General features: G+C 38.1%; 103 protein-coding genes and 4 tRNA genes (2 of these 107 only partly in view). 75 read left to right on the forward strand and 32 right to left on the reverse strand.

The genetic code is table 11. The features are described from left to right. On the reverse strand, nucleotides 1–462 hold the 5' portion of the coding sequence (sppA, locus tag ABDV71_RS08080; protein WP_343531942.1) for a signal peptide peptidase SppA. The gene continues 1302 nt to the left of window position 1, outside the view; only the first 462 of its 1764 coding nucleotides appear in the window; its start codon is at nucleotides 460–462; its stop codon lies off the left edge, out of view. 164 nt (nucleotides 463–626) lie between these two features. Between sppA and folK the strand changes: the two genes are divergently transcribed. Both folK and ABDV71_RS08090 read left to right on the forward strand, forming a co-directional pair. Beyond that, nucleotides 627–1121 (forward strand): 2-amino-4-hydroxy-6-hydroxymethyldihydropteridine diphosphokinase, encoded by a 495-nt coding sequence (gene folK, locus ABDV71_RS08085; protein WP_343531943.1) that lies wholly within the window; start codon nucleotides 627–629, stop codon nucleotides 1119–1121. Between the two features lie 11 nt (nucleotides 1122–1132). Next, nucleotides 1133–1510, forward strand: coding sequence for an Hpt domain-containing protein (locus ABDV71_RS08090; protein WP_343531944.1), 378 nt, complete (start codon nucleotides 1133–1135; stop codon nucleotides 1508–1510). 25 nt (nucleotides 1511–1535) lie between these two features. Here the strand turns inward: ABDV71_RS08090 and pssA are convergent, their stop codons facing one another. After that, nucleotides 1536–2207: a CDP-diacylglycerol--serine O-phosphatidyltransferase gene (pssA, locus tag ABDV71_RS08095; RefSeq protein WP_343531945.1), complete on the reverse strand. Its 672-nt coding sequence runs from the start codon at nucleotides 2205–2207 to the stop codon at nucleotides 1536–1538. Between the two features lie 83 nt (nucleotides 2208–2290). Next, nucleotides 2291–4015 (reverse strand): transcription termination factor Rho, encoded by a 1725-nt coding sequence (rho, locus tag ABDV71_RS08100; protein ID WP_343531946.1) that lies wholly within the window; start codon nucleotides 4013–4015, stop codon nucleotides 2291–2293. A 629-nt stretch (nucleotides 4016–4644) separates the two neighbouring features. Here rho and pyrF point away from each other — a divergent pair. The 5 genes from pyrF to ABDV71_RS08125 all read left to right on the forward strand — a co-directional run bounded on the left by pyrF (nucleotide 4645) and on the right by ABDV71_RS08125 (nucleotide 9025). Beyond that, nucleotides 4645–5475 carry an orotidine-5'-phosphate decarboxylase gene (pyrF, locus tag ABDV71_RS08105; protein WP_343531947.1) on the forward strand — a complete coding sequence of 277 codons (831 nt, stop codon included), beginning with the start codon at nucleotides 4645–4647 and terminating at the stop codon, nucleotides 5473–5475. Continuing rightward, nucleotides 5472–6371, forward strand: a complete 900-nt coding sequence (locus tag ABDV71_RS08110; protein ID WP_343531948.1) for an EamA family transporter — start codon at nucleotides 5472–5474, stop codon at nucleotides 6369–6371. Before pyrF ends, ABDV71_RS08110 begins: the two co-directional genes overlap by 4 nt. Before the next feature lie 56 nt (nucleotides 6372–6427). Continuing rightward, on the forward strand, nucleotides 6428–7708 hold the full coding sequence (locus ABDV71_RS08115; RefSeq protein WP_343531949.1) for a DUF2851 family protein: 1281 nt from the start codon (nucleotides 6428–6430) through the stop codon (nucleotides 7706–7708). A gap of 113 nt (nucleotides 7709–7821) precedes the next feature. Beyond that, on the forward strand, nucleotides 7822–8487 hold the full coding sequence (locus ABDV71_RS08120; RefSeq protein ID WP_343531950.1) for a YceI family protein: 666 nt from the start codon (nucleotides 7822–7824) through the stop codon (nucleotides 8485–8487). 319 nt (nucleotides 8488–8806) lie between these two features. After that, nucleotides 8807–9025: a PspC family transcriptional regulator gene (locus tag ABDV71_RS08125; RefSeq protein ID WP_343531951.1), complete on the forward strand. Its 219-nt coding sequence runs from the start codon at nucleotides 8807–8809 to the stop codon at nucleotides 9023–9025. 108 nt (nucleotides 9026–9133) lie between these two features. Here ABDV71_RS08125 and ABDV71_RS08130 read toward each other — a convergent pair whose 3' ends face one another. Beyond that, nucleotides 9134–9790, reverse strand: a complete 657-nt coding sequence (locus ABDV71_RS08130; RefSeq protein WP_343531952.1) for an ankyrin repeat domain-containing protein — start codon at nucleotides 9788–9790, stop codon at nucleotides 9134–9136. A gap of 271 nt (nucleotides 9791–10061) precedes the next feature. On the opposite strand from ABDV71_RS08130, the gene ABDV71_RS08135 reads away from it, so the two are divergent. The 4 genes from ABDV71_RS08135 (at nucleotide 10062) to ABDV71_RS08150 (ending at nucleotide 14391) form a co-directional block, all read left to right on the forward strand. Beyond that, nucleotides 10062–12668 (forward strand): DNA translocase FtsK 4TM domain-containing protein, encoded by a 2607-nt coding sequence (locus ABDV71_RS08135; protein WP_343531953.1) that lies wholly within the window; start codon nucleotides 10062–10064, stop codon nucleotides 12666–12668. A 25-nt stretch (nucleotides 12669–12693) separates the two neighbouring features. Beyond that, nucleotides 12694–13344, forward strand: coding sequence for an outer membrane lipoprotein carrier protein LolA (locus ABDV71_RS08140; RefSeq protein WP_343531954.1), 651 nt, complete (start codon nucleotides 12694–12696; stop codon nucleotides 13342–13344). 87 nt (nucleotides 13345–13431) lie between these two features. After that, nucleotides 13432–14193: an MBL fold metallo-hydrolase gene (locus ABDV71_RS08145; RefSeq protein WP_343531955.1), complete on the forward strand. Its 762-nt coding sequence runs from the start codon at nucleotides 13432–13434 to the stop codon at nucleotides 14191–14193. 114 nt (nucleotides 14194–14307) lie between these two features. Next, nucleotides 14308–14391, forward strand: a tRNA-Leu gene (locus tag ABDV71_RS08150). An 810-nt stretch (nucleotides 14392–15201) separates the two neighbouring features. Here the strand turns inward: ABDV71_RS08150 and ABDV71_RS08155 are convergent. Next, nucleotides 15202–16866, reverse strand: a complete 1665-nt coding sequence (locus ABDV71_RS08155; RefSeq protein ID WP_343531956.1) for a recombinase family protein — start codon at nucleotides 16864–16866, stop codon at nucleotides 15202–15204. A 374-nt stretch (nucleotides 16867–17240) separates the two neighbouring features. On the opposite strand from ABDV71_RS08155, the gene ABDV71_RS08160 reads away from it, so the two are divergent. From ABDV71_RS08160 to ABDV71_RS08205, 10 genes are all read left to right on the forward strand, one after another. After that, the gene (locus tag ABDV71_RS08160) at nucleotides 17241–17528 is read left to right on the forward strand and encodes a hypothetical protein (RefSeq protein WP_343531957.1); all 288 of its coding nucleotides are present in this window, start codon (nucleotides 17241–17243) and stop codon (nucleotides 17526–17528) included. A gap of 223 nt (nucleotides 17529–17751) precedes the next feature. Then, on the forward strand, nucleotides 17752–19692 hold the full coding sequence (locus tag ABDV71_RS08165) for an AAA family ATPase (protein ID WP_343531958.1): 1941 nt from the start codon (nucleotides 17752–17754) through the stop codon (nucleotides 19690–19692). 19 nt (nucleotides 19693–19711) lie between these two features. Further along, the gene (locus tag ABDV71_RS08170; protein ID WP_343531959.1) at nucleotides 19712–20746 is read left to right on the forward strand and encodes a hypothetical protein; all 1035 of its coding nucleotides are present in this window, start codon (nucleotides 19712–19714) and stop codon (nucleotides 20744–20746) included. Nucleotides 20747–20757: 11 nt separating this feature from the next. Beyond that, on the forward strand, nucleotides 20758–22242 hold the full coding sequence (locus tag ABDV71_RS08175) for a DUF3375 family protein (protein WP_343531960.1): 1485 nt from the start codon (nucleotides 20758–20760) through the stop codon (nucleotides 22240–22242). A gap of 4 nt (nucleotides 22243–22246) precedes the next feature. Further along, complete coding sequence (locus ABDV71_RS08180; protein ID WP_343531961.1) at nucleotides 22247–22837, forward strand: DUF4194 domain-containing protein; 591 nt, start codon at nucleotides 22247–22249, stop codon at nucleotides 22835–22837. After that, entirely contained in the window at nucleotides 22818–26228 is a 3411-nt protein-coding gene (locus tag ABDV71_RS08185) for an SbcC/MukB-like Walker B domain-containing protein (protein WP_343531962.1), read from the forward strand. The genes ABDV71_RS08180 and ABDV71_RS08185 overlap by 20 nt, the downstream gene beginning before the upstream one ends. 2 nt (nucleotides 26229–26230) lie before the next feature. After that, complete coding sequence (locus ABDV71_RS08190; RefSeq protein WP_343531963.1) at nucleotides 26231–27379, forward strand: Wadjet anti-phage system protein JetD domain-containing protein; 1149 nt, start codon at nucleotides 26231–26233, stop codon at nucleotides 27377–27379. 105 nt (nucleotides 27380–27484) lie between these two features. Next, nucleotides 27485–29599, forward strand: a complete 2115-nt coding sequence (locus ABDV71_RS08195; RefSeq protein WP_343531964.1) for an AAA family ATPase — start codon at nucleotides 27485–27487, stop codon at nucleotides 29597–29599. A gap of 115 nt (nucleotides 29600–29714) precedes the next feature. Continuing rightward, entirely contained in the window at nucleotides 29715–31991 is a 2277-nt protein-coding gene (locus ABDV71_RS08200) for an AAA family ATPase (protein ID WP_343531965.1), read from the forward strand. A gap of 3 nt (nucleotides 31992–31994) precedes the next feature. After that, the gene (locus ABDV71_RS08205; RefSeq protein ID WP_343531966.1) at nucleotides 31995–33059 is read left to right on the forward strand and encodes a hypothetical protein; all 1065 of its coding nucleotides are present in this window, start codon (nucleotides 31995–31997) and stop codon (nucleotides 33057–33059) included. 307 nt (nucleotides 33060–33366) lie between these two features. Here ABDV71_RS08205 and ABDV71_RS08210 read toward each other — a convergent pair whose 3' ends face one another. The 8 genes from ABDV71_RS08210 to ABDV71_RS08245 all read right to left on the reverse strand — a co-directional run bounded on the left by ABDV71_RS08210 (nucleotide 33367) and on the right by ABDV71_RS08245 (nucleotide 44292). Next, nucleotides 33367–35094 carry an ATP-binding protein gene (locus tag ABDV71_RS08210; protein WP_343531967.1) on the reverse strand — a complete coding sequence of 576 codons (1728 nt, stop codon included), beginning with the start codon at nucleotides 35092–35094 and terminating at the stop codon, nucleotides 33367–33369. Nucleotides 35095–35104: 10 nt separating this feature from the next. Continuing rightward, a complete protein-coding gene (locus ABDV71_RS08215; protein WP_343531968.1) occupies nucleotides 35105–36223 on the reverse strand; it encodes a sensor protein KdpD in 1119 nt (372 codons plus the stop codon). 4 nt (nucleotides 36224–36227) lie between these two features. Continuing rightward, on the reverse strand, nucleotides 36228–37292 hold the full coding sequence (locus tag ABDV71_RS08220; RefSeq protein WP_343531969.1) for a porin: 1065 nt from the start codon (nucleotides 37290–37292) through the stop codon (nucleotides 36228–36230). A 475-nt stretch (nucleotides 37293–37767) separates the two neighbouring features. Next, on the reverse strand, nucleotides 37768–38334 hold the full coding sequence (locus ABDV71_RS08225) for a K(+)-transporting ATPase subunit C (protein ID WP_343531970.1): 567 nt from the start codon (nucleotides 38332–38334) through the stop codon (nucleotides 37768–37770). 18 nt (nucleotides 38335–38352) lie between these two features. After that, complete coding sequence (gene kdpB / locus ABDV71_RS08230) at nucleotides 38353–40386, reverse strand: potassium-transporting ATPase subunit KdpB (RefSeq protein ID WP_343531971.1); 2034 nt, start codon at nucleotides 40384–40386, stop codon at nucleotides 38353–38355. 4 nt (nucleotides 40387–40390) lie between these two features. After that, nucleotides 40391–42109 (reverse strand): potassium-transporting ATPase subunit KdpA, encoded by a 1719-nt coding sequence (gene kdpA / locus ABDV71_RS08235; RefSeq protein WP_343531972.1) that lies wholly within the window; start codon nucleotides 42107–42109, stop codon nucleotides 40391–40393. Nucleotides 42110–42221: 112 nt separating this feature from the next. Next, nucleotides 42222–42401 (reverse strand): hypothetical protein, encoded by a 180-nt coding sequence (locus ABDV71_RS08240; RefSeq protein WP_343531973.1) that lies wholly within the window; start codon nucleotides 42399–42401, stop codon nucleotides 42222–42224. Between the two features lie 559 nt (nucleotides 42402–42960). Next, complete coding sequence (locus ABDV71_RS08245; protein WP_343531974.1) at nucleotides 42961–44292, reverse strand: sigma-54 dependent transcriptional regulator; 1332 nt, start codon at nucleotides 44290–44292, stop codon at nucleotides 42961–42963. 482 nt (nucleotides 44293–44774) lie between these two features. Here ABDV71_RS08245 and ABDV71_RS08250 point away from each other — a divergent pair, with 482 nt between their 5' ends. From ABDV71_RS08250 to ABDV71_RS08295, 10 genes are all read left to right on the forward strand, one after another. Further along, nucleotides 44775–45533, forward strand: a complete 759-nt coding sequence (locus tag ABDV71_RS08250) for a hypothetical protein (protein ID WP_343531975.1) — start codon at nucleotides 44775–44777, stop codon at nucleotides 45531–45533. Nucleotides 45534–45627: 94 nt separating this feature from the next. After that, nucleotides 45628–46059 carry a hypothetical protein gene (locus ABDV71_RS08255; RefSeq protein ID WP_343531976.1) on the forward strand — a complete coding sequence of 144 codons (432 nt, stop codon included), beginning with the start codon at nucleotides 45628–45630 and terminating at the stop codon, nucleotides 46057–46059. A gap of 119 nt (nucleotides 46060–46178) precedes the next feature. Then, nucleotides 46179–46628 carry a DUF4279 domain-containing protein gene (locus ABDV71_RS08260; RefSeq protein WP_343531977.1) on the forward strand — a complete coding sequence of 150 codons (450 nt, stop codon included), beginning with the start codon at nucleotides 46179–46181 and terminating at the stop codon, nucleotides 46626–46628. An 89-nt stretch (nucleotides 46629–46717) separates the two neighbouring features. Then, nucleotides 46718–47230 (forward strand): hypothetical protein, encoded by a 513-nt coding sequence (locus ABDV71_RS08265; RefSeq protein ID WP_343531978.1) that lies wholly within the window; start codon nucleotides 46718–46720, stop codon nucleotides 47228–47230. Between the two features lie 649 nt (nucleotides 47231–47879). Continuing rightward, nucleotides 47880–48074: a hypothetical protein gene (locus ABDV71_RS08270; protein ID WP_343531979.1), complete on the forward strand. Its 195-nt coding sequence runs from the start codon at nucleotides 47880–47882 to the stop codon at nucleotides 48072–48074. Nucleotides 48075–48431: 357 nt separating this feature from the next. Then, nucleotides 48432–48662, forward strand: coding sequence for a hypothetical protein (locus tag ABDV71_RS08275; RefSeq protein ID WP_343531980.1), 231 nt, complete (start codon nucleotides 48432–48434; stop codon nucleotides 48660–48662). Nucleotides 48663–49044: 382 nt separating this feature from the next. Then, nucleotides 49045–49632, forward strand: coding sequence for a hypothetical protein (locus tag ABDV71_RS08280; protein ID WP_343531981.1), 588 nt, complete (start codon nucleotides 49045–49047; stop codon nucleotides 49630–49632). Nucleotides 49633–49926: 294 nt separating this feature from the next. After that, nucleotides 49927–50397, forward strand: a complete 471-nt coding sequence (locus ABDV71_RS08285; RefSeq protein ID WP_343531982.1) for a hypothetical protein — start codon at nucleotides 49927–49929, stop codon at nucleotides 50395–50397. A gap of 325 nt (nucleotides 50398–50722) precedes the next feature. Then, entirely contained in the window at nucleotides 50723–51406 is a 684-nt protein-coding gene (locus tag ABDV71_RS08290) for a hypothetical protein (protein ID WP_343531983.1), read from the forward strand. A gap of 242 nt (nucleotides 51407–51648) precedes the next feature. After that, complete coding sequence (locus tag ABDV71_RS08295) at nucleotides 51649–51945, forward strand: hypothetical protein (protein WP_343531984.1); 297 nt, start codon at nucleotides 51649–51651, stop codon at nucleotides 51943–51945. A 232-nt stretch (nucleotides 51946–52177) separates the two neighbouring features. Here ABDV71_RS08295 and ABDV71_RS08300 read toward each other — a convergent pair whose 3' ends face one another. Then, nucleotides 52178–52474: a Dabb family protein gene (locus tag ABDV71_RS08300; protein WP_343531985.1), complete on the reverse strand. Its 297-nt coding sequence runs from the start codon at nucleotides 52472–52474 to the stop codon at nucleotides 52178–52180. 366 nt (nucleotides 52475–52840) lie between these two features. On the opposite strand from ABDV71_RS08300, the gene ABDV71_RS08305 reads away from it, so the two are divergent. From ABDV71_RS08305 to ABDV71_RS08340, 8 genes are all read left to right on the forward strand, one after another. Beyond that, nucleotides 52841–53239: a hypothetical protein gene (locus ABDV71_RS08305; RefSeq protein ID WP_343531986.1), complete on the forward strand. Its 399-nt coding sequence runs from the start codon at nucleotides 52841–52843 to the stop codon at nucleotides 53237–53239. A 243-nt stretch (nucleotides 53240–53482) separates the two neighbouring features. After that, on the forward strand, nucleotides 53483–53836 hold the full coding sequence (locus ABDV71_RS08310; RefSeq protein WP_343531987.1) for a cation transporter: 354 nt from the start codon (nucleotides 53483–53485) through the stop codon (nucleotides 53834–53836). 91 nt (nucleotides 53837–53927) lie between these two features. Further along, nucleotides 53928–55223: an efflux RND transporter permease subunit gene (locus tag ABDV71_RS08315; protein ID WP_343531988.1), complete on the forward strand. Its 1296-nt coding sequence runs from the start codon at nucleotides 53928–53930 to the stop codon at nucleotides 55221–55223. Beyond that, entirely contained in the window at nucleotides 55220–57157 is a 1938-nt protein-coding gene (locus tag ABDV71_RS08320) for an efflux RND transporter permease subunit (RefSeq protein WP_343531989.1), read from the forward strand. The genes ABDV71_RS08315 and ABDV71_RS08320 overlap by 4 nt, the downstream gene beginning before the upstream one ends. Continuing rightward, nucleotides 57144–58664 (forward strand): TolC family protein, encoded by a 1521-nt coding sequence (locus ABDV71_RS08325; protein ID WP_343531990.1) that lies wholly within the window; start codon nucleotides 57144–57146, stop codon nucleotides 58662–58664. The genes ABDV71_RS08320 and ABDV71_RS08325 overlap by 14 nt, the downstream gene beginning before the upstream one ends. After that, entirely contained in the window at nucleotides 58642–60114 is a 1473-nt protein-coding gene (locus ABDV71_RS08330; protein WP_343531991.1) for an efflux RND transporter periplasmic adaptor subunit, read from the forward strand. The genes ABDV71_RS08325 and ABDV71_RS08330 overlap by 23 nt, the downstream gene beginning before the upstream one ends. A gap of 5 nt (nucleotides 60115–60119) precedes the next feature. Next, nucleotides 60120–61352 (forward strand): efflux RND transporter periplasmic adaptor subunit, encoded by a 1233-nt coding sequence (locus tag ABDV71_RS08335; RefSeq protein ID WP_343531992.1) that lies wholly within the window; start codon nucleotides 60120–60122, stop codon nucleotides 61350–61352. A 494-nt stretch (nucleotides 61353–61846) separates the two neighbouring features. After that, nucleotides 61847–62398 carry a DUF3347 domain-containing protein gene (locus tag ABDV71_RS08340; protein WP_343531993.1) on the forward strand — a complete coding sequence of 184 codons (552 nt, stop codon included), beginning with the start codon at nucleotides 61847–61849 and terminating at the stop codon, nucleotides 62396–62398. A gap of 10 nt (nucleotides 62399–62408) precedes the next feature. Here the strand turns inward: ABDV71_RS08340 and ABDV71_RS08345 are convergent, their stop codons facing one another. Continuing rightward, on the reverse strand, nucleotides 62409–63242 hold the full coding sequence (locus ABDV71_RS08345; RefSeq protein ID WP_343531994.1) for a prolyl oligopeptidase family serine peptidase: 834 nt from the start codon (nucleotides 63240–63242) through the stop codon (nucleotides 62409–62411). 106 nt (nucleotides 63243–63348) lie between these two features. Here ABDV71_RS08345 and ABDV71_RS08350 point away from each other — a divergent pair, with 106 nt between their 5' ends. Both ABDV71_RS08350 and ABDV71_RS08355 read left to right on the forward strand, forming a co-directional pair. Beyond that, nucleotides 63349–63648 carry a hypothetical protein gene (locus ABDV71_RS08350; RefSeq protein WP_343531995.1) on the forward strand — a complete coding sequence of 100 codons (300 nt, stop codon included), beginning with the start codon at nucleotides 63349–63351 and terminating at the stop codon, nucleotides 63646–63648. A gap of 9 nt (nucleotides 63649–63657) precedes the next feature. Then, a complete protein-coding gene (locus ABDV71_RS08355) occupies nucleotides 63658–64419 on the forward strand; it encodes a DUF2931 family protein (protein WP_343531996.1) in 762 nt (253 codons plus the stop codon). A 116-nt stretch (nucleotides 64420–64535) separates the two neighbouring features. Here ABDV71_RS08355 and ABDV71_RS08360 read toward each other — a convergent pair whose 3' ends face one another. After that, on the reverse strand, nucleotides 64536–65504 hold the full coding sequence (locus ABDV71_RS08360; RefSeq protein WP_343531997.1) for a helix-turn-helix domain-containing protein: 969 nt from the start codon (nucleotides 65502–65504) through the stop codon (nucleotides 64536–64538). A gap of 121 nt (nucleotides 65505–65625) precedes the next feature. On the opposite strand from ABDV71_RS08360, the gene ABDV71_RS08365 reads away from it, so the two are divergent. The 12 genes from ABDV71_RS08365 to ABDV71_RS08420 all read left to right on the forward strand — a co-directional run bounded on the left by ABDV71_RS08365 (nucleotide 65626) and on the right by ABDV71_RS08420 (nucleotide 75516). Further along, nucleotides 65626–66126: a DinB family protein gene (locus ABDV71_RS08365; protein WP_343531998.1), complete on the forward strand. Its 501-nt coding sequence runs from the start codon at nucleotides 65626–65628 to the stop codon at nucleotides 66124–66126. 3 nt (nucleotides 66127–66129) lie between these two features. Further along, a complete protein-coding gene (locus ABDV71_RS08370) occupies nucleotides 66130–66630 on the forward strand; it encodes a DinB family protein (RefSeq protein WP_343531999.1) in 501 nt (166 codons plus the stop codon). A 108-nt stretch (nucleotides 66631–66738) separates the two neighbouring features. Next, nucleotides 66739–67200, forward strand: coding sequence for a VOC family protein (locus ABDV71_RS08375; RefSeq protein WP_343532000.1), 462 nt, complete (start codon nucleotides 66739–66741; stop codon nucleotides 67198–67200). 40 nt (nucleotides 67201–67240) lie between these two features. Next, complete coding sequence (locus ABDV71_RS08380; protein ID WP_343532001.1) at nucleotides 67241–67651, forward strand: VOC family protein; 411 nt, start codon at nucleotides 67241–67243, stop codon at nucleotides 67649–67651. 51 nt (nucleotides 67652–67702) lie between these two features. Beyond that, nucleotides 67703–68425, forward strand: coding sequence for a hypothetical protein (locus ABDV71_RS08385; RefSeq protein ID WP_343532002.1), 723 nt, complete (start codon nucleotides 67703–67705; stop codon nucleotides 68423–68425). Nucleotide 68426: 1 nt separating this feature from the next. Beyond that, nucleotides 68427–68729 (forward strand): hypothetical protein, encoded by a 303-nt coding sequence (locus tag ABDV71_RS08390; RefSeq protein WP_343532003.1) that lies wholly within the window; start codon nucleotides 68427–68429, stop codon nucleotides 68727–68729. A gap of 131 nt (nucleotides 68730–68860) precedes the next feature. Beyond that, nucleotides 68861–69295 (forward strand): DUF2147 domain-containing protein, encoded by a 435-nt coding sequence (locus ABDV71_RS08395; RefSeq protein WP_343532004.1) that lies wholly within the window; start codon nucleotides 68861–68863, stop codon nucleotides 69293–69295. 2 nt (nucleotides 69296–69297) lie between these two features. Continuing rightward, nucleotides 69298–70320, forward strand: coding sequence for a YCF48-related protein (locus ABDV71_RS08400; RefSeq protein WP_343532005.1), 1023 nt, complete (start codon nucleotides 69298–69300; stop codon nucleotides 70318–70320). 152 nt (nucleotides 70321–70472) lie between these two features. After that, nucleotides 70473–70847, forward strand: a complete 375-nt coding sequence (locus ABDV71_RS08405) for a response regulator (RefSeq protein WP_113646608.1) — start codon at nucleotides 70473–70475, stop codon at nucleotides 70845–70847. 18 nt (nucleotides 70848–70865) lie between these two features. Beyond that, nucleotides 70866–72011, forward strand: coding sequence for a hypothetical protein (locus ABDV71_RS08410; protein ID WP_343532006.1), 1146 nt, complete (start codon nucleotides 70866–70868; stop codon nucleotides 72009–72011). Further along, on the forward strand, nucleotides 72011–73465 hold the full coding sequence (locus ABDV71_RS08415; protein WP_343532007.1) for a glycosyltransferase: 1455 nt from the start codon (nucleotides 72011–72013) through the stop codon (nucleotides 73463–73465). Before ABDV71_RS08410 ends, ABDV71_RS08415 begins: the two co-directional genes overlap by 1 nt. 5 nt (nucleotides 73466–73470) lie before the next feature. Further along, nucleotides 73471–75516: an LTA synthase family protein gene (locus ABDV71_RS08420; protein ID WP_343532008.1), complete on the forward strand. Its 2046-nt coding sequence runs from the start codon at nucleotides 73471–73473 to the stop codon at nucleotides 75514–75516. A 427-nt stretch (nucleotides 75517–75943) separates the two neighbouring features. On the opposite strand, the gene ABDV71_RS08425 is transcribed toward ABDV71_RS08420, so the two are convergent. Together ABDV71_RS08425 and ABDV71_RS08430 are read right to left on the reverse strand one after the other, a co-directional pair. Continuing rightward, the gene (locus ABDV71_RS08425; protein ID WP_343532009.1) at nucleotides 75944–77113 is read right to left on the reverse strand and encodes a hypothetical protein; all 1170 of its coding nucleotides are present in this window, start codon (nucleotides 77111–77113) and stop codon (nucleotides 75944–75946) included. Between the two features lies 1 nt (nucleotide 77114). Next, nucleotides 77115–78368 (reverse strand): YaiO family outer membrane beta-barrel protein, encoded by a 1254-nt coding sequence (locus ABDV71_RS08430; RefSeq protein WP_343532010.1) that lies wholly within the window; start codon nucleotides 78366–78368, stop codon nucleotides 77115–77117. Between the two features lie 266 nt (nucleotides 78369–78634). Here ABDV71_RS08430 and ABDV71_RS08435 point away from each other — a divergent pair, with 266 nt between their 5' ends. Further along, entirely contained in the window at nucleotides 78635–79288 is a 654-nt protein-coding gene (locus tag ABDV71_RS08435) for a helix-turn-helix transcriptional regulator (protein ID WP_343532011.1), read from the forward strand. A 31-nt stretch (nucleotides 79289–79319) separates the two neighbouring features. Here ABDV71_RS08435 and ABDV71_RS08440 read toward each other — a convergent pair whose 3' ends face one another. Beyond that, complete coding sequence (locus tag ABDV71_RS08440) at nucleotides 79320–80447, reverse strand: serine hydrolase domain-containing protein (protein ID WP_343532012.1); 1128 nt, start codon at nucleotides 80445–80447, stop codon at nucleotides 79320–79322. Between the two features lie 804 nt (nucleotides 80448–81251). Here ABDV71_RS08440 and ABDV71_RS08445 point away from each other — a divergent pair. From ABDV71_RS08445 to ABDV71_RS08465, 5 genes are all read left to right on the forward strand, one after another. After that, nucleotides 81252–81620 (forward strand): glyoxalase, encoded by a 369-nt coding sequence (locus ABDV71_RS08445; RefSeq protein WP_343532013.1) that lies wholly within the window; start codon nucleotides 81252–81254, stop codon nucleotides 81618–81620. Nucleotides 81621–81707: 87 nt separating this feature from the next. Then, nucleotides 81708–82256, forward strand: coding sequence for a hypothetical protein (locus ABDV71_RS08450; protein WP_343532014.1), 549 nt, complete (start codon nucleotides 81708–81710; stop codon nucleotides 82254–82256). A gap of 51 nt (nucleotides 82257–82307) precedes the next feature. Further along, nucleotides 82308–85652 carry a DEAD/DEAH box helicase gene (locus tag ABDV71_RS08455; RefSeq protein ID WP_343532015.1) on the forward strand — a complete coding sequence of 1115 codons (3345 nt, stop codon included), beginning with the start codon at nucleotides 82308–82310 and terminating at the stop codon, nucleotides 85650–85652. A 299-nt stretch (nucleotides 85653–85951) separates the two neighbouring features. Continuing rightward, nucleotides 85952–86236 carry a hypothetical protein gene (locus ABDV71_RS08460; protein WP_343532016.1) on the forward strand — a complete coding sequence of 95 codons (285 nt, stop codon included), beginning with the start codon at nucleotides 85952–85954 and terminating at the stop codon, nucleotides 86234–86236. Between the two features lie 99 nt (nucleotides 86237–86335). Then, nucleotides 86336–86806 carry an META domain-containing protein gene (locus ABDV71_RS08465; protein WP_343532017.1) on the forward strand — a complete coding sequence of 157 codons (471 nt, stop codon included), beginning with the start codon at nucleotides 86336–86338 and terminating at the stop codon, nucleotides 86804–86806. A 184-nt stretch (nucleotides 86807–86990) separates the two neighbouring features. Here ABDV71_RS08465 and ABDV71_RS08470 read toward each other — a convergent pair whose 3' ends face one another. Then, nucleotides 86991–87395: a DUF5367 family protein gene (locus tag ABDV71_RS08470; RefSeq protein WP_343532018.1), complete on the reverse strand. Its 405-nt coding sequence runs from the start codon at nucleotides 87393–87395 to the stop codon at nucleotides 86991–86993. A gap of 131 nt (nucleotides 87396–87526) precedes the next feature. Then, a tRNA-Lys gene (locus ABDV71_RS08475) sits at nucleotides 87527–87599 on the reverse strand. 208 nt (nucleotides 87600–87807) lie between these two features. Here ABDV71_RS08475 and ABDV71_RS08480 point away from each other — a divergent pair. From ABDV71_RS08480 to ABDV71_RS08500, 5 genes are all read left to right on the forward strand, one after another. Beyond that, on the forward strand, nucleotides 87808–88371 hold the full coding sequence (locus ABDV71_RS08480) for a UbiX family flavin prenyltransferase (RefSeq protein WP_343532019.1): 564 nt from the start codon (nucleotides 87808–87810) through the stop codon (nucleotides 88369–88371). A gap of 23 nt (nucleotides 88372–88394) precedes the next feature. Beyond that, the gene (locus ABDV71_RS08485; RefSeq protein ID WP_343532020.1) at nucleotides 88395–88994 is read left to right on the forward strand and encodes a hypothetical protein; all 600 of its coding nucleotides are present in this window, start codon (nucleotides 88395–88397) and stop codon (nucleotides 88992–88994) included. Between the two features lie 79 nt (nucleotides 88995–89073). Then, nucleotides 89074–90396, forward strand: a complete 1323-nt coding sequence (gene mtaB / locus ABDV71_RS08490) for a tRNA (N(6)-L-threonylcarbamoyladenosine(37)-C(2))-methylthiotransferase MtaB (protein WP_343532021.1) — start codon at nucleotides 89074–89076, stop codon at nucleotides 90394–90396. A 241-nt stretch (nucleotides 90397–90637) separates the two neighbouring features. Next, complete coding sequence (locus ABDV71_RS08495) at nucleotides 90638–91792, forward strand: prolipoprotein diacylglyceryl transferase family protein (RefSeq protein WP_343532022.1); 1155 nt, start codon at nucleotides 90638–90640, stop codon at nucleotides 91790–91792. Nucleotides 91793–91795: 3 nt separating this feature from the next. Beyond that, nucleotides 91796–92587, forward strand: a complete 792-nt coding sequence (locus ABDV71_RS08500) for an inositol monophosphatase family protein (RefSeq protein WP_343532023.1) — start codon at nucleotides 91796–91798, stop codon at nucleotides 92585–92587. Nucleotides 92588–92772: 185 nt separating this feature from the next. Here ABDV71_RS08500 and ABDV71_RS08505 read toward each other — a convergent pair whose 3' ends face one another. The 6 genes from ABDV71_RS08505 to ABDV71_RS08530 form a co-directional block, all read right to left on the reverse strand. Further along, nucleotides 92773–93321 (reverse strand): NifU family protein, encoded by a 549-nt coding sequence (locus ABDV71_RS08505; protein ID WP_343532024.1) that lies wholly within the window; start codon nucleotides 93319–93321, stop codon nucleotides 92773–92775. A 129-nt stretch (nucleotides 93322–93450) separates the two neighbouring features. After that, a complete protein-coding gene (purB, locus tag ABDV71_RS08510) occupies nucleotides 93451–94797 on the reverse strand; it encodes an adenylosuccinate lyase (RefSeq protein WP_343532025.1) in 1347 nt (448 codons plus the stop codon). Nucleotides 94798–95004: 207 nt separating this feature from the next. Further along, a complete protein-coding gene (locus ABDV71_RS08515; protein ID WP_343532026.1) occupies nucleotides 95005–95196 on the reverse strand; it encodes a hypothetical protein in 192 nt (63 codons plus the stop codon). Between the two features lie 228 nt (nucleotides 95197–95424). Beyond that, nucleotides 95425–95616 carry a hypothetical protein gene (locus ABDV71_RS08520; RefSeq protein WP_113649237.1) on the reverse strand — a complete coding sequence of 64 codons (192 nt, stop codon included), beginning with the start codon at nucleotides 95614–95616 and terminating at the stop codon, nucleotides 95425–95427. Between the two features lie 226 nt (nucleotides 95617–95842). After that, nucleotides 95843–96046 carry a hypothetical protein gene (locus ABDV71_RS08525; RefSeq protein WP_343532027.1) on the reverse strand — a complete coding sequence of 68 codons (204 nt, stop codon included), beginning with the start codon at nucleotides 96044–96046 and terminating at the stop codon, nucleotides 95843–95845. Nucleotides 96047–96254: 208 nt separating this feature from the next. Next, nucleotides 96255–96458: a hypothetical protein gene (locus ABDV71_RS08530; RefSeq protein ID WP_343532028.1), complete on the reverse strand. Its 204-nt coding sequence runs from the start codon at nucleotides 96456–96458 to the stop codon at nucleotides 96255–96257. Nucleotides 96459–96808: 350 nt separating this feature from the next. Between ABDV71_RS08530 and ABDV71_RS08535 the strand changes: the two genes are divergently transcribed. From ABDV71_RS08535 to ABDV71_RS08550, 4 genes are all read left to right on the forward strand, one after another. Beyond that, on the forward strand, nucleotides 96809–97375 hold the full coding sequence (locus ABDV71_RS08535; protein WP_343532029.1) for a sigma-70 family RNA polymerase sigma factor: 567 nt from the start codon (nucleotides 96809–96811) through the stop codon (nucleotides 97373–97375). Nucleotides 97376–97378: 3 nt separating this feature from the next. After that, nucleotides 97379–98482: a serine protease gene (locus ABDV71_RS08540; RefSeq protein ID WP_343532030.1), complete on the forward strand. Its 1104-nt coding sequence runs from the start codon at nucleotides 97379–97381 to the stop codon at nucleotides 98480–98482. Nucleotides 98483–98825: 343 nt separating this feature from the next. After that, on the forward strand, nucleotides 98826–99749 hold the full coding sequence (locus ABDV71_RS08545; RefSeq protein ID WP_343532031.1) for a DUF72 domain-containing protein: 924 nt from the start codon (nucleotides 98826–98828) through the stop codon (nucleotides 99747–99749). 55 nt (nucleotides 99750–99804) lie between these two features. After that, nucleotides 99805–100440: a peroxiredoxin gene (locus ABDV71_RS08550; RefSeq protein WP_343532032.1), complete on the forward strand. Its 636-nt coding sequence runs from the start codon at nucleotides 99805–99807 to the stop codon at nucleotides 100438–100440. Nucleotides 100441–100514: 74 nt separating this feature from the next. Here ABDV71_RS08550 and ABDV71_RS08555 read toward each other — a convergent pair whose 3' ends face one another. From ABDV71_RS08555 to ABDV71_RS08575, 5 genes are all read right to left on the reverse strand, one after another. Further along, nucleotides 100515–102731 (reverse strand): oligopeptide:H+ symporter, encoded by a 2217-nt coding sequence (locus ABDV71_RS08555; RefSeq protein ID WP_343532033.1) that lies wholly within the window; start codon nucleotides 102729–102731, stop codon nucleotides 100515–100517. Nucleotides 102732–102811: 80 nt separating this feature from the next. Further along, nucleotides 102812–103741: a hypothetical protein gene (locus tag ABDV71_RS08560; RefSeq protein WP_343532034.1), complete on the reverse strand. Its 930-nt coding sequence runs from the start codon at nucleotides 103739–103741 to the stop codon at nucleotides 102812–102814. Nucleotides 103742–103751: 10 nt separating this feature from the next. Continuing rightward, nucleotides 103752–104930 carry an acetyl-CoA C-acyltransferase gene (locus ABDV71_RS08565; RefSeq protein ID WP_343532035.1) on the reverse strand — a complete coding sequence of 393 codons (1179 nt, stop codon included), beginning with the start codon at nucleotides 104928–104930 and terminating at the stop codon, nucleotides 103752–103754. Between the two features lie 86 nt (nucleotides 104931–105016). Beyond that, nucleotides 105017–105196, reverse strand: coding sequence for an Arc family DNA binding domain-containing protein (locus tag ABDV71_RS08570; RefSeq protein ID WP_343532036.1), 180 nt, complete (start codon nucleotides 105194–105196; stop codon nucleotides 105017–105019). Between the two features lie 231 nt (nucleotides 105197–105427). Continuing rightward, nucleotides 105428–106285 carry an SPFH domain-containing protein gene (locus tag ABDV71_RS08575; RefSeq protein ID WP_343532037.1) on the reverse strand — a complete coding sequence of 286 codons (858 nt, stop codon included), beginning with the start codon at nucleotides 106283–106285 and terminating at the stop codon, nucleotides 105428–105430. Between the two features lie 216 nt (nucleotides 106286–106501). Here ABDV71_RS08575 and ABDV71_RS08580 point away from each other — a divergent pair, with 216 nt between their 5' ends. The 7 genes from ABDV71_RS08580 to ABDV71_RS08610 form a co-directional block, all read left to right on the forward strand. Continuing rightward, nucleotides 106502–108505: an HDIG domain-containing metalloprotein gene (locus ABDV71_RS08580; protein ID WP_343532208.1), complete on the forward strand. Its 2004-nt coding sequence runs from the start codon at nucleotides 106502–106504 to the stop codon at nucleotides 108503–108505. A gap of 68 nt (nucleotides 108506–108573) precedes the next feature. Next, a tRNA-Ser gene (locus tag ABDV71_RS08585) sits at nucleotides 108574–108663 on the forward strand. A gap of 19 nt (nucleotides 108664–108682) precedes the next feature. Further along, a tRNA-Pro gene (locus ABDV71_RS08590) sits at nucleotides 108683–108756 on the forward strand. Nucleotides 108757–108980: 224 nt separating this feature from the next. Continuing rightward, nucleotides 108981–109991 carry a LacI family DNA-binding transcriptional regulator gene (locus ABDV71_RS08595; RefSeq protein WP_343532038.1) on the forward strand — a complete coding sequence of 337 codons (1011 nt, stop codon included), beginning with the start codon at nucleotides 108981–108983 and terminating at the stop codon, nucleotides 109989–109991. 429 nt (nucleotides 109992–110420) lie between these two features. Then, nucleotides 110421–113474, forward strand: coding sequence for a TonB-dependent receptor (locus ABDV71_RS08600; RefSeq protein WP_343532039.1), 3054 nt, complete (start codon nucleotides 110421–110423; stop codon nucleotides 113472–113474). 29 nt (nucleotides 113475–113503) lie between these two features. Further along, nucleotides 113504–114871 carry a RagB/SusD family nutrient uptake outer membrane protein gene (locus ABDV71_RS08605; protein WP_343532040.1) on the forward strand — a complete coding sequence of 456 codons (1368 nt, stop codon included), beginning with the start codon at nucleotides 113504–113506 and terminating at the stop codon, nucleotides 114869–114871. A gap of 12 nt (nucleotides 114872–114883) precedes the next feature. Then, nucleotides 114884–115343, forward strand: the 5' portion of a protein-coding gene (locus tag ABDV71_RS08610) for a DUF5004 domain-containing protein (protein ID WP_343532041.1). 38 nt of this gene lie beyond the right edge of the window; 460 of the gene's 498 nt are visible here — the first part of the coding sequence; the start codon lies at nucleotides 114884–114886; the stop codon falls past the right edge of the window.

A 115343-nucleotide genomic window follows, 5' to 3' on the forward strand; every position in this document is an offset into this window, starting at 1 on the left:
TAAGTACACTTTGTTAGCTGCCGAAGCCAAATAATAAGCCCCTTGCGAATATATTTCACTGTAGGCAATCACTGGTTTCTTGCTGGTTTTGAAATCGATAATGGCATCTCTAACTTCTAATAATGTAGCCATGCCCGCATTTGGTGCCATTACGTTAATATAGACCGCTTGGATATTATCGTCGGTTTTTGCTTTTTGAAGCGCTTTAATGACATCGTTAAATCCGATACTTTTATTACCACCACCAAATACACTGCCGAAAGATTCTTTCGGTGTACGTTCCGTAATGGCCTGGTCAAGGTTAAGGTACAGTACGGAATTTTGCTTGACGACAGCTTTGGAATCGCTATCTAGGGAAGAAATCATACCAACAATAATTGCAAAGCCTATGATGCCTAAAACAATTGTTGAAAGGACAATGCCAACTACTGTGGCAAAAACGTACTTGAAGAACTCTTTCATGTTAATAATGTTCTTAAGGTGATGAAATGTTTTCGATTTTAATGAGATCGAAAAGGTTTTTAAATTTTATTGATTTAAGTTTGTAAAGTTAAAAAAAGCATTGTGATAAACTAGGTATTTCAAAGGAAGTAACTGATTTACTTTTGCGGTTAAATTGACCTTACATGAAATTAGATAGCAGAGATGCTTATTTGTTACTTGGTACTAATTTGGGCGATAGGTTGGAGAACCTTAAAACTGCTATTTCCTATATTGAAATGGAGGTAGGAGAGGTTTTTGCAAAGTCGAGTGTGTATGAAACAGAAGCTTGGGGCAAAACAGACCAACCTGGATTTTTAAATCAGGCCATTGCCGTAAAAAGTACATTGCCTCCTTTAGAATTACTGAAAATCTTACTGGCCATTGAACAAAAGATGGGACGGGTACGATTAGAGAAATGGGGACAGCGTTTGATTGATATTGACCTTATTTTTTACGGAGATATGGTGGTGTCAATTGATGAGGTATTACAACTGCCACACCCAGAGATGCATAGGCGTAGATTTGTATTGGAACCCTTAAACGAAATTGCCGAAAATTTCATCCATCCTGTTTTTAGGAAAAAAATATCACACATTTTAGCTAACTTGACCGATAAATTAACTGTTCAGAAAATATAAAGTATAACCAAATGATTGATCCGGCTAAAAGTAAAGAAGATTTAGATTTGTCATATTTGAAAGAGATGTCTGGCGATAGCGCTGAATTTATGATTGAAATGCTTGATACTTTAGTAGAGCAAATTCCTGTTTATTTGGAAGATTTGCAAAAGGCCGTGGATGCGGAGGATTGGAAGTCGGCATCGGAGTTTGCGCACAAGGTGAAACCTACGTTTTATTATGTGGGCAGAGAAGACATCAGAGATTATGTACAGCTCATTGAACGCAATGCCAAGGAAGGCATTGATGTACATAACATTCCACAAGCGCTTGTGGAAATCAAGCAGGAGTTAAAAACTATTCTGGAACAGGTAGGGAAAGCAAAGACGGAATTACAGCAACAATTATAGTTTTTGGAGAACACAGAAGACTCTCTTACTTGTTTCTGAAATAAACAAAGGATAAGCCTATATAAAGCAATAATATTAAGGGTAATGCTACAAACTGTTGCCAAAAAAACAGCGCTACAGATAAAATCATGAAGATAAACTTGATTTTATTCTCTCCCCAGCTAAAATTACTGAACTTCAAAGAAAATATCCTGATTTCGCTGATCAACAAGTAACTGCTTACTAATGAAATACCGGTCAATACTATCCAGTTTTCAATAATTTGTGGGTGATAATCAGCTACGTAAGGTAAAGACACAATAAACAAAGTATTCATTGGAGTATTAAGACCAATGAAATCTACTGTTTGGCGAGTGTCTGTATTGAACTTGGCTAACCTCAATGCCGAAAATAGGGTAATGATAAAACCTAAATAGGGAAGGTATTCGTAAGTCACGTTACTTGCCTTAAACAAATGATACATGATAGCACCAGGTAAGAAACCAAAACTAACCATGTCTGCCAAGGAGTCAAGCTCCTTTCCAATACCGTCCTTAATTTTTAACGCCCGTGCAGCCATTCCATCAAAAAAATCGAATATTCCCGATAGGATGACAAAATAGGCAGCAGATTTTAAATCGCCATTAAAACAAAACACAATACCTATGCAGCCAGATAATAGGTTGGCGCAGGTTAAAGCATTAGGGAGGTTAAACATGGAGTAGTAGGTTATAAGGTAATACGTGATAAGTTTTAAGCGATAAGCAAATAAAGCTTATCACTTAAAACGTAAAACTTTTATTATCCGTTCATTCCTAATAGGAATTCTTCGTTACTCTTAGTGCCTTTAATTTGAGCCTGGATCAATTCCATTGCTTCTTGGCTATTCATGTCAGCTAAGTGATTGCGCAATACCCAAATGCGTTGTAAAGTTTCTCTATCCAATAACAAGTCATCTCTACGCGTGCTCGATGCAGTAATATCAATTGCAGGGAAAATACGTTTGTTGGCCAATTTACGGTCAAGCTGTAACTCCATGTTACCAGTTCCTTTAAACTCTTCGAAAATCACCTCATCCATTTTAGAACCAGTTTCGGTTAAGGCTGTAGCTAAAATAGTTAATGAACCACCTTTTTCGATGTTACGGGCAGCACCAAAGAAACGTTTTGGTTTGTGTAAGGCATTGGCATCAACACCGCCAGAAAGGATTTTACCTGAAGCTGGTGCGGTAGTGTTATAAGCCCTGGCCAAACGTGTAATCGAGTCAAGCAAGATCACAACATCATGTCCGCATTCCACCAAGCGTTTCGATTTTTCTAAAACGATGTTGGCAATCTTCACGTGTCTTTCTGCAGGTTCATCAAAAGTAGATGAAATGACTTCTGCTCTTACGCTACGTGCCATATCTGTTACCTCTTCCGGACGCTCATCAATTAGCAAGATGATCAAATAGACCTCTGGATGGTTTTTAGCAATGGCATTGGCTACCTCTTTTAATAAATTGGTTTTACCTGTTTTTGGTTGTGCCACAATTAAACCACGTTGTCCTTTACCAATTGGCGTAAATAAGTCCATGATACGGGTTGAGTGGTTGCTGCTTTCAATAAACAGGTCCAATTTCTCCGTAGGGAAAAGCGGTGTTAAATAATCAAAAGGTACACGGTCACGCACATCAGCAGGTACACGACCATTGATACTGATTACTTTCACCAAAGGAAAATATTTTTCGCCTTCTTTTGGAGGGCGGATGCTGCCATTAACGGTATCGCCAGTTTTTAAACCAAACAATTTGATTTGCGATTGCGAAACGTAAATATCATCTGGAGAAGATAAATAGTTGTAGTCTGCCGAGCGCAAAAAGCCATAGCCATCAGGCATAATTTCTAAAACACCTTCGTTGGTAATGGTATTATCGAAATCAAGGTTAGAATAGCTGGTTTCGTTCTGTTTTTGGTTATTGTTACCGTTATTGTTCTGTTTTTTTTGTTGTTGCTGCTGATTTTGCTCTGCTTGAGGTCTTTCTTCCTTGGCAGGTTTATCATTCACCACAATTACTTCGGCTTCACCTGAATTTTCTTTGTTGTCTTTAGAGATACGATCTCTTTTTTTCTTCTGGTTTTCTAATTTATCTGCAATACTCTCTTGCTTCTGTAGGTCTTGACCGGTTACAAGGGCAATTGCTTCAAAATCAGGCGTTGGAATTTCAATCAGGTCATCGTCAAAAAGAGTGGGTTTTTGCACCTTCTCTTTTTTTGTATCAGCAGGAGCTTTTTTCTCCTCAGCAACAGGAGTTGTCTCCTTGTTTTCTTTTACAATACGTGTTCTTTTTCTGGCAGGTTTTTCGGTATTTGCTTCGGCTACCGGTTCTGGCGTAACTGCCACTTCAGCGGTTGCTTCCTGTCTTTTAAGAATTTCTTCAATTAAATCGCTTTTGCGCAAATCACCTGCTTTATCTACACCGTTTGCTTTTGCTAACTCACGCAGTTCGGTAGTAAGCTTTTCAGTTAGTTCTGTTTTACTAAACATTTATGTCTTGTCGAGAATTTTATTTTTAGGGTTTACCCAAACAAACAACCAAAAAAGAGGCTCAAAAGATTTAAGAAATTTTCTTGCTAGGATTTTTTTTGGAAGGTGTTCAGATAAACTTTCTGGGAATTATGGCACAATTGTAGGAAAATGGATTTTAATCTGCAAGATATTTCTCAAAAAAAATCATTATCACTCTATTCTTTTATTCATGAGTTTAACCCATTAACCGCTAATCTCCTCATCAATGGTGCTTCATTCCTAATTTAAACGTTGAAAAGGTGCATTTTGTTTTAATTGTTTCCATAGTTCCTCTTTATGCTTCAATCTTTGTAAATCCCGTCATCCCGGAGCCCGTCGAAGGAACTGTTCCATTGTAATAACGCTTCGGTCAGCTTAACGTGGCAAGGAAAAGAAGGAAGTGATAACAAAAAGTATTTCTCTGTCGACAGCAGGCTGGCGCTCAGGTCAGGTTTATGATACTTTAATCTGAGCAATAGTAGTCATATGCGGTTCAAACCTCATGGGTTTTCAAAACCTACGAGGTTTCCGCTAAATAGACAATCGAAAACTGTGAACTGAAAACTATTATTAGCATCTTTGCAGCAATCAAAAAATCGCATTAAAAAATGAATAAGCAGCAGCTATTTGAACAAATTCAACGTAAAAAATCATTCTTGTGTATAGGCCTAGATCCTGTAATGGACAAACTGCCTAAACATTTGCTAAAATATGAGGACCCTATACTTGAATTTAACAAGCAGCTGATCGATGCTACCCATGATTTGTGTGTAGCCTATAAGCCCAATACTGCTTTTTACGAAACTAGGGGCGTTAAAGGCTGGAACACCTTGGTGAAAACCTGGCAGCACTTTCCTAAAGATGTGTTTACCATTGCCGATTCCAAGCGTGGCGATATTGGCAATACCTCAGCCATGTATGCTGAAGCCTTTTTTAATGAAGCTAGCTCTGAAATGAGCTTTGATTCAGTGACCGTAGCACCTTATATGGGTAAAGATTCAGTATCTCCATTTTTAACATACAAAGACAAATGGGTGATTTTATTGGCGCTGACTTCTAATGAGGGAAGTAAAGATTTTCAAACTAAACAAAGCGACAACCAAAAACTGTATGAGCAGGTAATTACAACCTCATCGCAATGGGCCAACAGCGAACAGATGATGTATGTAGTAGGGGCAACCAAACCTGAGGAATTTCAAAATATTCGTCGTTTAGCACCCGATAACTTTTTATTGGTACCCGGTGTTGGCGCACAGGGTGGCAGTTTAAGTGCCGTTTGCGAGCATGGCCTAAACCAACAATGTGGTTTGTTAGTAAATTCGGCCCGTAACATTATCTACGCAAGTAGCGGCGAAGATTTTGCCGAAAAGGCCAGAGAAGAAGCTTTGGCCCTTCAACAAGAAATGGAGCAGATTTTAACGGCTGCCAAGCTCATATGAAGCAAAAAAAAGATGTAAAGCTTATTGTAGCACTTTTTGCCATTGCTATTGTTTGGGGAACTACTTATTTGGGTATCCGTATTGCAGTGCATACTATTCCTGCTTGGTTTGTGGCAGGTTTAAGGCAAGTTGTTGCTTCTGGCATATTGCTGACTATTTTGCTTGTTAAAGGCCAATTCAAATGGATAGGCTGGAAAAGTTTGGGCCGTCAGATTCTGGTAGCAAGTTTAATGATCATTGTGGCTAATGGGATGACCACAGTTGCAGAGGAGAGTATCCCCAGTGGATTAACCTCTTTGCTTACCGCTCTTTCACCCATCATTGTATTTTTAGGCAGTGTGGCTTTTGGCTTACAAAAAGCAAGTTTAAAAGGCTTTATAGGTGTGTTGGTTGGATTTAGCGGCGTGGCTTTTATTTTTAGGGATGGACTTAACGATTTGCTTGATCCAAACTATAAAACGGGTATTACCTATTTGGCCATGGCCATTTTAGGTTGGGCTGCGGGAACTGTTTATACAAAAAAATATGCCCATAAAAGTGAGAACATCTTTTTAGACTTGTTTTATCAGTTTGCCTACGCTGCGATTGCCCAATTGATGATTGCTTCCGTGGTTTCTCCATCAACGGATGTTAGCCAATGGACATGGCAAAGTTTAGCCGCAATTGCCTACTTGGGAGTGTTTGGCTCAGTGGTTGGTTTCTTCTGTTATAATTATGCCTTAAAACGAGTAAGCCCTACCGAGGTTTCCATTTTGTCTTATTTCAATACGATTATCGCTATCTTTTTAGGTTGGTTGGTGCTTAATGAAACAGTTACTTACGATTTGCTTATTGCTACGGTGCTGATCATATTAGGTGTGTTCATCACCAACTATAAAAAGACCGAAGTAAAATAGTTATTCTAATAAGTTTTAAGTTAATGAGTTGATGGATTTATTCCTTAACTTTCGTTATGCGTATACCTGAAGAACTTATTCATTTAATATGGCAGTTGAGGCTTTATGATAGTACAGAACTGCAAACTAATGACCATCAGTCCATACAGATTTTAAATTGTGGCTATGCCAATAAGCATGCTGGGCCAGATTTTACGGATGCTAAAATTATTATTGGACAAACTACTTGGGTAGGGCAGGTCGAAATTCATCTGAAGTCTTCGGATTGGTATGTCCATGGTCATCAAAACGATGCTGCCTATAACAACGTAATCTTACATGTGGTATTGGATGATGATATGCAAGTTCAAACTGCTAATGGTGCTACATTGCCCACGCTTTCTCTGAGAGGTAGGATTAACGAACAGCTATTGCAAAGATATCAATCGTTAATTGGCGCTACTTATGCTTTTCCTTGTGAAAAACAGATTGGTGGAATTGATGGTTTTGTGATCAGCGGTTTTTTACCTAGGGTGTTGGTAGAACGTTTAGAACAGAAATGCAAAGAAATTTTTGAACGTTTGGAGCAGCTTAATGGTAATTGGGACGAAACCTTTTATCATTTTATGGCCAAAAGCTTTGGTTTTAAGATAAATGCTGTGTCTATGCAATTGCTGGCCCAGAGCTTGCCACAACAACTATTTGCTAAACATAAAGACCAAGCATTGCAAATTGAAGCCCTGGTTTTTGGTCAGGCAGGGTTTTTAAACCAACAGTTTGATGAGGAATACCCTAATTTGTTGAAACAGGAGTATGCCTTTTTAAAGAAAAAGTATGGTTTACAGGACATTGGTGTGGCACTTTGGAAATTCCTTAGGATGCGGCCTCAAAATTTTCCCACGCTTAGGCTGGCACAATTTGCTGCTCTGATTGTAAAATCAAACCATTTGTTCTCAAAAGTGTTAGAAGTGAAAAAGGTGAAAGAATTGAAGTTGTTGTTCGAAGATTTGCCTGTAAACAAATTTTGGGAAACTCATTATCACTTCAATAAAGAAACAGCACATGTGAATCTGCAATTGGGTAAGCAATCCATTGATAATATACTTATTAATACGGTGAGCTTATTTTTATTTGCTTACGGGAAGTATGGGCAACAAGCTAACTATCAAACAAGGGCCTTCTATTTATTGGAAAGTATTGCTGCAGAGAAAAATAAAGTGGTTTCCCAATATGAAAATGCGGGGGTGGAGATAGGCAATGCCTATCAAACACAGGCGTTGCTACAATTGAGAAAAAACTATTGCAACCAGAAAAAATGTTTAAATTGTGGTATTGGTTTGAAGATTTTGAAAAGATAATATTAGTTGATTTGAAATTCTTAACATAGGTCAAGAATTATGGCTTTGAACCAACTTAGCTTTGTGCACATCATTGTGGTTGAAATAAACTTTAATAAATTAAAAACAGAAAAATGAGAAAATTACTTTTTGCGCTTCCTGCGCTTCTTTTAATGGCTTCTTGTGGAGGTTCGTCGAACAACACGGCAACAACAACCGAGCAGACTGCTGCCGAACAAAAAGGTGAAAACTTCATTATTGACACCGCAACTACTTCAGTAGATTGGAAAGGTGCCCACAAAGGAGGATTGGCACCACGTTGGGGTAAAATCAAAGTTAATTCTGGAACTATTTCGGTAGAAAAAGATTCAGTGAATGGCGGTGAGTTTATTGTGGATATGAAATCCCTTCAAGTTGATCCTGCATCAGTAACAGAAGAAGGAAAGAAAGCCACAGATCTTGAAGGGCACTTGAAAAGCGTAGATTTCTTTGACGTAGAGAAAGCACCAACCGCTAAGTTTGTGATTACCAAAGTAGCGCCGTATACCACAGCAGATGGAGCTAGCCTAATTGCTGATCCTAATTATTTGATCAGTGGAAACTTGACCCTTAAAGACAAAACGTTGAACGTAACCTTTCCGGCAAAAGTTCAAGTTACAGCAACTTCGGTTACCGCCTCAGCTAAATTTGTAATTGATAGAAGCGCTTGGGGAATCAATTATAAAACAGAAGGCAGTCCTGAAAACTGGATGATTTCAAAAGATGTTGAAATTGGCCTTACGCTTAATGCTAAAAAATAGGTATTTAATAACCATGAATTTACCTATGTGTCTATGTGGTTCATTATTAAGTATTGATATAAGAGAAAATATAACTACATAGACACATAGATCTTTCATTTTGCAATTATGGTTATCTAACTCACGTTAAGTTAAATATTTCGTTATACTTATATTATAGTAAACAGTCCGACAATCTTTTGTCGGACTGTTTTTGTATTAATGAGCTTTAAAAGTGAATATTTATATTAAAACCTTGAAAGGCTACGTTATAAAATTCGAATTTAAAATGTAGCGCTTATCTATTATTTTTGTAAATTAGAATATAAAATCAGATAAAATGTTTCAGCGTATCGTTACTTTCTTTGAACAGCGCAGCTTTGGGGTTTCGGCTTATTTGGCCAGCAAATTGAATATGAGTACTGCTAAAGTACGTCTATTTTTTATCTATTCTTCATTTTTGGCCGTAGGTTTTCCTATCCTGTTCTATGTATTAGCTGCCGTAGTTTTGGATATCAGGAACTACATGAAGCGTATTAGATTAAGGGTTTGGGAATAATTTGATTTACGATTTTAGAATGACGAGTTACGATTGATATAGGAGTAGCCATTTCATTCCTAACTGAGTAATGGACTTTTAACTTTCAACCTTTAACTCGTAACTCCCTTAGTCGTCGTCTCTTAAAATCTCTGCTATTTCGTTAAAGCCTTTCTCGGCAGCCAAGTCGGCAGGCAGTTTGCCACCTTCCATCCTCAAGGTAACTTCGGCACCATGTTCTAGTAAAAGAATGATCATTTCTATATTTCCCAACTGAGCAGCACTATGCAAAGGGGCAACGCCCGATTTTTGGCACACATTAGGATAAGCTCCAGCATCCAACAGCATTTTGGCAATATTATAATTATTGCTTGCCACCGCAGAATGGATAGGGAAAACATTAAAACCGTTCTTACTTGGAAGGTTTACTTCAGCACCCTTTAACACTAGGAAACGGGCAATCTCTTCGTGGCCAAAATAACAGGCCAATCCAAGAGGGGTAAAGCCATCTACGGAATACTCGTTAACAATCTTAGGATTTTTGAAGACTAATAGCGTCACATCGTCAAATTTGCCAACAGCACAAGCATCAAAAATGCTCAACTCTGGCATAAATTCTACAATGGCATTGGCAATGTCCATTTTTTTATAGTAACAGGCCAATAGCATAGGTGAAATCTGATGTGATGTCAGCTGGGTTGCCAAGCTAGGTTTTTGCGACAAAAGAGCCACAATTTCTTCCAATTGGTTGTTTTCTATAAGCGTTTCGAGTTGCGTAATGTCCATTTTTTAAATTAGTTTTCGCCAACAGGTTAAATTAACGAAAATTTATTAACATTTTTAAAACAAAAGATCCTGCACAGTTAGCTACTATGCAGGATAAAACTAAAATAAAAAACCTATACAATAAATTAATTGCTGAACATGTTTAAGACTATACAGCTTTAATAAGGTTTAAAGCTTAACTGCAATTTTTAAGCAAACAAGTTAAAAGGCGGGAAAGTAAAAGAATATAAACAGTTTCTTATATTTGTTCATTAAAACTATAAACGATACGATGTCGGTAAGGGGAAATTCATTTAAATCCAATTCTTTTAAACAAAATGCAGAATCAGGTAAAGGTGGGCAAAAAGCAGGCCCTAGAGAGCCCCGAATAAAGCCCGAATATCTTCCAAAATTTAACCTCCAAGATGGACGATTGGTCAAAATTATTGGCTTGTTGTTCATCATCTTTTCTATTTATTTCCTGGTAGCTTTTACCTCTTACATTTTTACTTGGGAAGAGGACCAGAGCTATGTAATTGATGCCAACGGAGGTTGGAGCAACCTGTTTAAAAGCATCGACGAACTTAAGCAGAGTGGCGTTGAAGATCCTATTGTACAGAACTGGTTAGGCAAAATAGGAGCTTTGTTATCACACCAGTTTATTTATGAATGGTTTGGTGTAGCCTCTTTCTTGTTTGTATTTGTGTTTTTTGTGATTGGCTATCGCATGCTTTTCAAGGTAAAAATATTTGCTATAGAGAAAGTATTAGGCTATAGTTTCTTTTTCTTGCTGTTCTTATCACTAGCTTTCGGTTTTGGACATTCTTTCTTTGCTAAAACCCCACACTTCCTTGAGGGAGAGTTTGGTTATTGGAGCAATAAACTATTAGAGGTGCAGATTGGTAGAACTGGTGTGGCAGGTTTATTAATTTTCTTGGGCCTATCAGTACTTATTGTGGCTTATAACATCGACTTTAAGATGCCAGAAAAGAAGCCCGAGCCAAATCCAAGGAGAATTATTGATCCCGAAGTGCCTGAAAATATCCAATTGGAAGATGAAACCAAATCAGAGCCAGTAGAGTTTAGCTTGAATGATCGATACAGAAATCAACAAAAACTAGATCAGAACATTACCTTAACTCCAAGCAGGTTTGATCGGAAAGAGCCAGAAACTGAGGAAGATGATAATGCAGGCATCCCTTTACCTACCAATGTATTGCTTACCCCAACGGTAGCTGCGCCAGTAGTGGAAACGCTAAGCCCTGTTAGCCCAGCCATGGAAATTACTCCGGCGCCAAAGGTCGAAGGCAAGGCAGAGGAACCTACGTTTACTATTGAGAAAACAGAGGAAGAAGTGAAGTCGGATGAATTGGTAGAACAATTTGGAGCTTATGATCCTACCTTAGATTTGTCTAACTATAAGTACCCTCATTTAGACTTACTGGAGAATTACGGTACCAATAAAATTTCAGTAAATGCCGATGAGTTGGAGGCCAATAAAAACAAGATTGTAGAGACCTTAAATCACTACAATATTGAGATTGATAAAATTAAAGCTACCATTGGTCCAACCGTAACCCTTTACGAAATTATCCCAGCGCCGGGTGTGCGTATTTCTAAGATTAAAAACTTGGAGGATGATATTGCACTAAGCTTGGCGGCTTTGGGTATCCGTATTATTGCACCAATGCCAGGTAAAGGAACCATTGGTATTGAGGTGCCAAACTCCCATCCAGAAATGGTGGCCATGCGAAGCGTATTGGCTACGGAGAAGTTCCAACAGTCAAATATGGATTTGCCTATTGCTTTGGGTAAAACCATTAGCAACGAAGTTTATATTGCCGATTTGGCCAAAATGCCTCACTTGTTGGTAGCGGGTGCTACGGGGCAGGGTAAATCAGTAGGGATTAACTCTATTTTGGTATCGTTGCTCTATAAAAAACACCCTTCGCAACTGAAGTTTGTATTGGTTGACCCTAAAAAGGTAGAGCTTACGCTATTCAATAAAATTGAGAGACATTTCTTGGCTAAATTACCAGGAGGGGAAGATGCCATCATTACCGATACCAAAAAGGTAGTACATACTCTGAATTCCTTGTGTATTGAGATGGATCAACGTTATGATCTGTTGAAAGATGCCATGGTGAGGAATCTGAAAGAGTACAACGAAAAATTCATCAAGCGCAAGCTTAACCCAAATAATGGTCACCGTTTTTTACCTTACATTGTTTTGGTAGTTGATGAGTTTGCCGATTTGATCATGACAGCTGGTAAAGAAGTAGAAACACCAATTGCCCGTTTGGCGCAGTTAGCCCGTGCTATTGGTATTCACTTGGTATTGGCTACGCAACGTCCATCGGTAAATGTAATAACAGGTACCATTAAGGCTAATTTCCCTGCCAGATTGGCGTTTAGGGTGCTGTCAAAAATTGACTCGCGTACCATTTTGGACAGTGGCGGTGCAGACCAGTTGATTGGTAGAGGTGATATGCTTTTAGCTACCGGTAGTGACTTAATCAGGTTACAGTGTGCTTTTGTGGACACTCCTGAGGTAGATAGAATTTCAGACTTTATTGGTAATCAGCGTGGCTATCCAGATGCCTACTTATTGCCCGAATATATTGATGAAAATGGGGAAGGTTCATCTAAGGAATTTGATCCAGATGATAAAGACCCGTTATTTGAAGATGCGGCCAGATTAATCGTCATGCACCAACAGGGCTCTACTTCATTGATTCAAAGAAAAATGAAATTGGGCTATAACAGGGCAGGTAGAATCATCGATCAATTAGAAGCTGCAGGAGTTGTTGGCCCGTTTGAAGGGAGTAAGGCAAGAGAAGTTTTAATTCCAGATGAGTACGCTTTGGAACAATTCTTGAGTAACCTTAACAATAGTTAAAAAAGAATTTAGAATTTAAGATAAAATGAAGAGAGCAATCATAGCGTTTTTAGCATTAGGTGTTTTTGCTTCGGTAGCATCAGCACAGACAGACCCAAAAGCGAAAGCAATTTTAGCAGAAGTAAGTAAGAAATACCGTTCTTATGATATCGTAAAGACTGATTTTACCTTTACTTTGGATAACAAACAGGCCAAGGTTAAAGAAACACAGCAAGGTACTTTATATGTAAAGGCTAATGCCAATAAATACAAAGTGGCCATGACCAACCAAGAGTTGATCAGTGATGGTAAAGTACAATGGACTTATTTGAAAAACGATAAAGAAGTACAAATTAACAATGTAGACCCTAGTGGTGAGGCTTTAAATCCTGCCAAAATATTCACCATTTACGAAAAAGGCTTCAAATACATTTATACTGGCGAGCAAAAAGTAGGTGCAAAGGTTTATCAAATGATTGATTTATCACCTACAGACATTAAGAAAAATGTATTTAAAGTACGTTTGAGTATTGATAAAGCAGCTAAGCAGATTGCCAATATTGTGATCTTCGAGAAAAACGGTAATACTTATACTTACAATGTGAAAACGTTTTCGCCTAATATTAAGGTGCCTGAAACTACCTTTGCATTTGATGCAAAGAAATATCCAGGAGTAGAAGTGGTTGATTTGAGATAATTGAATTTAATTATACATCGAAAAGGGTTTAGGCTAGTAGTTTAAGCCCTTTTTTATTATCTTCGAAAATTACGTAAAACAACTATTTTGAAGATTACTTTTTTAGGTACGGGCACATCACAGGGTATTCCAGTAATTGGTTGTAAATGTGTGGTATGCCAGTCTGCCGACAAAAAAGATAAGCGATTAAGGGTTTCTGTTTGGATAAAAACGGCGGATAAAAGCATCGTGATTGACAGCGGCCCCGATTTCAGGTACCAAATGCTGCGGGCAGGGGTAGACGACCTAGATGCTATTCTTTATACGCATGAGCATAAAGACCATATTGCAGGTTTGGATGATATTCGTCCCTATAACTACATCCTTAAAAAACGGATAGATATTTATGCCACTGAGCGAGTGCAGGAAGCTTTAAGAAGAGAGTTTCAATATATTTTCGCAGATACTAAATATCATGGCCTGCCGCAAATCAATTTGCATTCCATTACTGGCGAACCATTTAACATTGGTGAAAGTACAATCATTCCTTTTGAGGTAATACACTATAGGTTGCCTATTTTAGGCTATAGAATAGGCGATTTTACTTACATCACGGATGCCAAAACCATTAGTGAAGAATCCTTAGAAAAAATAAAGGGAACCAAGGTTTTAGTGCTTAATGCCCTGCAGAAAGAAAGCCATATTTCTCATCTAACTTTCTCTGAAGCTATTGAAATGGCCAATAAAATAGGAGCAGAAATGACTTATTTTACCCACATTAGCCATAACCTAGGATTACACGAGCAGGTAAGTAAGGAATTGCCAGGCCACATTAAGCTTGCTTATGATGGTTTGACCATTGAACTGTAGAAACGTTCATGCTGGATTTGTTTCCGCATCTTCTCCATAAATAACCTTTCAAAAAACAATTTTACAAACCCGCAGGTTTTTTCAATGCAAATGATATCTTTGCAGCATTAAGATACCCAGGTGGCGAAATTGGTAGACGCACCATCTTGAGGGGGTGGCGCTGGCAACGGCGTGGCAGTTCGAATCTGCTTCTGGGTACCCTTTTTTAATAGCTAACAATCTGATTGTTAGCTATTTGTGTTTTAAAAATCGTTCTTTTTAAAGCTTTTTTTGCTGTATTTTTATAGAATTTGATTTTGCAATTTTTTGATTCTCAAACACTTCAAAATCGCAGATTTTGGATATATTTTTTACTTGTTTTTGCATCATTTTGACTACCAATTCATTAAGATTTGGCCTGTTTTTCTTTAAAATAAATCGAGCTTCTATACCATGAGCAGATTAGCTTAGAACATTTTTTTCAGTTTTTGTCTCCACTTTTTACAATTTCTCCCATAATTTGTTTTGTTGATTCGATAAAGTTTCATTTTGTGGTATTTGATCTCCGTTCGTTTATGAGTTTGTCTTCTTAGTGGTGTTGTTTTTCTATTGTTCTGTTTTGATTGATTATTATCATTTTGGTAGGTCAGTTTTTACTATAAACAAGATTGTTTAAGTATTTTTGCATTCTGATTGGAACAATCCATTTCAGGCTAGATAATTCAAAAAAATGAGATAAGATTTTATTTATTTTTAAAACTTATAACAATTATGTTTTTTATTAAAACAGTTGTTTTGTTATTTGTTTCTAGCTTATTTCTCACATCAGTGAGCGAGGTGCTAAAACAAGTAAGAAAACTTTTGAAGTAAACACTACGTCAAAATATCGATTTGGTGACAATCTAGATAATTGGGGCGTTAGGGCAAGCACTAGCGCCCTCTTTTATAATCTTCTGACATTCATATGAAATCTTACAGTACTAAATATTTACATATTAATGGTCAGCAACAGAAATAAACGTTTTCGTTTTAACATAAACGGACATTTTTCCCAGTTTTGTCTCCGATTTTTTCAATTTCGGCTATGATTTGAGTAATCGATTTGATGAACTTTTCATTAATAATGGATTTAATCTCCATTTCTTTTTGCGTTGATTTTCTTAATGCTCTTCTCAATCCTAGATGCTCTGTTTTGCTATTTTGGGCCGTTATTATTTTGTTTGGGGGTCGCAATATTAATAGTGTATTTATACTTGCTTTTCTAAGATTGAATTGTAGGAGCTCATTAAAATAACTAGAAGTAAATATTCCTTGATCCCATGTCAAATAGTCTTTAAATATCATCCTTACCAAAAGTTGTTTTTGCAGTATGTCCGATCTTCTGTATAGTTTGTAGAAATTGAATCTACCAGACTTAAATATATTCACGACATTTTCAATATTTGCTTTGTCTATTTGCGAGTTATTAAACAAACTCTCAATATGTTTCTTTTCAATTTTAAACTCTTCCATCCATTTATGATAAAAGGAAACTGAAATTTGGTCGGCTATGAATTTTTGCTCTAACCTTAAATTCTTTTCTCGTAGATTTCGAAGCAATCTTAATTTTTCTTTTTGTCTCTTTTTTTCGTCTTTTAATAGCTCATCCGATAAACTTAATAGTGAACTGTTCAGTAAGTCAACTTGATGTTTTTGCAGTGTAATTTTCTTTAATAATTCTTCAAATTTCATGTGGATAGTTTCTCCAGGAATATTTATGCTCGGATGATCAACACATTTATAATACAAGTAATATTTCCGATTTCCTTTTGTCCATCCAGCAGTAAGATTTCGACCACAAGGACATTTTATAACACCTCTTAGAGGAAATTCCTCGTTGGCTCTAGTCTGTCTTTTTGGCTTTCTATCCAATACTTTTTGTATACGCCAAAAATCTGTTTCTGATATTATAGGCTCGTGGAGAGCTTTTACATATTTTTCTGACGTGTTTTTAGAAGCTTTGATTTTTATTAATCCCGCATAGACGGGATTTCTTAAAATATCATTGATGGCGTTACTTCCTCTATTTTTAAATCCGAGTCCAAATACTTCTTTATGTATTGTCTTATGCGGAACACCTGCTTCAAAATCTGCAAATATTTTCTTTATGATGAAGCTTTGCAAGCTATTGACTTCTATTGTTTGGTCGTTTAATGGCTTTTTGATGTTTGTGTAACCAAATGGTGCCTTACCTAAAAACCGACCTTTTTCTTTCGCATTTAAGATACCTAATCTAGTTCTGTTCTTTATGGTAAGAAGCTCTCTATGTGCTATCAAATATTCAAAGGCCCGTTTCATAAAGACATCCGAGTCGGATGTGTCTAGGTTAATTGGCTCATTGGTCGAGATAACCTTGACATCATACTTTCTTTCTAGTTCATCAATTTTGATTAATGCTTCAGGTAAGTTTCTGCTAAAGCGGTCGTGGTCGAGTACCACAAGATATTGGCATTTTCTATTATGTTTTTTAATGAATTCCTCTAGAGCCAAATAACTATTTCTTTTAAACGTATAGCTGCTTTCTCCATTATCTCGAAACACTTCCAGAATCTTCAGTTTATTCCGTTTACAATAATCACGGACAATGGTCTCCTGATACTCCAATGATTTAGATTGATCTTTAGTACTCAATCTTAGATAACATACTGCATTCATATATAATTTTTTAATGAATGCCTAATTGAAGGAAATGATTGGATTTCAAATGAGTTTACGGTTAGCCGTAATAAATCGTACTACTATTTTTAGTATATTTGGTTTGTGGCAATTAGCTGATTAGTTGTTGTTTATCTAAATTTAACCAAATATTTCAAGAATATGCGCTCTTATAATCCAATTTGTCATCTGCCAAATAAGAAGTTATTTATTTTTTATTCCGTCGGAATTTATCTAGGAAGATAGTCCTGTGTACTGATAGGTACTTTTTAAAATCATCCTTATTATATAATAGATAACAATATCAAGGAAATAGTTTTTATAAGAGTAAAAGCATCGAATAGCCATAAATCAATATTTAAAAACTTAATATTATGAATCAAGAAATTATTGACGCAATCGAAAATCAAAATGTAGTAGAATTTTATTATGAAGGAGAGCTAAGAATTGTAGAACCTCATTGTTATGGTAAAACAAGCGCTGGTAATGAAGGTTTGCGAGCTTATCAAGTTGGTGGTTATTCATCATCAGGTAAAATGGGATGGAAGATGTATGATTTGGGCAAAGCCGATGATATTACAGTGACTGAAGAAACATTTGAAGTTAGAAGTGAATATAAAAGGGGAGATAAAGGAATGTCTGTTATTTATGCTGAAATCTAATTGTGGATATATAGAAACTCAGCTGGAGATTCGGGAGTATCTAATTTTGAAATAGATTCGGACTATCAGCTTGTGCAGTTTCCTACAACGGTTAGAAAATATAGATACAGTTATAAAAAAAAGCTAAATCACGAAGAAACTATGAAAGAGCTAGCTGGATTGATAATGATTTGAATAGCTGTATAAATCGATATGTGAAAAATTTATATGATTAAATAATTATATGAGATCAAAATTATTAAAGATATCCATTGGGAATTTAGGTTGTATTGGCAATGAAGGTTTGTCAGTTAGCCTTGATGATATTTTGTGTATTGTAGGAGATAACAATGCAGGTAAGTCAACCGTGTTGCGAGCTTATGAATTAGCTTTCGGTAGTCAAATATATTCTTATGATAAGGATTATTGTAAAAGATCCAATGAAGAAAATACCTATGTCGAAATTTCTGTTCACATACCCGAGGGTACGGCTAATATAGCTGAGAAATGGAAAGAAAAGCAAGGAGATTTATTAGTTGTAAAAAGCAGATGGGAATGGGATAAAAATGGTTCTAAAACAAGAAAAACATATGATCCTGAAGCAAAAGAATACTCAGACGACGGAAATGCAGCTGGGTTAGATAATGTTTTTAATAGCAGGCTACCTGTTCCTTTTAGAATAGGTGCATTAGAGAATCCGCAGGCGGAATTAAAGAATTTGCTGAAACTTATAGTTGATCCTATCGCAGAAAATCTACGTTCACATTTAGATAATAAAGAATCCGAATTGAGTAAAGCATTGGAAGTATTTACTGGCTATGCTCAAAAGCCAGTAGAAGAGCATAAGGAAATTATTGAAAAAATAAACCAAAGAATGACTAATAGTCATAATAAAATCTTCCCAAACCTATCTATTGATTTAAATATAGGGATGTCTGATTTGAAGGTTGATCCTCTTGATGCATTGATTAAAGGATCTAAATTAAATATCAAGGAGTTTGATGAAAATATAGATTGGGATCAACAAGGAAGTGGGTCTCAGCGAGCATTATTTTGGTCTTTATTACAAGTCCGTTCGAGATTACAAGCGGTAAAGAGTTTCAAAGCAGATAATGAAAAGAGAATAAAACAAATAGAAAAAGACATTAAGAAGCTTGAAATAGAAAAGGAAAAAGCAAAAACAGATGCCACTAAACAAACAAAGCAAGAAGCAATTGAAGAAAAAACAAGAGAATTAGAAAGTACACAGAAAATTGAGGCTGAAAAAGCTATAGATGAAAGAAATAGTGAGGTAGCACTACCAGGATATATGCTACTAATAGATGAGCCAGAGATAGCACTTCATCCAAATGGAATTAGAGCTGCATCCAAGTATTTATATGAACTAGCTAACGACCCATCTTGGCAAGTTATGCTTACAACCCATAGCCCACTTTTTATAAATCCTTTTGAAGATCACACTACAATAATTCGGTTATCAAGAAACGAGGGAAATCCAACCCCAAATACTTATCGGTCTGATGATATTAAATTTTCTGAGGAAGAAATTGAAAACTTGAAGTTACTCAACGGTTTTGACCAAAATCTTTCCGAGATGTTTTTTGGTCAGTATCCCATTCTAATTGAAGGCGATACTGAATATGCTGCCTTCGATACGCTGATGAGAGAAAATACTGATAAATACCATGTTAACTGTAGACCAATACTAATAAGAGCCAGAGGAAAATATACAATAATTCCCTTAATAAAAATGCTGACACATTTCAAAATAGATTTTTCGGTTTTGCATGATACTGATTACCCAAAGAATAAAAAGGGAAATGTCAATAATGTGTGGACTGGAAATCAAGATATTTATAATCAAATAATACACGCAAGAACAATGGGGCTAAGAATAGTGCATAGAGTTTCTATGTCAACATTTGAAGTTGCTCATAACGGAATAGAACTTGATGACGAAGGGAATTATATTTCTTCAGCCGCTAAAGATAAACCTTGGATTATGTATCAAAAGATTAAAAATGAAGAACAAGTAAAAGAATCAGTTGAAGCAACGTTGGATGATCTCATTGATGCAAAGTGTAACGAAGAGCCATTTGATAAAATTTTTTCAGAAAGCTTATTAGAAGAATTTCAAAAATGGGTGCAAGAAAAAGGCATAAAGGATTTGAGGTTTGTGTTATAATTTATAAAGTTAGATTAAGATGTTAAGAATCAACCAGCAGCTCAAACGAATTGAGGTATCCAATTTTGAAATCGAAAATCAAATTGTTTTCAATTATTTCGATAGCCTTCCAGCAACGGAACGAGATGAAAAATTACTTCGGGCTATCTATATTGGAGTATTAGCTTTGATGGAAGATCGTATGTCCGCATTCCTTTCTAAAACCAGTAATGAGCTTGGAACAGAACTAGAAAGCCTGAAGATGATCTTCGATATGAAAAAGGAACTGTTTTATAAATCCTCAATCAAAGGGATATTGGCTGAGGATGAAATAGCAAATTTCTTAAATCAATATTTTACAAGTAAAAGGTTAAAAGATCGAGCAATACTTACAGCAAATAGTGCTGGAATTATTCCAAAGAATAAAACAGGTGATATTATTTGTGAAGTAGACGGTAACCCAAATCTTAAAATTGCAATTGAATGTAAGTTCGATAAAGGCGTCCGATTAGGAGAAATTGGAACCAAAGATTTGTTTACGAGAAAAACAGATACAGCTTGGAGTCAACTGCTCGAAGCACAAGCTAATCGGGATGCCAAAGTAAGCCTTATAGTTTTTGACATTTCCTTGGTGGATAATTCTATTGTTAAGGAGTTTGAAAATGTAGGATACATTCCAAACGTTGGATTAGTTGCTATCATAAATTCTCAAAAGGGAGACTATTCAAATTTGGCAATAGCCTATATGTTAGCGAGGGATATTGCCTTAAATGCAAAACAACTAGATTTGGATAAAGACTTATTGGTAATACTAGTCAATCGCCTTATCAAAGATATTAATGAAATTACAACTATAAAAACTCTTGTTCATAATAATATTGAGAATAATAAAGCAATTCTTAAGCAATTGGAAAAAAGTATTTTGCTGATGGAGTTTAATCAAGAATACCTTCGGAAATTCTTAGCAGATGGAACGTTGACAAAAGAGGATTTATTAAATTATTATCAGGGCGAAGATGTAAAAGATAGGTTTAGGCATATAGAAAAGGAAATAAATAGTCTTAGTAGTATTTAATCAATCGAAGTATGCTTGAGACCTTCAATTCTATATTAAAACTAAAATCGTTCACAGAGACAGCTATACCATTGAAGTTGTTAAGGTCAAGAAACCTTCCATTAATCATTACATTCTTGTATAAAGAGTTCAAAGAAAATGAGCAGATAGCTATACCATATCAAAACTTAATTCAAAAACTTGGCGATTTTCTAGACATTATTGAATATTCGGACGATGATGATGATGAATTAAAATCTGGAAAACTGATTTTGGATTTCGATGAAAAAGCCAAACTGTATATAGATAAGTGGATCGACCTCCATTATCTTAGAAACGTGATGGATGATAACAACAAACAGCCTCTGGTGTTAATATCCAAACATGTTGAAAAGGTCTTCCAGATATTTGAACTGCTTAAAGAAAAAGAGTTTGTGGGCACGGAATCGAAATTCAGAGATATTTTTCATAAGCTGAGAGATATAGTTGAAAATGCCAATCCTGATAAAGAACAGCGCTTGGCTGAACTTGAAAAGCGGAAACAGGCTATTGAGGAGGAGATCAGAAAGATAAAGATTGATGGATATGTAAGTACCTATGAAGATTATCAGATAAAATCCCGCTATGAAGAAGTAAGTAGGCTATCCAATGAATTGATAGGAGATTTTAAGGAAGTAGAAGATAATTTCAAGGAAATAACCCGCAGAATTTACGAACGTCAGCAACAGACAGATTTATCAAAAGGTATGTTAATAGCCGAGACATTTGATGCGCTGTACGAGTTAAGAAGTACGCATCAGGGAAAGAGTTTTTATGCATTCTGGCAATTTATGCTTGATGATGCGAGCCAATCCGATTTTCAAAAATTGACCAGAGAGGTATATCAAGTAATGGAAGATCGTGATATAGAAGTGTCTTCTACTTCACTTAAAAAACTTAAAACATTGCTGCACCTAGCCGCAAGAAAAGTGTTAGATAAGAACGGTATTTTAGCCGATAAGCTCAGCAGGGAGATTGTATCGAAAGATCAGTCAGAAAGTAGAAAAACCAGAGAACTCATTGCAAAAATAAGACAACTGGCTGTACAAAACTTGGATAAATCTAATGAAGCTGAAAGTTTTCTTGAACTGGATGGAAATCCGCTTATTAATTTTCCATTAGAAAAAAAGCTAGGGGAAAAACCCGAAATAAATACGTTTTCGTTTAGAGCCGATAATGGAGTGTTAGATCTGAAAGATCTTGATGATCTCTATAAAATCTATGATGCTGATTTAATAGATAAGGGAGTGCTGTTAAAAAATATCCATGAATTGCTGGAGGACAGACCGTCAATATCCCTAAAAGAGGTTGTTGAATATAAAGAACTTACAAAGGGACTAGCCGAATTGTTGGCTTATGTTACATTGGTCAATCAGTCGAATAAGTTTTTTGTTAACGAGACATTGAAAGAAGCGATACTGTTTGATCCTATTGCTGGAAAGTATTTAGAATTACCGCAAATAATATTTTCATCTTAAACACATGGAATATCAAAACCCTCGTATAGCACCTTACGCCAAAGCAGCTACAAAACTGCTTCAAGGTCCTGTTTTTGAAGATCAAGAAGAGCTATGGTCGGAAACCAACAAATACCGGGCTGAGCTTACTCAATACTTTGAAAATATAGCGATAGAATTGGTAATAGATAACCGTGATGGATATGCCTATCTCAGGCAGATACCCTTGGATGATCTTGGAACTACAATTGGCCTTATCCGACGAATACCACTAACTTATGAGCTCACACTTGTTTGTGTGCTGCTTAGGGAATGGTTAATGGAATTCGAATTGAACGATACGGAAACAACAAATCTGTATATTACTCCTAAAGAATTCAGAGATCGGTTAGAAATGTTTTTTAAGGAAAAAGCAAATGAACTAAAATTTATAAAGGAACTGAACAGACATTTAGAAAGTTGTGAGAAGATGGGGTTTCTCAAATTAGTACACAAGGAGCAGACGAATCCGGATGAATATCGATATGAAGTAAAGCGAATTATCAAGGCAAGAATAACAAATGAAGAGTTAACTAGATTTAAAATACAACTAGAAGATGAATTTAAGTCTTTTTAGCACAAAACCAAGCGAGGCTGGTTTCAGGCTACATACATATGAGGTGTTGAATTGGGGAACGTTTGATAAACAGGTATGGTCTATCGAACCAGGTGGTGAGACTTCATTGCTAACAGGAGCCAATGCTTCAGGGAAAACAACAATGGTAGATGGATTGTTAACGCTTCTTGTGCCGGAAAAGAGGATGCGTTTTTATAACCAAACCGCAGGAGCTAAAGGAGAACGTACAGAAGATAGTTATGTAATCGGAGAGTATGGCGAAACAGAGAATGCGGAAACCCATACAAGGGAGATTAAGAAATTAAGAGCAGATAAAACAACTGCCCAGTCTATTCTTTTGGCCGTATTCCAAAATGAAACACAGTTTGTTACTTTAGCTCAGACAAGGTGGTATTCAGGAGGAGAATTGAAACGTGTTTTTATCTTGGCTTATAAAAAACTCTCTATAGCCAATGATTTTACCCTATTTGATAGTGCTGGAGAATGGAAAAAGAGATTGAAGCAAAAGTATCCGAAGCAGGCTAACAAGGAGTTTGTACATCTGATGGATAGCCCAATAGAATATGGGAGGCTGATGCGCAAGACTTTTGGTATGCGATCCGAAAAAGCACACACGCTTTTTAGCCAAACCATAGGTCTCAAGGTTTTAGGCAACCTGGACGAGTTTGTACGATTACAGATGCTTGAGGAAAGAGATGCCGAAACTGAATTCCAGAAAATAAAATCATATTTTAAAACGCTCAATGACGCACACCGGGCTATCGAGAAGGCCAATAAGCAAATTGAACTACTTACGCCGATAAGAGATATCAGCATATCACTTACAAAACAAAAGGCAGATTTAGTAATTCAGGAAAGTCACAGACAAGTTCTCCCATATTGGTTTGCCAAAAAACATCAGGCGCTAATAGGTGAGTATATCGAAATCGAACAGAAACGAAAGGCATCATTGGATGAAGAAATCAAGACGAGAAGCCTCACGATCGATGACTTAACTGATCAGGAGAGAGAACTTGATATTCAGATCAAAAATGATGAAATAGGTTCGAGAATTAGCGCACTGGAAAAACAAAATAATGAGTTAAAAGCTGAGAAGGAAGACAGGGAAAGGGAACTTAAAAATTATAACGAATTAGCTGAGCTTTCAGGCTTTCAGCAGAATCCGCAATCGACTGAATTATTCGAAGAACAAAGAAATTTGGGTGTTGAAAAGAAGGAAAAAATAAAGACTATTCTTGTACAAAACGATGATGTAACAGTGGAATTAAAAATCCAGCAGCGTGAATTTCAAAAACGATTTGATGATATTTCGGATAAGCTTAATGTACTTCGATCTCAAAAAAACAATATAACAGGAGCACCGGCTAGAATAAGAAATGAAATATTGGAATACGTAGGTGCGTCAGAAAGTGATATCCCTTTTGTCGGGGAGCTTATCCGTGTAAAAGCAGATGCTTCAGATTGGGAATATGCAATAGAGAAAGTGCTGCATAATTTTGCACTTCGGTTAATCGTGCCAGAAGAATATTATCATCAGGTAAACAAATATGTTCAGGAGAATGACCTTAAAGGAAGGATCATTTATCATAAATTTCAGCATAAAAAGGTCGCTTCACAAATATTCCAAGCTATGGAAGAAAATGAGCTGATCTACAAAATTGAATTTAAAAATTCAGACTACGCTCTTTGGATAAGAAATGAAATTGAAGTAAAGTTCAACTACTTATGTACTGACGATATGCAGGAGTTTAGTCTCTCTGACAAGGCGCTTACCAAACGCGGCCTTACCAAAAACGCATCGAGACATGAGAAAGACGATAGGCCAGAAATAAGAAACAGGCAGCAATATATTTTAGGTTGGGATAACAAGGAGAAGATCGCAGCCCTTAAAGAAGAAGCCAGCTTGATAAATGGAGAGCTTTCACAGTTAACGGACAAGATAACCTATCAGAAAAATCATCAAAACAGAATAAGAAATGAAGATGAAAATTTAACACGATTTATAGAGATTAAACTCTTCAAGAAAATAGATTGGTGGTCTGTTGTAACGCAAATCAGTGCAAATGAAATAAAAATCAAAGAACTGCGAAATACAAACAGCAAAGTAGATGCATTAAAAGAACAAAGAGATGAGATTCTTAAAGAGTTGGAAGTTTTAAAGAGGCAAGTTGAGGATTCAAAAAGTGATTTAAGGGCTATAGAATACCAAATTGATCAACAACAACAAAAGTTAAGAGTGATTTTTGGAGTATTTGAAAATTATGAAGGACTGAATTTACAAGAAGCTACAGTTTCTTTTGAGAATACTTTTATCAAGGAAAGATCTTTTGACATTAGCAGCGTGGAAACTGAAAGATCCGAAATAAGTAGGAAAATAAGTGCCAGCATTGACAAGTTGAAAGATAACGTGCGGAAGGAGGAAAGTGCTGCAGAAAGTTTGATGAGGACTTTTAAAAATCCTGAAAGAGCAATAAGCGATAAATTTGAAGATTGGAATGCCGATACTCACCGACTTACAGAACGGGCTGAATTTATTGAAGAATACACCACCATATTGGATCGAATAGAGAAACAGGAGTTGGCTGGCTATAGACAACAGTTTAAACAATATTTGAACGATGAAATGATTACAAAAATGTCTGACTTTCAGACTTGGCTTGAAAGACAAGAAGAAGACATTGAGGAAAATATTGAGGTATTAAATAAGTCTCTTGAAAAGATAAATTTTAAGAAAACCCCACCTACATTCATTAAACTACATGTAGAGAAAGACTATTCTGCAAGAGTAAAGGATTTCAAAATTAAATTAAATGACTGGAAACCCAATATTGTAGAGTTTGAGCGAACGAAGGATTATGATATTTTAGAGGAAAGTTTTAATAAGATAAAATTGCTACTCGATCAGCTTACAAATGAAGAAAATATAAGAAGAGAAGTATTAGATGTCCGTAACTGGTTAAAATTTAGAGCAGTAGAACATTATCGTGAAGACTCATCAAAAATATTTAGGAGTTATACCGGAACAGCTAAGTTGTCCGGTGGTGAAGGTGCCCAACTTACCTATACTATTTTGGGATCCGCCATTGCTTACCAGTTTGGCATTCATAGTGAGGGTATTAATACCAATTCATTTCGCTTTATATGTGTGGATGAAGCATTTAGCAAGCAAGATGATGAAAAAGCACAGTTTCTTATGGAGTTATGTAAGCAGCTTCATTTGCAAGTAATGGTAGTTTCTCCAGCGAAGGCCGAAGAGGTTGCAATTGTGGAACCGTATATTGCTCGTGTACATTTTGTTCAAAGAAAAGATAATCGGCACTCGGTAATTTACGATATGCCTATTAAACAATTACGGGAACACCGTGAGCAATATTTACAGATAGCTGAATAACTATGATAACCATTGATGAAATAAGAAAAAAGGCTTCCCGAATATATCCTGAGATCCTTAGGAATAGTATTCTTGGAGTAGACAGTTTTCCATTGAATCTACGTTCAGATAAAAAGCTTTCCAAAGATTTTGTCGCCATGAGTAAGGAAATTGCTCAATTGATATCAGAGGCGAAAGATAGGAGGGGATATGGTTATTCAGTTATTTCCCAAAAAATGAAGAGCCGATCGCATGGTATACAAGATATTCCCCAGGTTATTAGGTTTGATACGTTACAAGATTTTCTGAAATTTACTGGCAAGGTAAAAGAGTACGAAGAGTTTCAAAGCAATTGTAATCTAATCAATTCAGAAATTCCAGAATTAAATGAATGGATAATTAAAAATCCATTGCAAGTAATCATAAATAAATCGGAATGGGGCAACATTTTGAAAGTATGTAAATATTTCAAACAAAATCCCAAACCAAATCTGTATATAAGAGAACTGCCAATAAAAGTTCACACTAAATTCATCGAAGGAAATAAAAGTATAATTCGACAATTACTTGAGGTTTTGCTTCCTGATCATATAAACACCGAGCATAAAGAATTTGAAAAAAGATTTAATCTAAAATTCAGTGAAACGTTGATCAGATTTAAAGTCCTGGACAAAGAAATAAGTCAAAAATATTTTTCAGGAATTGATGATATTGCTATTCCTGTAAGTCAATTTGAAACATTGAATTTGCCAGTTGAAAGGGTTTTAGTGGTTGAAAATAAAACTACGCTTTACACTGTTTTGACGCTGCCTAAAATGGATCGTACGATTGCCATATTTGGAAGTGGATTTAGCATCTATAATCTAAAAAATGCTCAATGGCTTTCTAATTTTGAATTACTTTATTGGGGAGACATAGACGTACAAGGATTTGAAATATTATCGCAATTCAGAAGCTATTTTGCACACGCTCAAAGCATCCTAATGGATAAAATTACTTTTGAAGAGTTTTTTGAACAGGATAAAGGCACTCCAACAAATGTCACTATTAAACTAAATTTATCACAGGATGAGCAGGAACTTTATGATCTTTTAAAAAAGAATAACTCGAGACTGGAACAAGAGAAAATACCACTGTATTGGATTAATGAATATTTGTCCGCAAGAGTGTAAAATATTATTACGAAATCATAAAACTCTAAATAACATGCGCAATCATAACCCTGTCTCTTTCTTAACTAATTGGGACTTTAATGTCAACCTCTCAAAAATTAGCACATGGAATTCTTAATTAAAAACTGTAATAACATTGATGAAGGGAAAATAGTACTGACAGAGAATATTCTTAATATCAGATATGGAATAAATGGTACTGGAAAAAGCACAATTACAAAAGCAATTAAATTTGGAGCAGAAGACCAATCCCAGCTTGTTCAACTCACACCATTTAAATTGATTGATACTGATAGCATACTCATGCCTGAAGTAATATGCCCAAGCGAAATCAATTCTGTATTGATTTTTAACGAAGAATATCTTAATCAGTTCTTATACAAAGAAGATGAACTCATTGCGAATAGTTATGAAATCTTTATCAAGACTGTAGAATATCAAGGTTATACTGATCAAATAGATAATCTGTTAAAACAGATTAAAGATGTATTTTCTGAAAACGATGATTTAAATACAATCATTCAAGATTTTGAGGGATTATCTAAAAGCTTTGCCATGACTCAGTCGGGTTTATCCAAAACATCGCCATTGGTAAAGGGATTGAAAGATGGAAATAAAATACATAATATCCCAATAGAGCTCAAAGGCTACTCTAAACTAATTAAGGATAAAAGCTGTGTAAGCTGGCTGGGCTGGCAGGTTCAGGGTGAACAATTTCTAAGTATATCAGATGATTGCCCATATTGCACTTCTTCTACCAAAGAGAAAAAGGAAATTATACATAGTGTATCCAAGGTTTATGACAAAACTGTTATTAAGAACTTTAGCATTATCCTCGATGCGCTGAAAAATCTTGGCGATTACTTTTCCGAAACTGCTAATGAAACTCTTAAAACCATTACTGAAAAACAGACTGGTTTAGAGAAAGCAGAAGAAGACTATATTATAGAAGTAAAAAAGCAGATTGACAATCTTTTAGGAAAATTAAAGGCACTTAAGTATATTTCTCCTATTTCGTTTGCAGAAGACGCAAAAGTTTCAGAAATTTTGACCAGGCTAAAGATTAACCTTGATCTGTTCGATAGGTTTAATTCTAATAAGACATCCGAAATTTTGGCTTCATTGAACAGTTCCCTTGATCAGGTACTTACTAAAGTTGGAGTGTTACAGGGAGAGATAAATAAGCAGAAAAGCTTGCTTAAAAAGCTTATTGAAAATCATAAGAAAAACATAAACGAATTTTTGCAGAATGCGGGCTATAAATATCAGGTCGAGATCATTGACAATGAAAAAAAAGATTACAAGTTAATTCTGCGACACAAAGATTCAACAAAAACATTAAATGGAGGTAAGCAGCATTTAAGTTTTGGTGAAAAGAATGCATTCTCGTTGGTTCTTTTTATGTACGAGGCGCTTTACAAAAAACCAGAACTCATTATTTTGGATGACCCAATTTCCTCCTTTGATAAAAACAAAAAATATGCGATTATGCATATGCTCTTTGGAAAGCAACAGAATAATAAGGAGAATATTCGAAACAAAACTGTTCTTTTGCTAACTCATGACCTTGACCCTGTTATCGATACCGTAAAAGTTATAAGAGAATATTCCTCAATCTGTGAAGCCAAATATATTTATATCGATTCTGGTAACCTTAAAGAGAAACTAATTACAAAAGCAAATCTATTGACTTTTGCCCAAATTTGTAAAAGAGCGCTTCAATCTGGTATTGACGAAATCATTAAACTTATTTATCTAAGACGGCACTACGAAATAATCGATGATCTTGGTGATGAGTATCAAATACTATCAAACCTATTTCATAAAAGAGGATTAGCAGAGTTAAAAGATACAAGGAAACCCATTGGCAATGATCTAATGGAAGATGTGGACTTTCAAAATGGTATAATGAATATTAGGACTTTTATTCAAAATTTTGATTACAGCGAAAATCTTGTCAAGATGGGTAATCCAAATCAACTTTATCAGATTTACCACTCAGCTGAAAACAACTACGCGCGCCTAAATGTGTTTCGATTAATTTATGAAGATCATTTGGAAGAACTTCCAAATGTGCTTAGGAAATTTATTAATGAATCATATCATATTGAAAATGAACTGATTTGTCAGCTCGATCCTAGCGATTATGATTTAGTTCCTAGCTTTATTATTGATGAATGTACGAAATATGTCGAAGAAAAAAGTGTTTTGAATCAATGACATTGCTGAAGGGCCATTTTTAATAAGAGAAATGCTACAGAATCAGATATTACCAATTTATCGGGCCTAAACTAAATATAACATATTAGTAAAGAATAACTATTAATTTAACCAAATGGAATTTAAATTACTCGCTCTCAAATTGAATAAAAAAAGTTCATACACAAAAAACCTTAAAGAAGGGGTTTTATATCAGTTCACTCAAGAATTTAAATTTATTTACGATTCAGACACAAAAAGAAAAGTCAAAAGTGGGCACAAAAATTTAATTGCAATAGAACAATTAAATACTTATCCGCATGACCTTTATGACTTTATAAATCTCAAAAGCACACATCAAGTTAACATAACAGCTATTTTAGGGAAAAATGGAGCAGGGAAGAGTACTCTGCTTGAATTACTTTACCTACTTATATATTGTCTTTCTGAGAGAAAGCAATTACTTAGTGATCGTGATAAAAATGCAAAGTTAATAGAGAGAAATCAATTTGTTGACTATCACAAGCAATTGAACAAGAAGATCGATGACATCTTAGAAGAATCTCAGATAGAGCTTTATTACAAATTCGATAATGACTTTTATCTTGCCTCCAATTCTGGAAAACAAATCAATTTTTATGTATTGAATGATAAGAAATGGGAAGTTAAAGAATTTGATCGTAGTAAGTTTTTTTATACCATTTGTGTAAATTACTCATTACATGGTCTTAATAGTAGTGGTAATTATTTTTGGCTAAACGGTCTTTTTCATAAAAACGATGGTTATAAAACACCGCTAGTAATTACTCCTTGGAGAGAGCAGGGTAACATGAATATCAACACGGAACTCCATCTTGCACAAACTCGAATTCTGGCTAATCTAATTAGCGAATCATTTGAATCGCAAAACATCATTGATGATAAGGTAATTGCAGCTGTAGAATTTAAAGTTGTACCTGATAGTATTGGCCGAATCAATGCCTTTTCACTCAGCTTTATCTACAATAATACAAAGAAGATAAATGGTGTCGATCTAATCGATCTATTTGAGAAAATTATTACCAGTTACGATCCAAGTGTCAAACCTAAATTAGATGAAGTTTTAAAATTTCTCAAAGAAGACCTTGTTAAAAATGAGAAGGATAGCATTGTAGCAATGAACGAATTCTCTTTTGAAAATCAAAGACCAGTTGATAGGCAATTGATTCGTTGTTTGTTAGCTAAGTATATTATTACAAAAATTGTGAAGATATGCATGAAATATTCTGAGTTTCGACAATTTACTGGCTTTTGGTCTTTTGAGGAAAATAGTGTTGCTAATGTTTTGCTCATAAATAAAGTAGAAAAATTGCCACAAAAGCTTAAAGCCGATCAAACACATGTGACTTTAAAATTAAAGCAAGCGATAAATGCCTTTCTTTTTGACTATTTGGATGAGAATTCATGGGTAAAAGAGCGTAATCCTGAGAACCTTGAACGAGTAATTTATACTACAAGTTTAGATTTTACAAATATTCAAGTTATGATTAAAAATGCATTTGAAAGATCTAAGCAAAAAAAGAAGTCAGTAGCTCAATTTATACCAACTGGGTTTTTCTTGCCAACTATTTTTGTAAAAAATAACATTGGAAGTTTTCCTTTTGGACAACTGAGTTCTGGAGAACAGCAAATGGTACATTCGATACATTCAATACTATATCACATAATAAATTTGGATTCACTAGCTGAATCTAAAGAGCCATATAAAGCTGTTAATCTAGTGTTGGATGAAATTGAGCTTTACTATCATCCTGAGTTTCAAAGATTATTTGTTAATAAGCTTCTAGATAGCTTATCCAGATTAAAGCTTAAATGTATATGCGGATTCAATATTATATTTTCCACGCATTCACCATTTATATTATCTGATATACCACATCGTAATGTGTTGAAGTTAAAAGATGGAAACCCAGTGGCTTTTGATGAGGAAGCCAGAACATTTGGATCCAATATTCACGAGATGTTGACAGATAGTTTTTTTCTTGATCAGAATTTGATTGGGGCATTTGCAGAGAGAAAAATTCAAAACTGTTTAAAAAAATTGCGTTTGCTTGAGCTGGGGAGAGAAAGAGTGAGTTTGCAGAATTCAAATATAATTGACGATAAAGGAATTATAATTTCTCGCATAAATGAGGAGATAAATAAGTTAGTTGGTAAAAAGACGAAATTCGATTATGGAAATGAACATGCTTTAGAAGTAGAAACACAGAAAATACTCAAGACTATTAATATGATTGGAGAACCTGTCGTTAAATATAAATTATTGGAAATGTATGATGAGATTCTTGCTGTCGAAGATAGAGAAAAAGCAAAGGCGAAGCGTGACATACAGGAAATTATGGAGCGAAGCGGGATTAAAAAAGAAGATATTTAATGTATGTTTTATCTAGATTTAAAACTAGCACAAATTGCTAATGCAAGAGATGTTCATTTTCAAAAATTTAAATGCTATGTAGGCCGTCGGATAGGTAACCCTCGCTGCTTGTTACCTCGTGGGCAATGTAGTATATGCGATTCTAGATTGGAAACTCTTACATTGAACCCAGCGATAACTGCTTTTTTAGGCAATCACATCAATTTGTCTGAAATATTAACGGGGGATCCTACAACATTGTTATCTGTAAATGATCGTTTTTGGACTTCAATCTTTCCAAATTATAATCATCAAACTTGGCGACCATACTTTGATAAAAAGCATATACATTCGAGTTATAATGGACCCCATAAAGCACAAGCACAATTGGTGTTTAATATTATTAAGGACTTAAAGAATGTATTAGATTATGATTGGTTCATCGACAAAAAAAACAAACATTATAATGCTTATACATTATCCCAAAATCTAGATAGAAATACGTGTACCTATTGTAACAGGGCATATACGTCCACAGTAATTCTCAAGGCAAATGGACAGTGCATCACGAGGCCGACGTTAGATCATTGGTATCCGAAAGTAGATTTTCCATTGCTTGCAGTTTCATTTCAAAATCTGATTCCATCATGTTACTCTTGCAATAGTTCGGTTAAAGGAACTATACAACTTAATCTGATAGATCATATCCATCCGTATGTTGATGTAACTCAGAACAACGATTTTCAGTTTGGATACTTCTATTCCACCAAACTAAACAAATATAGGGTTTTCGTGCAAAACTCACCTGGAAAAGCTTCTAAGTCAAAAGATACTCTTAAGTCGATGTATGTTGATGAAATATATAATACTCACCATTCGGAACTTGAAGAATTATTAATAATAAAGAAGAACTATTCGAGGGCATACATAGCAACAATGCATAAACTCTTGGATCAAAGATTGACGAAAGGCGAAGTATATCGTTTACTTTTTGGAGTGTATTATGAGAATAAAGATTTTCACAAAAGACCTTTGAGCAAATTTAAATATGATATTTTAAAGCAATTGGAAATGTTGTCCGATGTCTAACGTTCTCCAAACTTAAGATTTCTCGATTTTATATTCGCTTATGATTATACAAACTTTAAAATAAATCAAAACTACAATTTATCATATCTGCCAAATTTTTTGTTCTAACATAATCTGGTAAAGGTCTCCTTGATGAAAAAATGAAAAATTTTCATACTCTTTTTATATGAATCCTTTACGTTCCAAATCCTCAATTATGGGTTCTATTAACGATAGAAAGCGTTTTAAATGTTCAAAGTATTCCTCTTTATCGGTACTTCAAAGCTGTAATACGATAAGTGTTGAGCTTTTTTATTGATGCTTAATACTAAACCACAGGCAATGAAAAACTAAAAGTACTGCCTTCGCCCAATTCACTATCTACCCATATTTTTCCTTGTTGCGCTTCAATGAAATCCTTGGAAATGCTTAAACCAAGTCCCGAACCTGATTTATGTTGCCCATCTGTAGGTACTTGGAAATAGCGTTTGAACAATTCGTTTTTGTATTGTGCTTCTATGCCTTTTCCGTAATCGCGGACGCTAAAAACCAACATGTGCTCCACTTCTTTTAAAGTAATGTCGATGTTTGAATTATTCCCGCTATACCTAATGGCGTTGCTGAGGAAATTAACCAGTACCCAAGCCGACTTTTCTTGGTCGGCATGTAACATAGGCAACTGAGCTGGAACGACTAGTTTTACCTCAATATGCTTTTGCTGCATTTGTAATTTAACTGCGTTTAGGGCATAATCTAAAATCTGTTTCGCATCGCTTTGCTGTATGTTGAGTTTAATGTTGCCCGTCTCTACCTGTGCAAGATCTAACAGTTCTCCAGTTATTTTGAGTAATCTGTTAGCATCATCATTAATGTGGTTGATCATGTGATGCTGTTCTTGGTTCAGCGAACCCACACGACTGTCTTCCAACAACTTTAAGCTCATTTTAATAGAAGATATGGGTGTTTTAAGTTCATGCGAAATGGTGGCCATAAAATTGGTCTTGGCTTGGTCTAGTTCTTTAAAATCGGTCACGTTTTTTAAGATAAACACCTTACCAGCCGTTTTTTCTGTAAAGGAAATGTCGTTTTCTTCCTCAAGCGTTTCAGGAATATTAATGTCGTTGTGTTCTACGCTAAAGAACTGCGGCTTTTGGTTCATTACAATCTGTAGGAGGGTGCTGTCCTTTTTCTCGATAATGGTTTTCATCAAAGAATTTTGTTTAACTACTTCCTCTACATTTTTGCCGAGCATTAGGCTTGCCTCAATATTCAATAATTCGCTGGCCAGTTTATTTAAGAAGATGATGGTTCCTTTTTCATCAATTCCTACTACGGCATCCTGCATTTGTTCAATAATGGTTTCTATACGTAGTTTTTCTGATTTGAGCTTGGCCACATTGCTGTTTTCCCATTGGTCTAGCTTTTTGGCCATGTCGTTAAAGGCAGTAGCAAGCTGTGTAAATTCATCGGTGCCCTTAATGTGCAGACGTTGTTTATAGTTCTTTAGAGAAATTTCCTTAATCCCTTCCAGCAACTGGGCCAAGGGGTTGGCAATAAAGCCGGGGAAGCTTACAATGAAGGTGAACAGGATAAGAAAGAAAATGAAGGCTGCTAAACCAAGGTACAATGTAGATTGCGCCACGGTTTTCTCCGATTGCTGACTTTTATTCACAATGGCCTGCATGTTCAGGTCTTCTATCTGATAAATAGCCGCTTTGATGTTGGCCAGTTCGTTCGCATTGGTTTGTAACTGTAAACGACCGTAGGCTTTTTCCAACTCGTTAACGGCATTCCCTTCACCAGTTTCGGTAATGTTCTGCCTTTCTTGTGTGAGCAATTTGGCAAATGCCGTTTTGGAAGCGCTGCTCTTTAGACTATCCTTGTCAATAAGCAGTCGCATAGACTTGGCATATTGCAGGGAGTGGTTGTTGTCTTTTAAAATCAATGCGGCACTTTCAGAAATGCGATTGATTTGGTACAGGGAAATGGCGCCAAATAATATCAAAATGATAAAAAGGAAACCAATGCCCAACCTGAGTTTTGTTTTAAGCTTCATGGCGTTTGAATTAGGATAAAATTACCAAATCGATACTTCGGTTGGCGATGTTTTTTAACAATTTATTTAAAAGATAGCGACGGGTAATGAGGTCTATCCAATGGAAATGTGGTTTGCCGATACAAAGCGTCGTGATTTTCTTTTCATTTACCACTTCAATAATAGCCTGTGCCACCTGGTTGCTTTTTACCTTCATCACTTCGGCGCCTAACTCTGTAGCTAGTTTAAAGTTATTGATGAGATGTCGCTGTTTATCCAAGGCAATTTTACTGAGCTGCTCGTTTTCTGTTTGCACGTATAGGACTATCCATGGCGAACGGTAGTAGTTGGCCAGTTTAGCAGTTTTACGGATAATGAACTGTGCGGTTTTCCAGTTAGACGAGATACAGGCCAAAAAACGTTCCTGCCTTACATTGCCCAAATGTTTTTGGGTAATTTTTTGGTCTAGATAGGAAGCCACGGTACTTAGAGCTTGTTCACGTAACTGTATAATGGTTTCCTTTTTAAAGAAGTTTGCTAAGGCCCTGGTAATTTTATCTTCCTGATAGATTTTCCCTGCTTTAAGTCTGGCAATCAGTTCATCTACACTTAAGTCGATGTTTACAACTTCATCGGCTATTTTAAGTAATTGATCGGGGATGGTTTCCGTAATGGTTACACCGCTGATCTGCAGCATTCGGTCGTTTAAGCTATCCAGGTGTTGGATGTTCACGGCGGTGATTACAGAAATACCTGCATCTAAAATATCGACTACATCTTGCCAACGCTTTTCGTTTTTACTGCCAGGTACATTGTGGTGGGCCAATTCATCGACTATTACCACTTCTGGATGTCGGATGAGTACCGCCTGTAAATCTAATTCTTCCAGCGCTTTACCTTTATGGAACAATTGGGTGCGTGGAATAAGCGGTAAACCTTTTACCAAAGCTTCTGTTTCAAAGCGGCCATGAGTTTCTACATAAGCAATTTGTACATCAATATGATGCTGCAATAAGCTATGGGCTTCTTGCAGCATCCGGTAGGTTTTCCCCACGCCAGCGCTCATGCCCAAGTAGATCTTGAGATGGCCACGCTTTGATTTTTGCAGTAGCTCAAGGAAATGAGTGTGGGATGGAGAATTTGTTGACATGTTTTTAAAATGAAATGGCTAAACTGGTGGTAATGCTAGCGTTATAATCTACAGGGCTATTGTTCCTGATAAATTGGTTGTCACCTTGATATACCTTTCCTTCTAAACGAAGCAATGCTTGTTTGAACGGGCTATAATCAATATTTAAAGAATAACCGTTTACCTTAAATCCATCAGGATTAATACCTGTAACGATCATGGCTTGTTTGTCTTTATAGTATTCATATCTTCCGGCTAATGCCCAAGTAGGAGAGAAGGCGTATCTAGCAATGATCACGGGGGCAAGTACTTCTTTCTTTTCGCTACTGCCTCGGGTTACCTGCTGTGTGCCATAGTCAATCCCAGCGGTAATACCAAACTGATTACTTAACTGAAAAACCCCATATAGGTTGTGGTAAAAGCGTTGGGTGCGTAAGGCGTTTGTACCTTCGTAACCCAAGTAGTTGCTATAGTTCAGGGTGATTTTATCGCTAGCTTTAAAATTCAATTGCAGGCCACCCGCAGGTTTCGATTGACCATCTGCCCGTTTAATGCGCTGCCAACCATTGAGGTATAATAGGGTAGCGCTAAACTTTTGATCATCGGTAGCATAGCTGAGTTTGGCGCCTGTTTCAAAATAGGGGGTGTTTTCGGAAACAATGTTCCGGGTAAGTACCCAACAATCTTTGGAGATGGCACTTTCAAAGCCAATGTGCGAACTGAACACCCCAGCATCTAGCCAAAGGTTGGCAGTCTTAGAGAGCTTAACTCCCGCATTGGCTTCATAAGCGTTTTTCATCACATCAGGTTCTGCGGTATAGTTGGCAGTCATGTAGGTGCCTAGAGCTAGAGCGAGGTTGGCCCTCAATTGCTCGGTTTGGTAATTGGCCTTGATGAAGGCAAGGTTAAGGTTGATTTCGTTATGGCGGTTATGGCTGTAAATGAAACCTGGACGTTGGTTATTACTGGGTTTGTTGAAGTCGTAGGTGTAATAGGTTTCAATGTAACCGGATAGAGTTAATGGTGATTGTTGTGCAAAAACCTGAGTTAGTGAAAATGTAGTTAGTATTAAAATGAATATCTTTTTCATGATTATTGATATAATGTTGTTCTGCTACTATTTATAGTTCTGTCGCTACTGCGGGTCCTACTTTTATTAAGTAGTATTTATTGCTTTATTTGTCTTAATGCTTTCGCAAGCTCAGGTTCCTGTAGCTGAAAAAAGTATGCAAAAAAAGCCACGGCTGCGCCCTGTTCTGTTAATGTCAGTAGTTGGGCTTATCAGTGCATCCCGAACAGGCCAAGGCCGATTTTGGGAGAACGTAGAGGTATTGCTTAGGCCTGACATTGTTTAATAGCTGGGCTGTTGCTGAGAAAAGTATTTTTTTCATGATGATTGTTTTAATCTGAGTTGGAATGTAAAACGACTTAGAAGCTGATGCTGACCTGTAGCGAAGCGGAAAGCTATATAGTAAAATAAATTCAGCATGACGGAACGCGAACTTTACGTCACCCTGAATTTATTTCAGGGTCAGTTAGAAAGACACTTTATTTGATGATACATATTAATCGTTAAGCTGATCTAGTGCAATGTTTAAGGAAAGCACATTAATTTTTGAAGGGCCGAAGAGTCCAAGTAGCGGCTGCTCGGTTTGAAGGTCAATCAATTTCATCACCTTTGATAAAGGGATTTGACGGTATTGGGCAATGCGCTTGGCCTGTACTTTAGCCCCTTCCACGGAAATGTTAGGATCTAAGCCACTGCCTGAAGCGGTAATCAGTTCTACAGGAATGTCGCTTTTTTGTAGACCATTGTGGTATTTCAACAAGGTGTCAATCCTATTGTTGACTTCTTTGAGGTAGTCGGCATTGTTAGGGCCTTTGTTTGAACCTCCAGAACCTGTGGCATTATAGTTTACTGCCGATGGACGGCCCCAAAAGTATTGGGGTTTGGTAAACGATTGTCCGAGTTGTTTATAGCCTACCACTTTACCATTAAGTTCGAGTTTTTCGCCATTGCCCTGTCCCTTGCTTAGTTTGGCCGCAAAGCTGATGAATAGCGGATAGAGTACACATAGGATTACGGTAAATACAAGGGTAATACGGATAGATGGAAGAAGATACTTTTTCATGTTCATAATGATTAGGGCTTAAATAAATAAGCCAATACATAAATCAATCAATTTAATGCCTACAAAAGGGGCGACGATACCACCTAAACCATAAATAAAGAGGTTGCGGCGTAATAATGCGCTGGCACCAATGGGCTTGTAGGCTACTCCTTTCAGGGCCAAAGGGATCAGCAGCGGAATAATAATGGCATTGAAAATCACTGCGGAGAGGATGGCACTTTCTGGACTTTTAAGGCCCATAATATTCAAGCCTTGTAGGGCGGGAATGGCCGCAATGAAAAGGGCAGGTACAATGGCAAAATATTTGGCTACATCATTGGCAATGGAAAATGTAGTTAAGGTACCTCTGGTGATGAGCAGTTGTTTGCCTATTTCTACAATTTCAATGAGCTTGGTGGGGTCATTATCGAGGTCTACCATGTTGCCAGCTTCCTTAGCCGCTTGGGTACCGCTATTCATGGCTACGCCTACATCTGCCTGTGCTAGGGCCGGTGCATCGTTGGTGCCATCGCCCATCATAGCTACCAGCTTGCCTGTTTGCTGCTCGGCCTTAATGTAGTTCATTTTATCTTCTGGTTTTGCTTCTGCAATAAAATCATCTACCCCTGCTTTTTCGGCAATGTATTTGGCGGTTAAAGGGTTGTCGCCAGTGACCATTACGGTTTTAACGCCCATTTTACGTAAGCGCTCAAAGCGTTCGCTAATGCCAGGTTTAATAATGTCCTGCAATTCGATCACGCCCAAGGGTTGGTGATTTCTGCTCAATACTAAAGGGGTACCGCCATTTTCGGCAATCTGTTTTACTTGAACAATCAGTGCCGAAGGCATTTCAAAGTGATGCTTTTGGGCAAAGAGTTTCATGGCATCAAAGGAGCCTTTTCTGATGCTGAGTCCGTCGCCAGTATCGATGCCGCTGGAGCGTGTTTCGGCGGTAAAGGCAATAAAGGTAGCGTTAGCGGGAGGGGTCAATACCAAATTGGGATAGGTGTTTTGTGCCAGTTCCAAAATAGATTTTCCCTCTGGGGTTTGGTCGGCTAGGGAGGCCAAGGCCGCTAACCTGATGAATTCCAGTTCATCTACCTCTGGAATAGGATAAAAAGCCGTAGCTTTTCTGTTGCCAATGGTAATGGTTCCTGTTTTATCTAGCAGGAGTACATCAATATCGCCAGCAGTTTCCACTGCTTTGCCCGATTTGGTAATGACATTGGCCCTTAACGCTCTGTCCATTCCTGCAATGCCAATGGCAGAGAGCAAACCACCAATGGTAGTAGGTATTAGACACACAAACAAAGCGATTAAAGCCGCAATAGTGATGGGCGTTTGTGCATAGTTGGCAAAGGGTTTTAAGGTCACACAAACAATAATGAAAATTAAGGTGAAGCTGGCTAATAGGATGGTAAGGGCAATTTCATTGGGTGTTTTCTGTCTTGAGGCACCTTCTACCAATGCAATCATTTTATCTAGGAAGCTCTCGCCTGGTTGGGCGGTTACTTTTACCTTAATTTGGTCGGAAAGTACTTTAGTGCCTCCAGTTACCGAAGATTTATCGCCTCCAGCTTCTCTAATGACAGGGGCCGATTCACCTGTAATGGCGCTTTCGTCGATGGTAGCAATACCTTCCATAATTTCACCATCGGTAGGGATGATCTCGCCTGCATCACAAATAAAAATATCATCTTTTTGTAGCGCGTTACTGGAAATGGTTTGAATGCTGCCATCGGCCAAAAGTAAACGTGCGGGTGTTTCTTCTCTCGTTTTACGTAAGCTGTCGGCCTGTGCTTTACCACGGGCTTCGGCAATGGCTTCGGCAAAATTGGCAAATAATAGGGTAGCAAACAGTACCAAAAACACACATAGGTTATAGGTAAAGCTGCCTTGAGAGGTATTGTTTAAACTATAGATACTTACGCCTGCCATAATGATGGTGCCAATTTCAACGGTAAACATTACCGGATTTTTCATCATGGTGAGCGGGTTAAGTTTCACAAAGGATTGTTTAACGGCTACGCTAATTAGTGTAGCATTTAATAGCCGTGTTGATTGATGTTCCATCGTTTTATTTGATCATTGTAAAGTATTCTGCAATAGGGCCTAGGGCCAATGCAGGGAAATAAGACAGTGCGTTGAGGATCACGATAATGGTGAAGGTCATGAGTGCAAAGGTTTTGGTGTCTATTTGCAGGGTGCCTGCACTTTCTGGAATGTATTTTTTCTTTGCCAACAGACCTGCAATGGCCAATGGGCCTATGATTGGAATGAACCGACCAAACAATAGCACAAAACCAGTGAGTACGTTCCAAAAAGTATTATTGTCGCCCAAACCTTCGAAACCAGAACCATTATTGGCATTGGACGAGGTTACCTCGTACAGCATTTCGGAAAAGCCATGAAAGCTGGGATTGTTGAGCCATGCTGAAGGAGCTACTTCCCAAGGGGCTTGTCCGTACTGGCTAAAGGTATATGCTGCCAAAGCAGTACCGCACATGATTAAAAAGGGACTGATCAAAGTAACCAAAGCGGCAATTTTCACTTCTCTGGCTTCTAGCTTGTGGCCCAAAAATTCGGGCGTTCTGCCTACCATAAGCCCTGCTATAAATACCGCAATCACGAGGTAAACGAAATAATTGAGCAAGCCCACGCCACAGCCTCCGTAAATAGCGTTGATCATCATGGCCAATAGTTGGTATAAACCCGTAAGCGGCATGGTGCTGTCGTGCATGCTATTTACCGAACCCGTACTTACTACCGTGGTAATGGTACTCCAATAAGCACTGGCAGCAGGACCAAAGCGTACTTCCTTACCTTCCATGGCACCCGTACTTTGGGCTATCCCCATTTTGGTAATGTTCGGGTTTCCGCCCAGTTCACTTTGTAGGGTAGGGAGCAGGAGGAGTAAAAAGCCCACTGTCATGACCCCAAAAATAGACCAGGCCAGTTTTTTACGGCCAATGAATAGTCCAAAGGCAATGACCATGGCAATGGGGATGATCATTTGGGCAATGGCCTCGGTCATGTTGGTAAGGTAGTTAGGGTTTTCTAACGGATGGGCCGAGTTCGCACCAAACCAACCTCCTCCGTTAGTTCCCAAATGTTTAATGGCCACCATTGGCGCCGCGGGGCCTCTACTTACCGACACGCTGTCGCCTTGTAAACTGACGATTTGGTCTTTCCCTTCGTAAGATGCAGGAACACCATTAAATGCCAATATAAGGGCAACCACTACAGCTATTGGTAATAAAATTCGGGTAATGGATAGGGTAAAGTGTTGCCAAAAGTTGCCCAGTTTAGTGGTAGTTTTTTCCTTAAAGGCTTTAAAGAAGGAAATGGCAATGGCCATACCTGTTGCTGCGGAAACAAAATGCAGGAACATGAGGATGAAATGCTGTACCAAGTAGCTTACACCACTTTCGCCGCTGTAGTGCTGTAGGTTACAGTTGACCACAAAGCTAATAATGGTGTTAAAGGCTAAATGGGGCGACATGCCCGGGTTGCCGTCGGGATTGAGTGGCAGTTTGTCTTGATTGATCAATACGAAGAAGCCATATACCAACCATAGGGCATTAATGGTAAGCATGGCTTTAAGATGTTGTTTCCAATCCATTTGCTCGTTTGGATTGATGCCTGAGAGTTTATAGATGAACTTTTCGAGGGGTGCCAGCACGTTCGTCCATACGCGTTGGCCAGCAAATACCTTTGCAATGTAACTGCCCAAGGGGATACCAATGAGAAGGGTGAGGGCAAAGGTGGCTATGATGCCTAAGATTTCGGTTTGCATGATTTAGAATTTTTCGGGATGGAGCAGTACGTATAACATGTATGCGAATACGGCTACAGAAATAATGAATAGGATAAGCATGGGTTAAATTTTTTCGAACCAATCAACTGTTTTAAAGAAAAGCCACATGCATACGAGCAGGGCCAATAAGAGAAGTAGTGTCATCATCATTTTTATGTTTTTCCTGTGCTTTGCTAGGGATGTGCCAAAGTGAATGGATGATGTTTAACTGATTGTTGTTGAGTGTGTTGGTTTGTTTTGGTGCTTGGGGTGCATCAAAAAAGCTTCTCATTTTGAGAAGCTCGTTTATCATTTTGAGTGGAGTGGTGTCGCTACCGCGGGTCCTACTTTATCAAGTAACTAAAGGTTGGATGACTTACCGTTGTCGTCATTGCGAGGCACGAAGCAATCTTAATAGGATTATAAATGATTTAGTACTATTAATGGTTCTGTCGCTTCGCGGACAAACTTTTTTCCAGTAGCTGAAAAAAGTATGCAAAAAAAGCCACGGCTGCGCCCTGTTCTGTTAAAGTTATATGGTAGGGCTTATTGGTACATCCCGAACAGGCCAAGGCCGATTTTAGGTTAACGTAGAGTGATTGCTTGGGTTTGACATTATCCAAAAAATTGGAGCCTATTGAGATTGCTTCGTACCTCGCAATGACGGTATTTTATCGTTGGTGAGTGAATAAAACACTTTAACGATGCGATTGAATTTTCTATGTGCCTATGTGGTTCATTTTTTGGAACGTAAGCCTTACAAAGAATATAAAACCACATAGACACATAGAAGTATTATAGTGGATAATTCTTAAAGAAGTTGCCAAGACTGTGGGAGTTACGCTTTGATTTTAAAACTTTGGAATGTGATACTGTTCCATTTTGCGGTACAATGTTGCTAAACCAATGCCCAGTAAGCGGGCGGTTTCAGTTTTATTACCCGCGGTGTATTGTAGTACTTTTTTAATGTGCTGCTCTTCTACACTGGCCATATCCAAGCTTGTGGTGCTGCTTTGTTGGTTAAAGTTGAAGGGCAGTAATGTTTCGTCTAGCGTATTTTGCTCACTTAAAATAAGGGTTCTTTCAATGGTATTCTTCAGCTCGCGAATATTGCCTTTCCATTGATGCTGTAACAATAGGTCCTGAAAAGCCTTGCTCATCTGTGCCATTGGGGTACCGTTGATTTGGGCAAAATGGGCAATAAAATGTTTGGCCAGCAGTAAAATATCATCACCTCTTTGGTTCAATTGGGGCAGGTTCAGCGTAAATACGGATAGGCGGTAATACAAATCTTCCCTAAAATTGCCTTTTTCTATTTCTTCGCTGAGGTTTTTGTGGGTAGCAGCAATCAATCTGATGTTTACCTTTTGGGTCTGTAGGTCGCCTAATTTAATAAAGGTACCATCTTCCAATACCCTTAGCACTTTGGCTTGCATGTGCAGGGGCATGTCGCCAATTTCATCTAAAAACAGGGTGCCCCCATCGGCTTGTTCCAATAAACCTTTTTTATCCTGTAAAGCGCCAGTAAAGGCTCCTTTTTTATAACCAAAGAGTTCACTTTCCAATAAATCGGCGCTGATGGCACTACAGTTAATGGCTACCAGTTCGTTTTGGCTTCTTTTACTGCTTTGGTGAATGGCTTTGGCAAATACTTCCTTTCCTGTACCTGTTTCGCCCAGTAGCAATACATTGGCATCGGTTACGGCTACCTTTTTAGCCATGGCAATACAATGCGCTATGGCTTGCGATTGCCCGATGATGTTTTCAAATCCTTTGCTGGGGGTATGGGGCTGTGTTGTAGCTATAGTGGCTTTGGATACGGCCTCAAAAGCTTTGGCCACCAAGGGAATAATTTTATCGTTGTCGTCGCCCTTGGTAATGTAATCGTAGGCACCGTTTTTCATGGCCTTCACGCTATCGGCAATGGTGCCATAAGCGGTAAGGTTAATGACCTGTACGTAGGGCTTTTGTTGTTTAATAAGGGCTACCAAGTCGATACCACTATAATCGGGCAGTTTTACGTCGCATAGCACTACACCAATTTCATGATGTTGCAGTAGCTGGAGCCCCTCTTTGCCTGTATAGGCTTTATGAACGGTATATCCTTCTAATTCGAGAATGCGTGCGAGTAGGTCGCACAGCTTTTTTTCATCGTCGATGATCAGTATGGATTTGGAGTTCATGATGCAAAGATAAGAGGGTTTTTTGGTTTTTGGGTTAGGAACTAGGGATTAGGAATTAGTATTTAGTAGGCTACTGATTGGTAGACACGCTTGTCATCCAGAGCGTAGCGAAGGATCTTATAGTAATTGATTGTTTAACTGACTAATTGTCTCCCGTAAATTACGCTGATTTTCCTCCAGATTGTTCATTGTTTATTGACCATTGGTCATTTACCACTTTAGAAACTGAATTGATGTATTATCCTATTCGATTTTTACTAACAAGTTAACCCTTAAAGCCAGAATAATCCTTATCTTAAGGTAATGTGCTGTTGGGGTGGGAGTTGCAGCGAAGTAGTACACAGGGTGGACAGAAGGGGAATACCATAACTACACACTTGTACGGACTTCTATGGACTTGTACGCACTTTTATGGACTTTTAATAAGTAAGGGATGGAATAGGCACAGAACAATGCCTGATTAAATATAAACAATTTACCTCATGAAAAACAAATCAATCGAAAAGGGGAAAGCCTATGCGCTTTCTGCCAATTCTAAACTCGCTAGCCGTGATTTTTCGCAGATGATGGGATGGGCTTCTAAAATTTATGCGCTGTTAAAGCAGTATGAAAGTTGGTTTTGTAGCGATGTTGTTTTTAGACGTTTGAAAAAGAAATTATTGGAGCTATATGCTACTGACCACCTGCATACGGTAGGCAATAGACAAATGTGTGCGGGCGATGTGGCTTTGTTGAAGAAATGGCGAGTGAATAATTATAGCCAATGGAGCGCATATTTGAATATCAAGCCTTTATTGCATGTCGACCCTAAAGTGGGAAAGGTAGTTTTAGCTTTGAATGATATGGTTTTGGAGAAGGGAAAATTGGTTCCTCGTGCTAGTGCTGCAGCTATGCGTTTCTATCTACTTTTTCTAAATGAGGAAAATGGTATGTCTTCTTCTATGGTAATTGATGAGTTGATTATTCCTGTAGGGGGCAAGCAAGAGGCTTTGGAGGCTAGTTTTAACTTTGAACCCATGGTGCATGGGGTATTATTGTTGTTGGGTGTTTGTCAATTACATTTGCTGGATAAACGTGGTTACGATAGTTTTGCTTCGCAAGATAAACGTTATTATTGGGCCAATATCATGGAGACTGTTGCGATTAGGGAAGGTGTTGTGGTTAGCTATGAGAAAAAGGATGTTTTGCCTATGGAGGTGATGAAAGTGCCGAAGGTGGGGTGGGTGAAAAGAAGTAGTTAAGTTGTTTAGTTCAATAGCTCATTTGTTTATTGGGAATGATAATTTGTCATTTGTTTTTAGCTAGCTTAGGAGAAAACTTTTCAACAAGGAACTTATGAAGAAGATAATACTTATCGTGCTCGTTTTTACGTATACCTCGTCTTACGGACAAACTAAGGATGATTGTAAAGTGATGATTGATTCTGCAATTGCGATGCAGAAGGCTGTTTATCGCCCAAATATATATTTGATTGATGAGAAAGACCAGCCTTATTTATTGAGCGCTGATGAGTTGCGAAAGAAGTTCAAACATATTTCTTTGTATGAAGCTCAAAATAAAAAGCTTTTGAAGCAGGGAATTAATGCTTGGAAAATCTTTCCCATCTTAAATGGTAACAGGATGACGATTAATATAATAGATTTTATAATTACCTATAGCAAAAATAACTATGCTTTTAAAAATGGGGGCGGGGCAACGGTGATATTTGAATATTCTTGCGATAGTAATAAGTGGATTTTGCTAGAGAACAAGTGGTCTGGAATATAATAGTAATATATTAAATGCTGAAGTTAAGCGGTATGGTGATAACACCAACCACAGGTTAATTTGTTACTTGTTTTTAGCTAGCTTAGCATAAAACAAAGCAACTATTGAAATCCATATTTATGATAGAAAAACAAAATGAGTTTGGTTGTACTTTGATTATTGATACGGAAGAGGAAAATCCCAGAATTGTAACTGATCTTACGGGTATATTATCTTCGGAATGCCTTATTAAAGGAGAAAACAAAGTTAAGTTTAAAAGCAAAGATGCCATTCCCGGTCAATTTAATTTATATAATTTATGGATTTTAAAGGTTGATAATCGGCAATTTCCGAAAGGCTATTTGAATTCATCCATCGAATTGATGTTAGATTTATTGGATGATAAAAAAGATGAAATGTTGGGTGTACTGAAGAGATTCCCTAAAAACCATTTGGTTTGCCATGGTTATTTTTATGAAGTAAATCCATATTTTCTATTTGATAAGAAATTAATAGAGAGATTGAATTATTATCATATTGATGTTGAATTTGATATTTACTGTCTCCCTAGTATTGGAGATTTAGGATAATGAATGTATTATATTGGCTATTTAGAATTCTAAGTAAGAATAGGCAAGAGGGAGGTCTTGGTTTAGCAAAAATGCTAGTGTTAGGTTTTATGTCTATTGTATTTATGCTTTTGAGCATTTCTGGTTGTGCCCAGAAAATAAGTTTTCCGTCTCTTTCGGAAAAAATATACAAGAAGAATGGAGGTCGTAATGATAAGTCTACATTTAAGTTGAATGCTCACAAACGTGATGCTAGGGATAGGGTTTATTTAAAAGATAGCGCATCATTTTTACGAAATACAATAGATACGTTATATATTATGGAGGGTTATAACATTGAGAACGGAACTTTGCACGGTACTATTTGGAATAAAAACAATAGCATTAGTTATAGTTATTTTAGAGGGAAATTGGAGATTCAAAATCAATCGGTATTTTCTGATTATCAAATCCTGTTAGTTACTAAATGGGATGTTCCTACTATTAGAAAGGAAGAGGAAATTAATGGGATTTGGTTTGACAGTTTGCAAATAACTGCTTCGAAATGTTATAGGGAGGGAAAGGATTGGCGAATAGATGAAATTAGTTTTAACGATTTTTACAATCCGAAAAGAGGTTATTAAGCTTAATCTCTTGCTTCTAGTAAGCAGTGTAGCGATGGTTGTACTTATGTATATTAGGTTGGAATAGTCACACGCGGTATTCGTGTGCCAGCAGAGAGTAAACAATAAATGAAGAGGATATATTATTTCTTATTTTTGATATTAAGCGTAAAGGACAAAGATAAAATGGGTTTTTATAATGCATATCTATTCTTTTGCTTTTTGCAGTTGCTTAACGTCATGAGCATTGTTTCATTGTTTAGATCACGAACAAATAATGTTGTGTCTGACGAGACTGCGACCATTATTTCCTTATTTATTTTTGGCGTCCTACTACTCTTCAACTACTTTATTCTTTTGAAAGAAAAAAATGAAATTTCTGAAGCTTATAAAGATTTATCTAAAAAAGATAAGATGTTCGGGTTTGTAATTACATTATTTTACATTGTTATATCATTTTATTTGTTTTTTAGGTAGTTCTTATGGCGCAAGTCTTGTTTTAGGGAGTTAGTGGGAGGTAACTATTAATGCTGTTATGAAATGATAAATCCAAAGTCAGGCCTTTGCTCTTTCCTTGGGCGCTAAGGGGGGCAAGGTATTTTGAACTTTATCTCAGAAGGATGGGATAAAATAACAGACTTTTTATATAATAAATCAAAAGAAAAAAATAATGAGTTCTGAAGAAATAATATTGCTTTTAGCAGGGACGGCCTTTCTTTTATTTAATATATGGTTATTGTTTTATATGCTTAAGGAAACGAAAAAAGGATATAGAAGTAGTTTTGGAAATGATATTAAGCTGTACGTTGGGGCTATTTTGGGGATTATTTTAGGAATTGTATTGATATTTAAATCATTGTTTTAGAAAAATAGTATTGCATTTTCAAAGCCCAGCGGTTTAACCACTTGGCGTAAGTCTTGTGTTTGAGATTTAGTGTAGAGTAACTGTGCTAAGAGGGGACTTTTTAATTAAATTAAACTATTGAAATTATGGCAAGAACATTCCTTCATTATAAAGATGAAAAAGGATTTGAAATTAATGAGGCTTTTGTGCAGTTAGCAATTTATTATATATATAGAAGCAAAAAAAACACAACATAATTTTTCAAATAAACAAGAATTAATAGAAAATTTTGAAAACAAAATCAATGGCATTCAGAACGGGTGGATGGTTCTAGCTTGGTACAATGACATAATAACGGCCCCTACGGAAGAACAAACAATGCTTCAAGTTTTGCAAAATGTAAAGATTACATTAAAAAGTAAAGAATCATATATTTTCGTAACGGAATTACAGGCAATTCCCACAGAAGATAAAGATTTTAAAATACTATATAGCAGAAACCCATTTCCTACAGCCGAACTGATTAAAATAATAGATGCACTTATAAAAATGCTGCAAGGAGCTTGGGATTTTACTAATTACAGCATGGATATTAATTATCAGTATTAGAAAAAATTTGTATCGGTAAAGAATAGTAGGCTACCTACTTTGGCGCAAGTCTTGTTCGTGTGGTTTAGTTGGGGGAGACTTGTGCCTGGCAGTAGCTGCTTTGTTGTAAGTTGGTATAAATAAATCCCAAGTCAGGCCTTGGCTTTTTCCTCGGGCATTAAGACTTGCGCTAAGGGGGTGCTTCAGCATATATCTATAGTAGTGCCATAGATTATGAAGATGGTAAAGGAATTCTTGAAATAACGCTGTTATAAAATGATAAAAGCCCAAGTCAGGCCGTAGCTTTTCCTCTGGCGCTAAGACTTGCGCTAAGAAAGGCAGAAGTTATGAAGTTTGCTATAGAAATGGAAAAAATTGCTCAACATATTAATGCTATAGGCAGATGATAGACCAAAAAAAATTAGATGAATTAGCTCATAAATACCCAAAAGATGTTGTTTTGTATCAACAGGATTTAAAAACATTAATGAAATTGCCTGGCAGAATTCCGGGGGAGTTTGACCTACAGTTATTGGATTTTTTGAAAATTACAAATGGTGCATCTATCTTGGATTACAGATTTTATGGTTTCAAAAACATTTTGTTTACGCCCAGTTTTGACCAAAACTTAAAGGATAAGTGGTATGAATGGCAACACATAGCCGGAGTTATTGTCCCATTTATGGGTAGCAGCACCAATATCGGTTTTGGGTATTTGAAAGAAGTAACTTTTAAAGGTGGGCACCCCATCGTTTATTTTTCGGAGTTTCCAGAGGATACATCGGTTGTGGCCTCTGGATTTGATGTTTTCTTTAACGATTTTTTATACAATGTGGAAGCTTCATTGGCATTTGGAAATAACATTGAAATTGATTTAGATGATTGGCCATTCAATGTTGAAAAGGCAAAAGAAAAGGACCCCTTGCTTCTAGAAGTTTTGATGTCGGATGTTGTAAAGAGAACAATAGATTTGATTAAAAAATCTTGGTAGTTATAAACAATTCTTCTAGCGCAAGCATTGTAGGTTTGTGTAGGAAGACTTGTGCCTGTCAGTAGTTGCTTTGTTGTAAGTTGGTATAAATAAATCCCAAGTCAGGTCTTTGCTCTTTCCTCTAGCGCTAAGACTTGCTAAGGGGGGAGTCCGTACTTTATAGTTGTACAAGTTGTCAACGTTATCTTTTATCCTTGCAAAAGTATGCAAAGTCACAAGGTAAGATTATAGATATCGAATTTACGCTCATGATAAAGCCACATCAATGCCAAAACTAAAAAAATTATTAAATCTATGAATATAGAAGTATTAAAGAATTTAAGGGATAATCCGTCAGATGGAACATTTGCGAATGAGCCTATTTCAATGCAAGAGATAACAATGCTGGAACAAGAATTCAATGGAGGGAATCAATTCCCTAAAGCTCTTAGAGAATTACTTTTCTTAGCTGGAAAATTTTGCATTGTCTTTGATTATGGTTTAAATGATAGCCAACAGGAGATGCAATTAGATGCACGAGCCGATTTACCAGAATACAATAGAGTTGTCAATAGGCCATATTATATCGTAGACGTATATAATGCTGGTGAGCAATTTTTATTTGTGTATTTAGATGAAAATCAGATAGACCCAATTTTATATGAGGCTTCCTTACCTCATAGAGAATATGAAGTGAGACCTTGGGTACATAGTTTAAACAGAACATTGTCCCAATTTATTCAAGTCAGATTGGATGATGTGAAAAAGGGATTTAATCCCTTTTAAATCAAAATTCACAGATGAAAAATTACCGTAACAAAGGAAGTTTAGAGTAAATAGTAACGCTATGTCAGACAACCCCGTAAGTGCAAGATATTATCCAGCCCCACCTTGGCGCAAGTCTTGTTCGTGGGGCTTGGTGTAGGGAGACTTGTGCCTGTAAGTAGTTGCTTTGTTGTAAGTTGGTATAAATTGGTATAAATAAATCCCAAGTCAGGTCTTTGCTCTTTCCTCTAGCGCTAAGACTTGCGCTAAGTGGGAGTTTACTATGGACATGCAAGTAGGGCTGCTCAGGAAACAAGATTAATTAGAGTATTAACTAAAATTTTAAATGGACATAGTGAAAAAAAACAAAGGAGAACAACTTATTGCAGCTTTAGAAGCTAACCCTGAAAAATTTTTCAAGTATGGGAAATCCTATGATCTTCTACAGGAATATTTTGCAGGATTAAGTTTGGATACTTTAGTGTCTTTACTACAATCAGAGAACTTAGCAATACAGAAGTCTGTTATTTGGATAGTTTCAGAACTAGCCACAAATAGCTGTGCGCTCTTGCCATATGTTATCCCTCTTACTAAAAGCAAAGATAACTATATCAAATATTATGCTTTGGAATGCATTTTACTCTGTGCCACTGGAAAATATATAAAGGAGTTTATTCATTTGATAAAAAGTATCGATAATGATGAAGGTAACATAAAGGTGTTGGCTATGAACCTGCTCACTAATGCAGGGGATGCTCAATTGCAGGCCGGAATAGAGCTTGTAACGGCAGCCAAACTTAAAGGTTATGAATTGCATAAATTTGGCTTAACTAATCTATTGAACCATTTGAGTCTTAATCAAAATGAGATTCTGGATATGTTAAATAGTAATGAACCCCTCACTCAGCAATATGGTGCGATGTTGGCTAAAAGGAAACAAAAAGACTTTCCTAAACTTATAGCGTATGCTTTAACTAGTAAAAACCCTGAGGTAAAAGGATTTGCCGAATTTGTAATTGATATCGAGTAGACTGGCCTATTCTTGACCCCTTCTAGTACAATCAAGCCATAAAGCTTTGGGGCAATTATATGGAAGAATAGATAATGGGATATTTGCACTAGAATCAGTAGCTTTCGGTTTTGTTTCCTGTGCAGAGGGTTATGTTTACAATAGTGCTAGGGATTATTGTTGAAAAACGTGTCTTTTGGAAATTGAATGATTGATTAGGCACAAGCAAATGCTTATACCAGAGCGAGGAAATAATGACGAACATGAAATTACTTAAAATACTTGCCATAATCTTAATTATTCCTGGGATTATTTTCTCTTATATGTCTCTAGGTACGCTTATATATCATCTTTTAGGGGTAGATTTTCCATTTCCACCTATTAGCTCAACTGTGGAACTTCGATTTGCAATGGGGGCAGTACTTGTTTTTCCTGTAATTATTCTGCTTTTATATTTACTTCCCTTATCTTTTAATAAGATTAAAATCATTAGAAGATTTTTTTTGTTCTTTTGGATTAATATTTTGTTTTGGACTGTTTATGTAGTGATGACCAAATAGTTTTAAGCACTGAGCTTGGCTTAAAACTAATCTTTACTTGTTTATAATCTTTGGAGACAAAAAAATAAAGCCCACTGACATCCATCGGTGGGCATAACCAAACAAACTTTTTGAAGATTTATAACTATACAACAGTAAACCAATCAAAAGGTTTTGGCTGTGGTAATATTTTTTTCTACTGAATAAATTGGCCATAAAAAAAGCCGAAGTTTTTGCTTCGGCTTTTCTAATTTTATTGTGCATCGTAAATCACTACTTTCTCAAAGAAAACTCTGAATTCTTCTAAGAAAGCTTTGTGGATAGGATGAACTTGGTACACATCATGTGCTGCTAAATCTTCAAAGAAAATAATTAAGCTGAAAGTGTAAGTGGTATCCACTACCGCACGTTCAATTGGTGCAGGTGTTCCAACATGGAAGCTTTTAACAACTTCTATTTCTTCTAAACTTTTGAGACCCTTTAAGAAAGCTTCTTTTTGGGCATCAGTGGTATCGGCTTTTAACCAAAATAATACGTGGTGTGCAATCATTTGTCTTTTTTTGATAGCGAAGATATGAAAATAGTTGTTAGGGACTAGTGACTAGGTACTAGTGGTTAGTAGTTAGGTGTTAGGAGCTAGGAGTTAGGGATTAGGAATTAGTAATTGGTTCATTAGGAAATAGGGATTAGAAGTTAGGAGCTAGTGGATAGGTACAAGTGGCTAGTGGTTAGTAATTAGGAGCTAGTGGTTAGTCAATTAACCAGTTTAAACAATTAATCAGTTAAACAATTAACCGGTTTAAACAGTTAACCAAATGAACCAATGAACCAACTAAATCCATTTTTGTCAATTCTATAACAGTTTTTGAAAATTATATAAAAACCTATCAAGGTTTTTTTTCATATTTGCCGTGTAATGAAGAAGATTGTATTCACCTTAATGGCATTTTTCTATCTGGCAGTAGCCAGTGGTGCTGGTGTGCAGCTTCATTACTGTATGGGCGAACTGGTTGATTGGAGCCTAGTACATTCACAACAGGCGGCTTGCGATTTCTGCGGAATGGAGAAAAAGGAAGCTTCTGAAAAATCTTGTTGTAAAGATGTACAACAACAGGCCAAGGTAGACCAAGCACAGAAAGCAAATACACAGATCTACAAATTTGAGCAGCATGTTTTTGTATTGCCACCATTGAAACCTGTAATGGTTGATGTGATACCAATGGTAAGTACCATAGCGTACGAAGTAAGTGCCAATGCACCTCCTTTAGGGCAGCAGCTCCCTCTTTTTATTAAAAACTGTACCTACAGAATTTAAGATACCCTCTTTCTTTTTTGATTGGGTTTTTGCTACTTCCGTCCTTTCGATTAGCGTAGCAAAAAGAAATCCGTTTAGCTTGAAGCTTTTGATTACAGATTTCTCACATGCGTTCGAAATGGCATCATGTACAACCCAATCCGGCTATCCAAGCCATTTAATTATCCAAAAACCAATTTATTAACCCGTTGATTCCTTTATGCTTTGCCTGCGCGAGCTTTTGGACAACAACAAAAAATTAAAATGATGAAAGCATTAAAAATGATTGCTGTAGTAGCATTAACTATGGTGGGTAGTGCAGCTTTTGCACAAACTAAAACAGACAAAATTAAAGTATTAGGCAACTGCGGTATGTGTAAAAAACGTATTGAGAGTGGCTTAAAGGATGCTGCTATTAGCAGTGCGGTTTGGGACAAGGATACCAAGATCCTAACAGTTAGCTACGATAGCACTAAGATCAGCAATGATGCCATTCAGCAAAAAGTGGCTGGCTTGGGGCACGACACACCTAAAAACAAAGCTAAAGACGAAACTTACGAGAATTTGCCAGGTTGCTGCAAATACGACCGTACTGGAAAAACCAGTAAAGCACATTAAACCCCTCTTTGCCTTCGGCATCTCTCCCCTGCTAGGGGAGAGAGAGGGAATTTTGAAAATATTTAGCCATAAAAGAAAGAGGGTATTTTAAATGGTACATAAAATTATAGAATGGTCTATACACAATCGCTTTATTGTGTTGATATTGGCCATTGGCATATTTGTTTGGGGTATTTTCGCGGTAAAGAAAAATCCCATAGATGCCATTCCGGACTTGTCGGAAAACCAGGTGATTGTTTTTACCGAATGGATGGGCCGTTCTCCCCAATTGATCGAGGACCAGATTACCTATCCTTTGGTCACCAACCTACAGGGTATTCCAAAAATTAAATATGTGCGTGGTTCGTCCATGTTTGGTATGAGCTTTATTTACGTGATTTTTGAGGATGATGTAGATGTGTACTGGGCAAGGGAAAGGGTAATGGAACGCATTAGCACCATTTCCAAAGCATTGCCCGAAGGGGCTACGCCACAGTTAGGACCTGATGGAACAGGGGTAGGCCACGTGTTATGGTACACCTTGGATGCTCCCGAAGTTGACCTAGGCGAACAAAGGGCCATACAGGATTGGTACGTGAAATTTGCCCTGCAAAATGTACAGGGCGTAAGTGAAATTGCCTCGTTTGGCGGTTTCCAAAAACAATATCAGATTGCTTTAGATCCTAATAAGCTATTGTATTACAAACTTACGGTACCACAGGTAATTGCTGCGGTGCGAAGCAACAACAACGAAGCTGGTGGCCGTAAGTTTGAAATGAGTGATATTGGTTATATCATTAAAACTTCGGGCTATCTCAAATCTGTAGAGGAGATAGGCAGTATCCCCATTAAAAACCAAAATGGTACACCTATTAGGGTATCGGATATTGGTACCGTGCAAATGACTGGCGAAACCCGCTTGGGTATTTTTGACCAAGATGGCGAAGGTGAACGGGTAGGGGGCATTGTGGTGATGCGCTATGGCGAAAATGCCGCTGAGGTAATTGACAAGGTGAAAGCCAAAATGGCCGAAGTGGCCAAGGGTTTGCCTAAAGGGGTGAAGTTCGACATTGTTTACGATCGTGGAGAGTTGATCAAGGAATCGATAGACTCCATTAAACATACCTTAATTGAGGAAATGATCGTCGTTTCCCTGGTGGTGATTATTTTCTTATTCCACTGGCGCAGTGCGGTAAGCATCATTATCCAAATCCCGATTACCATTGCCGCAAGCTTTATTTTACTGAATGCCTTTGGTATTTCATCCAACATTATGTCGCTTACCGGGATAGCACTGGCTATTGGGGTAATTGTTGACAATGGAATTATTATGAGTGAAAATGCCTACAAGCACTTGTCGGAGCGTTATGCGCAATGGCAGGCTGATCAAAATCAAACTACATCATGAAAAACTGGTTAAGAAACTTATTTCGTAAAAGTCCACAGTGGATTAGCGAAGAAGAGCGTATAGAAATTATTTCGAAATCAAGTAAACAGGTTTCGAGGGGTGTATTTTTTGCAACAGTAATCATCATTACCTCCTTTTTGCCGGTATTTATGCTTACCGGACAAGAGGGAAAATTGTTCCACCCCTTGGCCTATACCAAAACATTCATCATGATCGTGGATGCGCTATTGGTGATTACCTTGGCCCCGGTGCTAATTTCTTTCTTTATGAAAGGGAAATTTAAGCCGGATAGTGCCAATCCTGTAAACCGTTTTTTGGAGAGAATTTACGAGCCAATTATTAGAAAGGTATTGAAATGGCGAAAAACAACCATTGGGATTAACCTTTTGGCTTTGTTGATCACTATCCCTTTGTTGGCCAGATTGGGTACTGAATTTATACCACCTTTAGATGAGCAGAGCATTTTGTTTATGCCCGTAACCTTGCCCGATGTTTCCAATGCCGAAGCCAAGCGTATTTTACAAGTGCAGGATAAAATCATTAAATCGGTGCCAGAAGTAGATAAGGTATTGGGCAAAGCGGGCAGAGCTAGTACAGCTACGGATAACTCGCCCATTAGCATGATTGAAACCATTATTACTTTAAAGCCTAAAAGCGAATGGCGTGAAGGCATCACTAAAAAGGATATTATTAACGAGCTGGATGCTAAATTGCAAATTCCTGGCGTAGTGAACGGATGGACCCAACCGATCATTAACCGGATCAATATGTTGGCTACGGGTATACGTACCGATGTGGGCATTAAAGTATTCGGACAAAACTTAGATACCATTGCTGCGGTATCGGAAAAAGTAAAAGCGGCTTTGGAAGGTACACCAGGGGTAAGTGATTTATTTGTGGAGCCTATTACTGGTGGTAAATACCTGGCTATTGATATTAAAAGAGAAGAATTGGCCCGTTATGGTTTAAATGTTGATGATGTAAACCAAGTGGTAGAGACAGCTTTGGGCGGAGCGAGCATAGGCAATACCATTGAAGGCAGGCAACGTTTTTCCATCAGCGTACGGTTGGCGCAGGCTTACCGAAATAGCGTAGCTCAAATTGAGCGCATTCCCTTGCAGTCGCCTAGTTTTGGCGAAATCCCACTTTCGGCAGTAGCCCATGTGAAGTTTGAGGATGGCCCGCCAATGATCAGTTCAGACAATGCCATTTTACGTGGCGCAGTAATGTTTAACGTAAGGGATAGGGATTTGGGCAGTACGGTGAAGGATGCCATGGAACAACTGAACAAAAAGGACGGCATTTTACCGGAAGGCTATTTCTTGGAATGGAGCGGACAATATGAAAACTTGATCAGGGGACAACAGACCTTGATGTGGATTGCCCCAGTGGTATTGTTGATCATTTTCTTCTCCCTATATTTTGCTTTCCATTCTATTAGAGAGGCATTTTTAAGCCTAATTACTGTACCCTTTGCCTTAATAGGAGGCGCTTATATGATCTATTTCTGGGGCGTAAACCTTTCGGTAGGCGTAGCGGTAGGTTTTATCGCTCTGTTTGGTATTGCGGTAGAAACGGGTATTGTGATGGTGATTTACCTGAATGATGCCATGCAGCAATTGATCAAGTTAAAAGGCAACTCTAGGGAAACCATTACCAAAGAAGATTTGAGGGAATATGTGATCCATGGTGCAGCTAAAAGGCTAAGGCCAAAATTGATGACCGTTTGTGTGTCGTTGTTTGGTTTAGTGCCCGTGTTGTGGGCTACTGGAGTAGGGGTAGATGTGATGCGTCCTATTGTGCTGCCAATGATTGGTGGGGTGTTGACTTCATCTACACATATCTTGTTGGTGACACCACTCATCTTTTTGATGTCGAAAGAATATGAATTGAGAAAATTTGGAAAATTGGAGGTGCACGATGTACATCATTAAAAAAACTCTCTGCCGATTGGGCATTTCTTCCTTAGAGGAGGAGAGAGGAAACGTGAATATTTCCCATGACCTAGATTGGAAAATAACTACGCTAGTATCCCCCTCATTGAGGGGGCAGGGGGAGGAACTTGCATTGTCCAAAGATTCCTCGGCTACGCTCGGAATGACGAACCAGCAGGGTTTGGTGCAAAAGGAGGAACTTAGTATTTCCCGTCATTTCGACTGGAACGTAGTGAAATGGAGAACTCTTTCGAATAGGTATTTTCGCACTTTAGGAATAGTATTATTATCGTTCTTCTCTTCGGAAGTCCAAGCCCAAAAGGTACCTGTATTGCCTTTAGATAGCATTATGCAACGCATTGATGCCAATAACCTGTTGCTAAAATCATACGGTTTAAAGGCTGAGGCTTACCAATACAATGCCAAGGCAGCTACCGCTTGGATGGCGCCAATGGTGGGGGTAGGTACATTTATGACCCCTTACCCAGGGCAAATGATCATGGATGGAAGGGATAAGGGGTCTATCATGCTGCAATTGGAGCAGGATATTCCCAACTACGCCAAGCTAAATGCGCAAAAGAAATACATTGAGTCAAAAGCAAAGGTAGAACGTGCCACTAGGGATGTTACCCTCAATGATTTTAGGACCCAAGCTAAAAAACTGTATTACACCTGGCTGGTTGCGCAGCAGAAAATAGCGGTATTGGATAAGAGTACCCAAATTATGCAGACCATGAAGAAAATAGAGGAGATCAGGTATCCCTTTAATCAATCGAAATTGGGAAGCGTTTATCAGACCACTGCAAAATTGGAAGAAACGGAAAATATGAAACGCATGCAATTGGGCGAAATTGGCAAGGCTAAAGCTTGGCTAAATAGCATGATGAACAGGCCCGGAAATACTGATTTTGTGATCGATAGCACTTATCAGCCGCAATTTGTGGCAGCTTCCAATTTAGATACGGCAAGTTTGGCCATGGCCAGAAAAGATATCCAAAAGATGGACTACAATATCCAATCGATGCAGCTCAATATTGCCGCGATGAAAAAGCAAAGCAAACCAGATTTTAAGCTGCGATTTGACCATATGTCGCCTTTAGGCTCGGGTATGCCCAAAGCTTTTAGTGTGATGGGCATGGTGAGCATTCCTATTGCGCCTTGGTCTTCTAAGATGTATAAATCGGAAGTAAAGGGTATGCAATATGAAGTAGAATCCATGCAAATGGAAAAGGCAGCCATGCTACAGGAAACACAAGGCATGCTTTATGGTATGCAATACCAGATCAAAACCATGCAACAGCAAATTGCTGCCATGGAGAAAAAGATCATTCCAACCCTACAGAAAACCTTAGATGTAAGCGTGTTGTCGTACCGTGAAAATAAAATGGAGCTTCCCGAGGTAATTGCAGCTTGGGAGGCCCTTAACATGATGCAGAGCAACGTGCTAGATGAGAAATTGAAACTTTACCTAATGATTGCAGATTATGAAAAGGAATTATATAAGTAAGGTGTTTATCCCAGTCATTTCGACTGGAGTGCAGTTGCGAATATTCGGGAGAGAAGTCTTTCAAGGTGGAAATACCTCCCTCTTTAATTCTCTTCCGAAGTATCGGAACGAGCTCTCCAAAGGGAGACACTGGGCGCAAATAGCAACACCTATATCCCCCTCTTCGAGGGGGCAGGGGGAGGAATTTACTACTTCTCGTAGTTTTTCATTGTCCAAAGACTCCTCGGCTACGTTCGGGATGACGAGAGTTGGCGGTAAAATGATGATGTTATTGGCGATAGTGATGCTATTCATTGCTTCCTGTAAACCTAAACCTCAAAAGAAACATCATGACCTTGGAAAGATTACAGTTGATAGTACTTTAAAAGCCTTGGTTAAACCCTCTAACGAACTGGTAGTGGGCAAAGCAACTTTGGTAAAAGCAAGCCATGAAGCTAAAATTTTAATGGCCGAGGTGCAGGGAATCGTGAACTACGACTTACGTAGCGAAACCAGCGTAGCAAGTAGAATTGCAGGGCGCTTGGAAAAACTATGGATCAAATACAATTATCAGCCAGTTAGCAAAGGGCAATTACTTTTTGAGATCTATGCCCCAGATTTGGCGGCAGCACAACAAGAGTTGATCTATCTTTCGCAAAGTGATGGCGACCAACAACTTTTAGAACGGGCAAAACAACGTTTAATGCTGTTGGGAATGAGCGCACAAAGTATTCAAGCGGTATTGCGTAGTAAGAAGGTTAACTATCGCATTCCGGTATATAGCCCTGCCGATGGTTTTATTCTAGAAAAATCAGCGGCCAGTGCCGGACCTGCAGCACCTAGCTCTTCGATGGCTCCAAGTAGCAGTAGTGGTGGCGATGGGATGTCGGGAATGAGTGGCGGCGGCGGTAGTGCCAGTGCTGCTCCTGCGCCTGCAAAGGTAGAGAGTACACCTGTGCTGTTGCGGGAAGGACAATATGTAAGTGCGGGCGAAGCCTTGTTTACCATTTATCAAAGCAATCAGTTATTGGCCGAGTTGATGTTGAAGCCTGATTTGGCTGCTTTTGTGTCCAAAGGTACCAAAGTTGCTTTCTTTAAGACGGTTGACCGGGAGGGTACTTTTCAAACCGCTACCATTGGCATGATACAGCCCACCATTAAAGCGGGTGAGAACTTTACCTTGGCAAGGATTTACCTTCATGAGAAGGGCTTTAAGGCCGGAGAGATATTGACCGCCAAAATTCCAGTGCTAGTACCGCGTAGTTATTGGCTGCCAGAATCGGCGGTGTTAACCATGGGCAACAAAAGTATCGTATTTAAAAAAGAAGGTGCTGTGATGGTAGCTCAAGACATTCAGACCGGATTGAGGATGAATGGCATGGTACAAATTAAAACTAATATAGCAGATTGGCAGTTGGCCAAAAATGCTGCTTATTTAGTTGATAGTGAGAGTTTCGTTAAATCAAAATAATAGTGATGAGAACTACGATAAACTTATTGATCGCTCTGTTAATGTCGTGGGTTTTACTAGGCTGCAAAGGTGGCAGTAATGAAACCGAGAAAGGACATGAAGCACATGCGCAGGGCGGTGCTAAAGAAGCCGAGAAACCGGCCCAAACTTTTACCTGCCCCATGCACCCACAGGTAATTAAGCACGAAATGGGCACTTGTCCTATTTGTGGAATGGATTTGGTTCCATTTGAAAAGAACAGCAATGATAAAAGTGTGAAAGTGGATGACCAAAGGCAGTTGCTGGCCAATATTGGTACCCTTAAAATAGGCGATGCGGGACAGGTGAATAGCCAGACCGTGCTGAATGGAAAATTAGTGGTCGACCCTCAGCAGAGCAATTATATCTCTGCCCGTATTGCGGGAAGGGTTGAACAGCTTTACGTACGAGAAACAGGTGTAGCGATTGCTAAGGGACAGGCTTTGTTTAAGCTTTATTCTGAACAACTGGCTACTTTGCAACAAGAATATTTGATGGCCTTGGCGCAACAGCAACAGTTTGCTGGCGACAAATTGGAGCAACAATTAGTAGCATCGGCCAAACAAAAGCTATTGCTATATGGGCAAACGGAAGCACAGGTGCAAAGTTTGGGTAAAACCAAACAAAAAAGCCCTTATGTAACCGTTTATGCTACGCAAGGCGGAATTGTGGCCGAGTTAAACGTTACCCAAGGACAATATGTGTCGGAAGGCGGTCCGTTGATGCGTTTAGAAGGCTACCAGCAATTATGGGTAGAAGCAGATCTTTATCCGAATGAAGCAAAGTTGGTTAAAAATGGCCAAAAGCTTAAAGTTATTGTAAATGGATGGGAAGATCAGGCGCAATGGATGACCGTTGATTTTATTAACCCTTCTTTACAGGCAGGAACGCAACTTACCCAAATGAGGGGAAGTATCCCGAATGTAAAAGGCCAATGGCAGCCAGGTTTGCAAGTAAAGGTATTGTTGGATGGAGAAAGTTCGGCCAAGGGATTGACTTTGCCTATTGATGCGGTGATCAGGGACGGAAAGGGAGAGCATGTTTGGATCAAAACAGGTAAGGATAGTTTTGAACCTAAAGCGGTAACTACCGGAGCGGCCAATGAAAGCAGTGTCATGATTACTTCGGGGCTTAATGCTGGTGAGGAAATTGTGGTTACTGGTGCATATTTATTGTATAGTGAATATGTATTGAAAAGAGGGAAGCATCCTTTGGGATAGTATTTGCCTCAATAGCCGGCATGGCTTAGTCCTTTTTTATGGAAAAAGGATTAAAAACCACCAGACTGCGTCTGGCGCTGGAAAGTTGGTGGTTTGGCAAATTTGCTGCTAGCCGCACCAGCCAAGGTCGGATGTAACGGAGAACGTTGGGTTTAGTGGGCTATCGTCTCGCGGCTTAAATATGTTGGAGTGAACTTTGACAAACTTTAAAAGTTTGTCAAAGTTTATTATTCTTCGCTACCGCGGGTTCTACTTTTTCCTGTAGCTGAAAAAGTAGACAAAACCGAAACGAAGTGAGCTCATTTATACCTTTGAAATCATAGAAACAAATAAATAAAAGCCACGGCTGCGCCCTGTTCTGTTAAAGGTAGTATTAAGGCTTATTGAGTGTATCCCGAACAGGCCAAGGCCGATGTAAGTAGAACGTAGAGGAATTACTTAGGACAGAGAATATCTAAATGCAAAATGGTTAGATGATAATAATAATTAAAAATATGAAATCAATAGTAGGTTTATTAGTTGGAGCAGTATTATTAGCAGCATGCAATACGGCTTCAGAAAAGAAGGAAGAACATCAGCATCAGCATGCCGTTCAGCAGGAAACCAAACAGGAAAACAAGGTGAGACCTAACGATAATCAGGTGAGCTTAAAAGATGACCAGTTGAATTTGGTTTATGAGCAGTATTTGTTGTTGACCAAAGCCTTGATAGCTTCGGATATGGCAGGTGCCAAAGAAGCGGGAATGGCTATTGAGCTTGGTGCGAAAGCTCTTCATAATGGTAGTAGATTGGCTGGCCTAGCCGCAAAAATTACTACCGCTACTAACATTGAGGTACAAAGAACATTGTTCTCTGATCTGAGTAATGAAATGGTAACTAAAGTAAAAGCAGCAGGCATAAAATCAGGCGAAGTATATGTAGAATATTGCCCTATGGCTTTGAACGACAAAGGTGCCTCTTGGTTAAGCAACCAAAAGGAAATCAAAAACCCATATTATGGCGCAAGTATGCTTGAATGTGGCGAGGTGAAGGAAACGTTGAAATAGTGGCTAGTGGTTAGGGTATAATAAGTTTCCATTTGAATAACCATTTGGCCAGTTCATCTGTAGTCAACAAGGGATAAGTAATTGTGTGATGATTTAAGTTTTCGTAAATGGTAAATCGGGCTTTGGTATTCCCTTTTAATTTTTCAAAAAGCTTCTCACTACCCAAAAAGGGATTGTCGTCATCTTGCTTGCCGTGTATAAGCCAAATGGGTTTGTTCCTAATGCGGGTTAAATTAGAAAAATCAGGTACTCCAGCTACTGCAATAGCGGCGGCAAACAACGTTGGCTTTTGATTTAATAAATGCAACGCAGTTGATCCGCCCATAGAATAACCAATCAGGTAGATCCTTTTAGCATCTATTTGGGGGTTCTTGGATATTTTTATCACTAATTCAAGCAAAGCCTGCAGGTTTTTTTGAGGCGTAGCAGTCATCACTTGATAGGTTTCATTGAAAGCATATTGCGTTGGCCGGTTTTCAAATTGCGGGGCCAATACAAAGGCTGGAAACTTTGTCCTCATTTCCGCCGTTAGCCAAGTTCTGGTTAGCGGCTCTAATTGATTTTCATTATCGATACCTAGTCTTGAAGAATTGTGTAAGGCAATGACCAATGGGTATGTTGCATTGCTCTTTGTTTCCTTGGGAGAGAGTAATCGATAGGGTAGCACTGTTCCCGTCGTGTGATAGGTCAGTTTTTCAAACGGCTTTGTATTAAGCGAATTAAGCTGGTTCTTTCTCATTGAAAATGCGGCACTGTCGAAGGGTAGCTTTTTAATTTCCAATTTTTGTGCATACAGGGGCAATGCAATAAGTAAACAATAACAAAGAATAAGCTGTTTTTTCACGTTTTATCAATTCTGATTACGAAAATAATCTCTTTAACGCGAACAAAGCAATTTTATATTTGTATGATTAGTAGTTTCAGTGTAACCCAACAAAAAGGGAGCTTATATGGACAAAGAGGAGCTTAAACAAAAGAATAGCAGTTTGTCGGTCGTGATGATTGGCGTTAACCTATTTCTGCTACTGATTTTCTTCAACATCACGCCCAACTCAGAAAATGAAGAGTTTGAAGCACTCATTTTAATGTGCTTTGCTTTTGTAGTGCTGGTGGGGTTATATGCTTTTAGTTATCATGGAAAAGCTTATCGGGCAGGTAAGTGGGTTTTTGGCATTGCTTTGCTCATTTTCTTGATTTTTTTGGGTTTATTTTGGTATGCAGCACAATTGGGTAAAGCATTTCAACATTAATACTGTTTTATGAAATTTAATCTCGTTAATAAAATTTATATCGGTATTGCCTTACTATTGGTGTTGGCCAGCATTTGGAAGATATGGCAATTTAAGCCCTGGGACAGGCACTATTTTTTTGCCAGTGTAAGCACACCTTATACTTTTCCTATCTATATCCGCGACATTTATTTTGTATATCCTTCACAAGATGAGTACGGTGAAGGCTTTTCATATACTAGGGACGAAGTGAATAACTTTAATAGCCATTGGGGGACAGCGTATTTTTCGCCCCGTGTATCAGATCCACTGCGTTTTCCTAAGCAATTGGTGCTCCAATATGTTTCGTACAGAGATAAGAAATTTTATAGAGATACTTTGGATTTGCCCCAGCAGCTGATCGAGGATACTTTTAGGGAGGCCAAAGAAAAGTACCAGCTAATGGCTATGTCTACAAACCTTGGTAGTGATGAAAAGCAGGGACTACATTTTGTAGTGGGTATTGCCAATGATGGAAACTTGATTGTTTGGTTAAGGGGCACATATTTGGAGAAAGTGCTATTGAAGACACAGTTAAAAGCTCGCGAACCTAAAGCGGAGGATCTGTACTATGCCAAACCAATGAGTAAACAGGAATATTATGATCGGATGTTTAGATTTATTCCTGATACCTTGAAAAACTTGATCGACAATGGGGTTGACCGTAACGCAAAGTACATTGATAGCCCAACACATTATATAGAACTGAACAGGGAATATTGGGAAGCTGAGAAGAAGCGTAAAAGGGAGTAGGTTGTTGGTATTTTAGCATGGGAGTAGGAAGTACTAGAGCATCATTGCTTAAGATTCCTCGCTATGCTCGGAATGACATACCGCTCGGAATGACATACTCCCCTCAACAATTAAGTTTACCTCACCTGAAATTTTTCCCTGTACTGTGTGGGCGTCATCCCAACACTTTTCTTAAATACTTTTCTAAAAGCCTTCGCATCATTATAGCCAGAACTGTAAATGATTTCGTTCATTTGCTGGCTGGTTTTTTCCAGTAACTGTTTAGCCGCTTCTATTCTGGTCTGTTGCAGGTACTCGATAGGGGTAATGCCGGTAATGAGCTTAAACCTTCGAACAATATTTCTGCGGCTCGAAGGAATATCCTTGATTAGTTCTTCAATGGTTGCGGCGTCTTGATAGTTCTGCTCTATCTTTTGTTGTGCTTTGGCCACAAGTTCATCAGTGTGGTCTTTTGAAGGTTGAAAGGTACTAAAGTACGATTGGTTTTCCCGATCCATATCAATGGCAAATACCTTGGCAATACGAATGGCCATTTCCCTGCCGCAATACTCGTGTACCAAGTGAAGTAATAGGTGGAATGAAGAAGTGGCCCCACCACTGGTGTATAAACGACCATCTTGTGTTACGGTCTTATCAGCTTTAAGCTTTACTTCGGGGAAAGCATTGGCAAAGCCATTGCTAGCATCTACATGGGTAGTGGCAATTTTTCCGTTTAAAAGGCCACTGGCTCCCAATAGAAAAGCGCCAGTACAAAAACTGCCCAAACAAGCCCCTTTCTGATATTGAGCAATAAGATAAGGGATACATTTTTGGTTGGCCATTAATGAAGACTGCATGTTATCTGAAGTAAAAGCAGGAATTAAGATGATCTGCATCAGCGGAGCATCTTTTAAGGCGGTTAATTGGTAACCCAAAGCCTCTTTAGTGTGGGCAATGGTTTCTTCACTTGCCAAAAGGTAAATGTCAAAAGGGGTTGCTTGCTCACTGGCGGCCGAAAACTTGTTCACGGTTTCGAATACTTCTAGTACGGCCGCTACGCTCAACAGCTTATAATCTTTGCTTAATAGCAATCCTATTTTTTTCATGTCTATATCTTGGGTTAACCTAAATTACTAAAAATGTCCTAAATGCCCCCGAACTTTGACAACAATGGCAAGCCTTGGTCTGCTAAAGCTACTGTAACTTAGTGGTATAAAATTTAAAGCTATGGACATTAAACCAATTAGTAACAGAATGTACGGGTTTTTGGTACTGTATGATATGCACACTACCTATTACCATAATGTATTGAATGGCATTAAGGATGAAGACGCCCAAAATCGTTTAGACACCAAGGCTAATCATATTGCTTGGATTGCTGGAAGTTTGTTACAAGAACGCTTTGAGCTGGCCAATTTGATGGGCGCATCTTTACAGCAAAGTGCCAACGAACTATTCAAACATCATCAGGGAATTAAGGATGGAGAAAACTACCCGTCGTTAAAAACCTATGAGCAAGAATGGGACCGTATATCACCAATATTAAGAGAAAAACTTCTAAGCGTTAGCGATGAGGAGTTGGATAAAGTAATTGATTTTCCGGTAGAGCAAATGAGCTTTCCCTTGTTTGATATGGTAAGTTTTAACACCTATCGCGAAGCCAATTGCATTGGCCAAATTGCTTTATGGCGTAGGTTGTTAGGTTATGATGCCATGAAATATATGTAGGTTATGGAAAATAAAGCAATGATAGTAAGTACGTTGGAAAGTACTTTTGCTGAATTAGAGAAAGCAATTAAGCACTTTGATGATAGCACTTTTAACCAAAGACCGACAAAGGGTGGTTGGACTCCTGCACAAATAGCACAACATTTAGCCTTGGCAGGTACAGGAATTGATAGGGTGCTATTGGGTGCTACCCGAGAAACCGAAGGTGCTGCGGACAAACAGGTGGCCAGCATTAAGGAAGTGTTCCTCAATTTCGATTTCAAGATGACTTCGCCCGATTTTATTGATCCTGAGGAGAAGGTTTATGATCAACAGGCTTTGCTGGCGCAGTTAAATGATATTGGCAAAACCCTCGTAAAGCTGGTGAATGAGCTGGATCTAAGCCCTACCTGTTTAGCTTTTGAAGTACCGGTGTGGGGGTATATGACGAGATTGGAAATTATTTATTTTGTGATTTACCATACACAACGCCATACTCGTCAACTCCAACAAATAATCGTTTAAAAAGATGTCTTAAATGCCCTTAAAGTTGACCTGTTCGACAACATGGAAAGCTAGAGAGGACAGCTAAATTTGTATCAAACACTTATATCAAATCAAAATAATAAAGCTATGATTATTAATCCTTATTTAAATTTTAACGGTAATACCGAAGAAGTTTTCAATTTTTACAAATCTGTTTTTGGCGGAGATTTTCCTTTCTTGATGCGTTTTAACCAAATGCCGCCTGATGCAAATGATCAGGAAGGATGTGTGGACCAAGGAATTCCTGAAGCCGAGGCCAATGGAATCATGCATATTTCCCTACCTATTGGTAAGAGCATGTTAATGGGTACCGATGTGGTATCTACCATGCCTCAGGTTACAGCTGGTACCAATATTTCACTTTGCGTGAGTGTGGATAGCCGTGCAGACGCCGATAGAATTTTTGGGGCTCTTAGTGCCGGTGGAACTGTGCAAATGCCTATGGCCGATATGTTTTGGGGCGATTATTATGGTATGCTAACGGATAAATTTCAAATCCAATGGATGATCAGCTATAACGAGGCACAACAAGGGAAAGCCGCTCAGTAGTACTTATCTTTTGATTGTCAGTAATAAAATTTATAAGAACATGGCCAGGAAAATATTTGTAAATGTCCCAGTGAAGGATCTAAACAGGTCAATTGACTTTTACACCAAAGTGGGTTTCGGTTTTAACCAGCAATTCACGGACGAAAATGCTACCAGCATCATTATATCGGATGATATTTTGGTAATGTTGCTACGAGAGGATTTTTTTAAGAATTTCACTAATAAACCTATTGCTAATGCAAAGGAAAGTACAGAAGTATTGATCAGTATTTCTGCCGAAAGCAGGGAAGAAGTAGATGAAGTGGTTCGTTTGGCCATTGCTGCTGGAGGTGCTTCGCCAATACCTACGCAGGATCATGGCTGGATGTATGGTCGCAGCTTTGAAGACCCTGATGGACACATTTGGGAGATTTCCTATCTGGACATGAATGCGCTTCCCGAAAAAGTGTAAACAATTATAGATGCAACATTTTAAATGTTGCATCATTTTAACTTTTAATGAATGATTGAAGCAATACCATTTTACGTAAGCTTTGTATTTGTAGTTACTACGGTGATTACCTTGCTGTATTTTATTAAAATTTTGAATATGGCTATCAATCAATCAAAAACAAAATACAAACTGGTTTTAGGACTTGCGTGCTGGTTGCTCATTCAGGGCCTATTTGCATTTAATGGTTTTTATAGTGCCAATAATGATTTTGTTCCTCCCAAAATTATATTGTTTGGCATTCTTCCGGCCATATTGCTGATTGCTTTTGTATTTCTTAATCCGTTGAGCCGTAAGTTCATTAGTAGTCTTTCTTTAAAACAACTCACGTATTTAAGTGTTATACGTATTCCAGTTGAACTGGTATTGTTTTGGTTGTATCTAAATGGCACCGTTCCTAAATTGATGACTTTCGAAGGACGTAATTTTGATATCCTTGCAGGAGTAAGTGCTCCCGTAATTGCTTATTTCGCTTTTCGTAGCCATCCATTTCGTTATAAGGTTTTGATCGCATGGAACCTATTAAGTTTAATATTGTTACTCAATATAGTAGTTAACGCACTTTTTTCTGCTCCTTCACCTTTTCAGCAGTTGGCCTTTGATCAACCCAATATTGCGTTATTATATTTCCCGTTTAGTTGGCTGCCAACTTTTATAGTACCTATCATTTTGTTTAGCCATTTGGCGTCTTTATATCGGCTTTTTAGAGATAAGCAGCTTGTAATTATCGAATGATATGGTCGAGGTATTTAAAACGAACATAGACAATAGTGCCATTGCTCAGCAAATTGTAAACGAAATCAAGGACTTGCTTTTGGGGATTGATGCCAGTTTTGACCTTGATGATTGCGACCGTATTTTGCGTGTTTGTGGAAGTTTTGAACCTCCTATCCTTAAAGACCAAGTTATAGCACTGGTAAATTCAAAAGGCTACATGGCTCTCCTTTTGGATGATGAAATAGGTTTTACGGCACATCATGCAGAAGAACAAGCATTGAAAGCCCACACCGGAATCATTGCGTTTTTAAGCATCCGATAACTTTTAAAACTTATGTTTCTTGACGGCTATCGAAAGTTAGCCGTTCCAAAAAAGCCAAGGCTTAATTTTAATTTCTTAAAACTTTTGTGGCACTTAATCCTTAACTTTATAAAGATTAAACGATTAGGATTATGTTAAGGAAAACTTCATTATTGATTGCGTTCATAGCGTTTTCGCTACAAGTATTTGCACAAAAAAAAGACGATATACTAGGGAAATGGATTAACCCATCGGGCGAGGGACAAATAGAAATCTATAAGCGAGGAGAGAAATTTTTTGGCAAACTGGTTTGGATCAAAGACCCTAATGATGAAAATGGGAAGCCCAAAACCGATGAGAAAAATCCTAACGAGAGCTTGCGTAACAAACCTATTTTAGGTTTGGAAATTCTAAAGAACTTTGAATTTAATGGCGGTAAATGGCAAGATGGAACCATTTATGACCCTAAATCGGGCAAAACATATAGCTGCAAGCTTACCTTAAAGGAACCAAACCAGCTGAGCATTAGGGGCTATATTGGTGTTTCGCTAATAGGTAGAACCGAAGTTTGGAAAAGAATAAAATAAAAATGATCAATAAGCTCTTCAAAATATTGCTGTTAGTGGCATTGCCTTTTTGGGCTACAGCCCAAAAATATCAGCTAAAGCCTTTGTTTACCGATGCGAAAACCAGTATGCGTGGTTTATCTGTGGTAAACAAGAACGTAATTTGGGTAAGCGGTAGCAGAGGTACCATTGGGAAATCAATAGATGGTGGCAAAACTTGGCAATGGATACAGCCAAAGGGCTATGAAAAGTTAGATTTTAGAGATATACAAGCCTTTGATCATCAGAAGGCCATTGTGGTGAATGCCGGCTCACCAGCCTATATTTTGTCGACGGTTGACGGCGGTAAAACTTGGCGAGAGAACTATAAAAATATCGATAGCGCTGCTTTTTTTAACGGCATGGATTTTTGGGACGGACAAAACGGAATGGTGTTTGGTGATCCAATGAACCATAAAATGCAACTGTTGCGTACCGATGATGGTGGTTTGACATGGAAGAATATCTCTGAGCAGCTGAAGAAACCTATGCAGGTAGGAGAGGCTGGTTTTGCCGCTAGCGGCACCTCTATTAAAACTGCTGGAAATGGAAAGGTCTGGATTGCTACAGGTGGCGTGGTTTCAAATATTTACCATTCTGCCAATTACGGTAAAAGCTGGAAGGTATTTAAATGTCCTATTTTGCAAGGCGAGAGCAGCACTGGTGTATTTTCAATCGATTTTTTTGACGAGAATAATGGGGTGGCAGTAGGAGGTAACTATTTAAACGATAAGGATAACCAAAATAATGTGCTACTTACCCATAACGGCGGTAAAAAATGGAAAAAGCCAGACCAACCGGTAAGTGGCTATCGTTCGGGCGTAGTTTTTGTAACCAAAGATTTTTTGGTAGCTACAGGTACTTCAGGAACTGATATATCGACAGATGGGGGCAAGCGTTGGCAGAATATATCTAACTTAAGCTTTAATGCCGTAAAAACTGCTGATGGCCTAGTGGTATTGGTGGGCGGTAAGGGCAATATTTATAGGTTAGATACGGTGCTATAATATCTCGTTTCCACATTGTGGGGAATTTAGTACTCCTAAGCAAGCTAATTTTAAGCTATATTTGTACGTTTTAACCATTATAGGCGCTGTTTTAGTCTTATTCTTATAAGTGGTAAGGAAATTGTAATATCATTCAAAATAACAGGAGTAAAATGTCGAAAATATTAATTGCTGAAGATGAGGTTTTGATGCTTAAAGCTTTAGAGTTTAAGCTAAAGAAAGATGGCTATCAGGTTGATGTTGCTGCTGATGGCAGACAGGCTATGGAAAAGGTAAAAAGCAATACCTACGACTTGATTCTTACGGATATTATGATGCCCTTTGTAGGCGGTATGGAAATTTTGAGCTATATCAAAAATGATCCGATCAAGAAAAGTACACCGGTACTATTGATTTCTGCTGTAGGTTTGGAGAACGTGGTGTTGGAAGGTTTCCATTTGGGAGCCGACGATTTCATTTACAAGCCCTTTAACCTTAACGAACTTTCTGTTAGGATCAAGAGATATATTAAGCAGAACGTTTTTTAATAAGCGAACGCGCAAAGCATGAATTTTTTCCAAACGGTCTTCAATTACATCAGGGAAACCTATACTGAACGCTTATTCTATTTCCCTTCCAATATCAGGATTTCGCTCCTGATCATTCTTTTTTGTGTAATTGCCGTATTGGAACTTTATATTTATATCAGTTTTAGGCGTGCTCAACAGATCAAAAGGAAACGTGATGAGGCCAAATGGAAAGAATATATTGATAATATGCTGGCCAATTTGGTAATTTTTGATGAAAGTGATAGTACAGAAGAGATTGTAAATCATTTTTATCCTAAAATGAGCAAGCTTCCGCTACGCAATTCTATTGTGAATAGTGTTTTAACTACCGAAATACTTACCTATCACAGAAACTTTACGGGTAAGATACAGGAGGTACTTTCGATTTTATATAGGAGGTTAAATCTGGATAAGAAATCGAAAAAGAAAATCAATAATAAAAATTGGGAAATTAAGATAGAGGGAATCCGTGAGGCCAACGAGATGCGCATTACTGAAATGGCAGGAGAGATAGTGAAGTACACCGATGATGAAAATGCCCTATTGCGTATGGAAGCTCAGGCGGCCTATATTAATTTATCGGAACAATATCCTTTTCGTTTTTTGGATCGAGCGCAAGAACGTATTTTAGATTGGCACCAAGTGGTACTATTTGAAATTATAACCAAAAACAAGAAGTTGGCCATTCCCTCTTTTTCCCATTGGCTTCGTTCTTCAAATGATACGGTAGTCATGCTCTGCTTAAAGCTGATTGAGCATTTTATGCAGTTTGATGCTGCCGACGAAGTACAGCGGCTTTTGAAGCACCATAACCCTAAAGTGGTGAAAAAATCGGTAGAAATTATAGGTAAACTGGAACTTGCCGATGCAGAAAAGCACATGTTTGAGGTATACTTTGACCAGCCGGAAGAAATTAAGCTTGAAATATTGAACTCGCTGGGCAAAATATCTTCGGGTAACTATAACGATTTTCTATCGTCGAGGATTTACTCTAGCGACCCCAAGATCAAAAAGGAAGCATTGTATGCAATCAAGAGAAATCCTGATCATGGAGAAGAAAGACTTAGAGAAATTTATAAGCAAACTACCTTGGAGAACCAAGCCTTGATTAAGCACGTTTTAGACCACCGTATTAAGCCCTAATGAGAGAGTTTTTAACCACTTTTGAGACATTCTTTAATAATGCGATTTTCTATTACGCCTTGTTCGTAATGGCATCGTATGTGGTGCTTACCTTGCTTTCGGCCATTGAAATGAATGGCTACATGAAAAAGAATAGTTACGTGAACTATCGTGAGATATTGGTGTCGCCATTGGCGCCTTCGGTATCCATTTTAGCTCCGGCCTATAATGAGGAAGCTACCATTATCGAAAATATACGGTCGTTGCTATCGCTCCATTACGGCAATTATGAGGTAATCATCATTAACGATGGGAGTAAGGACAATACCTTTCAGCGGATGTTTGATTATTACCAATTGGAGAAAGTTGATTTTGCGGTCAACTATCAAATTCAGTGTAAGGAGATCCAAGGGGTTTATAAATCTAAATTACCTTCCTTTTCGAAGCTAACGGTGGTTGATAAATTGAATGGTGGTAAATCAGATGCACTTAATGCTGGTATTAATGTGGCGGGCAAGGATCTGATCTTGTGTATTGATGTGGATTGTATTGTACAGGATGACGCGCTGCTGAAGCTGGCCAAACCTTACCTGGAAGAGAAATATCAGGTGATTGCTACTGGCGGGGTGGTTCGTATCGCCAATTCATGTAAGGTTGAGGATGGAAAATTGGTAGAGGTAAACATGCCCAAAAATTTATGGCCACGTTTTCAGGTATTGGAGTACATTAGGGCCTTTTTAATGGGGCGTATGGCTTGGAGTAGAATGAACGGCTTGCTGATCATTTCGGGAGCTATGGGCTTGTTTGATAAAAGTATTGTGATCAACGTAGGTGGCTATGATCATAGCACTGTGGGCGAGGATATGGAGCTGGTGGTAAGGATGCGACGTTATATGTACGAGCAGGATAGAAGATTTAAGGTGGTTTATATTCCTGATCCATTATGTTGGACAGAGGCCCCGGGCGATTTGCAAATCTTGGGTCGCCAGCGTAACCGTTGGACTAGAGGGACCATAGAAACATTGTGGGTGCACAAAGATCTTTTCTTTAATCCAAGATATGGTGTTTTAGGGATGCTAAGCTATCCTTATTGGTTCTTTTTTGAATGGTTGGCACCTATTATTGAGTTTTTGGGGATTAGCATTTTTGTGTTATTGGCATTAATGGGTAACATAAACTGGGAGTTTTCGCTTATCCTTATTTCCATGGTTTATTTCTTTTCCTTGGCGCTGTCAACAGTGGCCATCCTATTCGAAGAAATGTCGTACCAGCAGTATACTAAGGGGGGCGATTTGGTGAAACTGCTATTGGCCGCTTTCCTGGAGCCTATTTTGTACCATCCTTTAACGGTGTACTGGGCCATTAAAGGAAATTTACACAAGTTTATAGGGAAGAATAATTGGGGCACCATGACCCGCAAAGGATTTAAAGACGAAAAAGCGACCGAAGAGGTACGACAGCAAACAACTATTTAGAAGATATGGAAAATACTTTTTTTGAAGCACCAGAGTATCCGGTTTTAGACAGGTTTAAGAACAGTGCCGTGTTGTTCCTTAAATACTCGGTGGCTTTGTTGGCAACCGTGTTTTTTATCAAGATACTGGAGTATACCTATATTACCATCAAGGGAGATATTCCTTCGGGTTTTCTCCTATTGGCTTTAAAATCATTGTTTTTTGATGTGATTTTTGTGCTTAAGTGTTTGCCCATCCTGTATCTTCCTTTTCTGCTTTTCTTCTTTTCGCTGAAAGTGAAAAAGCACATTTATGTTGCTGCGGGTATTATTTTTAGCGTCTATATTTTGATTTACCTGTTGCTGCTCAAATACTTCTTTACTGCTTTGGTGCCATTAGGTTCTGATTTTTATGGCTACTCTTATGCCGATATTAAGCAAACGGTATCTGCGGGCTTAAGCATAGATTTTTTGAGCATTGTTATTTTTATACTGCCATTTGTGTTTTTATGGTTTGCGCTTAAAGCGGCCGCTAAGATCAAATCTTTTAATTATCGCATATCAATAGGGGTATTGGTAGTGTCGTTGGCGCTACTTTATTTTAATGTTTCTTCGTTGCCATCGCAAGCTGGTTTTAAAAAAGACTATGATTACAATGTGGCCATTAACAAAGAGGCATTCTTTTTTGAAAACAGTTATGCCTATTTTTTTGACAACGAGCCTAATGTAGATATTTACGCCGCCAATTATTTTGAAGATGGTACTGATGGCGATAATGCGATGAGGCCACAAATGAAATATGTAAACGGTGCCTATCCCTTTCTAAGAGAAGAAAATTCTTTGGATGTTTTGGGCAACTTTTTTAATGTTGACAGTGCCAAAAGACCCAACATTGTTTTTATTCAGGTAGAGGGATTGGGCAGGGCCTTTAGTGGGCCTAATGCGTATCTAGGTAGCTTTACGCCATTTTTAGACCAACTAAGAGGCAGAAGCTTATATTTTGAGAACTTTTTGGCAGCGCAAGGACGTACCTTTGCTTCGCTACCTTCTATTTTAGGTTCTTTGCCATTTTTTGATAAGGGCTATAATGAACTGGGTAGCCGTATGCCCAAAGCTTTTACTACTTTGGGATTGTTGAAACATAATGGCTATCATTCGTCGTTTTTAATGAGTACTGATGTAGCCTTTGATAATGAAGGATTATTCATCAGGGCGCAAGGAGTTGACCAACTGATTTCTAAGGCGAACTTTAGCGAGTTTCCGGCAGCAGATAATTCTTATTGGGGCTATCCTGATCTGGATTTGATGAAGAAGGCTATTGGTTTTTATACGAAGTTGCCAGGCAACCAGCCGTTTGTAAGCTATATCCAAACCATTTCCATGCACACGCCTTATAAAGTGCCAAACATGGACCGTTATTATGGACTGATGGAAAGCCAAATGAACAAATTAGGTTTTGACGAAGGGCAAAAGGGGGAGCATAGAACCTACAAAGACCAATACGCAACCATCATGTATAGTGATGAGGCCTTGAAGTACTTCTTTCAGGAGTTTGCCAAACTTCCTGCTTATAAGAATACCATTTTTATCATTACGGGTGACCACAGATTGCCTGAAATACCGATGTCGACAAAGATTGATCGTTATCATGTGCCTTTGATCATTTATTCGCCAATGCTTAAACGCAATGCAAGCATCAGGTCAGTATCGAGCCATTTGGACATTGCTCCTTCTTTGTTAAAGTTTTTGCAGACCAATTACGAAGTGAAAACACCTAATTTGGTTACTTGGGTTGGTACGGGATTGGATACGGTTAGGCAGTTTAGAAATATACACCGTTATCCGCTTAAACAAACCGTTAGTGATTTGATAGACTATGTTTCGGGAGAGTACTTCTTAAATGGCCAAACGCTATTTAGCATTGGGGACAATTTTGATCTGCAACCAATGCAAGACGATAACCGTAAAAATCAATTGATCGGTGAGTTTAATCAATATAAATCGCAAAACAACCAGGTAACACAAACACTTAAGCTATTGCCCGATAGTGTTTATAAGAAATTTAAGCCCTAGGCTTAAAGCATGAAAACAAAATGAGAGCTGACCTCGTAGGTGTAAAAGCCTATGAGGTTTTTTGTTTTATGGTAAAAAGCAATTGGTTGTATTTGACTATTAGAATTTGAAGGCTTATGAAGTTTGCGTAATGGTATTTAAAAACTTCATAAGTCTAGATTTATGCAATAGTTTTTTTCGTCATTCTCGCGTATGCGGGAATCTTAAAGCTTGTGGTGGTAAGAGATTTCCAATTGAGTTGGGAATGAAGGTAAGGTAACGTTGATTTTTAGCCCCGATAGTAATGGAAAGCCCGTAAGCGAGCAAAGCGAGTGCGGACTTGGAATGAATAGCGGGACTACAGGAATTTACTTGCAGAAACTAAGCGCTTCTAAAAATCAACAACTAGATTTTAGTGCTTAGATGTCGAAAACAATGCTGATAATGGCTATTCTTTCTCCGCTTTCATATCATCGTAATAATCATCAAGTATTGTGTTGATCATTGGACGATAAAACTCCCAGAAGAAACTCACCCTTTCGGCCGCAATGTCGTCATTATAAAAAAGCTTGCGGAACAGGCTGATGCCCTTAAAATAGGAACCGCCTTGCGAAATAGGATTGTCGGCAAAGTCACCACAGAAATAATAAAACTTATAGTCTTTTCTGTAGTGTTCTATAATTGCCGGAAATTGCGCCGGGATATTGTTATCAGCCAATATTTTTGCCCCAGCATTATTTACCCTTAAATCATAAAAAGAGACGATTTTGTTTGATCTAGAGGTTTGTATAATATCGAACCAGAAAGGATATTTCATAGCTTTTGGAATATTATATCTCTCACGGCCTTCTTTTCTGGTCAAAATATAAGGTACTTCGCCATTTAGGTGGTTAATATACTCTAGTACTACAATTTTATCGCTTTTACTTACAAAAGCAATTCCCGACTTTTTAAATGGCCATTGGTTATTGTTTTGCGCCTTATAGTTCTCCACCAGCCATCTAGGTAGTTCTTTGTTAACTAAGGTGTCAAAAGAATCGAAATATTTGCCTACCCAGCCTGTCCATTTGATTTTAAAGGTTTGCTCAAAATCTCGGGCTACGGCGTTTGAAGTAGGGGTGGCAAAGGTATTAAACTCGGTAATGATGAGCTTTTTCTTCTGCTTCATCTTTTTTAGAAAGAGCATATCCTGTGGCGATAGTCCGCCGTACAGCAAACGCTGCCTTTCGGTAATGTTTTTGGCCAAATACCATTCTTTTGAGTAAATCCCGTAGGTGTCGGTAATATAGGCCATGTCTGAGTGGCGACTTAGTTTTTCCAAGTCCTCATCAGTGGCCCTTTCTAACCCTTTTAAATCATATTTTTTGTTCTTGTTAGGAAAGAAACCAAAGTAATCTCGGCCTACCTTGTATAGATCTTTAGAGGTTTTAGAGTACTTGTTATTACGTAATACCCAAGTGAGAGAAGCATGTTCCTGGCCTGTTTTAAATAATACTGTTTTGTCTACAATGGCAATAACAAGCTTGGTTTTTGGCCAAAAAAACCAAAGGACGAACATCCACAGGGGCAGGGCAATTACCAAATAAAATAAGATGGTGCTGATGATTCCGCGCTTCATTCTAAAATCTCTTAATTAACGAAATCCCCAGGCCAACTTGATTGCCCCATTCATTAGTGCGGTACTCTTCGTAGAACCATAGGCCACTGGCGGCCAAAGTGAAGTTGCTAAATATATCCCTCGAATAATTGATGCCTAATTTATAAGTGTTTAAATTGCCGGTGCCCATAATGTTTCTGGCCCTGTCATCGGGCGATACGCCTGTTCCAATTTGGAAACCAATGAAATTGTATCGGTCAGAAAAATAATATCTTGTACTAAAGGTATACGAATGGGAGAAAACATCTACATCTGGGGACAGGTAGGTTTTTAAATTGAAATAGAAGTTGCCTGTGTATTTTCCCAGTGCCAGTACATAGATGTAGGTTTTGGTAGGGTTAAAATCAAGGTATCTGAAACCTGTTTCTGCATCGAAGCTTTTGGGTAAGGTATAATACAGTGATACTCCAGCCCTAAACCTGGGAAAAATATCAGATTGCGAATAACCTGCACCTACATAGGCATAAATTCCTTTTGAAATGGAAGGGTAGGCTTCAATTTCTCCCTGTAAACCGTCGCTCCTGAAACGGTTGCTATACATTAATCTGCCTGTAACGGAACCTAGGGAGGTGTTTCGGGTATAATCTATAGAGGCATAATGCCATGGATCATCAAAACGCCTATCGAAATACACATATTCATAACTTAGATCGATCAGGTTCTTGGTATTTTCGCTCCTTAGCATTTGGTAATAGGTCTTTACCGTATCCTGACCAGGATTTTGTTTATTGTAATTACGTAATACGGCCATGGCTTGCCTGGTATCTTTTAAGGCATTAAGGGCCTTGGCTTTCTTTAGGAGCAGTTCTGTAGAATTTGGATCATACAATAAACCTTGATTAGCATGATCTAAGGCTCTGGTGTAGTTTTCGTTCCAGTACTCCAGGTCAAATATGGCCGAATATGCCTCGATGTTCTTTGGCTCTTTTGCTAATACCTGATTAAATTGATAGCGTGCACTGTCCAAATTGTCGCTCCAAGTATAAACCCTGCCTAAAAAGAGTCGTATATCGGCATAGTCGGGACTTTTTTGTAAAGCCGTTTTTAATAGACTAATGATTTGCGGATAGTTTTGTTTTTCCTTTGGAATATTTCTGGCTTGGGTGAAAAGTTCGTCGGAAGTTAAACTATTGGTTTCTTGGGCAAGTAACAAGCCGGTAAACAGCACTTGCAAGCTCAGCACAATCGATAAAAATCTGAAAAGGGTTTTTGTCATGTGATTGGTTAATTCAATTAGCATACCAATAGGCGAAAATTAGGTTCCCGTAGAGAGATTAAGCTCATAAATGCCCTAGGGAGTACTCCACAAAGCTCTAAATTACTAAGAGTGGCGCTACTTACAAAGCCGTAGGCAAAACTTTAGGAAAAAAAATCTACAATTTGGGGGAATATGACCTTTATTCTATTTTTTGGTACTTTTGTATCCCATGGGAAATACGCTCTGCCCAAATCTAATAAGTAAGGAAAGATAATTGCTCAAACATGGATCTAGATGATAAGCTCGAAGAACTGAGGTGTATTGCCGATGAGTTGCCAGTTCCCATAATTGTACAGCAAGTACCCAACTATGGGGTGGTTTATATGAATAGGGTGGGCCTAGATATTTTGGGTGTTGATTTGAGCGAACTACAGGCTATTGATCCAAAAGAGTATGTGACACGTTACTTTAATATTGATGATGATCAGGATTATGCCGCAAAGATCAAACAACGCTTGCAGCAGGTTTCGGAAAAGAGCACTTCTTATTTTCAGCAGGTAAAGTCAAAGGATGGAACTTGGAGGCTTTACGCCAGCAACACTAAAGTGTTTTTGAAAAATGCGCATGGTGAGGTTACGCATTTAGTAACCACGGCCAGTCCGGTGGATCCTGAGCATCATATTACCATTAAGGTTAATCGTTTAATGGACGATGTGAGGTTTTTGCGTAATCATGCCGCTGTTTTTGGTAAACTTTCGGCAAGGGAAATAGAGGTTTTGAAGCTCATGGCCCTAGGGATAAGTTCTCCAGAAATAGGTGAGCGCTTATTTATTGCGCTGGCTACTGTGGATACGCACCGTAGAAATATCCGAAAAAAGCTATCCCTTAAAAACAATTACGATGCGGTGAAATTTGCGCATGCTTTTAACCTGCTTTAGGGTTGGATATTAGATACTTACCATGTTATTTCTATTTAACAATTAAGTTTTGGTAAAGGGTATTAAAAGTTTCCTTAATAATGGCTTTGTAACCATTTACTTGTCCCGCACCCGTACCATTGGTAATGACTACGATACCAAACTTTTCTTTAGGATCGAAAAACATGGCACTATATAAGCCGTAAGCAGATCCAGTGTGTCCTGTTAAGGTTTTACCTTCAATTAATTTATTGGTGGTAAGCAAAGCAAGGCCATAGTTTTCTGGGCTGCTAAGTGGTGTTTGCATTTGTTTAGCACTTTTTTTGGAGATGATTTTTGTCCCGTTCACTTTGCCGTAGTTCATGTGCATGGTCATGTAGGTAGCCAAATCTGTCGCTGAAATTTTCATGCCTCCGGTAGGCGATAGGATAGGGGTGCTGTAGCCTAGTTGATAAGTGCTTAATTCTTCCCTGCGAGGGGCATAAGCGGCTGGCGATAATTTAAGAGCTTTGTTCTCATATTCGTATAGGGAAACAAAACGTTTGGTATCTAAAGAGTCGATACAATAACCGCCATAAACATTTAACGGGTTAAGAATATGCTGTTTGATATAGCTGTCGTAACGTTGCCCCGTAAGGCGTTCAACGGTAGCGCCTATCATATTAAAGTTTAAGTTGCAATATAGGTAGCTTGTCCCTGGTTGTTTATCTGTATAGCATTTCTCCCAGTTGGGATTTTTTGAAGGGTTGATCACATCTAAATTGAAATACCCCTGACTGTCGTTGATACTAGAGGTATGTGATAATACCATTCTTAGGGTAATGACTGTTTCAGGGAATTTAGGATTGCGGATTTTAAAACCTACTAAATTCCCAAAATCGTCATCTAATGATAGTTTTTTGGCTTCTGCCAATTGCATGATGGCCGTTGCCGCAAAGGATTTGGAAATGGAAGCGATTCTGAAAATATCTGAGCCGCTTAAGGGCGTATCGTTTTCGATGCTTTTTTTCCCAAAGGAATGTTGATAGATCAGCTTGTTATTTTTGATTACCGCCACTGCCAAGCCAACAGTCTCGGTTTTTGTCATGCTTTCGGTAATTTCACGTTCTATTTTTTCGAACTGTGCATAAATAGGTAAATAGAGGAATAGGGCTAGCAGTGCAAGGGCAAGTTTCTTCATCGCATGAATTGGTTTTGTTTAGTTCTAAGTTAATACTATTTTGGGAATGATTTGGGTATATTGGGAGATTACGTATGATATAAACAACAAATAATGAAATCGTTTAAGAACTTAAGATTAATGTTAGTTATTGGAGTAGCCATATTCCTTATTTCTAGTTTGATATTAGTGATTATAGCGGAATGCATGATGGTTTAACAAGGATTGGTTTCCCGTTTGTTTTTCTTCAAGATACTGGCGGCAAATGTGGCGATTGTGAAAGCATAAAATGGTTTAAGGTAATTTATTTGTTTGTTGATGTATTGCTTTCTTTATTGCTAGCGATGGTGTTGCTTCTGGTTTTTAAAAGAAAAAAGTATCAGTACCAACCAGAAATTGAAACGAATAAATAGAATGAAAGAAATACTAATTTTAGCAATAATATATATCGTTTTTCTTGTCTTATCTCTTTTTTTAAGAAAACTGATGATTAGAACGAGCAATTGGAATGTGGTATTGATTATCCTTGCTTACCTTATTGGTATTAATTTCTACTTTGATTTAATGGTTAAGATTCACCAAATTTCGAGAGATAATGGTTGGTATATAGAGTTTGGCCATGGAGAAATAATGTTGTTGGAACTATATGTGTTTTCTTATGTCTCTGCAATAGTTCTAATCGTTAATGTTTTTTATAGACGCTGTAAATCCTCGTCTACAATTTAACATAACTGGTAAGTGTTGATACTGCAATATCTTTGTTTTTTACTTTTGGTTGGTGATAAGACCAACCACGGGGCGAATAAATAATTGCTAAATATTAAAATGGTAAAAACGGAAACTATTATTGCAGTGAAAAATGTTCGTGAAAGTTCGTTGTTCTATCAACAATTGCTGGAGTGTAAAAGTGAACACGGAGGTGATACCTTTGAAATATTAACCAGTAACAACAATGTGGTGCTGTGTTTGCATCATTGGGGCGAACATGAGCATCCAACCATGTTGAAACCTGTTGAAAACAATGGCAATGGATTGATACTGTTTTTTAGGGTTGATGATCTACAAACAATATTCAAAAATGCCCAAAAGCTTCATGCTGCCATAGAAAAAGAAATTCATTACAATGGTAACTCGCTCAAACATCAGTTTACCTTGAGAGATTTAGATGGATATTATTTGATCATTTCAGCATAGGGCTTACTTGTCACATTTTCTACTTTAGATTTTTAATTGTTTGGCCAAAGCTAAGCCGTAAGAACACTACGTTTATTTTTAATAAATTTGGAAGATAATAAAGCCACTCTATTGCGAATGACCATTGACGAACTTTTAAAAGATAAAGAGATAAAATCTAAAGAGAAAACCGAAAAATTGAGCAAATGGCTTATCGAAAAATCATTGCCTATTGATGAGCTTTTGGCTTTTGCCGAAAAGCAAAAGGACCCCGTTAAGGCAACTTGTATAGAAGCTATGGAGTATGCTACCCAACGGCATCCCGAAATTGCAGATGAAAGCGCACTTGTTTTTGTAACCCAAATGCTTACCGCCAAAGCGCCACGAGTAAAATGGGAAAGCGCAAAGGTAATTGGCAATATTGCCCACCTATTTAGTGACAAGTTGGAAGCTCCTATTGCCAATTTGCTTGTGAATACGGAACATGAAGGCACCGTGGTGCGTTGGAGTGCTGCCTTTGCCCTAAGTCAAATCCTAAAATTGGAGACTTCGAATAATAAGGGCCTGATCTCCGCCATTGTGGCTATTTGCGAGAAAGAGGAAAAGAAAAGTATTCAGAAAATATACCTTGACGCTTTGAAAAAATTAAAAAAATAGGCTCCAAATTGCACTGTCCCAATTTATAATAAAATAATTCGTTAGCGATAGATGGTAGAACTGCCGAAAGAAACGATACTCCCCAATACAAACATCAGTACACTTTCTGTATTTGATCTGTTAAAACACACCCAAAGTGGCGATTTTATGGAGAGGAGAGATTTTCAGGATATTTACCCTATTGCGCTCGAACTCAATAATGGTGTGTTTACCAAAAAAGTAGCCATTGGTTTTCCAAAGGTTGCCGTAAGCCAGCTGGGTAGTTCGTTGGTTTCTTCCTGCTCCTGCAATCACATGGGACAAAAACTGTGTGAACATCAGGCCGAAATTATCTATAGCATATTGGAGCAAAGAAATTTCCGCGTCTTTTTTGATCATCATTTAAGACATAAAATTTTACTGGTTTCAGCTAAGGAATATGGGGTAGATGCCGAACCAGATTTAGATGCCTATTTTAAGTTGAATTATCTCGAAGGCAAACTTCATATTGAAAGTAGGGTACAGGGTATGCTTAAAATAGATGAGCAAGCTCTTAAAAAAAATCTTGTTCCCCAACGGCAATCCATTTTAAAAAGCTTAGCTGTTCAAGATACTGGAAAAAAGCAGATTTTAGTCATTGGTAGGCATCGCTTTTATAGTCAATTAAGTTTCCTGCTGATGGAGGCGGAGGTTACTCAAGGTGGAAAAATCAAAGCCCCAATTAATAACATAAATCCCATGCAGTTGATTTGGAAGGTGCAAGATCCTTCTGAAATCAAATTTTATACAGCCCTTGTTACCTTTCAGAACAAATACAACGAAGATACCACCCATTTGGAGCTGGAAGCACTGAAGCACATCGTTGAAAACCCTTTAGAATTGGAGGTTTATTATCATGATAGGAATCTTTCAGAAACTATTTCGGCAAAATCGCTTCTCCCCATAGCGCTCACTTTCCTAAAAGCAGAACTTCAGCTAACGGTCTTTAAAAAAGAGCCTTTTTATGAAATTACTGCCGAATTGTTGTTTAACGATATCGTACTTCCCTTAAGTAATGTAGTGGTCAGGAGCGATTATTTTATCTACTATCGGCAGACCTTTTATTTGGTGCAAAATCCAGATATGCTTCGTGTTATCAAGTTCTTTAAGGCAAATAACGAGATACTGCTCATTCATTCATCCAAGTATAATGAGTTTTTGCAGGACATACTTGCCCCTTTGGAGCAGTTGGTACACATCAATTATAGCTACATCCGTCAGGCAACGCCAGCGCAACTTGCAGAAAAAGAATTTCTAACGGAGCGTATTATCTATTTGGATCAGCAAGGTAATTTTATATCGATTACTCCGGTCATGAAATATGGTTCGGTCGAAGTTCCCGTATATTCCAGAAAGCAGCTCTTCGATGTTGATCAAAATGGCAATGAATTTAAAATTGAGCGGAATAACGAGGCCGAAGACCGTTTCACTTCTATGGTGATGGAACAGCATCCAGATTTTGCCGAACAAATAGAGGCGCATGAATATTTCTATTTGCACAAGGACAAGTTTTTAGATGACGATTGGTTTCTTGGCGCTTTTGAAGCGTGGAGAAATAATAACATCACCATATTGGGTTTTGATGAAATTAAAAGTAATAAGCTCAATTCGCATCGTGCCAAAATAAGCATAGAGGTTATTAGTGGGATTGATTGGTTCAATGCCGAACTGAAAGTAGGTTTCGGTAAGAAGAGAGCAAAATTGAAACAGGTGCACCGTGCCATACGCAACAAGAGCAAATTTGTTCAGTTGGATGATGGCACGCAAGGTATTTTACCACTTGAATGGATAGATAAAATTTCCAGATACTTTCAGTTGGGGGATATGGAAGATGAAATCATCAAAATCCCGAAGATTAATTTCACGGAAATATCTGAGCTATTTGAAAAGGAAATGCTAAGTGAAGAAGTCCAGGATGAGATTAAAGATTATGCCATACAATTTTCAACTGTTGATAATATTCCAGCAGTAGCTGTTCCATCTGCTTTACAGGCAGAACTGAGGGAATATCAAAAAGAAGGGCTAAACTGGCTCAGCTTTTTGGATAGTTTTAATTTTGGTGGTTGTTTAGCAGACGATATGGGACTTGGTAAAACCCTCCAAATTATTGCCTTTATACTATCACAAAGGGAAAAATACAAGCATACGACCAATCTTATCGTAGTACCAACTTCATTGTTGTTCAACTGGCAGGATGAGCTGCAGAAATTTGCGCCATCCATCAAAGTGTTAACACATTATGGTGCAGATAGGGCAAGAAGCAACGAGGGAATGCAAGCTTATGAAGTGGTATTGACAAGTTACGGCATGCTGCTTTCCGATATCCGTTTCCTGAAGGATTTTCATTTTAATTATGTCTTTTTGGATGAGTCGCAAGCCATTAAAAATCCTAATTCCGAAAGGTATAAGGCGGCTCGACTGCTCCAATCGCGGAATAGGATTGTTTTGACCGGAACACCTATTGAGAACAACACCTTTGATCTGTACGGACAACTATCTTTTGCCTGCCCAGGGCTATTGGGCAGCAAACAATATTTCAAAGATATTTATGCGATTCCCATCGATAAGTTCGAATACAGCAAAAGAGCCTTTGAGCTTCAACGTAAAATTAAGCCCTTTATACTTCGCAGAACCAAAAAACAGGTAGCTAAAGAACTGCCAGAGAAAACCGAAATGATCATTTATTGCGAAATGAATGCAGAACAGCGCAGGATTTACGACGGTTATGAAAGGGAGCTGCGTGAATTTATTTCGGCGACTGATGATGATCAAATGCTTAAAAATAGCATGCATGTACTTACAGGGCTTACCAAACTTAGACAGATCTGTAATTCTCCCGTATTGCTTAAACAAGGGCATTCGGGTGCTGATGCAGTTAAAATTGAAGTGCTGGTAGAGCAGATCGAAAATAAATCAAAGGCACATAAAATATTGGTGTTTTCGCAGTTTGTGGGCATGCTCGATTTAATTAAGGCCGAACTGGAAAACAGAAACATTCCATTTGAGTACCTTACCGGACAAACAAAAGACAGGGGCAGCAAAGTGAATAACTTCCAAACGAACGATCAAATTCGTGTGTTTCTGATCAGCTTAAAAGCAGGCGGTGTAGGGCTTAACCTTACTGAAGCAGATTATGTTTATCTCGTGGATCCTTGGTGGAACCCAGCGGCCGAAAATCAGGCCATAGACAGGGTTTATCGTATTGGCCAAGATAAGAATGTAGTAGCGGTGCGGTTAATTTGCTCCAATACCATCGAAGAAAAAATCATGAACCTTCAAAAGAAGAAAAAACAGTTAGCGCAAGATCTGGTAAGAACAGATGCTTCTTTTTTCCAAAGCCTATCCAAGGATGAATTGATGGGCATGTTGAAAGAGTAACATGCACCTCCTTCCTTTTTCATTATAATATATAGCACCATTTTACGTTTGCAAGCAATGTGCGCTGAAAAGCAATTAGGCTTGGAAGTTTTAATGAGAAGATTTTTGTGAAAGTTTAAATAATAAGACGTTTTTGCCTGTTATTATTTAATGAAATTTATGGTTATAGTGCGAATATCCTAATTGATTTTTGTATTAATTAACTGATTTACATTCTGTTCAGGAGTATTGGTTTTTGTATTATGCGATTAAGTCGTTAACTTGATGTAATCTTGGTGTAACAATTTAATTGTTCTGATATGAAAAAAAATCTGCCCTCACTTTTTTTTCTGTTGACATTATTTACGCTCTTGATCATTGAGCAGAAAAGTTTTTCTCAGGTCTGCGCAACCCCTGGAACAGATGGAGCTGTAAACTCAACACTATCTAATAACACATTTTTTCCTTCTAAACCTGGAAATTATTCCCAGACTGCAGGAAGTAAGAGTATGGAACTTTCTGGAGTACCTGGTTCTTTTACGGTTGGGGGTGTGGTATACAGTTTTGGTAATATAATTAGTGAACAGATGCGCCAATTGGAGTAAAATGTAGTGCACAAGAGCATCAGTTGAACAGGAGAACAGAAATCAAAATAGTAGAGTAATATAAAATAGAATATTATTAAAATTTAAAAGCAAAAAATCATGAAAAAAAGCATCTTAATCGTTGTCATGGCAATTGCGGCAGCAGCCTGCAGTTCCACAAAAACAGAAAACAAAACTGACGGGACTGATACTACCTCCGTACAAGCTCAAGCAACAACAACCGTGGACTTATTTGATAAAGAATGGAAACTGAAGGAATTAAATGGTAAAGCCATAGTATTGGATACTACTTTCAAAAAAGAACCTCATTTGGTTTTCCACAAAGAGAAAGAGCAATTGAGCGGAAATGGCGGCTGTAATAGCTTTTCTGGGAGCTATAAACTGAAAGATGGTAATAATATTGAACTTTCTGAAGGAGGCGCTACAATGATGGCTTGCCCAAATCTTAAAATAGAAAGCGAATTTTTTGAAGTATTGAAGCAGGTTAGAAGTTATCGTATAGAAAACAATAGCCTTTTGCTTGACAATGAAAAGAAAGAAGCAGTGGCAAAACTTGAATTGAGCAAATAGAGATAGATTTTATCCATAAGTTAAGAACAAAAAAAAGCGCATTGATCAATGCGCTTTTTTTTGTTTAATGTTTGCATTTATGATTTCTAAATAAGCTTTTATCGAAATCAGTTCACTTTATAGACTTCGTTTTTGCGAACTTGGGTTAAAACATTTCATGCTCAATGGGTAACTTTTATCATCATCAATTTTTTTGCTCTTGGTTTTTTCTCAAAAGCCCAAAAATTAAAACAATAGCGTAAGCAAACATTAGCCATGAAGCAAAAGTTTTACTATAGATTTCGGGCATATTGGGGAATAAATTTTCGAAAAACTGTATACATACGGTATCTAGTATCATGCCCGGTAAAACCATAATGGCTGCAGATTTGATGCTTTCAAGGTTGCCCAGCTTGAATTTATTAAAAACTGAGGTTGAAATGATGCCTAAAGCTGGTATCAAAATGAGATATAAAACGGCCATTATTAAAGCATTGTCGACAATAAAAAAATATTGACCTACAAGTCTAAATAATATCGTGGCCGATAACCATACTAAGAAACCAACAATAAAACTAATTAGCAGGTAATTTTCTTTGCGTGTTTTCATAGTTTATGGATAAGGTTGTTTATGAAGGTTTAAACTTAAGGGGATTGGTTAGCATTGTTTGGCGGTGTAAAGCTAATCACCGAAGGGATAAAAAACAAAAAAAGCAACTCTTTTGAAGTTGCTTTTTTCTGTGATCCCGCTGGGATTCGAACCCAGGACCACTACATTAAAAGTGTAATGCTCTACCAGCTGAGCTACGGAATCTTCCTTCGTTCTAAGGAGGTGCAAATATAGAAACATCCAGTTTTACCTGCAAATAAAAAATGAGGATAAGTTGTACTGCGCTGATTTTTAGTCGAATTATTTGTGATATGCTTATTGGAGCAACAGATGGAAAGCCTTTTTAAGCCCCTAAAACGTCACATTTGTTATTTTACCTGCACATTAAAATAGGCATTGTATATTTGTACTTATGCAAAAGAAAAAAATTGTAGTGGCAGTTACGGGAGCTAGTGGCGCTATTTATGCCAAGTTGTTATTGGATAATCTAAACAAACTATCTACTCAAATAGAAAAAGTAGGAGTGGTGATGTCCGATAATGCCAAGGAAGTTTGGCAATATGAGTTGGGCAACGACGACTACAAGAATTACTCATTTGATTTTTATGCTAAAACCGATTTCAATGCTCCTTTTGCATCAGGATCAGCTAAATATGACACCATGATCATTGTACCCTGTTCCATGGGGACATTAGGACGTATTGCTCATGGCATTTCGAACGACCTGATTTCAAGAGCTGCTGATGTTATTCTCAAAGAACGCAGAAAGCTGATTGCTGTAGCACGCGATACACCTTTTAGTCTCATCCATTTGCAGAACATGAAACTGGTAACCGAGGCAGGTGGTATCATCTGTCCCGCCAATCCATCGTTTTACAGCTTGCCAAAAACTATTGAAGAAGTGGCCCAAACAGTTATCGATAGGGTAATTGATTTAGCTGGTTTGGAAAAAGATAGTTATCGTTGGAATGATTGATCCAAATTATATATTTTAGAAACATGAAAAAAATCTTTACTAGCGCTTTAATTATACTCTTACTATGCGCCGCCAATTTGTTAAAAGCGCAAAAAGACTATGTAATTACACTTACCGGAGATACGCTTTTAGGAAAAATTAAAAAGCCATTTTTAGATGGTTTAAAATTTCAAGAAGTTGGCAAAAAAGAATCTATATACATTAGTACAGAAGTTTATAAAGAATATCATTTTTCGAAAGACAGTACACACTATGTTGCTGTAAAATTATCAGAATCAAAAAAGCTGGAATTTTTAAAGCGTTTGGAGTATGGAAAGATTCAGCTATTTGTAAGAGTATTGAGCAATCCTGGAATGATGGGCGCAGGTGGGGTAATGATGGGAGGTGGTTCGACCTCTTATTGGTATGCAGGTTTCGATTTGGATAATTTAAAAGAAATAAAAACCAACGGATTGTTAGGTACCCGTTCCCAAAGAGAGAAAAACTTCCATTCTCTGATTGAATCTTACCCAGAACTGTTGGAAGATTTTAAAAATGAAAAGGACTTTAGTATTGATATGTTACGAGCATACGTTAAAAAGTACAATTATTATTTCAAGTATCTAAAGAAAGATAATACCTAGTTGTACAGCTAACTTATGACTTAAAACTTACCGCAAGAGATTTACAACTTATCACAATTTCGTATCTTTGCTGCCTTAAATGAAAAAAGTAGCTTTTTATACACTCGGTTGCAAGTTGAATTTCTCTGAAACATCAACAATAGGCAGGTTATTCATTGATGCTGGTTATAGCGTAGTTGAATTTACCGATAAGGCAGACGTGTATGTTATTAATACTTGTTCCGTAACGGACCACGCCGATAAGAAATGCAGGAAAGTAGTAAAAGAAGCACTTAAATATTCTCCTGATGCTTATGTGACCATTGTAGGTTGCTACGCGCAACTAAAACCACAGGAAATTGCCGAAATAGAAGGCGTAGATATGGTTTTGGGAGCCGCCGAAAAGTTCCGTATCGTAGAGTTTATTACCGATTTGACTAAACAGCCAAAGGCGGTGGTACACCAACAGGATATTGAAAAGGTAAATCATAATTTTATTGCGGCCTATTCTATTGGCGATAGAACTCGTACTTTCCTAAAAGTTCAGGATGGCTGCGATTACCCTTGTACCTATTGTACCATTCCATTGGCTCGAGGCGGCAGTCGTAGTGATACAATTGAGAGTGTGGTTCAAAAAGCGCAACAAATTGCGGCTAGTGGTGTAAAAGAGATCGTGCTTACAGGAGTGAACCTCGGCGATTTTGGAATTAGGAATGGTAATAGAGAGGACCGCTTTTTTGACTTGGCGAAAGCCTTGGATGAAGTAGAAGGCATTGAAAGAATCCGTATTTCCTCTATAGAACCTAATTTACTGAGCAATGATATCATTGAATTTGTGGCCAATTCTAAACGTTTTGTGCCACATTTCCATATTCCCCTACAATCGGGCTCTAATAAAATTTTAGGGCTGATGAAGCGCCGTTACCAACGAGAACTTTATGTTGATCGGGTAGCTAAAATTAAAGAATTAATGCCTAATTGCTGTATAGGTGTTGATGTGATTGTTGGCTTTCCGGGTGAAACCCAAGAAGACTTTTTGGATACCTACGAATTCCTAAATGGTCTTGATGTTTCGTATTTGCACGTATTTACCTACTCAGAACGTGAACAGACCGAAGCAGCCGTAATGAAAGGTAAAGTAGCGGGTAGTACTCGTTTTGAGCGTAATAAAATGTTACACATCCTATCTGATAAAAAGAGAAGGGCGTTTTATGAATCGCAGGTGGGAACTAATGCACAAGTACTTTTCGAGGATGATCAAAAAAATGGCTTTATGCACGGTTTTACTAAAAACTATGTGAAGGTAAAAGCCAAATACGACCCTTTAATGGTGAATGAATTGAAGGACGTTAAATTGGTAGCGCTTACTGCCGATGGTGAGGTAGAGGTTGCCGAGCTGGAAACGGTTTACGCACACCACTAGAGTTTACGATTTACAACTTTAGATAGCCCAATCTATTCGTTTATGTCACGATGATTTTAAACATTAAGAAATTAAGGGAAATGAACACTTAATATTCTTAATTCCTTAATGTTTTATCAATTTCCTTATTTTAACATCATACAATACCTATTTCTAAAAATGACTTTGCAAAGGCCGAAAAAGCCAATGAAAAGGGCAAAAGAATGGGCAAATTTTATATATTCGCCTAAACTTTTTACGTATGTTTCCAACCGTATCACATTTTATTTCGTATTTATTTGGCATTGAAGTGCCGCTACCATTTAATACGTTTGGTGTATTTGTAGCATTGGCCTTTCTGGCTGCTTATTGGGCTTTTAGCAAAGAACTTCAGCGAAAGGAAGCGCTGGGCTTGATTAAGCCAACTAAACGTGTGACTACTATTGGAGAGCCGGCTAGCACTTGGGATTTAGTTTCAAATGGCGTTTTTGGTTTTTTAATAGGCTATAAATTGATTTATGCGATTGTCAACTATAAATTGTTCGTAGCCGATTCGCAAACAGTCCTACTTTCTACTAAAGGAAATATATTGGGTGGCTTGGGACTAGCTGCACTTTTTACTTATTGGGCTTATAAAGAAAAAGAGAAAGTTAAATTACCTACTCCAAAAAAAGTTGAAGTAACGGTTCATCCGCACGAGCTCATGAGCAATATGGTGGTTTGGGCTGCTGTATGGGGTTTTTTAGGCGCTAAAATATTTGATAATTTAGAACATTGGGATTCTTTTGTTAAAGACCCTATTGGTGGCCTGCTCTCTTTTAGTGGTTTAACCTTTTATGGTGGCTTAATTTGTGGTGGTGCTGCGGTACTTTATATAGCACGCAAAAACGGCGTTAAACCACTTCACATGCTTGATGTTGGAGCGCCTGGAATGATGTTGGCTTACGGAGTAGGTCGTATAGGCTGTCATCTATCTGGTGATGGTGACTGGGGTATTGTGAACCTTAATCCTAAACCTTTTACTTGGTTGCCAGATTGGTTGTGGGCCTATACTTATCCTAACAACGTAGCAGGTGAGGGTAATCCCATTCCTGGTTGTGTGGGTAAATTTTGTAATGAACTGCCTCAGCCCGTATATCCAACACCTATTTATGAAGTAATTGCTGCCTTGCTAATCTTTTGGTTTTTATGGAAAATCAGAACCAAAATAAATGTGCCAGGAATAATGTTCGGTATTTATATGATGTTTGCTGGCGTGGAGCGCTTCTTGGTTGAATTGATCAGAGTAAACTCTAAATATAATGTAGCTGGAATTCCATTTACACAGGCTGAGTTGATCTCATTAATTTTGTTTATTGGTGGCATTCTACTGGTTGCATATTCGTCTAAAAACAGGGATAAACTAGCAAACTATTAGCAAATGAACTACGAGTTGTTGTGCAATAAGGTAATTGCCATTGCTAGGCTTACAGGGAACTTTATTAGAAAAGAATCCCTAAACTTTGATGATGCCAAAATAGAATATAAAGGCCTTAATGACCTTGTTTCATATGTAGATAAAACTGCGGAAAGACAGTTGGTGAAAAATCTAAAAAAGATTTTGCCTGAAGCTGGCTTTATCACCGAAGAGGATGAAACTGAAAATACCTACAACCAACCGTTTACTTGGATCATAGATCCTTTGGACGGGACGACTAACTTTATTCATGGAATCCCAACATTTTCAATCAGTATTGCACTTTACGAAGGTTTAGAGCCAGTATTGGGTGTGGTATATGAAATTAATAGGGGAGAGATGTTTTACTCCTACAAAGGTGCTCCCGCTTATTTGAACAATAAGGAGATTAGGGTGTCTAAGTCCTCTAATTTATCGCAATGTTTGTTGGCTACTGGTTTTCCCTATTATCAGTTTGATAAGCAACCTCAATACATTCAGTTGTTTACGGAAATGATGCAGAAGTGTCATGGTTTGCGTAGAATAGGTTCGGCTGCGGTTGATTTGGCCTATGTAGCTTGTGGTCGTTTTGATGCCTATTTTGAATATAACCTCAATTCTTATGATATGGCTGCCGGTGCATTTTTGGTGAAACAAGCTGGTGGACAACTCCATAATTTTTCAGGTGGAGATGAGTATTTGAACACCCGCGAAATTGTAGCGTCTAATGGTCTCGTTACTCAGGAAATCCTGGATACGATCAAAAAGCATTTTTAATTAAATCAGTTCGTTATTTCGTGCCTGCAATGACGTATTAAGATTGGCAGTGTCCTGACGTTTTGCGTCATTTCGAACGTAGAGAGAAATCTAGTTCATTGCTGTTGACGGATAAGAGGAAAACAATGACATAAAAAAACCGCAATAGGTCATATCGCGGTTTTCATTATTTAACCAGTGCAATTTTATAATGCCTCAGACACTACGTCTTTAACCTCTGGCACCATGCGTTGCAATAAATTTTGAATGCCTGATTTTAAAGTAATGGTACTTGATGGACAACCACTGCATGAACCTCTTAGTTCTACCGTTACCACTCCTTCTTCAAAGGATTTGTAGGTAATTGCACCACCATCTTGCTCAACTGCAGGACGGACATAGTCATGTAGGATTTGTTGGATTTTGATTTCGGTTTCAGAACCTTCAAAATTTGGCGCTTCTTCAGCGGCGTCCTTAATTTTCAGCTCTGCTTCCACAGCACCTTTCACAAATTCTTTTAAAATTGCTTCAATATCGGTCCATTCTGCATCTTCAGTTTTAGTGATAGTTACAAAATTACTGGCAAAGAAAACACCATTTACAAAGTTGAACTTGAAAAGTTCTTTGGCAAAAGGTGAGCTTTCAGCACTTTCCTTAGTCGCAAAATCTTCACTGCCGTTAATTAAAAGCTTATTTACCATGAATTTCATGGTTGCAGGATTAGGAGTTTGCTCTGTATATACGTTTATGGTCATGTCTAATCAAATTTACGAATACAAAAATATATAATTGCGCTGCCAAGTCATGTCTATTTTAGGTCATTTAAACTAGTGGCTAGGAGCTAGTTTAAATTCCAAACAACTAAAAACTAACAAACCAACCAGCTAAAATATGCCTGTGTAGCTGAATGGTGTAATTTGTTTCAATTCCGCTTTAATGCTATCGCTAACCTCCAAGCCATCAATAAATACAGCAATGGTTTCGGCCGTAATTTTCTGATTAGTTCTAGTTAATGCTTTTAAAGCCTCATAGGGGTTGGGGTAAGCCTCTCTTCGCAATACCGTTTGGATCGCTTCGGCCACTACTGCCCAGTTTTCTTCCAGATCGGCATCAATAGCTTGTTGATTAAGGATAATTTTCCCCAAACCTCTCATGGTCGAGTTGATGGCAATTAAAGTATGCGCCATTGGCACGCCTACATTTCTAAGTACGGTTGAATCGGTTAAGTCTCTTTGTAAACGAGAGATTGGCAATTTAGCCGCTAAAAATTCAAAAACAGCATTGGCAATTCCTGCATTTCCTTCTGCATTTTCAAAATCAATTGGGTTTACCTTGTGCGGCATGGCCGATGAACCCACTTCGCCTTCTTTGATTTTTTGTTTGAAGTAGTTTTTAGAAATATAGGTCCAAATATCGCGGTCAAGGTCAATAATGATATTGTTGATGCGTTTTAAGGCATCACATTGTGCTGCGAACTGGTCGTAATGTTCAATTTGGGTAGTATATTGGGCTCTGCTTAATCCTAAAACTTCATTTACAAAGTTGTTAGAAAAATCAACCCAGTTAATTTGAGGATAGGCAATGTAGTGAGCATTGAAATTTCCTGTAGCACCACCAAATTTTGCACCGTTAGGAACGCTTTTCAGATTAGCCAACTGTACTTTTAAACGCTCCACAAACACCATAAACTCTTTGCCAAGCTTGGTTGGTGAAGCAGGTTGTCCGTGGGTATGTGCCAATAAGGGTACATTTTTCCACTCTTCGGCCAGTTCACTTAGTTTTTCAATCAACTGCTCCAAAGCAGGGATATAGCTTTCGGTTAAAGCCAGCTTGAACGTATAAGGAATAGCCGTATTGTTAATATCCTGTGAGGTTAATCCAAAGTGGATAAACTCTTTGTATACTTGGAGGTTTAATCCATCGAATTTAGCTTTGATGAAATACTCAACTGCCTTTACGTCGTGGTTGGTAACACTTTCTGTCTCTTTTACACTTTGTGCATCAGTTTCGTTAAAGGACTGGTAAATGTCTCTTAACTGTGGAAATAGGTTTTTGTCGAAACTTTCAGTCCCTGGAACATTGGCTTCAACCAAAGCTATGAAATATTCAACCTCTACCAGAACACGATATTTGATCAATGCGTACTCAGAAAAATAGTCGGCAAGTTTAGCGGTAGTTTTTCTGTAACGGCCATCAATTGGAGAAATAGCTTGTAGAGGAGATAAAGTCATATTTTACTGATTTTTATTAAGATGTGCAAAGTTAACATTTGTTGGCTATTAACATAGCCGAAAAAGCAAAATGGTTGGAGTAGGGCATCTTGATTATTGGCAAAAAAATAGTCAAAATTTGCTAAGGGAAGTTTAGCGCATTAAAGGTGTGAAAATGAAAAAGCCCCGAAAATTCGGGGCTTTTTTATGCTTTCACTAAATTTTGGCTTAGTGTTTTACAGTTGAATCAACAACAGTAGTGTCAGTTTTAACAACTGTATCTTTGATAGTAGTATCAGCAGTTACAGTAGTGTCAGAACCGATAGTGTCAGTACCTTCAGCTTTTTTCTCAGAAGAACAAGCTACTACAGTTAAAGATAATGCTAATGCTAAAAAGCCAAATTTGAATAAGTTTTTCATTTTAATTTTTAGTTTAAACTATTGTATAATTAATTAATTGCTATTTAATACCGAGATTGTTAAAAGGTAACCCAATAAAGTGATGAAAATTTTAATTTTATTTTAACTTGTTGTTGCTCAGTTGGATAAAATTGTTTTTTGAGGAGGTTTTTACGGTTACCTTAATTCTTAGATATCAAAAAAGCCCCGAAACTTCGGGGCTTTTTTATGCTTTTACTAAATTTTGGCTTAGTGTTTTACAGTTGAATCAACAACAGTAGTGTCAGTTTTAACAACTGTATCTTTTACAGTAGTATCAGCAGTTACAGTAGTGTCAGAACCGATAGTGTCAGTACCTTCAGCTTTTTTCTCAGAAGAACAAGCTACTACAGTTAAAGATAATGCTAATGCTAAAAAGCCAAATTTGAATAAGTTTTTCATTTTAATTTTTAGTTTAAACTATTGTGTAATTAATTAATTGATAGTTAATACCACGATTGTTAAAAGGTAACCCGTTAAAAAATATGTTTTTTTAATTTTATGTCTAATTATTTGTGTATCAATAAAATATTTTTTTTATAGAGCCTGATTTTCTATGATTGTCTTATCCTTGGACATAAAAAAAGCCTTTCCAATTTGGAAAGGCTTTGGTTTTTTAAACTACCAACTAATGAGCAGCTGGGGTAGCAGCTTTAGCAGTGTCGGTTTTAACATTAGTATCAACGGCTTTAGTAGTATCCACAACAGTGGTATCAACTACACTAGTGTCACCAGGATTTTCAGTAGTTGCGGAGTTGTTTTTTGGAGTACAAGCAACTGCAGTTAAAGATAATGCCAATGCTAAAAAGCCAAATTTGAATAAGTTTTTCATTTCAATTTTCAGTTTAAATTTTTGTAATTAATTATTATTTAATACGTAGATTTTGAAAAGGTAACCCAATGGATATATGGTTGTTTTTTATTGTAACTATTTGTTTTTTAACTTATTACGTTTTGTTGCGGCAGCTCTATATCTTTAACTCCCATAAAAAAAGCCTTTCCAATTTGGAAAGGCTTCTATACTTTGTTTCAACTATCGACTAGTGAGCAGCAGGAGCAGCTTTAGTAGTATCAGCTTTAACAGTAGTGTCAGCTTTAACAGTTGTATCAGCAGCAGTTGTATCAACTACAGTAGTATCAACAGCAGTAGTGTCAGTACCTTCAGCTTTTTTCTCTGAAGAACAAGCAACTACAGTTAAAGATAATGCTAAAGCTAAAAAGCCGAATTTGAATAAGTTTTTCATTTTAATTTTCTGATTTTAATAATTAATTAATTTTACATCTTAATGCCGCAAAGGTAAAAAGGTAACCTTATGTTTTTTAAAAAAAATAAAAAAAGTTTTCAACGGTTTTTAAGGGTTACTATTTAGGCGATTTGGTATTAAAATGTACGTTTTTTATTCAGGCAGGGATATGATAAAGCCGATCGTAGCGAGCATGCCGAATAAATGAGGCATAAAGCGGAAAGCGGGAAGACGCTATCATAGCGGTATCAGATTGCTTTGCTAAAAAGTAATAGATTGCTAGCTTGAGGAAGGCTTGTGATTTTTTTGATTATTATTGGGTTACCATTTGATTTTAATTGTATTAATAGGTGAGTATAAAGTTTAGCAGTGATATACCAACAGATAGAGAGGTTGTACTAGGGATACTCAATAACTCGGTTGAGGCTTTAAATAAGTTGTATTTGGCATATTTTCCGATGGTGTTGCAGTTTATTTTAAATAATAGCGGCGATGAGGATGATGCAAAGGACGTTTATCAAGAAGCCATTATAGTACTTTATAATAAGGTACGTAGCGGGAATTTTGAGTTGAGTAGCAAGTTGAAGACTTATATTTACTCGGTAAGTAGAAGGATTTGGCTAAAGAAGCTTACTCAGCAAAGTAAAAAGACCAATAACATTGCCGATTTTGAGGATGTGTTGGCCGTGGATGATAACGTAGAACTGCATGAGGAAAAAGATATGCAGTTTGATAAAATGAAGGTAGCGCTCGATAGTTTGGGCGAACCTTGTAAAACCATCATTCAAGATTTTTATATCCATAATCATTCGATGCAGGAGATTTGTGAGAAATTTGGATATACGAATACAGATAATGCAAAAACACAGAAATACAAGTGCTTGCAAAGGTTAAAGAAATTATTTTTTCAATCATAGGAAATGAGAAACGAGATAGAACTTGAAGCTATTATTGAAGATTACCTAAAAGGTAAACTTACGGCAGAGGAGCGCGTAGCGTTTGAACAGTTGCGTAGCAATGATCCTGTGGTTGACCATAAGGTAGTGGCCCATAAGGTTTTTTTAGATTCGATGGCGCAATATGCACATGTGGTGAAGTTAAAGGAACAGATGGATGCTGCGCACTCGCAAATTGACGTTGCTGCCCTTGCTGAAAATTTAAGACCGCACCCTTCGAAATTAGTGAAGCTTTGGCGTAATAATAGATCGGCCGTGGCTATTGCCGCTTCATTTATCTTATTGGCAATGGTTTCGTTGTATTCTATACAGAGCAACAATAAACAGGCAGGTACTTTTGAGGCCATGAGCCATGATTTGAAGCAAATAAAACGTACCCATACTGGTTTACTTAGAGATATTAAATCGATAAAGACTGACAGCAAGGCAGGGAATGAAGGGAATAGGCCTACATTTGGAGGAACCGGTTTCGCTATTTCTGGCAACGGTTATATTATAACCAATTATCACGTAGTTCGTGGTGCAGATTCAGTTCATGTACAAAATGGTAGTGGTTCTTATAAAGCGAAATCGTTTTATAGTGATCCTGTAAACGATATTGCCATCCTTAAAATTAGCGATAAGCGTTTTGAAGGTTTACCTACCTTACCTTATACCATTAAACGTGGCGCTTCTGGTATTGGCGAATCGGTATTTACCTTAGGTTTTCCTAAAGATGATATAGTATTGGGCGACGGTTACGTGAGTTCAAGAAACGGTATTAACGGTGATACTTTGGCGTACCAAGTGGCTATTCCAGTAAATCCAGGTAATAGTGGAGGTCCATTGTTAGATAATAGTGGTAACGTGGTAGGGATCATTAATGGAAAGGAAAATAAAACCGATGGAGCAACTTTTGCCGTGAAATCAAAATACATTATGGAAGCATTAAATGCTATCCCACAGGATTCGTTAAGTAGAAAAGTTTCTTATGGTAAGAAAAGCAGCTTGCGAGGTTTGAAACGTAATGTACAGGTGCAAAAAATGCAGGATTATGTATTCATGATTAAAGTTTATAACAACAACTAGTTTTTACATTACATAAAGTGCAGCCCCGAAACATTTGATTGTTTTCGGGGTTTTTCTTTGGAATGAGGTTTTTAATAGCCACAGATGCACAGATATTTAATTTGTTTATATTATTGTTTACTATGTGTCTATGTGGTTCATTAAATAGAAAATGAAACCACATAGACACATAGAGGTATTGCAAGCTCGATTTTAGTAGAACGGAGAGGAATTGCTAGGGCTGGAGATTGTGAGAAATTATAAAATGTTTATCTGTGTATTTGTGGCAAATCAATTATAGTCATAGATGCGGATTTATCTAAATGTTATCTGTGCATCTGTGGCTAATTAACTATATTTAGCTATGGAATTTGGAAGAGTTGAACCCAATGAAATTAAACAAGTAGATTTTACCTTGCCTCCAGATGGTGAACAAACTAAACTGACTTTAAAAGGAAAGGCTGTTGATGAGCCAAAGTTTTTCGTGGGCTGCGCCAAATGGGGCAGAAAAGAATGGGTGAATTTAATTTATCCTGCAAAAACCAAAGAGAAAGATTTTTTAGGGGAATATGTAAAGCATTTTAACTCCATTGAGTTGAATGCGGTTTTTTATGGTATCCCTAAGGAGGAGCAGATTGTGAAGTGGAAGGAAATGGCAGACCAACGTCCAGATTTTAGGTTTTGCCCGAAGTTTTCCAGAGCGATTACCCATATTAAGCGTTTGAATAATGCACAGGCTGAAACAGATTTGTATCTGAAAGCTATTAGTGCATTTGGAGATAAATTAGGACCTTGTTTTTTGCAGTTGGGTGATAATTTTGGGCCTAAAAATTTTGATGCTATGCACCACTATTTAAAAGCATTGCCGAGAGATTTGAATTTGTTTTTGGAAGTGCGCCACGAGGATTGGTTTGCCAAACCTGATGATAGGAAAGCCTTATTCTCGCTGTTAGCAGACCTTAACATCGGTGCAGCAATTACTGATGCTAGCGGTAGGCGTGATTGTGTGCATATGGAATTGCCCACACCTAAAGCCTTTGTGCGTTTTGTGGGTAACGGTGGTCGTTTTTTGGAAAGCTCAGATAAGAAAAGGGTCGATGATTGGGTGCTACGTTTGGACGACTGGTTGGATAGGGGACTGGAGGAAATCTACTTCTTTTTGCATCAGCATGATGAGAGCGATACGCCGATTATTGCAGATTATACCATAGAAAAGTTCAATCAGAAACTAGGAAGTAAGCTGCCTCGCATCAATTTTCTAAATCAACAGGGTGATTTGTTCTCTTGATTTTTTCGTAACTTGAACATATAATTAATCGATTTTTCATTTAAAAAATAATACCATGAGTATAAGAATAGGCGATATTGCTCCAAATTTTAAAGCTACAACATCTATAGGTGAGATAGACTTTTATGAATACCTTGGCGATAGCTGGGGAGTTTTGTTTTCACATCCTGCAGATTATACACCAGTTTGTACTACAGAATTAGGTAGGACGGCTGCTTTAAAAGGCGAATTTGATCAAAGAAATGTAAAAGTTTTAGCATTAAGTGTTGATCCTGTAGAGTCGCATTTGGGCTGGATCAAGGATATCAATGAAACACAAAATACAACGGTAGATTTTCCCATTATTGCAGATTCGGATAAGACCGTAGCGAACCTTTATGATATGATTCATCCAAATGCTTCGGAGACTTTAACGGTGCGTTCGTTGTTTGTAATAGGGCCTGATAAAAAGGTAAAACTAATCATCACTTATCCTGCTTCGACAGGTAGGAACTTTAATGAGGTGTTGAGGGTGATAGATTCGTTACAGCTTACGGCAAACTACAGCGTAGCTACACCGGCTGATTGGAAAGACGGAGAAGATGTAATTGTGGTAAACAGTATCAAAACCGAGGATATTCCTGCCAAGTTCCCTAAAGGGCATAAGGTCATTAAACCTTATTTAAGAACTACGCCTCAACCTAATAAATAGTATAGGCGATTGAATTAAACCAGAAAGGCTCCCATTATTGGGAGCCTTTCTGGTTATGGGCGATGATGCGATGCTTATTTTACACCATGCATCAGTTTTTTAACAATTGGGCCTAAGGCAAAAGCTAATAAAGATGCGGCTAATGAAACACCTGTAAGTGTCCAGAAGAAATAGCTATAGCCTTTTTCGCCTGCTACACTTTCTGAAACCTCACCAAATATACCCGCTAGCTTGTTACCAATAGCTACAGCTAAATACCAAACCCCAAACATGATGGCAATCATGCGGCCTGGTACCAGTTTACTTACATAAGAAAGGGCCACTGGCGACACGCAAAGTTCGGCCATGGTATGGAATAAGTAAACAAATACCAACCAAATCATACTTACCGAAGCTGATTTGGCTCCTGCAGGGATAGAGGCTGCACCAAAGGCTACAAATGCCATTCCGATAGCTAAGAACAACATGCCAATGGCATATTTATTATTTGCTGAAGGGTTGCGTTTACTGCTCCACCATTTAGAGAATAATGGGGCTAATGTGATAATGAAAAGTGAGTTTAAGATATTGAACCAACTTGCATTTACCTCTGTAGCAGCAATTTTTGAAGTAATGGTTGCTTTGATTGGCGAGGTTTGATCAGCATCGTATTTGATGTTGTGATTAATTAATATTTCCTTAGTATCACCTACTTTTAGCGACTCTTTTTCACCTTTAGCTAATTTGATTTCTCTTTTAAGCGTTTGTCCCGCTGCATTGGTGAATTCAATTTCGGCGTAGCTTACCACTGTGCCAAATGCGCCTGGTTTTTCGCGGTCAACAATGTTGCTGATCTTACCGTTAAATACATCGCCAAGGTAGTTTTTGTTTTTGTCTACTAGGGCATTGTTTTCAACCGTGGTTTTCTCGTCAGCTTTATAGAATGAAGTCCGCTCAATATCTAAAATGGCAATCTCTTGGTTGTCTTTGTAAGATTCAGATGAAACTACTTTGTCGTTGTTTACTATGCCGCTAAGGTTTTTGTACTGAACATTGTATGAAGTAGACTTGTATTCGTTAGTTACCATCCAGATGGCAATTCCCCAGATGATCAAGAAACTGAAGCCTAAAATCAGGTTAGACAATTTATATTTATTGAAGGTTTGTCCGAACAATTTAAAGAGTACCCAAGTAATGATGGCCAAAGGACCAATGGTGATTAATGAGTTAACGATTTTGAAAATAGTACCCGAAGTTCCTTCTAGAATTCTTTGTGTATAATCCTTAGCAAATAAAGTTAATGAACCTGGTGCTTGCTCAAATATCGACCAAAAAATCATGGTAATGATGGCAAAAAACACAATGGCAATCATTCTGTCTTTAAGCACTTTGTCATATCTGCTAATTCTCGATACCAATAAAATTAAGAACAGTATCAGTGCTGTTAAGATGATGAAGTTACTGCCATCTACTCCGAATAAACTAAAACTGAATAGGTTGGTAGTACCTTCGGAGATTTTATTAACAGGGTCATTTAAAATCCAAGCCAATCCTAAACCAACACATAGTACAATTAATGCCATGTGAAAGCCTGTAAATGGGTTCAATTTACCACCTTCTTGCTCTGTGGAAGCTGCTGCTGCTTTTTCTTCCGCAGTTGCTTTAACAGGTTTTAGGCCAATGTTTCCGAAAATATTTTGTGCAAACCAGAATTGCAATAAGCCAAATAGCATGAAAATACCTGCTACACCAAATCCCCAGCTCCAGCCAATTTTTTCGCCTAAGTAGCCGCAAAGCATGATTCCAAAAAATGCACCTGCATTTACACCCATGTAAAAAATGGTGTAAGCACCGTCTTTTTTCTCGGGGAAGTCTTTGTACATTTCTGATACAATAGAGGTCATGTTGGGTTTAAAGAAACCACTACCAAACACCAAGAAAACCAAACCCGCATAAATGAAGAAAGAGGTTTCGAGTGCCATACAGGCATGGCCTAAGGTCATTAATAGTGCACCTACCACTACGGCCCAGCGAATACCAATTACTTTGTCGGCAAAATAGCCGCCAAGCATGGTGGAAAGGTAAACTAATGCAGTATAGGTTCCGAAAATGGCCAATGCATGTTCTTTTGGCCATCCCCAGCCGCTATCTAAAACAGAAGCGCTGAAAAACAAAACCAATAAGGCTCGCATTCCATAGTAGGAGAAACGCTCCCACATTTCGGTAAAGAAAAGTACAAAAAGCCCCGATGGGTGCCCTAATACCTTACTTTTAAAAAAATCGTTTGGATTTTCTGCAGTATTTGTTTGCATAGATTATTTAATAAGTTAGTCTTAGTTTTTTAAAAAAAATTGGTGCAATATAGGCGAATACATTTACATTTCAGCAAAAATTAATGTTTGCCCTTTTGTAAAAGTGTCGTCGCTTTACGCGGAGTGCTGTATAATTCGTCTAAATTAGAAGCGTCGTTTCTCACTTCCACATTCTCTTTCAAATATAGCCTTGGGTAGCTAATGGCGTAACCGTCAAAGCTTAAGTCGGAAGCGTAATATTCGAAGTTGCCTTCCATGTTGGCTTCAAAAGGAGCTAAATGGTCAAAAACAATCATGTTCACTTTTTTGTCAAAAGCCAAAGTCATGGAGTTTTTCTTGGCGTACTCAAAAACTATCCTGTTTTTCACGGGTGCTTTTCTGCTCAGTTCAAAAATATTCTTGCCAAAAATAGCTTCGTCTTTTTCGAAGGATAAAACCTCGATGACTTTCTTGTTGGTCTTTTCGTTGTTGCCTTTCCATCCCAATAAAATATAATAAGGGTTTTTACCAGGATAGGTTACGGGAATCATTTCGTAATAACGGGCACCATACCATTTCTTTTGATTGGTAATGATGTTGTCGTCGGTAAAAGTTTCCGTAGCATCATTTAAAGGAATCAGTTTCAATGAACCATCTTTGGTCGCTATTTGGATAGTGCCATAAAATTTATAACCACCATCAGTAAGTGGAACCGACCAAGTAAAAATCCTGAACGATTGGTTAGGAGCGTTGAGTACCGTTACGTTAGCAAGGGAATCGAAATTGAATTGAAAGGAATGAGGGGTTTTTAAGGCGCTGATGAGTTTTTTTACAAACATGGTGTTGTAGGCTGCCCGCTCTACATCGTCCTTAACACTTACAGTAGAATCACTATAAGCCGAAAGGGTGTCTTGTATTTTTAACAATTGGGACAGTTTAGTAGGTGCTATGGATTGTTGGGCTTTTAAGTTACCTGTCATCAAACACACTACTAAAAGTGAAAAAAATGTCTTCAAAAAACTGCTTTGCATTTAAACCTTGTTAACGAAGATTTTCTATAACTATTGCGCTAGCACCACCGCCACCATTACAAATTCCGGCAACGCCTATTTTTCCATTATTTTGAGCTAATACCGATAGTAAGGTAACCACTATTCTGGCACCTGATGCACCAAGTGGATGACCAATAGCTACAGCGCCACCATTCACGTTCACTTTGTCGCCATTAAGGTCCAAAGCTTGGTTGTTGGCTAAAGACACCACAGAGAAAGCTTCGTTGATTTCAAAATAATCTACTTGCTCTTTGCTGATATTTGCTCTTTGTAAAGCCAAAGGAATTGCTTTAGAAGGTGCAGTAGTAAACCATTCTGGGGCTTGTTGGGCATCGGCGTAAGCCAATACTTTTGCTAAGGGAGTAATGCCCAGTTCTTTCGCTTTTTCGGCGCTCATTAAAACTAAGGCAGCAGCACCATCATTTAAGGTTGAGGCATTTGCCGCGGTTACAGTTCCGTCTTTTTTGAAAACAGGTTTTAATGCAGGGATTTTGTCGAATTTTACTGCTGCTGGTTCTTCATCTTTGGCAAATAAGGTGATTTCTCCTTTTCTATCCTTGATTTCTACGGCAACAATTTCATCTTTAAATTTTCCATCGCTTTGCGCTTGTTGCGCTCTTTTGTAAGATTGGATGGCGAAGTTGTCTTGGTCTTCGCGGCTGATGTTACAAGTTTCGGCACAAAGTTCCGCTGCCGAACCCATGTGGTAATCGTTGTATACATCCCAAAGACCATCTTTTATCAAGCCATCGGTAATTTGTCCGTGGCCTAAGCGATAGCCGTTTCTGGCCTTATCCAAGTAATAGGGAACATTGCTCATGCTTTCCATTCCGCCAGCAACTACAATTTCGTTTTGGCCCAATGCGATGCTTTGCGCCGCTAGCATAATGGCTTTGGTGCCCGAAGCACAAACTTTGTTGATGGTGGTGGAAGGTAAATCAGGTAAACCAGCATATTTTGCGGCCTGTGTTGCGGGCGCCTGACCTAAATTGGCCGACAATACGTTGCCCATGTACACTTCTTGCACTAGTTCTGGTTGAAGACCAATTCTTTCTAAAGCTCCTTTGATGGCGAAACCGCCTAGTTGCGTAGCCGAAAATCCTGAAAGTGAGCCGCCAAAACTGCCAATAGGAGTTCTAACCGCTGATACGATAACTACTTCTTTCATTTGTAATGTTTAATATATATTTGGTTGGTCGCAATTTAGGGATAATCTTTAAAATACAGTCGTAAACCACATTTTATTTACGTTAACTATACATTGTCGTCGGTTTTCTTAGCAGCTTTTTTACGGCGAGATTTTACCGCTTCATTCAACAGAAATTCAATTTGACCATTAGTGCTCCTAAACTCGCTGGCCGCCCAAGTCTCTATCTCTTTGAGCAATGTGGGGCTTATCCTCAATGCAAATGCTTTCTTATCTTTCTCGGGCATTGTTTTTATCAATAAAAGATGATGTTTTAGTTGGCTTCATAGTCCAAGAAACACATCGAATTTCTATTCATCTGGGTTCGATTGGTAGTTAATCTGTAAAGCTGATGCTGAACTAAATTCAGCATGACGGAGCATTGATTTAGCGTCACCCTGAATTTATTTCAGGGACAGCCCTACATTAAAATAGTAAAACGATTACAAATTAGTTAATTACTAATCGGACTCAAGTTATTAATTGTACAGTGTACCGGTGTTCACTACAGGTTGTACGTTTCTGTCGCCACAAAGTACCACCAATAAATTACTTACCATGGCCGCTTTTCTTTCTTCGTCTAAGGTAACGATATCCTTTTCCGACAATCTTTCCAGAGCCATCTCCACCATGCCCACGGCGCCTTCAACAATCAGTTTTCTGGCAGCAATTACCGCCGTAGCTTGTTGGCGTTGCAACATGGCGCTGGCAATTTCTTGTGCGTAGGCCAAATGCGAAATTCTTGCTTCTATGACTTCAATGCCAGCTCTTGATAAACGTTCATTTAATTCTTCTTCTAGTAATGCATTCACTGTTTCAGCACCATCTTTAAGAGTAATGCCTGCATCTTCGTCCTCCAAATTATCGTAAGCAAAACTGTTAGCCAAATGCCTTACAGCGGCTTCACTTTGTATGTTTACATATTGGATGTAATCCTCTACTGAAAAACTGGCCTTGGCAGTTTCCTGTACTTGCCATACCACTACGGCACCAATTTCAATGGGGTTTCCCATTTTGTCGTTCACTTTTAATTGCTGGCCGTTGAGGTTTCTGGCTCTTAGGGACAGTTTTTTCTTTGTGGTAAGGGGATTTACCCAAAAGAAACCATCTGATTTAACAGTGCCCACGTATTTTCCAAATAAGGTCAATACTTTTGATTCATTAGGATTAACGATGATTAATCCTGGTAAAACCAAAATGAAATTTACCAATAGTATTGCGGTACCCCAGCCAAACTCACGAATGGCCATAAGGTAAATGCCTGAAGCTAATAATGCTATAAAAACTCCTAAAGTAAGGTAGCCTGATGGTGGTCTAATGATTTTTTCTGTTTGCATGATTGATATTATTTTGATATCAAATTTAAATTAAAAATTTGAAATATGAAATGGCTTTTTAAGCCAGAGATTTGTTTCTGTGAGGTGCTTTGTAGGCTATTGCAGAAATAAATACTAATTTTGATTGAAATAAAGGATTACATTTTGGCCAAGATTAAAAAGAACTCGCACAAAATACTTTACCGTAAGTATTCATCTAACTTGAAGTACGTGATGATGGCGGTATGTGTGTTGATAATTACACTTTATTTACCCAAGCAGCCACGGTTTAGGTATGAATTTGAGAAGGGTAAAACTTGGTTGAACAAAGACTTGGTTTCGCCTTTTAGCTTTGCCATTTTAAAAACACCGCAACAGATCAATCTTGATAAAAAAACGGTGTTGGAGAATGTTCTGCCCATTTATGAATATAAGGAAGAGGTGTTTAAGGATCAGAGCGAAGCATATTTGAACGAGTTTGATGTGAAATGGAAATCCAATACTTTGGATGAGCGAGATAAAGAAATCAATAGACAGCGTTCACATCAGATTCTGCAGTCCATTTATAGTAAAGGCATTATTGATATCAATCCGAAGCACCAAAAAGGGGGAAGCTATTATGATTTTTCGCTGGTGCGGAACAATGTTTCTACGAAAAGCAATTCGCAAGATGTTTTTACGACAGAAACAGCAATGGCCTACTTGAAAGCAAGCTTTAAAACCAGCGAACCTGAGATTGCCAAAGCGGTATTTGACTTAGCGGAAAGTCATCTCAAACCTAATATTATATTTAACGAAACCTTAACGGCTACAGTTCAGAATAATGCTTTGAACAGCATCTCTACAACCAAAGGGATGGTACAAAAGGGCGAATTGATTGTGGCCAAGGAAACGGTAATTGACGAAGAAGTATATCAGAAATTGGTGTCGTTTAGGGAAAACTACGATGCGCAGACCAAAAGTGTAGGCGATGATAAATTGGTGTTTTTGGGGCAAGTGTTGTTGGTTGGCTTTATTGTGACGCTCTTAATGGTGTTCCTTTATCTTTTCAGAAAGGATATTTACGCCGATAACCGCCAGCTTTCTTTACTCTTGCTAGTGATCACTTCGATGTTACTGGTGCTTACTTGGTCCATCAAATTCAACCTTTCTAACCTTTATCTGCTGCCTTTCTGTATAGTGCCCATTATCATCAGGATATTGTTTGACACGAGATTGGCATTGAACCTTCATTTGTTGGTGATTTTAATTGCCGGATTTTTTGTGCCCAATAGCTTTGAGTTTGTGTTTTATCAAACTACTGCGGGTATGGTGGCCATTTACAGTATCAAGAATTTGGTGAAACGTGAGCAACTGCTGATTTCGGCCTCATTTATATTGAGTGCCTACTTTGTTTCTTTTATGGGTATCGCTTTATTGAGGGAGGGCTCGCTAACTCATATCGAGTGGGCTAATTTCTTGCCTTTTGTTTTCAGCGTGCTTTTATCATTGTTGGCCTATCCATTAATTTATGCCTTTGAAAGAGTTTTTGGAATCACCTCAGATGTAGCGTTGATAGAATTGACCAACACCAACAATAAGTTATTGAGAGAGCTTGCTTTTAAGGCGCCAGGTACCTTCCAGCATTCCTTGCAGGTGGCCAATTTAGCCGAAGCGGCGATATTTAAGATAGGAGGGAATGCTTTATTGGTGAGGGCGGGAGCTTTGTACCATGATATAGGCAAGATGGAAAACCCTCAATATTTTATTGAAAACCAAACCGGGCAGAGTCCGCACGATAAGTTGCCTTATGAGCAAAGTGCACAAATTATTATCCGTCATGTGCATAAAGGTATCGAAATCACCAGAAAACATAAATTGCCAGAATCGGTGATTGATTTTATACGCACGCATCATGGGAATACCCGAGTGGATTATTTCTATCAATCTTTCCTGAAAAATTCGCCAGAAAAATTTATTGACGAGAATATCTTCCGCTATCCTGGGCCTATTCCATTTTCGAAAGAAACGGGCGTTTTAATGTTGGCCGATTCGGTGGAAGCAGCCTCAAGAAGTCTGAAAAATCCCGATGCGCAAAACATCAATGACCTTGTTGAACGCATCATTGACTACAAATTGGAGCAAAACCAATTAGATAATTGCGATTTAACGTTAAAAGATTTAGAAACTATCAAGTTGATTTTCAAGACGATGTTAATGAGCATCTATCATGTCCGCGTAGATTATCCACAAAGTATGTAATTTTTTTTTGCAAACATCAATGAATTGCTATATTTGCAACCTCGAAACGCAGAAAACGTGTGGAGAAAGGTGAGGTGCCTGAGAGGCCGAAAGGAACAGTTTGCTAAACTGTCGTACTGGTAACGGTACCGCGGGTTCGAATCCCGCCCTCACCGCCAACAAAGGTGATACCACCATCGGGGTGTAGCGTAGCCCGGTATCGCGCCACATTTGGGATGTGGAGGTCGTAGGTTCGAATCCTGCCACCCCGACTGAGACGAAAGTCCATAAGCCCTTCAGATGATAAATCTGAAGGGCTTTTTTGTTTAAATATATTTCGATGAAAAAGAGATCCCAACAAAAAGGTTATTTCGGTTCAACCTACTCAAAGCCTGTAGTTATTTTCGAGTAAGTTCCAACCCAAGCTGTGTAAGGACATGTTGGTATATTGGGTATAAGCTCTATCTTTGTTCCAAGGCAGTTTTGATAGATATAGATGGAACGCATAAACATCAAGAAATTAGCTGAAGAGCTAAATCTTTCCAAGTCAACGGTTTCTAGGGCATTTAGGGACAATAGCGATATTAAGGCGGATACCAAGGAGCGTATTTTGGCCAAAGCGAGAGAACTGAACTATCAGCCGAACCATTACGCTAGCAATTTGCGGGAACAAAGGAGCCGTACCATTGCCATTATTGTACCCGAGCTGGCTAATAACTACTTTTCACACGCCATCCACGGAATCGAGCGCATCGCTAGGCAACATAACTATCATATCTTAATCTATGTGACGGATGACGATTACCAGAAAGAAGTAGATTTCATAAGGCACTTACATAACGGTAGGGCCGACGGTATCATCATGTCCGCTTCGGGAGAGGCCAATAACCATAGCTACCTGAACAGGTTGGGTGGAAAGCGCCTGCCATTGGTCTTTTTTGATAGGGTGTATGAGGACATAGATGTGCCTAGGGTCGTTACTAATGACTATGATAGTAGTTTTAAGGCCACAGAACATCTTATTCAGCAGGGATGTAAAAAAATAGCATATTTAGTAGTTAATAAGAGTCTCAGTATTGGGAAAACACGTATGCAGGGCTACATTGATGCGCTAGAGAAACATCAGCTCGAGTTCGATGATAAATTTATTATAGATTGTAGCAATAGTTACGAAGAAAATAACATCATCATTAAAGAGGCACTTAAAGAGCTAAAACCAGATGGGATTTTTGCCTCAGTTGAACGTTTGGCCTTTGCTGCCTACTACGCCAGCTACGATTTGAAGCTGAACATCCCGAAAGACGTCAAAGTGATAGGTTTTTCGAGCTTAGAGATTGCGCCATTACTTAATCCTTCCTTAACCACCATTACCCAACCAGCTACGGAAATAGGTAGCCAAGCTGCGCAACTTTTGTTCGATATGTTAGAGGGCGGACAGACGGTAAATACCATTCAAGAAGTGGTACTAAAATCTAAATTATTTGCCAGGAATTCCACGCATAAATAACCCCATTTTTTACCTGATTTTATTCACCTGAAAAAATCAACTTTTTTGGGCGCTTAGTGTATTTTAGGAAGAATTTGTGATTCCATTTCGGGAACGTTCCCGAAAAGTAGATGTCAAAACACCTTTGTAAATTGGGAACGTTCCCGGTAATTAGTGTATTAAATTGCTTAGTGTTTTTGTTACACTAATATTTTTATTTTTAATTTTTAAATTATTTATTATTAGTTATTTATATAATTTTTTATGTTTTTTTGTATTGTTGTAAATGTTGGACTAAGTGTTATCTTTTTCTGATTTTTTTTTCTTGATTTTTTGGTCAAAAATTAATTTTCAAATAAATTTTGAATTACGGATACAGCCTGTAAATTAGTCCTTCGTGTATTTTAACTAAAAATCTAACCAAATTTTATTAACCAAATTAACCCAAGTATGAAAGTATTTTACCTGTTAAAACAGGGGCTTTTGGTATTCTTTCTTTTTACGGTATTGAAAGTTCAGGCACAGACCGGAATCATATCTGGAAAGGTGCTCGATGAGACTGGTCTTCCTTTGCCAGGTGCCTCTGTTTTTGTGAAAGGAACGACTAGGGCCGTTTCTACAGATAACGAAGGTTTGTTCAAGTTGACCGTAACCTATGGCGATGTGGTGCTACAAGTCCGTTCGGTTGGTTTCAAAACATTGGAGCGACCTTTAAAGGTGGCCGGAAATACCAATGTAACGTTAACCTTAGCTCAGGATAACCAAATGCTCGATGATGTAGTGATTGTCGGCTATGGTACGCAGACCAAGCGAGAGCTAACCGGAGCGATATCCAAAGTTACGGGCGACAAGCTAACTTCTTTGCCTACACCAAGTTTCGAAGCAGGCCTACAAGGCCAAGCCCCAGGAGTACAGGTTACTCAGGGCAGTGGTTTGGCAGGTAGTGGGTCTGTCATTAGAATTCGAGGTATTGGTTCGATCAGTGCTGGTGGTGATCCACTTTATGTATTGGATGGTATTCCAATCACTTCAGATCCATTTATTGCCGGGAATAGAGGAGCGATGAACCAAAATCCATTGGCTACGATCAATCCAAACGATATCGAATCGATAGAGATACTGAAAGATGCCGCTGCTGCGGGAATCTATGGCTCAAGAGGAGCAAACGGTGTGATTTTGATCACTACCAAAAGAGGTAAGGCCGGAAAACCGAAGATTACGCTTTCCAGCAAATACGGGTTGAGCACTTATGCCAACAAGCCGACTTTTGCCAATGGAGCGGAGTGGTTGTCGTTACGTCAAGAAGCATGGACCAATGATGGGAACACTGGACTGGCTCCACTACCTGGTGGTTTGACCTGGGCACAAGCGCAGCAAAACAATACAGACTGGTGGGGAATCGTAACCGAAACAGGAAAGTCGAACGACCAAGCCATTTCGGTAAGCCATGGTACTGAAAAGGTGAATACTTATATTTCTGCAACCTATGGCGATAATCATAGTTTTTTAAAAGGCAACTCTTATGAACGTTACGGTTTTAGGGTTAATCTAGATGTCAAGCCAACTTCCTACTTTTCTACAAGTATCAACATTGCTTACGATAAGGGAACCAATAACCGCGTAAACGCAGCATGGGCAGGAGGTTTGGGAGATGCGATGTCAACTGCATTGCCTATTTATCCGGTTTATAACAGCGATGGTTCATTTTTTAGTAATGGAGCAAACCCCGCAAGAAATATAGGATTGTTAGATTGGAAGACCATTAACCAAAGGTTGATTGGGGGCGTTACTTTCGAACTCAAGCCTGTCAAAAATCTAAGCATAAAGGCAATCGCCAATATGGATAATCTAGATGTTGATGATAATGTGTTTACACCTGCTTCTTTAAGGAATGCAACTAGAGGTTACGCCAGTACCTACCCAACAAAGATTTTCAATAGGACAGTTACCGGAACAGCCAACTATGATTTACAGTTTAACCAGAACAATAAATTGTCTTTTATGGTTGGAGCAGAAGCCCAGTTTTCAGATAAATCATTATTTAGGAATGGCATTTTTGGAGAAGCAGACGGGCCTTTTAATAAGGACAGAGCTAGTTACGAAGCGGCAATAGCGGCAATGGCAGCAAGCAATAGTCTTAACTACTACGCTGGTTTCGATAGGGATACTTTTTCATCTTTATTTGGTCGTATCAATTACTCTTATAAAAATAAGTACTATTTACAGGGAGTGTTTCGTAGAGATGGTTCTTCTAAGTTTGGTCCAGAGAACAAATATGGGTATTTCCCATCTGGTTCTGCCTCATGGTATATCAATCAAGAAGATTTCTTAAAGAACAGCAAAGTGATCAGCAACCTTAAATTAAGGGCTAGTTATGGTCTGGTAGGTAGTGCAGGATTTGCTCCAGGACAATATTTCCAGCAATTTCAGTATTCGGGAAGTTATAATGGGCAACCTGTTTTATATCCAGTAAATGTTGGAAATCCGGCATTGAAATGGGAAGCAGGCAGAAACCTCGACTTAGGAATAGATTTCGGGTTTTTTAACGGAAGAATCAGCGGAGAATTCTCTTACTATCAGAAAAAGACAAGTGAACCGCTAATTTCTGGCTCTATATCTCCTTCTACAGGCTTTGCGAATGGCTTTATAAATGTAGGAAAGATTTTAAATGAAGGGGTGGAATTAGGACTAAACACCATCAACATCCAGTCTAATCAATTTAAATGGACAACCCGTTTAAATGCCTCCAAAAATTATAATGAAGTTTTGAGTATTGGAAATCTAACTCCTGATGCTATCGGTGGTGGAACCAATGACACGAGGGTAGCCGCTGGCTATCCAATAGGGGCTAACTATTTGGTAAGGTACAAAGGAGTAGATCCCAATGACGGTTTGCCTATATGGTTAGACAAAGATGGATTTGAAACGAAGACGTTCTCTTTGGATAACCGTGTGATTGTTGGGAAAATTTTGCCTGATTATGTGGGTGGTTTAACCAATACATTCAATTTCAAAGGTTTTGAACTAAATACATTGTTCACCTTTGCCATAGGCGGAAATTTATATGATGGATCGGCCAAACGCCAATTGGGCGTGGTTACCGACTGGAATATCAGAGAAGATATTGCCGATCGTTGGAGAAAACCGGGAGATATTGCAAAGTTCCCTCGTTTAACCATGAACAGCGGAACCTATACCGGCCTGTCGAGTGAATGGCAGTACAACTCTACCATGTTTTTATACGATGCTACGTTTGTACGTTTAAGAGAAGTGACCCTGTCTTACAATTTCCCAAGCAAAATGTTAACGAAATTGCGATTGCAGAACCTAAGGTTATTTGCTACGGGAATGAACTTGCTCACTTTTAGTAAGTATCCAGGAGGCGATCCGGAAATTGCCCGCGATTTCGAAAATCCACAAGATAGGAACATGAGCCCTAACGTTACTTACCTAACTACGCCTCAACAGAAATCGATCACTTTTGGGCTATCAACCTCATTTTAGTACAAAACTTAAACGAAAAAGAAATGGAAATGAAGTATAAAAATATATGGAAATCATTCTTGGTACTTTCTGTAGTTGCAGGTTTTGGTACTGGATGTAAAAAATTCTTGGATGCCCCGCCCGTGCAGTCTATTCCAAAAACTGTTGCATTGGCAGATGAAAAAGGTGTTATAGAAACGATGAATGGCGCCTACCAGATTGTAGGTGGTGGTAATATGTTTGGTGGAAAGATACAGGTGATGAGCGAATTAATGGCCGATCAATTGGATGGGTCGCAATTAAGTGGCGATTTTGGTGAAACCTATGGTCGTAAAACATCGGTGTTTGGAGAGTATAAGAATAATATGTATACCGACATTTATCAGGCTATTTATAGAGCCAATGTAGTATTGGAGAACCTTGGAGTTACCAACGCCATGAGAGATAATCTGGAAGGACAGGGAAGATTTGTGAGAGCACTGAGCCATTTCGAATTGGTGAAATTGTGGGCCCAACCTTACGGTTATACACCAGATAATAGTCATTTGGGCGTTCCTTTGAGAATTGCAACCACTATTGTGTCGCAGCCAAGGGCAACGGTGAAACAGGTTTATGACCAGATCATTGCTGACCTGAAAATAGCGGAAGTGAAATTGCCTGATAATAACAATGGGTATGCCACCAAATGGGCAGCTAAGGCTTTGCTGGCAAAAGTTTATTTTCAGATGAATGATTTTGTAAATGCCTATGTGTATGCCGATCAGGTCATCAGTTCAAACAAATTCTTTTTAGATACTTACGCTTCCCGTTTCTCGGAAACGGGTTCCAAAGAAAGTATTTTTAAGATCATCAATAGTTATGGCACTTATGAGCCCGGAGGAGAGTTGAGAGGACAGTTTAGATCTGATTTCAATTTGCCTACTTTAAGGTTTACCACTGCTTTTTGGGCCACCGTAAATACAGCCAACGATACTAGGAAAGCACTTTACGAAACCGTTAAATATCCAGGTTTTATCGCTTCTAAAAAATACAATAGCGACAGATTCGAAATCCCTGTTTTCCATTTAACGGAAATGAAGTTGATCAGAGCCGAAGCTGCCGCAGAGCAGAATGCCCATTTGGACGTAGCGATTCAGGACCTTAATGATATCCTGAATAGAGCCTACGGTGGTACAAAATCAATACCACCTGGTTCTTCTGCAAGTTTGATCAAAGCAAATGCCCGTTTAGAACGTAGTATAGAGCTTGCTGGAGAAGGAAATCGCTTATCGGAAATCAAAAGAATTGGTGCTAGAGGAGAAAACATAGATAAACGCGGTGCGGCATGGAACTGCAATGGTTTAATACTTCAGTTTCCTCAGGGAGAAATGGCCACCAACACCGGTTTCACACGTAACCCGGAAGGCGGTTGTAACTAAAAACTAACAATCATGAAGACATTAAAATATTTAACAATCATGGCCTGCATCCTCACTATATTCGGATGTAAGCCAGAAGAGTTCGGCCCAATAACTTCCAATGTAGAAGTGATTAAGCAAATGCAAGGTACATGGAACCTAACGAAGGTGGTACAAGTTGATCAGGATGCCAAAACAAAAGGTTTTCCTTACAAAGAGTTGGATATCACTAATGTGTATGCTTATAAGGACCTGGTTTTAACCTTACAGGCAGATGGTTCTGGTAAACCATCCACTTTTGCCATTACCAATGGTAATTCGCCGAAAATTGTCGACCTGACCTCGGGAAACTGGTCTGTAGACAATCAAATGGCACCCACCATCATCGAGTTGAAGAACGGTACCGTTACCAATAAACTTTCACTAGGTTCCTATGCGGGCTTAAGCGGCGGTAAACTGTACCTTGTTAAAAATAAGTCAATCAATGGTAAGG

It is taken from the genome of Pedobacter sp., from assembly GCF_039594775.1.
GTDB lineage: Bacteria > Bacteroidota > Bacteroidia > Sphingobacteriales > Sphingobacteriaceae > Pedobacter.

What these genes read in the sequence shown, in the direction of transcription:
- folK (WP_343531943.1), top strand. Translation starts at nt 627, where the DNA reads ATGAAATTAGATAGCAGAGATGCTTATTTGTTACTTGGTACTAATTTG.
- ABDV71_RS08090 (WP_343531944.1), top strand. Translation starts at nt 1,133, where the DNA reads ATGATTGATCCGGCTAAAAGTAAAGAAGATTTAGATTTGTCATATTTG.
- pssA (WP_343531945.1), bottom strand. Translation starts at nt 2,207, where the DNA reads ATGTTTAACCTCCCTAATGCTTTAACCTGCGCCAACCTATTATCTGGC.
- rho (WP_343531946.1), bottom strand. Translation starts at nt 4,015, where the DNA reads ATGTTTAGTAAAACAGAACTAACTGAAAAGCTTACTACCGAACTGCGT.
- pyrF (WP_343531947.1), top strand. Translation starts at nt 4,645, where the DNA reads ATGAATAAGCAGCAGCTATTTGAACAAATTCAACGTAAAAAATCATTC.
- ABDV71_RS08110 (WP_343531948.1), top strand. Translation starts at nt 5,472, where the DNA reads ATGAAGCAAAAAAAAGATGTAAAGCTTATTGTAGCACTTTTTGCCATT.
- ABDV71_RS08115 (WP_343531949.1), top strand. Translation starts at nt 6,428, where the DNA reads ATGCGTATACCTGAAGAACTTATTCATTTAATATGGCAGTTGAGGCTT.
- ABDV71_RS08120 (WP_343531950.1), top strand. Translation starts at nt 7,822, where the DNA reads ATGAGAAAATTACTTTTTGCGCTTCCTGCGCTTCTTTTAATGGCTTCT.
- ABDV71_RS08125 (WP_343531951.1), top strand. Translation starts at nt 8,807, where the DNA reads ATGTTTCAGCGTATCGTTACTTTCTTTGAACAGCGCAGCTTTGGGGTT.
- ABDV71_RS08130 (WP_343531952.1), bottom strand. Translation starts at nt 9,790, where the DNA reads ATGGACATTACGCAACTCGAAACGCTTATAGAAAACAACCAATTGGAA.
- ABDV71_RS08135 (WP_343531953.1), top strand. Translation starts at nt 10,062, where the DNA reads ATGTCGGTAAGGGGAAATTCATTTAAATCCAATTCTTTTAAACAAAAT.
- ABDV71_RS08140 (WP_343531954.1), top strand. Translation starts at nt 12,694, where the DNA reads ATGAAGAGAGCAATCATAGCGTTTTTAGCATTAGGTGTTTTTGCTTCG.
- ABDV71_RS08155 (WP_343531956.1), bottom strand. Translation starts at nt 16,866, where the DNA reads ATGAATGCAGTATGTTATCTAAGATTGAGTACTAAAGATCAATCTAAA.
- ABDV71_RS08160 (WP_343531957.1), top strand. Translation starts at nt 17,241, where the DNA reads ATGAATCAAGAAATTATTGACGCAATCGAAAATCAAAATGTAGTAGAA.
- ABDV71_RS08165 (WP_343531958.1), top strand. Translation starts at nt 17,752, where the DNA reads ATGAGATCAAAATTATTAAAGATATCCATTGGGAATTTAGGTTGTATT.
- ABDV71_RS08170 (WP_343531959.1), top strand. Translation starts at nt 19,712, where the DNA reads ATGTTAAGAATCAACCAGCAGCTCAAACGAATTGAGGTATCCAATTTT.
- ABDV71_RS08175 (WP_343531960.1), top strand. Translation starts at nt 20,758, where the DNA reads ATGCTTGAGACCTTCAATTCTATATTAAAACTAAAATCGTTCACAGAG.
- ABDV71_RS08180 (WP_343531961.1), top strand. Translation starts at nt 22,247, where the DNA reads ATGGAATATCAAAACCCTCGTATAGCACCTTACGCCAAAGCAGCTACA.
- ABDV71_RS08185 (WP_343531962.1), top strand. Translation starts at nt 22,818, where the DNA reads ATGAATTTAAGTCTTTTTAGCACAAAACCAAGCGAGGCTGGTTTCAGG.
- ABDV71_RS08190 (WP_343531963.1), top strand. Translation starts at nt 26,231, where the DNA reads ATGATAACCATTGATGAAATAAGAAAAAAGGCTTCCCGAATATATCCT.
- ABDV71_RS08195 (WP_343531964.1), top strand. Translation starts at nt 27,485, where the DNA reads ATGGAATTCTTAATTAAAAACTGTAATAACATTGATGAAGGGAAAATA.
- ABDV71_RS08200 (WP_343531965.1), top strand. Translation starts at nt 29,715, where the DNA reads ATGGAATTTAAATTACTCGCTCTCAAATTGAATAAAAAAAGTTCATAC.
- ABDV71_RS08205 (WP_343531966.1), top strand. Translation starts at nt 31,995, where the DNA reads ATGTTTTATCTAGATTTAAAACTAGCACAAATTGCTAATGCAAGAGAT.
- ABDV71_RS08210 (WP_343531967.1), bottom strand. Translation starts at nt 35,094, where the DNA reads ATGAAGCTTAAAACAAAACTCAGGTTGGGCATTGGTTTCCTTTTTATC.
- ABDV71_RS08215 (WP_343531968.1), bottom strand. Translation starts at nt 36,223, where the DNA reads ATGTCAACAAATTCTCCATCCCACACTCATTTCCTTGAGCTACTGCAA.
- ABDV71_RS08220 (WP_343531969.1), bottom strand. Translation starts at nt 37,292, where the DNA reads ATGAAAAAGATATTCATTTTAATACTAACTACATTTTCACTAACTCAG.
- ABDV71_RS08225 (WP_343531970.1), bottom strand. Translation starts at nt 38,334, where the DNA reads ATGAAAAAGTATCTTCTTCCATCTATCCGTATTACCCTTGTATTTACC.
- kdpB (WP_343531971.1), bottom strand. Translation starts at nt 40,386, where the DNA reads ATGGAACATCAATCAACACGGCTATTAAATGCTACACTAATTAGCGTA.
- kdpA (WP_343531972.1), bottom strand. Translation starts at nt 42,109, where the DNA reads ATGCAAACCGAAATCTTAGGCATCATAGCCACCTTTGCCCTCACCCTT.
- ABDV71_RS08240 (WP_343531973.1), bottom strand. Translation starts at nt 42,401, where the DNA reads ATGAGAAGCTTTTTTGATGCACCCCAAGCACCAAAACAAACCAACACA.
- ABDV71_RS08245 (WP_343531974.1), bottom strand. Translation starts at nt 44,292, where the DNA reads ATGAACTCCAAATCCATACTGATCATCGACGATGAAAAAAAGCTGTGC.
- ABDV71_RS08250 (WP_343531975.1), top strand. Translation starts at nt 44,775, where the DNA reads ATGAAAAACAAATCAATCGAAAAGGGGAAAGCCTATGCGCTTTCTGCC.
- ABDV71_RS08255 (WP_343531976.1), top strand. Translation starts at nt 45,628, where the DNA reads ATGAAGAAGATAATACTTATCGTGCTCGTTTTTACGTATACCTCGTCT.
- ABDV71_RS08260 (WP_343531977.1), top strand. Translation starts at nt 46,179, where the DNA reads ATGATAGAAAAACAAAATGAGTTTGGTTGTACTTTGATTATTGATACG.
- ABDV71_RS08265 (WP_343531978.1), top strand. Translation starts at nt 46,718, where the DNA reads ATGTCTATTGTATTTATGCTTTTGAGCATTTCTGGTTGTGCCCAGAAA.
- ABDV71_RS08270 (WP_343531979.1), top strand. Translation starts at nt 47,880, where the DNA reads ATGAGTTCTGAAGAAATAATATTGCTTTTAGCAGGGACGGCCTTTCTT.
- ABDV71_RS08275 (WP_343531980.1), top strand. Translation starts at nt 48,432, where the DNA reads ATGCTTCAAGTTTTGCAAAATGTAAAGATTACATTAAAAAGTAAAGAA.
- ABDV71_RS08280 (WP_343531981.1), top strand. Translation starts at nt 49,045, where the DNA reads ATGATAGACCAAAAAAAATTAGATGAATTAGCTCATAAATACCCAAAA.
- ABDV71_RS08285 (WP_343531982.1), top strand. Translation starts at nt 49,927, where the DNA reads ATGAATATAGAAGTATTAAAGAATTTAAGGGATAATCCGTCAGATGGA.
- ABDV71_RS08290 (WP_343531983.1), top strand. Translation starts at nt 50,723, where the DNA reads ATGGACATAGTGAAAAAAAACAAAGGAGAACAACTTATTGCAGCTTTA.
- ABDV71_RS08295 (WP_343531984.1), top strand. Translation starts at nt 51,649, where the DNA reads ATGAAATTACTTAAAATACTTGCCATAATCTTAATTATTCCTGGGATT.
- ABDV71_RS08300 (WP_343531985.1), bottom strand. Translation starts at nt 52,474, where the DNA reads ATGATTGCACACCACGTATTATTTTGGTTAAAAGCCGATACCACTGAT.
- ABDV71_RS08305 (WP_343531986.1), top strand. Translation starts at nt 52,841, where the DNA reads ATGAAGAAGATTGTATTCACCTTAATGGCATTTTTCTATCTGGCAGTA.
- ABDV71_RS08310 (WP_343531987.1), top strand. Translation starts at nt 53,483, where the DNA reads ATGATGAAAGCATTAAAAATGATTGCTGTAGTAGCATTAACTATGGTG.
- ABDV71_RS08315 (WP_343531988.1), top strand. Translation starts at nt 53,928, where the DNA reads ATGGTACATAAAATTATAGAATGGTCTATACACAATCGCTTTATTGTG.
- ABDV71_RS08320 (WP_343531989.1), top strand. Translation starts at nt 55,220, where the DNA reads ATGAAAAACTGGTTAAGAAACTTATTTCGTAAAAGTCCACAGTGGATT.
- ABDV71_RS08325 (WP_343531990.1), top strand. Translation starts at nt 57,144, where the DNA reads ATGTACATCATTAAAAAAACTCTCTGCCGATTGGGCATTTCTTCCTTA.
- ABDV71_RS08330 (WP_343531991.1), top strand. Translation starts at nt 58,642, where the DNA reads ATGAAAAGGAATTATATAAGTAAGGTGTTTATCCCAGTCATTTCGACT.
- ABDV71_RS08335 (WP_343531992.1), top strand. Translation starts at nt 60,120, where the DNA reads ATGAGAACTACGATAAACTTATTGATCGCTCTGTTAATGTCGTGGGTT.
- ABDV71_RS08340 (WP_343531993.1), top strand. Translation starts at nt 61,847, where the DNA reads ATGAAATCAATAGTAGGTTTATTAGTTGGAGCAGTATTATTAGCAGCA.
- ABDV71_RS08350 (WP_343531995.1), top strand. Translation starts at nt 63,349, where the DNA reads ATGGACAAAGAGGAGCTTAAACAAAAGAATAGCAGTTTGTCGGTCGTG.
- ABDV71_RS08355 (WP_343531996.1), top strand. Translation starts at nt 63,658, where the DNA reads ATGAAATTTAATCTCGTTAATAAAATTTATATCGGTATTGCCTTACTA.
- ABDV71_RS08360 (WP_343531997.1), bottom strand. Translation starts at nt 65,504, where the DNA reads ATGAAAAAAATAGGATTGCTATTAAGCAAAGATTATAAGCTGTTGAGC.
- ABDV71_RS08365 (WP_343531998.1), top strand. Translation starts at nt 65,626, where the DNA reads ATGGACATTAAACCAATTAGTAACAGAATGTACGGGTTTTTGGTACTG.
- ABDV71_RS08370 (WP_343531999.1), top strand. Translation starts at nt 66,130, where the DNA reads ATGGAAAATAAAGCAATGATAGTAAGTACGTTGGAAAGTACTTTTGCT.
- ABDV71_RS08375 (WP_343532000.1), top strand. Translation starts at nt 66,739, where the DNA reads ATGATTATTAATCCTTATTTAAATTTTAACGGTAATACCGAAGAAGTT.
- ABDV71_RS08380 (WP_343532001.1), top strand. Translation starts at nt 67,241, where the DNA reads ATGGCCAGGAAAATATTTGTAAATGTCCCAGTGAAGGATCTAAACAGG.
- ABDV71_RS08385 (WP_343532002.1), top strand. Translation starts at nt 67,703, where the DNA reads ATGATTGAAGCAATACCATTTTACGTAAGCTTTGTATTTGTAGTTACT.
- ABDV71_RS08390 (WP_343532003.1), top strand. Translation starts at nt 68,427, where the DNA reads ATGGTCGAGGTATTTAAAACGAACATAGACAATAGTGCCATTGCTCAG.
- ABDV71_RS08395 (WP_343532004.1), top strand. Translation starts at nt 68,861, where the DNA reads ATGTTAAGGAAAACTTCATTATTGATTGCGTTCATAGCGTTTTCGCTA.
- ABDV71_RS08400 (WP_343532005.1), top strand. Translation starts at nt 69,298, where the DNA reads ATGATCAATAAGCTCTTCAAAATATTGCTGTTAGTGGCATTGCCTTTT.
- ABDV71_RS08405 (WP_113646608.1), top strand. Translation starts at nt 70,473, where the DNA reads ATGTCGAAAATATTAATTGCTGAAGATGAGGTTTTGATGCTTAAAGCT.
- ABDV71_RS08410 (WP_343532006.1), top strand. Translation starts at nt 70,866, where the DNA reads ATGAATTTTTTCCAAACGGTCTTCAATTACATCAGGGAAACCTATACT.
- ABDV71_RS08415 (WP_343532007.1), top strand. Translation starts at nt 72,011, where the DNA reads ATGAGAGAGTTTTTAACCACTTTTGAGACATTCTTTAATAATGCGATT.
- ABDV71_RS08420 (WP_343532008.1), top strand. Translation starts at nt 73,471, where the DNA reads ATGGAAAATACTTTTTTTGAAGCACCAGAGTATCCGGTTTTAGACAGG.
- ABDV71_RS08425 (WP_343532009.1), bottom strand. Translation starts at nt 77,113, where the DNA reads ATGAAGCGCGGAATCATCAGCACCATCTTATTTTATTTGGTAATTGCC.
- ABDV71_RS08430 (WP_343532010.1), bottom strand. Translation starts at nt 78,368, where the DNA reads ATGACAAAAACCCTTTTCAGATTTTTATCGATTGTGCTGAGCTTGCAA.
- ABDV71_RS08435 (WP_343532011.1), top strand. Translation starts at nt 78,635, where the DNA reads ATGGATCTAGATGATAAGCTCGAAGAACTGAGGTGTATTGCCGATGAG.
- ABDV71_RS08440 (WP_343532012.1), bottom strand. Translation starts at nt 80,447, where the DNA reads ATGAAGAAACTTGCCCTTGCACTGCTAGCCCTATTCCTCTATTTACCT.
- ABDV71_RS08445 (WP_343532013.1), top strand. Translation starts at nt 81,252, where the DNA reads ATGGTAAAAACGGAAACTATTATTGCAGTGAAAAATGTTCGTGAAAGT.
- ABDV71_RS08455 (WP_343532015.1), top strand. Translation starts at nt 82,308, where the DNA reads ATGGTAGAACTGCCGAAAGAAACGATACTCCCCAATACAAACATCAGT.
- ABDV71_RS08460 (WP_343532016.1), top strand. Translation starts at nt 85,952, where the DNA reads ATGAAAAAAAATCTGCCCTCACTTTTTTTTCTGTTGACATTATTTACG.
- ABDV71_RS08465 (WP_343532017.1), top strand. Translation starts at nt 86,336, where the DNA reads ATGAAAAAAAGCATCTTAATCGTTGTCATGGCAATTGCGGCAGCAGCC.
- ABDV71_RS08470 (WP_343532018.1), bottom strand. Translation starts at nt 87,395, where the DNA reads ATGAAAACACGCAAAGAAAATTACCTGCTAATTAGTTTTATTGTTGGT.
- ABDV71_RS08480 (WP_343532019.1), top strand. Translation starts at nt 87,808, where the DNA reads ATGCAAAAGAAAAAAATTGTAGTGGCAGTTACGGGAGCTAGTGGCGCT.
- ABDV71_RS08485 (WP_343532020.1), top strand. Translation starts at nt 88,395, where the DNA reads ATGAAAAAAATCTTTACTAGCGCTTTAATTATACTCTTACTATGCGCC.
- mtaB (WP_343532021.1), top strand. Translation starts at nt 89,074, where the DNA reads ATGAAAAAAGTAGCTTTTTATACACTCGGTTGCAAGTTGAATTTCTCT.
- ABDV71_RS08495 (WP_343532022.1), top strand. Translation starts at nt 90,638, where the DNA reads ATGTTTCCAACCGTATCACATTTTATTTCGTATTTATTTGGCATTGAA.
- ABDV71_RS08500 (WP_343532023.1), top strand. Translation starts at nt 91,796, where the DNA reads ATGAACTACGAGTTGTTGTGCAATAAGGTAATTGCCATTGCTAGGCTT.
- ABDV71_RS08505 (WP_343532024.1), bottom strand. Translation starts at nt 93,321, where the DNA reads ATGACCATAAACGTATATACAGAGCAAACTCCTAATCCTGCAACCATG.
- purB (WP_343532025.1), bottom strand. Translation starts at nt 94,797, where the DNA reads ATGACTTTATCTCCTCTACAAGCTATTTCTCCAATTGATGGCCGTTAC.
- ABDV71_RS08515 (WP_343532026.1), bottom strand. Translation starts at nt 95,196, where the DNA reads ATGAAAAACTTATTCAAATTTGGCTTTTTAGCATTAGCATTATCTTTA.
- ABDV71_RS08520 (WP_113649237.1), bottom strand. Translation starts at nt 95,616, where the DNA reads ATGAAAAACTTATTCAAATTTGGCTTTTTAGCATTAGCATTATCTTTA.
- ABDV71_RS08525 (WP_343532027.1), bottom strand. Translation starts at nt 96,046, where the DNA reads ATGAAAAACTTATTCAAATTTGGCTTTTTAGCATTGGCATTATCTTTA.
- ABDV71_RS08530 (WP_343532028.1), bottom strand. Translation starts at nt 96,458, where the DNA reads ATGAAAAACTTATTCAAATTCGGCTTTTTAGCTTTAGCATTATCTTTA.
- ABDV71_RS08540 (WP_343532030.1), top strand. Translation starts at nt 97,379, where the DNA reads ATGAGAAACGAGATAGAACTTGAAGCTATTATTGAAGATTACCTAAAA.
- ABDV71_RS08545 (WP_343532031.1), top strand. Translation starts at nt 98,826, where the DNA reads ATGGAATTTGGAAGAGTTGAACCCAATGAAATTAAACAAGTAGATTTT.
- ABDV71_RS08550 (WP_343532032.1), top strand. Translation starts at nt 99,805, where the DNA reads ATGAGTATAAGAATAGGCGATATTGCTCCAAATTTTAAAGCTACAACA.
- ABDV71_RS08555 (WP_343532033.1), bottom strand. Translation starts at nt 102,731, where the DNA reads ATGCAAACAAATACTGCAGAAAATCCAAACGATTTTTTTAAAAGTAAG.
- ABDV71_RS08560 (WP_343532034.1), bottom strand. Translation starts at nt 103,741, where the DNA reads ATGCAAAGCAGTTTTTTGAAGACATTTTTTTCACTTTTAGTAGTGTGT.
- ABDV71_RS08565 (WP_343532035.1), bottom strand. Translation starts at nt 104,930, where the DNA reads ATGAAAGAAGTAGTTATCGTATCAGCGGTTAGAACTCCTATTGGCAGT.
- ABDV71_RS08570 (WP_343532036.1), bottom strand. Translation starts at nt 105,196, where the DNA reads ATGCCCGAGAAAGATAAGAAAGCATTTGCATTGAGGATAAGCCCCACA.
- ABDV71_RS08575 (WP_343532037.1), bottom strand. Translation starts at nt 106,285, where the DNA reads ATGCAAACAGAAAAAATCATTAGACCACCATCAGGCTACCTTACTTTA.
- ABDV71_RS08580 (WP_343532208.1), top strand. Translation starts at nt 106,502, where the DNA reads ATGGCGGTATGTGTGTTGATAATTACACTTTATTTACCCAAGCAGCCA.
- ABDV71_RS08595 (WP_343532038.1), top strand. Translation starts at nt 108,981, where the DNA reads ATGGAACGCATAAACATCAAGAAATTAGCTGAAGAGCTAAATCTTTCC.
- ABDV71_RS08600 (WP_343532039.1), top strand. Translation starts at nt 110,421, where the DNA reads ATGAAAGTATTTTACCTGTTAAAACAGGGGCTTTTGGTATTCTTTCTT.
- ABDV71_RS08605 (WP_343532040.1), top strand. Translation starts at nt 113,504, where the DNA reads ATGAAGTATAAAAATATATGGAAATCATTCTTGGTACTTTCTGTAGTT.